The following is a 113983-nucleotide window of genomic DNA, read 5'->3' on the forward strand; positions in this document are numbered from 1 at the left end:
GGCACCGCGACCCCGGTCGACGTGGTGGTCGAGTGGAACTGCGCGACAGACCAACCCGCGTCTCTGGTGGCTTCCCTCAGCGTGGAGACGGCGGACGAGCAACTCCGCACGATCTCGCCGATCGGCCTCGACGGCACGCCGTGGATCGAGAAGGGCTGCGGCAGTCTGGGCTGAGGCTTGTCAGCCGACGCAGACGCGGTCGCGGCCGCTCTGCTTGGCCTGGTAGAGCGCCGCGTCGGCGCGGGCCAGCAACTGCTGCAGATCCTGGTCGCTGTCGGGGGCGGCCACGCCCACGCTGATCGTCACCGGCAACTGGCCGGCGTCGGTCGGCACCGGCTGGCCCGACACCGCCCGGTGCAGCCGCCCGGCCAGGTCGGCCGCCGGCATCGAGCTCTGCGCGGTGACGACCGCGAACTCCTCACCGCCGTAGCGGCCCAGCACGTCGCCCTCGCCGAGCGTGTCCCGCAACCGCCGGGCCACCATCCTGATCACCTCGTCGCCGACCGGATGGCCGTACGTGTCGTTGATGCGTTTGAAGTGATCGATGTCCACCATGATCGCCGCAATCGGCCGGCCCTGCCCCCGCGCGGCCGTCACCCGCCGGCCGGCCTCGCCGAAGAAGTGGTTGCGGTTGAAGAGGCCGGTGAGCCCGTCCACCGTGGCCATCCGCCGCACCTGGCTGAAGAGCAGGGCATTTTCGTACGCGGTCATGCCCTGCCCGGCGATGGCGGCGGCGATCTGGATCTGTGCCTCGGTCATCACGCCCTCGTCGGTGGCGCCCACCAGCAGGAAGCCGAACTGCTCGCCGCGCTGCGCCACCTGATGGGCCCACCAGCAGCGCGGGGTGCCGAGCACGCCGCCGAACGGGGTGCGGTCCCCCGGGAACACCGTGCGCGCCCGCGGCCCGGAGAGATCGAGCAGGTCGGGCGGCGCCGAGGAGAGCAGCGTGCCCACCGTCGCGGCCGAACCGTGCGCCGCCGCGACCACCAGCCCCTCGTGGCCGACCCGGCTCAGCAGCACGGCCGTGTCGCCGCCCAGCGTGCGGGTCAGGCTGGCCAGCAGCCGCCGCATCACCTCGTCGGGATCGAGCGACGAGCTCTGGTCGGCCATCGCCGCGCGCAGGGTCTCGGCCACGTTGCGCTGGCGCTGCGCGGCCTGCACGTCGACCTCGAGCTGGGCGGCGCGGGCGGTCTCCATCGACACCGCGATGTGGTTGGTGATCGCCTTGAGGATGTCGACGTCGGCGCCGGTGAACACGCCCTTGGCGATCCGGCTGTCCAGATAGACCACGCCGCGCAGCTGACCGTTGAAGCGCAGCGGGGCGATCATGATGCTGCGCAGGCCGTGGACCTGCACGCTGTGCGAGCCGAGCGCCACGCCCTCCTCGCTGCCGGTCACCACCAGCGGCTCGCCGGAGTGCCGCACCCGGTCGACCAGCGTGGTGCTGTAGCCGGTGAGCTCGCGGATGTCGTTGCCCTGCGCGTCCCGCCCGACGTGCGGGACGAGCTCGTTGCGGCCGCGATCGAGCAGGAAGAGGAACGCGCGCTCGGCGCCCAGGATCCGCAGGGTCTCGTCGAGGGCCACCCGGGCCAGCGCGGTCGGATCGAGCACCGTCGCCGACGCCAGGCTGACCTGCTGCAACGCCTCCAACCGACGTTGGTAGCGGCCGGGGTCGCCGGGCGTCGGGGAGGTCGGCGGCTCGTCGGTGAAGGTGATCGACCCGGGCTGCGTCGACCCGTGCCGGCTCACCCGGAACTCGTCGCTGATCCAGCGCGACCGCTGCGGCCAATCCTGCTCGACGGCGATCATCTGGGCGAGCCGCGCCTGCTGGGCGGCGCCGGTGGGTTGCTGCAGGGCGGTGAGGGCGCGGGCTTTCACCCGGGCGGTCTCGTACGCGATGAGCGGCGCGTCGAGCGGGACCAGCTCCACCTCGACGCCGCCGAGGGTGCGCAGCGCGTCGCCCGGGCGGCCGGTCAGCACCTCGAGGTCGGCCCGGGCGACCAGGTGGAACGCCCGCAGCGGCTTCGTGTCCGCCATCTTGGCCAGCCGGGCGACGGCGGCCTCGGCCGCGGCCCGCTCCTTGGCCAGGTCGGCCGCCACCACGGCGGGCTTCTCGTGCCGGCCGACCTCGGCCGCGCCCCGGCAGCGGGCGAGCCGGCCGAGCGCCTCGTAGACGTAGAAGATGCGCTGCTCGGGGACCATCGACTGGGGCTTGAGCCCGAGCGCCGCGAACTCGGCGGCGAGGCGCTCGAACGGCTCGTCCACGCGTCCCTGCTCGACCAGGGCGACCATCTGCGCCCCGTACAAGTTGATGAGCTGCATGGGATTGTCGGGGTTGGCCCGCAGGAACCGGCGCAGCTCCTCGATCCGGGCCTCGGCCTCCTCGGGCCGCCCCCGCTGGGCCGCGAGAACCGCACCCACGGCGCCGATCGCGGCGCCCTCCGCCTCGGCGCCCGGACCGAGGCGGGCCTGGCCGCGGCGGTACCAGGTCTCGGCCTCGAGCGTGCAGCCGCGCTTGAAGAACTGCATGGACATGGTGGACACGCCGGTGAGGTAGTCGCCGAGCTCGAGCCAGCGCTCGTGCTCGATCAGCGCCCGGCTCCAGACCTGGCTCTCGTCGTCGTGGCCGCCCAGGTAGGCGCCGGCGCCGCGCTTCCACTCGACGTAGCCGACCAGCTCCGGGTCGCCGATGTCGGCGGCGACCGCGGCCGCCCGGTCGTAGAGGCGGGTCGCGAGCTTCCGCCGGCCGGCCACGTCGGCGATCACCCCGAGGCCGGCCATGTGCTGGGCGTACTCGCGGCCGGGACCGAGCCGGTTGATCGGGTAGAGCGCCCGCAGGCTCATGATCGCGCGCATGGCCCGGCGCATCCGCATCGACAGCGCCAGCGTGCCGATGTCGCAGAGGACGGCCTCCAGCCGGTAGCGCTCGCGGGCGCGGCCCTGGGCCGAGCCGAAGCCGATGCCGGTGCGGCCGACGAAGAGCCCGACCAGCACCGACCAGATCGTGGTGACGGCCAGGCCGAGCCCGGTGCGGGGCAGCGGCGCGCCCAGCTCGGCGAGCCCGCGGCGGACCGCGTCGAACGCCTGGTCCGGGTTCCACGCGCTGTTGCCGACCATCGCCTCCTGGGCCAGGATCTCGGCCCGGCCGAGCCGGTCGGGCTCGCCGCGCAACGCCTGGTCGAGGTGCTCGTGCGCCTCGGCGAACCGGCCGGAGCGGGCGCAGCTGGCGCCCAGCGCCAGGAAGAAGTCGGGTGGCGGGGTGACCCCGGCGGCCGCCGCCGACCGGGCGGCGACCTCGAGGAAGTCGCGGGCCTCGCGCGGGGCGTGCTCGGCCAGGGCGAGCTGGCCGGCGGCGAAGCCCGAGAAGTAGACCCGCTGCGGCCGGCGGGACGTCTCGCCGAGCGCGTAGTGCCGGGCGACCGCGTAGATGTAGCGGGGGTCGCCGGGCGCGGCCGCGTCGAGGACCTCGGCGATGCGCTGGTGCACCTCGCGCAGGGCCGCCTCGTCCAGACCGGACAGCAGCGCCTCGCGGATGCGGTCGTGCAGGAAGCGGTACCCGTCGGTGCCGGCCGCGGTCACCAGCCGCCGCGACTCGGCCTCGGCCAGCAGCACCCGGGCCCGGCGCGGATCGAGCTCGCAGACGGCCGCGGCCAGCTCGGCCGGGAACCAGCGGCCGCCCGCGGCGCCGGCGGCCAGCAGCCGGCGGCTCTCGGGGCCGAGGCCGTCGATGCGCTGGAGCACCAGGTCGACGGCGTCGCCGGTCAGCTCGAGGCGGTCGAGGTCGGCCAGGTCGAGCTGCCAGCCCTCCCACGAGGGCGTGACCAGGCCGGCGTCGAGGACGGCGCGGACGTACTCGCCGACCGTGAACGGGTTGCCGCCGGCCCGGGCCGCCAGCTCCTCGACGTGGCCGCCGGGCAGGCGCACGGCCCCCAGATGCTCGGTGACCAGCTGCTCCACCGCGTCCTGCGCGAGCGGGCCGAGCGGGATGCGGGTGTCCAGGGTGGCGTCCATGTCGGCGCCGAACCGCCGGAGCGCGTCCACGTTGCCCTCGTCGTCCCGGCTGGTCGCGATGACCAGCAGCGGCGTCACCGGCAGCCGGCCGGTCACCCGCTGGAGCACCCGCCGGGTCGGCTCGTCGAGCCACTGCACGTCGTCGATGTGCAGCACCGCGGCCTGGAACTCCTCGGCCAGTCCGACGAGGAACGCCGCGACCGCGCTGACGAACTGCTCGTGGCGGTTGACCTCGCCGATGTCGGGTGCGTGCACCAGATCGGCGAGCAGCGGCGACAGCGTCCGCAGCAGCGGGCCGCCGCGACCGGCGGCCCGCCGCAGCTGCTCGGCGGCGCGGTCGCGCTCGGCCGGGGGCAGCCGCTCGACGGTCCGCAGGTACCGCTCGACGGCGCCGCGCAGGGGCGCCAGCGGCACCGGGTCGTCCGGGACGCACTTGCCGTACAGGATGAGGTCGCCGTCGGAGGCGACCGCGTTCGTCAGCTCCCGCACCAAACGGGTCTTGCCCGCGCCGGCCGGCCCCTCGACCACGACGGCGCCGCCGCCGCCGTCCCGGGCCCGCAGCCAGCGGTGGGCCAGCGTGATGACCTCCTCGTCCCGGCCGACCAGCCGCCGCGGACCGCCCGGCTCGCCGCCGGACCGGGCGCCGGACGCCACCGTGAACGCCAGGCCCGGCTCGGAGGCCAGCCGGCGCAGGTCGTTCAGCAGGCTCTCGCCGCTCTGGTAGCGGTCGTCGGGGTCCTTGGCCATCAGCGTCGCGATGATCGCGGCCATCGTGGCGGTGAGCTGCGGGGCGAGCGTCCGCGCGTTCGGCACCGGCGCGGTGGCGTGCAGGCGGATCAGCTCGCCCGCGTCCTTGGAGTAGTACGGAAGCTTGCCGGTCACGCACTCGTAGAGCAGGACGCCGAGCGCGTACAGATCGGACCGGCCGTCGATCGGCCGCTTGAGCATGCCGGTCTGCTCGGGCGCGCTGTAGAGCAGCGTCCCGGCGACCCGGTCGCCCTGCGCCCCGCCGCGCGCCGCGAGTCCGAAGTCGATCAACCGGCCGCCGCCCGCCGGCTCGACGATCACGTTGTCCGGCTTCACGTCCCGGTGCACGAGCCCGGCCCGGTGCGCGGCGGCGAGCGGCTCGACCAGATCGATCGCCAGCCGGACCGCGGTGGGCTCGTCGAGCCGCCCGTTTCGAAGAGTTTTGGACAGCGGGAAGCCGTCGATGTACTCGAGGATCAGGTAGGGGCCGGTGGACGTCTGGCCGACCTCGAAGATGCGGGGCAGCAGCGGGTGACCGACCGAGCCCAGGAGCGCGGCCTCCCGGCGTACGGAGGTCAGGGATTGGGTATCGGCCGAGGTCAGGACCTTGAGCGTGTAGTCACCGCCGTGCCGCCGCACCCGATAGACGACCGTGTCGGCCCCGCGCCCGAGCTGCGAGACCACCTCGAGATCCGAGAGTGACCCCGCCGCCGTACCGAAGATCGCGGTCACCGTGTCCTTCCATTCACGCGGGCTAATCGGAAGCTACGCCGGGATCGGATCGGATGCCACCGCCGCGCGGGCGGCAGAACAATCTCTCTTCCCGATGGCCCATCGCGCTATCGTTCCTCGCTATCGTTCCTCGTAGCGCGTGACCAGGAGGTGGACGGTGCCCGAGCAGTACCGGGTCGACCTGGCGTACCGGCTGGCGGGGCCGAACGGCCGTACCCCCGACGCACATCGCAAGACGTGGTTCTTCGACCTGTCCGCACCCGACTGGGACGAGCTGCTGAACCGCGCGTTCTACGACGCCAACGTGGGCCTGCGCCGCCGCGAGCCCCGCGACGAGAGCTGGCTGGCGCTGGACGAGTACCAGGTCGGTCCGGTGCTGATCGACACGATGCTGGCCTGGGACGGCGTGGCCAGCTCCGAGAAGGCCGCCGCCCACCTGCCGTGGATCCTGTCCTCGGGCAACGTGACCTGGGAGTACACGTCGTGCTACCGGGTCGACGACGCGGGCGCCTACGACGGGATGACCGGCAACGGCTTCTCCGAGCTGATCCTCTACCGGGCTCTGGAGGACGGGCGGGTCACCGAGGCCCAGGCCGCGGAGTTCATGACCAAGCTCTACCCGTCCACCGGCGCCGGGTACTTCGCGGACCGCCACCAACGCCTGGCGAACCTGGTCGAGGTGCGGCCGACCCCGGCCTTCCGGCGGGCGCCGGGCACCAGACCGTACGTCTCCGGCCCACCCCGCTTCGACGACCTGCCCTGATCTACCGGGGCGCTCGCCCCGGGTCGCCCCGGGTCAGCTCGTCGACGCTGTCCACCGCCGTCACAAACGAGCGGATCGCGCGGTCTTTACTGGACGACGAGCTCAGGGAGAGGGGGCGGCCACGTGCGGACCAGCCGGCTCGAGGCGTTCAGCGACGGGGTGCTGGCGATCATCATCACGATCATGGTGCTGGAGCTGAAGCCACCCGAGGGCGACGACCTCGCCGACCTCGTGCACACCAGCGGGATCGGGCTGCTCACCTATCTGCTCAGCTTCATCTACGTGGGCATCTACTGGAACAACCACCACCACATGTTCCACCTCGTGCGCAGCATCCGGGGCGGGGTGCTCTGGGCCAACCTCGCCCTGCTCTTCTGCCTGTCGCTGTTCCCGTTCACGACGGCCTGGGTGGACGACTCGCGGTTCGCCCGGACGCCGGTCGTGGTGTACGGGGTGAACCTGCTCGCGGCCGGCCTCGCGTACGTCGTGCTCCAGACCGTGATCATCCGCGGGCAGGGCGCCGATTCGCCGTTGCGGGAGGCGATCGGCAACGATCTCAAGGGCAAGGCGTCGGCGCTGATCAACCTGGTCGGTGTGCTGAGCGCGCTGCTGATCGGCGGTCGCGTGGGGGTGGGCATCGCGATGACGTGCTATGTCGTCGTGGCCATCGTGTGGATCGTCCCGGACCGCCGCATCGACCGGGCGATCCGCAAGCACGAGCCCACCGGATAAAGTCCGGGCAAGATCCCCGGAGGAGGACGATGCCCGAGCTGCCGGAAGTCGAGTCGGCCCGGACGGTGGTCGAGCGGGCCGCGCTGGGCCGCCCGATCGTGGAGGTCGACGACACCGACGCGTACGTGTGCCGGCCGCACCGCCCGGGCGACATCCGCGCCGCGCTGGTCGGTCGGGAGCTGATCGCGGCCCACCGGCGAGGCAAGAGCATGTGGTGCGACACCTCCGGCGGCGGCCCGATCCTCGGCATCCACCTCGGCATGTCCGGAAAAATCGTCATTGCTGACGCCGACGGCAGCGAGACAGACGGTGGTGATTACTGGGAGGGGCGGCGAGAGCCGGGTGACTACCGGTGGGCGCGGTTCACCGTGACGTTCGCCGACGGCGGGCGGCTCATGCTGGTCGACCCCCGGCGGCTGGGGCGGGTCCGGCTCGACCCGCCGGTCGAGGCGCTCGGCCCGGACGCGGCCACCATCACCGCGGACGCCTTCGCGCGGGCGGTCACCGGCGGCGCCGCGCCGGTCAAGGCCCGCCTCATGGAGCAGCACCGGATCGCCGGGATCGGCAACCTGCTGGCCGACGAGATCCTGTGGCAGGCCCGCGTTCACCCCGCGCGGCCGGGCGACGAGCTCACCCGGCCGCAGACGAAACGGCTCTTCGCCGCCACCCACGAGGCGATCGGGGCGGCGCTGCGCGACGGCGGCGTCCACACCCTGACGATCGTCGCCCATCGGCACGCGGGCGGCCGGTGCCCGCGCGACAACGCGCCGATGACCCGCGGCGTCGTCGGCGGCCGCACCACCTGGTGGTGCCCGCGCGAACAGAAAGCGTGACGGGAGGTCAGGCCCATTCGCGCGGGGTGAGAAACCGGTCCCGCATCTCGGCCTCGGGGCTGCCCGGCTCCGGCCGCACGTCGAAGGCCCATCCGGCCAGGGGCGGCAGCGACATGAGGATCGCCTCGATGTTGCCGCCGGTCTGCAGGCCGAACTTCGTGCCCCGGTCGTACACCAGGTTGAACTCGACGTAGCGACCACGCCGGTGCAGCTGCCAACGGCGTTCCCGTTCCCCGTACGCCTGAAGCATGCGCCGCCGCACGATCGGCAGATAGGCCTCCGCCGGCGTGTCGATCCCGTGGCGCACGAAGGCGAAGGCCCGCTCGAAGCCGTCGTCGCCGCCCGGGTGCAGGCCGTCGAAGAAGATGCCGCCCACGCCCCGCGTCTCCCGGCGGTGCGGCAGATAGAAGTACCGGTCGCAGGCCTGTTTCGCGGACGGGTAGAACGCCGGATCGAAGGCGTCGCAATAGTCGCGCAGCGTCCGGTGGAAATGGGCGGCGTCCTCCGCGTACCCGTAGAAGGGGGTGAGGTCGGCGCCCCCGCCGAACCACCACGTCTCCTCCCCCATCTCGAAGTACCGGAAGTTGGCGTGGAAGGACGGGACGTGCGGATTGCGCGGATGCACCACGATCGAAAGACCGGTCGCGAAGAAGCCGACCGACGGATCCACCCCGTGCTCGGCCGCGATCGACGGCGGCGCCTCGTCGCCGTGCACGGCCGAGACGTTGACGCCGGCCCGCTCGAAGACCCGGCCGTCCTCGAGGATCCGCGCCTCGCCGCCGCCCCCGCCGGGCCGCTCCCAGCGATGCGGCGTCAGCTGGGCCTGCCCGTCGCACGCCTCCAGGGCCCGGCCGAACGCGTCCTGCCCGGCCCGCATGATCTCGACAACCCGGTCACGGCGGGTGCTCATCGTTCAATCCCCCGAAGATCGATGATCGTCTCGGAGGAACTTAGCAGCGAAACGCAATCGATATAGTCACGGCCATGGCCTCGCTCGACGACCTCGTCGCTCGCTACCTGTCACCGGCGGTGACCGCACACTGCGAGAACTCGTCGGTCGAGTTCGTCGTCGACGGCCGGCTCTGGATGCGGCGCATGCGCGAGCAGCTGATGTCGCTCGGGCCGGGCGACGCGGCGTACATCTGCGGCTTGCAGTTGGAACCGGAGATGGACCTGACCGGGAAGCAGCCGGGTCAGGCCGGTTACGAGCCGATCGGCGACCTGCTGGCGCGGCTCGCCGCGAGCGGGGTCGACGTCCGGGTGATCCTCGCCGGGGCGGTCGTGAGCAGCAGCATCGCCCGGCCGACGATCGGGCCGTTCCACCAGAACGTGAGCGCGGCCCACCGGCTGCGGCGTTGGCGCGTCGCCGAGTCGGGCCCGTCCCCGCTGGCCAAGCGCGTCGTGCTCGACTGGTCCGGCTCGGGCATCGGCTCCAACCACCAGAAGATCACCCTGGTACGGCGCGGCACCGAGCTCGTGGCCGGGATCGGCGGCATCGACTACGCGGCCAACCGGGTGGACGAGTCGCCGCACCGGCGGCAGGAGGTGCGCGGCGGCCGCTGGGGCTGGCACGACGCCGGCGCGATCCTGCAGGGCCCGGCCGCCGCCGACGTCTGGCGGGTGTTCCGGATGCGCTGGACCGGCGCGGTGAACCTGCCGCGCCGGCGCTACGTCTGGCCGACGCTGAAGGGCCTGCCGCTGATCAACCCGGCCGGCCTGACCGACGAGATCGGCCCGGCCCCGGCCCAGCCCGCGCGGCCGGCCGCGGGCGAGGCCTGCCAGGTGCTGCGGTCGGTCGGGCCCTGGTACATCGACTCGGTGCTGCCCTGGGAGCGCCGGCACTACAGCGACGTGGCGCCCGAGGGCGTGCACGAGATCTACCTGACGCTGGTGCAGGCGATCGGGGCGGCGCGGCGGTACGTCTACGTCGAGGACCAGTACTTCCGCGAGTACCCGGGCGGCGACCACCGGTTCGAGCTTTACGCGCACCTGCGGGCGGCGGCGGCCCGCGGGGTGAAGGTGATCCTGGTCGGCTCCGGCTCCCGCGACCCGGCCGAGGGCTCGCCGCTGATCAACGCCACGGTCAACGCCGACCTCCAGAAGAAGGTGCTCGACCCGCTCCCGCAGGCGCTGCGGCGCAACGTCGGGCTCTGGCGCGTCGAGCACCTCACGGTGCATTCGAAGATCGTCATCGTCGACGACGAGTTCGCGGCGGTCGGCTCGGCGAACCTCTTCAGCCGGTCGATGGCCGGGGTGGACACGGAACTCACGGCGGCGATGGTGACTTCCGGCGATGCCGTACGGGATTTGCGCGTACGCCTGTGGGCCGAGCACCTGCGCACACCGATCAACGACGAGCTGCGCAAGTACCTCGACGACCTCGATCTGGCTCTCGGCATGTTCCGCCCCGAGTGGCTGCCCCCGGACGCGCCGGCCGGCTCGTGGCGGACCCCCGGCATGCCCGCCGGTTTCGACCCGCTCGAGCCGGTGCTCACCCTCGTGGGGCCGCCCTGACCCGGGTGCCGCCCGGTCAGTCGCGTCCGGCCGCGGCCGCCCGGCGGGGGCGGTGCCAGGCGGCACGCTGGACCAGGAGGGTGAGCACGCCGGCGAGGACGATCGCGGTCACGTTGACCAGCAGCTGCACGGCCGAGCCGGCCGCCTCGTCGGTGACGCCGTAGGCCAGGGCCACCGCGGCGTTCGCGGCGGCCGGCACGGTGGTCACCGAGATCAGCACGCCGACCAGCGTGCCCGCCTTGGCCGAGGTCAGCGACAGCATCCCGGCGATGCCGGCCAGGAACCCGACCACCCAGCTGAGCGCGTCCGGCTGCCAGATGAAGCTGGTCAGGGGCCGGTCGGCCAGCAGCATGTCGCGTCCGACCAGTCCGGCCGCGTCCAGCAGCCAGGTCGTGAGCACGGTGACGGCCATGCCGACCGGGAAGCCCACGGCGAGCGCGGTCAGCGCCCGGCCGGCCAGCGCCGGCTTGCGGCGCACCAGCCCGACGCAGAGCGCGGCCAGCGGCCCGAACTCGGGGCCGACGACCATCGCGCCCACGATGAGGATCGGCTGGTCGAGCAGCACGCCGATCCCGGCGATCACGGTGGCCACCGCCATGAAGACCAGGAACGCCGCCGACAGCCGGGACTCCTCGGCGGTGGCCTGCTCGATCTGCTCCCACACCACCGCGTCCACCCCGAAGCCGGGAGCGCGGCGCTCGGCCCGGTCGGCCGAGCGGGACAGCGACACGTCGACGGTCTCCAGCATGATCGACCCGTCGCGTTCCAGCCCGAGCTCGCGCAGGCCGGCCAGCACCGCGCTGGCGCCCTCGCGCGCGACGTCACAGGTGATCAGGTCGCCGGCCGGGTCACGGGCCACGCCCGGGAACACGACGACGTGCGTCGCCGCCACGTCGTCGGCGAGCAGCCGCTCGACCCGGGCGGTGCGGTCGGCCGGGCTGATGATCCGCAGGTGCAGCACGGCGACCATTGGACCACGGCGGCGGGGGCGCGCACGGCCTCACCGTAGCGCCGGGCGTCTCACCCTCGCGGCACGCGGTTGCGCAGGTCGGCCATCAGCCGCAGGTGGCTGTCGACCCCGTCCGGCGCGACGTTGTAGAACAGCACGTGGTCGACGCCGGCCTCGGCCAGGCGATCCAGGTCCCCGGCGATCTCGGCCGGCGAGCCGCCCAGATAGGGGCGCCCGTCGCCGAGCGGGCCGGCCGTGATCGGCACGTTGGCGCGGGCGGTGACGGTGAGCGTGGCCGGGTCGCGGCCCTCGGCCTTCGCCGCCTCCCGGAACGTCACCACGGCCGCGGCCAGTTGCTCGTACGAGAACGCATTGGGGTTGATCCCGTCGGCGATGCGCGCCGCCCGTTTCGTTCCCGCCTCGCCGTTGGTCCCGACGATGATCGGCACGTGCTCCTGAACCGGCTTGGGATTGACCTCGGAAGCCTCGATCTCGTAGAACCGCCCCCGATATTCCACCGGATCCGGCCCCCAGCAGGCCCGCATCGCCGCGATGTGCTCGTCGAACCCGGCCCCGCGGCGCTTCAGCGGCACATTGACCGTGGCGAATTCCTGCGGCATCCAGCCCTGCCCGATCCCGGCGATCACCCGGCCCCCGCTGAACCGGTCGAGCGTCGCATACCGCCGCGCCAGCACGACCGGCGGATGAAAGAGCGAATCGACGATGCTGGTGCCGAGCTTGATGCGCTCGGTCATTCCGGCGACAAAACTGAGGGTCTCGAGCGGCTCGTACGTCTCCCGATAGTCGGCCGGAATCCGCTGCAACTCGCCGTCCGCCCCCGGCATGATCTTCGCCATCGGCCGGAGAAGCCGCTCATAGGTCCAGAGCGCCTCGAATTGAAGGTTCTCAGCCTCCACCGCGACCCGCTTGATGTTCGCCGGCGAGGCCATCGGCCCCGACGTCGGCAGTGCCATACCCAGTTCCACAGTCCGGTCGTACCAGAACACCCTCCGATCCTCTATGTCGGCGGTCACAGCCGATGGACGGTGTCGAAGCGCGGCTGCTGATCACGGTCGACCTCACCGACGAGATCCCCGGCCTCAGCCGGCCCGGTAGCGGCCCGTCTGTCCCGGCGCCAGCGTGAAGAGGCGGCCCGGAGCGCGGTCGTGCGGGACGGCGGCCTGGCTCGGCAACCGTTCGACGATCCCGTCGGGACCGTCCGAGGTGAGCCACAGGCCCACGTCACGGGCGAGGTCGACGCCGCTCCCGCTCATCTGCTCCTGGGGCCGATAGCCGGCAGGTCGTGCACGATCACGTCACCGGCGGGCAGCCCCTCCGGCAGGGCGATCGGATGGTTGAGGCCACGACGCAGGTCGGCGTGCCGAGCACCGCGTGATGCGGCGCCCCACCTGACCCGTACCCGCTGAATCGTGATCACAGTGCCCAGCGTCCCATCCCGGCCGCCGTGCCGACCAGGCACTCCACCTCTGTGGGGAAGCCGGCCAGCGCGTACGCGGTCAGCCGCAGATGGCCTTCCAGGCACACCAGCGTCTCGGGCCGGGGCCCGGCCAGAATGAGCGGCGGGAATTGCTCCCCGTGACGCACGGCGCGGGCGGCCGCGATGAACCGGTCGTTGGGCACCTCGAACGCCCGCTCGCCGGCCCGGATGTTCTCGGCCGCGTCGCCGGGCAGCCGGGTGCCACCCGACAGCTCGTTCCAGTACGAGTAATCGACGTACCGCACGCGGGCCAGCTCGTCCGGGGTCAGCACCGCGCGGGTCCACCGAACCCGGGCGGGAAAGCCCTCGAACAGCTCCCGGTTCTCGCCGTAACCACGTGTGGCCGCCAGCACGTCGCGCCGTGCCCGGTTGGCGGTCGGGTCGGTGAGGTCGGCTTCGGTGAGCAGGCGCTCGTCCTGCCCGGCTCCGGCCAGCGCGCGCCGGACGCCGGCACCGAAGCGGGTGCTCGTCAGCTCACCGAGAAGGAAGCAGGCGACCATCTCGTCGTCGTTGCTCGCCCCGATGACCCGCACGCGGGCCAGTATCACAGCGGCTGTAGCACTGACACGACTCAATTCCGCCGGCCGCCACCGGCCGCGTTGCCGGGGCCGCCTTACTCAACCCCACCCGTGACTGGGTGGGGCCGAAACTACCGCCCGGGTACGACATTTCTCGCCCGGAAATCCACAGATCGAGGGCGACCTCGGCCGGGCGAGCGAGGGCGGCGGCCGAGGTGCACGTGGGGCGGCGAACACCGGCGGCGAGGGGCTGAGGCAGGCGGGCAGGGCGGGCAGGGCCGGCAGGGCTGGCGGGCAGGGCGGGCAGGGCCGGCGGGCAGGGCGGGCAGGGCCGGCAGGGCCGGCGGGCAGGGCGGGCAGGGCCGGCAGGGCTGGCGGGCCGGGCCGGCGGGCAGGGCGGGCAGGGCCGGCGGGCACGGCGGGCAGGAGCGCACCGCGGGCAGGGGCAGGCGGGCAACCGGGCGCGCACGCGCCGACTCTGGCACGCTCAGGACGTGACTGATCCGGCCCGCGAACTCGCCGACCTCCGGGCGTGGCTCGCCACGACGCTGCATATGACGACGCGGGAAGCGGGGCCCTCGGGGCTGACGGTTCTCGGCGTGCCGTCGGACCGCGAGCTGATCGACGAGGTTCGGCGGCTTCGCGAACTGGCCGGCGCGGCCGAGCGGCCGACGCTCGAATCGGGCGGCGACATCGTGCTCGGGCCGGGCGAACCGGCGGCCGGCCCGTGGCGGGTCGAACCGCTGCCGGTGTTCGCCCGGTCCGTGGTCCGGGCGGCCGGCGCGGACGCCGGGCGGCCGCGCATCGTCGCCGTCGACGGCCGGGGCGGGGGCGGGAAGACGGCGCTGGCCGGCCGGCTCGCACGGGCGATGTGGCCGGCCGCCGTCGTGCACTCCGACGACGTGGCCTGGGCGCACTCGCGCTTCGGCTGGGACGACCTGATGATCGACGGGGTGCTGGAACCGCTGCACGCCGGCGAGCCGGTGAGATACCGGCCACCGGCCTGGGAGCGGGACGGCCGCGAGGGACGCATCGAGGTCGCCGAAGGGGTGGCGACCGTCATCATCGAAGGCGTCGGGGTCTCCCGCCGATCGCTGGCGCCCTACCTCGACGTCGCGATCTGGGTGCAGTCCGACTATGTGGAGGCCAAGCGCCGCGGCGTGCGGCGGGACATGACCGAGGAGGGCCGCGACGCCGAGGAGGCCGACCGCAACTGGGAGGAGTGGGAGGCCGAGGAGGTGCCCTTCCTGCGGGACGACCGGCCGTGGGAACGAGCCGACATCATCGTCTGCACGGCCTCCTCAGTCCCGCACGACGCCGCCACGGAAGTGGTCACGCAGGACGTACTTCTGAATCTTGCCGGTTGACGTCTTGGGGAGCTCGCCGAACGTCACCGACTTGGGCGCCTTGAAATGGGTGATACGGTCCCGGACGTACGCGATGATCTCCTCCTCGGTTGTTGAAAAGCCCTCCTTCAGACACACGAACGCCGCCGGGACCTCGCCCCACCGCGGGGAAGGCACCGCGATCACGGCGACCTCGAGGACGGCGGGATGGTCGGCGATCACCTGCTCGACCTCGACCGACGCGATGTTCTCGCCGCCCGAGATGATCACGTCCTTGAGGCGGTCGCGCAGCTCGACGTAGCCGTCCGGGTGGCGTACGCCCAGGTCACCGGTGCGGAACCAGCCGTCCGGCGCGGACGCAAGAGTCGCCTCGGGGTCCTTCAGGTAGCCCAGCATCACCGTGTTGCCGCGCAGCGCGATCTCACCCACCGTCACCCCGTCGGCCGGCACGTCCGCGCCCGACGCGTCCACGATCCGCGGGGTCACGGCGATCATGTTGGCCACGCCCTGCCGCGCCTTCATCCGGGCCCGTCCGTCGAGGTCGAGCGCGTCCCACTCGGGCCGCCAGTCGCAGATCATCGCGGGCCCGAACGTCTCGGTCAGCCCGTAGAGGTGGGTCACGTCGAAGCCCAGCTCGGCCATGCGACGCAGGATCGCGGGCGACGGGGGCGCGCCGCCGGTGGCGACCCGCACCACGCGACCGTCCGGCACCCCCGAACCGGCGTCCGGCGCGTACGCGAGCATCGACAGGACCGTCGGCGCGCCGTTGAGATGCGTGACCCCTTCGGACCGAATCAGCCGCCACACTTCCGAAGGGTCGAGCCGCGGCAGGCACACGTGGGTCGCGCCCGCCGCCGACACCGCCCACGGGAAGCTCCAGCCGTTGCAGTGGAACATCGGCAGCGTCCACAGGTGCACCGACGACGGCGTCAGCCCGGTGTGCCCGGCCATCGCCACGGCCTGCAGGAACGCGCCGCGATGGTGGTACATCACGCCCTTCGGGCGGCCGGTGGTGCCCGAGGTGTAGTTGATCGAGAGCAGCCCCATCTCGTCGACCGGCGCCACGATCTCCGGCCTTGCGGTCAACAGCATTTGCTCGTACGTCTGATCCAGCCGGATTTTGCTTGTCGGCGCATGGGACACCACGTCGTCGAAGGCCGGGTCGTGGAGCAGCACCGACGCCTCGGAGTGGTCGAGGATGTAGGCGATCTCCCCGGCCGACAACCGCGTGTTGATCGCCACCAGCGGCACCCCCGCCCACGGCACGCCGAAGTGGGCCTCCAGCAGCACGTGCGTGTTCGGCGACAGCACCGCCACCGGGCGCCCGCCCGCGAGCGGCGCCAGCAGCCCGGCCATCCGGCGGCACCGCTCCCGGAGCTCCGCGTAGGTCCAGCGGCGCTCGCCGTCGACCACGGCGATCCGGTCGCCGTGCGCCTCCGCGGCCCGGTCCAGATATGACACCGGCGAGAGCGGCTCGAATGACATCGTCATAGGTCCACGGTATTGCGCCGCGCCGATGAAGGCGTTAGATCCATAGGTATGGATACTTCGGCGCTGTTCCGGCGCAAGCCGGTCGACGACATCACGGAGGAGGGCTCGTCCGGCCTGAACCGGTCGCTCGGGCTGTTCCAGCTGACCGCGATCGGCGTGGGCGGCATCATCGGCGCCGGCATCTTCGCGCTCGCGGGGGCGGTGGCCAACAAGACGGCGGGGCCGGCCGTCGTCATCTCGTTCCTCATCGCCGGCGTGGCCTCGGCGTGCGCGGCCCTCTCCTACGCCGAGTTCGCGGGGCTGATCCCCCGGGCCGGGTCGGCTTACACGTACGGCTATGCGGTCCTGGGTGAAGGTGTCGGCTGGTTCATCGGGTGGGACCTGCTGCTCGAGTACACGGCGATCGTCTCGGTGGTGGCGATCGGCATCTCCGGCTACTTCTCGTTCCTGCTGGACGACATCGGCGTGCATCTGCCCGCGTGGATGCTCGGCGCGCCCGGCACCGGCGACGGCCACGTGGTGGATCTGTTCGCCATGCTGTTGTGCCTGCTCATCGCGTACCTGCTGAATCAGGGCATCCGTGCCGCCGCCCGCACCGAGACCGTGGTCGTGGTCATCAAGGTGGCCGTGGTCCTGCTCGTCATCGTCGTCGGCGCGTTCCACATCGACAGCGCGAACTACCAGCCGTTCTTCCCGTTCGGCTTCGGCGGCGCGGTGACCGGCGCGTCCACCGTCTTCTTCGCCGTCTTCGGCTACGACGCGATGAGCACGGCGGCCGAGGAGTCGAAGGACGCCCGGCGGCACATGCCCAAGGCGATCATCTGGTCGCTGGTCATTTCCATGATCCTGTACGTGCTGGCGTGTCTCGTGCTGACCGGCATGCAGCACTACACCGAGATCGATCCGGAGAGCGGCTTCTCGTCCGCCTTCGCCTCGGTCGGGCTCTCCGGCCTGGCCGACGTCATCGCGGTCGGCGCGATCATCGGCATCCTCACCGTGATGTTCACGTTCATGCTCGGCGTGACCCGCGTCTGGTACTCGATGAGCCGTGACGGTCTGCTGCCGTCCTGGTTCTCCCGCCTGCACCCGACCCGGCAGGTGCCGTCCCGGGTGACCTGGATCGCCGGCGCGGTGTCGGCCCTGATCGCCGGCGTCCTGCCGATCGAGGAGGCGGCCGAGCTCACCAACATCGGCATCCTGCTCGCGTTCGTGGTCGTCTGCGTGGCCGTGATCGTGCTGCGCTACCGGCGTCCCGACCTGCCGCGCTCGTTCCGCCTGCCGGCCATGCCGGTCGTCCCGGCGCTCGGCATCGTCTTCTCACTCTGGCTGATCACCTACCTCTCGCCGATCACCTGGCTGCGCTTCGCCATCTGGTTCGTGCTGGGCGTCATCGTGTACGTGTTCTACGGCCGGCGCCATTCCGTCCTGAACCGCTGAGCGCCGATATTCCGTTGTCGCCGGGCCCGGGATTTGTCATTCTTATCTCGGCCCCGGCGGCTTCAGAAGTACGCGCTTCCGCAGCGGATGCATTGGCGATCCAACCACGCTGATCCGCTGTCTTCAAGGCGACCGATCCTTCTCATCGGATCCGCTTCGGGGCCACCCACCTATTCTTATTTTTCCCCATCGTTTTCCGGAGATCCCGATGATCATCCACAGCGGATTCCGCGGCCTTCGCTATGTCGACGGCCGATTCGACCAGGTGCTCGAGCCGGGCCGCTACGAGCTGCCCAAGCGCCGGTTCGGCCGCCGCACGCCCACCGTCTCGATCGTGCCGATCGACGTGCGCGAGCGCGAGCTGAACATCAAGGGCCAGGAGATTCTCACGGCCGACAAGGTGGCCGTACGGGTCAATATCATCACGCATTTCCGGGTGACCGATCCGAAGGCCGCCGTCGAGCGGGTCGCCGATTACCACGACCGCATTTACAGCGACGTCCAGCTCGCCGCGCGCCGTTCCCTGGCGTCGATGACGCTCGAGGCCATCCTGACCAACCGCAACCAGCTCAGCGAGGACATCCTGCGCGACGTCGAGGGCGTCTCGGCCGGCTACGGCGTCGAGATAATCCGCGCCGACGTGAAGGACCTGGTCTTCCCCGGCAACCTCCAGGAGATCATGAACCGCGTCCTCACGGCGCAGCGCATGGCCGAGGCCCAGATGGTCGAGGCCCGCACCCGAGCCGAGCGAGACACGCTGGAGGCCGACTCGAAGGCAGCAGCCGAGCGCGTCGCGGCCCGGGCCCGGGTCGAGTCGACCCGCCTGGCCGCCGAGGCCGACGCCGAGGCCAAGCGCATCCGCGCCGACGCCGAGGTGGACGCCCTGCGCCGCCTGGCCGCGGCGGCCGAGGCGTACGCCGAGCACCCGGCCCTGCTGCGCCTGCGCGAGCTGGAGACGCTGGGCGCGCTGGGCGCCAACGCTTCCGCGCGGCTCTACATCGGTTTCGACAAGCACAGCGACCGCCTCGCTTCCGAGTGACCGGCCGTGCCGGGCGTGCCCCCATGCCCGGCGCGGTCGCTCACCGCGCGCCCGCCTCACCGCGCGCCCGCCTCACCGCGCCCCCGCCCCACCGCGCGCCCGCCCCACCGCGCGCCCGCCCCACCGCGCGCCCACCCCACCGCGCGGCCGGCCCCACGCGCGGCCCGCCCCGCCTCGCGGCCACCTCACCTCTCGGGCCCCACCGCGCGGCCCCGATGGGCGCCGTCGCCTTCCGGGCCCCCTAACCGCGGCGCGTCCCACCCCGATGGGCACCCGCCCGACCGCGCGCCCCATCCCACCGCGCACCCCATCCCACCGCACACCCCATCCCATCGCGCACCCCACTCGATCGCGCCCCATCCCATCGCGCGCCCACCGCGACGCCTGATCACCCGGCTTGTTCAGCCGCCGAGCTCGACCCACCGGCGGACTTGACCGGTTCAGCGAAACATTCATAACCTTGGATGCATGCCTGGGATCAGCCGGAGACGAGCCATCCAGATGGGCGTCGTGGCGGCGGGCGCCGCCCGGCTGCCCGCGCCCGGCCCTCGCACCCGGCGGGAGCTGCCGTTCGACGAGGACTGGCTGTTCCGGCGGGGCGACCTCGAGGGCGGCGAGCAGCCGGGACTCGACGACGGCGGGTGGCGGGACCTCGATCTGCCGCACGACTGGGGCATCGAGGATCTCCCCTGTGCGATCTCCGACGACGGCGCCGCGACCAGTGACCCCTCGCTGCTCACCACGCAGGTGCCGCCGGCCGAGCCGGTTCCGCCGGCGGTCATCGGGCCGTTCGACCCGGCCTCGAGCGCGGGCGGCGGCTCGACCGGTTACACGGTGGGCGGCGTCGGCTGGTACCGCAAGCACTTCCGGCGGGCGAACGGGTCGAACTGCGGTTCGATGGCGTCTACCAGAACGCGGACGTCTGGCTCAACGGCGTCGATCTCGGGTTCCATCCGTTCGGTTACACCGGTTTCGCGTACGACCTCACGCCGTTCTTGAGCGCGACCAACGTGCTCGCCGTCCGGGTCGACAACACTGGGCAGACCAGTCGCTGGTATTCGGGCTCGGGCATCTACCGCCACACGTGGCTGACCGTCACCGGGCCGACCCGGATCCCGCTCTGGGGCGTGTCCGTAACGACGGCGCAGTCCACCGTGCGCGTCGCGGTCGACATCGAGGGGCCGCCTCCGTCCGCGGTGCGCGTGACCCTGCGCGACCCCTCGGGCGCGGTGGTGGCGCGACGTGAGGCGTCGCCCGGCACCGATCTTGCGTTCGAGCTTGAAGATCCACTGCGGTGGGACACGGGTACGCCGCACCTCTACACCGCGCACGCGGAGCTGGTCACCCACGGTCATACCGTCGACGCGACCGCGACCACGTTCGGCATCCGGGACCTGACCTGGGACGGCGTCCTGAAGCTCAACGGCCGCCCGGTCAAGGTCGTCGGCGGCTGCATCCACGCCGACAACGGCCCGATGGGCGCGGTCACCCTCGCCCGCTCCGAGGAACGCAAGGTCGAGCTGCTGCTCGCGGCCGGCTTCACCGCCCTGCGCACCGCCCACAACCCACCCTCACCGGACCTGCTCGACGCCTGCGACCGGCTCGGCATGCTGGTCATGGACGAGTTCGTGGACGTCTGGGACACCGGCAAGACACCGCAGGACTACGCGGTGCACTTCGCCGAGTGGTGGGAACGCGACCTGACCAGCATGATCCGGCGCGACCGCAACCACCCGAGCATCGTGATCTGGTCGCTCGGCAACGAGATCACCGACAACACCGGCGGCCGGCGTGGCGCCGAGATGGCCGCCCTGCTGCGCACGCTCGACATCACGCGGCCGATCACGCTCGGTGGCGGCTCGACGTTCACGCCCGACGACCCGTCCTGGTCCTACGTCGACATCGGCGATGTGCACTACAACGCGAACGGTAAGGGCTATGCGCAGATGCACGCGGCCCACCCCGGCAAGCCGATGACGCACAGCGAGGGCTTCCCGGCCACGATCTACCAGGACCAGGTGTTCGCCGAGCAGAACGACTGGGCGGTCGGCACCTGGGTGTGGGCGGCCATGGACTACCTGGGCGAGTCGGGCATCGGCAAGACGCTGATGGCGCCCGCGGGCACGGCGGCGTCGATCGGCGACCAGAGCGTGATGCCCGGCTGGTCGATCGCCCGCCTGTTGCATCACGGGTGGGGCGGCTTCGGCTACCCGTACCCGTACTTCCAGGGCAACTGCGGCGACCTCGACCTGATCGGCGGCCGCAAGGCCCAGAACCACTGGCGGGCCGCGGTCACCGGCGCGAGCCCTCTCGAGCTGCTGGTCGAGCGCCCGGTCGTGGCCGGCACCGAGCAGGTGGCGGTCTGGTGGGGCTACTACGACGAGCTGGAGAGCTGGACCTGGAACGTTCCAGCCGACCAGCCGATGGTCGTCCGCGCCTATACGACGGGTGACCGGGTGCGGTTGCTGCTGAACGGCGCGCCGGTCGCCGAGGGTTCGCCGTCGCTCGGGGCCGTCTCCCTGACCGCGCCCTACCGGCCGGGCGAGCTGACCGCGATCGCTTACCGAGCCGGCCGCGAGATCGGCCGCCGCACGCTGCGCACCACCGGCCCGGCCGCCGCCCTGCGCCTGACCTCGGATGTCCCCGGGCTGACCACCGGCCGCGACGATCTCGCGCACGTCCTGGTCACGGTGGTGGATGCCAAACGGAACCTGGTTCCGGATGCCGTCCACCGGGTCAGCTTCGAGGTGCACGGCGCCGGCACACTGGCCGCGGTCGGCAACGGCAACCCGCACAACGCCGACAGCTTCCGCCGCCCCCGCCGCCACACCTGGCACGGCCGCGCCCTGGCGATCATCCGACCGGCGAAATCCCCGGGCGTGGTCACCCTGATCGCTTCGGCGCCGGGTCTGGGCGCCACCAAAATCACCCTTCCCGTACGCCGATGAGCCCCCAAGCCGCCAGACCAGTCCCGGCGCGACCACCGCAACCGAGCGAGCCCCACCGAGCCAAGCACGCCACGCCGAAAACCGCGCCACCGCAACCCGAGCGCGCCCCACCAAGCCAGGCACACCACGCCGAAAACCGCGCCACCGCAACCCGAGCGCGCCCCACCGAGCCAGGCACGCCACGCCTCGGGATATCCGCTCGCCGCCGTCGCCGTCGAAGAAGGCCTCCATGCTGGGCGCGGCGGCACCCGCCGCGCTCCGATCGCCATCGGTGACACCACGCCGGCCACCGCCTGCACCGAAGACTGCTGCGCTTGAGCCCGCTCGGGGGGCTATTCGAGAGTGAGCAGGCCGTTGGTCAGGGACGCCGCGGTCAGGTGGCGGTAGCCGACCGAGTCGAAGGCGACCACCAGCTCGTGGTCGTCCCGGCTCAGGACCGTGCCCGGGCCCCACAGGCGGTGGCGCACGCGCATCTGGCCCGCGGCGGCCTGGCCGGCCTGGCGCGGGGCCACAGCGGCGTGGTCGTCGTTGTCGCAGGACTTGCACGGCGGGTCGTACTGCTCGCCGAAATAGCCCAGCAGGTCGGCTCGGCGGCAGTGCGTCGACTCGGCGTAGCCGCGCGCCGCCTCGATGCGGGAACGCAGGATCGCCTGGCGGCGGTTGCCGGCGGCGGTCACCTGCTTGAACGCGTCGCCCAGCGGGGCCGCCAGCACGGCGTCGTTGCCGTCGGGGTGGAGCAGGCCCAGCTCCAGCAGCTCGTCGACGACGCGGCTCACCGACGGGCGGCCCACGCCGCTGGCCTCGGTCAGCTCCTTCACGGTGATGCGGCCGGTGGCGGCCTCGATCGCGTCGATGACGGCGTGCACGGCGGCGTCGCTCATCTTCGACTTCGCGGCGAGCAGGCGCGGGATCCGTACGGTGCGGGGGTCGTAGACCAGGACCGCGCTCGCCGGGCCGCCGTCGCGACCGGCCCGGCCGATCTCCTGGTAGTACTCGTCGAGGCTGCCGGGCACGCCGGCGTGGACGACCGTGCGCACGTCCGGCTTGTCGATGCCCATGCCGAACGCGCTGGTGGCCACGACCACGTCGAGGCGGCCGGCGAAGAACGCGTCCTGGATCTCGGCGCGGCGGGCGGCGGGCAGGCCGGCGTGGTACGGCTCGGCCTTGTACGCGTCGAGGCGCAGGCGCGCGGCCAGGCTCTCGCACCGCGCGTGGCTGAGGGCGTAGACCAGGGCCGGCCCGTCGTGGGCGAGCACCACCTCGACCGTACGGTCATCGATCGCCTGATCCTCGGGAAGATCGTGCCGCGCCCGGCGTACGGCCAAGGAGATGTTGGGCCGGTCGAAGTCGGACACGATCACCTGGGGATCACGCATCCGCAGCTGGCGGGTGATGTCCGCCTGCACCGGCGGGGCGGCGGTCGCGGTCAGCGCCAGCACCGGCGGGCGGCCGGCCTTCTCGACCACGTCGGCGAGTCGCAGGTACTCGGGACGGAAGTCGTGGCCCCACTCGCTGACCAGGTGCGCCTCGTCGACGGCGACCAGCGTGATCGGGCGGGGGCTGCCCTCGATCGCGGCCATCGTCTCGGCGTTGGCCAACTGCTCGGGACCGAGCATCACGAAGTCGACGCGGCCGCCGCGAAGGTCGTCGAGCGCCGCGACCCGTTCGGCGTGATGCTGGGAGGAGTTGAGCATGACGGCCCGGACGTGCGCGGTGAGAGCGCGCAACTGGTCGCGCTGGAGGGCGATGAGCGGCGAGACGACCAGCGTGAGACCGCCGAGCGCGAGCCCGCCGACCTGGTAGATCGCGCTCTTCCCGCTGCCGGTCGGGAGCACGGCCAGGGTGTCGCCGTGCTCGGTGAGGGCGGCGAGTGCCCGGCGCTGCGCCGGACGCAGGCTGATGCCGAGCACATCGGAGGCGATCTGGTCCAGCCGGTCCATGGTGGCGCTCCTTACCTTCACGTTCACTCCGGCCCGTGGTCAGCCGAACTTCTGGTAAACATCGTGGATGAGCTTTCGCGGGGTCACGGTCAACGGCGTCCGACTCGGTTGCCGTGAAGCCGGTGACCCGGCCGCTCCGCCGGTCGTGCTGCTGCACGGTAGCGGCAGCAGCGCCCGCACGTGGGACCGATTCACCCCTCGGCTGACCGCGGCCGGCTATCGCACGATCGCCGTCGACCTGCGTGGGCACGGCGCCAGCGACCGGCCCCGGGACTACGCGCTGGGGCGCCTCCGCGACGACCTGCTCGGATTGATCGACGCTCTGGATCTCGACAAGCCCGTCCTGATCGGGCACTCGGTCGGCGCCTATGCGGCGCTGGCCGCGGCCCTGCACTCGCCGGAACGGGTCAGCGGGCTGGTCCTCGAGGACCTGGCGGCGCCGCCCCGGCCGGCCGGCACGACGACGACCGTCAACCCGTTCCAGGCGCTGGCCGCGGTGTTCGGCATCCTCACCATCCGCCGCGACTACGACCTGCGTGCCCTCGCGTCCCTGCTGCGCCAGCTGACCCGGCCCGACCCCGCCTGGTGGGACGGGCTGGCCGGGGTGCGCCACCCGACGCTGGTGCTCTCCGGCGGGCCGGCCAGCTGCATCCCGCCGGGGCGGCTGGCCGACGCGACGGCCGCCATTCCGGGCGCCCGCCTGGCCACCATCGCGGTCGGTCATCGCGTACACAGCCTGGCGCCGGACCGGTTCGCCGCCGAGGTGCTGGAGTTTCTTGCTTCGATGAAGGTAACTTCATTCCTCAGTGGACCGATGGAGTGACTCCGCGACGGCGCTGGCCATCAGCGCCGCGCTGGTCGGCGGTTGGGCGGCGGCGTCGCTCCTGCTCTACGAGTGGCTGCGCGCGGCGTTCGGCGAGATCAACCTGATCGCGCCGGTCGAGCTCGTCGTCTTTCTCGGCGGCACCGGCCTGGTGGTGGCCGCGCCGGCCGTGAGCGCCTGGCTGGCAGGCACCCACGGCTGGAGCATCGCGGCCTGGGGTTTCGGCCTGCTCGCGGTCGCCCTCGCGGCCGTGCTCGGCTGGTGGACCGCCGGGATGATCCTGCGGTCCTAGCCGTTGCGGCGCGGAAGCACCCAGTCGGGCCGCGGGAAGTGGCAGGTGTAGCCGTTCGGGATGCGCTCCAGGTAGTCCTGGTGCTCGGCCTCGGCCTCCCAGAACGGGCCGGCCGGCTCGACCGCGGTGACGACCTTGCCCGGCCACAGGCCGGAGGCCTCCACGTCGGCGATCGTGTCCTCGGCGACGCTCTTCTGCTCGTCGCTGGTGTAGAAGATGGCCGACCGGTAGCTGAGGCCGACGTCGTTGCCCTGGCGGTTCATCGTCGTCGGGTCGTGGATCTGGAAGAAGAACTCCAGGAGTTCCCGGTACGACGTGACGGCCGGGTCGAAGGTGATCTCGATGGCCTCGGCGTGCGTGCCGTGGTGGTAGTAGGTGGCGTTCGGCACGTCGCCGCCGGAGTAGCCGACCCGCGTGCCGAGCACGCCGGGACGGCGGCGGATGAGTTGCTGCATGCCCCAGAAGCAGCCGCCGGCCAGGATGGCGGTCTCGGTTTGGCTCATCCGGCAACGGTACCGCCGGGCCGTCCCGCGGGTGTCCAATGATCTGGTGACGTTCCCCGCTCCCATACCGCCCATGCTGGCCACTCTCGGCACGTTGCCGACCGGCGGTGGCTGGGCTTACGAGTACAAATGGGATGGCGTGCGCGCCGTCGTCTACATCCAGGGCGATGAGGTACGCGTCCTGAGCCGCAACGAGCGGGACGTCAGTGCCGCGTATCCGGACATCGCCGGTGCCGTCCGCGGCCTCGGAACGCTGATCCTCGACGGCGAGATCGTGGCGCCGGACGCGCACGGCCGCCCGTCGTTCTCCCGCCTCCAGCGCCGGATGGGCGTGCACGAGCCGAGCCCCGAGCTGATCGCCGGGACGCCGCTGCATTACAACGTCTTCGACCTGCTCGGCCGGGACGGGAAGTCGCTGGTCGGCGAGCCGTTCCACGAGCGCCGGGCCCGGCTGGAGGAGCTCGGCGGCCTCCAGGTGCCACCGTCGTTCGTCGCCGACGACCCGGACGAGGTGGTCGAGGAGTCACGGCGGCGCGGCCTCGAGGGGGTGGTGGCCAAGCGGCTCGACGGCCCCTACGCACCCGGGCGGCGATCACCGGACTGGATCAAAGCGCCATTCATCCGTACGCAGGAGGTGGTGATCCTGGGTTTCAAGGAGGGCGAGGGAAGGCGGGCCGGCACGATCGGCGCGCTGCTGGTCGGGCTGTATCGCGGGGGAAAGCTGTCGTTCGCCGGTGGCGTCGGAACCGGCTTCACCGACGCGGCGCTGCACGCCCTGCAAGCGCAGCTGAAGCCCCTGATCACCGGGGAGCCGGCCGCGGACGACGTCCCCCGCCGCGACGCCCGCGGCGCGATCTGGGTGGAGCCGTCCGTGGTCGGCGAGGTCGAGTACCGCAGCTTCACCGAGGACGGCCGCCTGCGCCATTCGAGCTGGCGGGGCCTGCGCCCGGACCGCCGCCCCGACGAGGCAAAGCTCGGATGACCGGTAGGATCTCGGGAAACGTGTCGACCGCCGCGGTGACGTAGCGCGGGTCGAACTCGTCGAGGCGCCGGACGCCGCTCTGCAGGCAGGCGACGAAGCGGGTGCCCGCGCCGCCGGCCGCCGTGGCGTCGCCCGGCGAGTCGCCGACGTAGACGCACTGCTCGGGCCGGAATCCGGTCTCGGCCAGCAACTCGTCGAAGACCCGCGGATCGGGCTTGCGGAAACGGGTGTTGCCCTGGTGATAGGCGGCCGTGACGCGGGTCGCCAGTGCGTGGCCGGGCGCGAGAAGGTGGCGTACCTCCGCCTCGGCCCTCGAAGTCAGCAGCATGATGGTGTGCCCGTCCCCGGCCAGGTGGTCCAGCGCGGCCAGGTTCTCCGGCGGGATCACGTCGAGGCGTCCCGCCGCCAGGTACTGCTGGTGGACGACCGGGAACAGCGCGGCGAACCGGTCGAGGTCGACGCCGGGCGACCGTAGCGGGATGGCGTCGAGCAGCGCCTCGCCCCAGGTCGCGAGGTGCACGTCCCGGGGCATCGGCGGCCGGCCGAGGGCGGCGAGCACGTCGTTCTCCAGCTCGAAGGAGGCCGCCTCGGTCAGGCACAGGGTGTCGTCGACGTCGACGATCACGGCATCGGTCACCGGCCCAGCGTAAAGACGTTCACCAGCGTGCCGTCCGGGTCGCGGAACAGCAGGGACCGATTGCCCCACGGCATGGTCGTCGGCGCCTGCACCAGGTCGTCGATGACGTCACGCATGCGGGCGTACTCGGCGTCCACGTCGTCGACCCGGAACTCCACGATCGCGGTCCGGTTGGCGGCGGCCTCGGCCGCGCCGACCGTCCGCACGCTGCCGATCGCCAGCGTCGCGCCCGGCGTGACGACCTCGCTGAAGTCCGGCGTGGGCCGGCGCGCGGTGATGCCGGTGACCCGCTCGTAGAAGGTGGTGAGCCGATCGACGTCGGCGGTGATGATGCGAACCGAGGTGAGAATCATGTGGCCGACGCTAACGGCAATACCGGGCAGAATCCGCCCGGTATGGTGGCGGTCATGGCCCGGCCGACCGCGCGCGTGCTCGCCCTCCTCGAGATCCTCGAGGGCGGCGGCACGCACACCGCGCCCGATCTGGCCGCCCGGCTCGACCTCGACGAGCGGACCGTGCGGCGGTACGTCGAGCATCTGCTCGACCTGGAGATACCGGTCTCGTCGGTGCGGGGGCGCTACGGCGGGTACCGGCTGGCGCCCGGGTTCCGGATGCCGCCGCTGATGCTGACCGACGACGAGGCGCTGGCGGTCATGCTGGGGCTGCTCGCGACCGCGCCCGTCGCCCCTGCCGGCCCTGCCACCCTTGCCGCCGCCAAGGTGCGCCGGGTGCTGCCGCGGGCTCTTGCCGACCGGCTGGACGCCCTCGTCGCGAGCACCGAGTTCACGGCGTCCGCCATCGGCAAGGCGGCCCCTTCGGCCTCCGTCGCGCTGCGGCTGGCCGAGGCCATCCGGCAGCGCCGCCCGGCGGCCATCGCCTACACCGACCGCGGGGGCCGGCGCACCGAGCGCACCCTGCATCCGTACGGGATCGTGGTCCATGCCGGACGCTGGTACGTGACCGGCGCCGACTCCACCTCGGGCCGGATCCGCACGTTCCGGCTGGACCGGATCGCCGCCGCCCGGGTGATCGAGGGCTCGTTCGCGGCGCCCGAGGGATTCGAGCCCGCTTCATCGGTCCTCGCCGGCCTGGCCGCGACGCCGTGGCGGCACGAGGTGGTCGTGCTGGTCCGCGGGACGGCGGACGAGGTGCGCGCCCGCCTGCCGAAGGGTCTCGCGACCGTGACGCCGGACGCGGACGGGGTGGAGGTTCGCCTGCGGGCCGAGCGGCTGGACTGGTTGCCCGGGGTGCTGGCCGGCCTGGCGTTGCCGTTCGTGGTGCGCGAGCCCCCGGAGCTGCGCGACGTCGTGCGAGCCTGGGCGGACCGCGTGGCCGGCTGCGCGGCGGCGACCACACCGGCGGAGGCGGCCCGCGCCTTCAGTTAGGGGCGCCCTCGTCGATCCACTGGCGCAGGAGGAGCTTGTCCGCCTCGGGCCAGCCGCCGTCGCACGGCATCGCGCCGCGGTCGAGGGCGGCGTAGATGCGTTCGGCGTTCGCGCGGACGTCGTCGGCCGACCACAGGTCGAACATCCGGAGCATGGCGTTACGGTCCTTCGCCCGGAAGAGGGGCTTGATGTCGGCGTCGAAGCTGGGCATGACGGGGCCTCCTGGGCGCTCGGCGGACGTACGCACCCATGACCGGACGGCATGATCCGTTGTGACACGCCGCCGATCGGGGTAGGCCGGTCGGCCGCCCTCCTGCGGGCGACTGACCTGCCGCTTTACGGTCGGCATAGTCGCCCGCATGACTTCGCGTGTATCCAGCGCCGACGGCATCGCCTCCTGACGGGCATGGCGTGGTTGATGACGGCCGCGGCCGGTGCGGCCGCCGCATGGGGGATCTCCGACTTCCTCGCCGGGTTGCTGGCCCGCCGGCTGCCGGTGCTGACGATCCTGATCGGATCGAGGATCGCCGCGATGCTGCTGACCCTTCTGGTGGCGGCCGTACGGGGATTGCCCGCCGCCTGGGACGAACGGTTCTGGCTGGCGGTGGTCGCCGGGGTCGTGGGGTTGCCGGCGATGGGCCTGCTCTACCGGGCGATGCGGGACGGGTCGCCGGCGGTGGTGGCGCCGGTCGCCGCGGTCGCCGCGCTGGTGCCGGTCGGCTGGGGCCTGCTGCACGGCGAGCGGCTCGGTCTCGGGGCGGGCCTCGGCGTGGCGGCCGGCCTGGTCGGCGCGACGATGGCGAGCTGGCCGGTCCCCGGGGCGGTGCGCCATCGCGCACGGCGGTCGGCGAACCTCTGCGCCCTGGGCGCGGCACTCGGCTTCGGCGTCTATTTCGTGCTGCTGCCCGAGGCGGGCGAGGCCGACAAGTTCTGGGCCCTGGGCGTCGCCCGCATCACCGAGGGCGTGCTCGCGCTGGCCCTGGCGCTGGTGTTGCGCCGCTGCGACCGCACCCTGCTGCGTCCCCCGATCGTGCTGGTCGGCGGCTCGGACGCGCTGGCCGACGCGGCCTTCCTGATGGCCGCCGCGGCCGCGCTGACCCCCGCCGCCGTGGTCGCCTCCCTCTACCCGGCGGTCACGTTGCTGCTCAACCGCTCGGTCCTGCGCGAACGACTGCACACCGTGCACCTGTACGGCGTGGTGGCCGCCGTCTTCAGCGTGGCGTGCCTGGCCCGGTGAGGCGCTCGAAGCCACCGGCAGGGAAGTGTCAGCAGGACGTCTCGAAGGTCAACGCCTTGATGGTGGCGCTCCATTGATACGCGATCTGTTTCGGCCACAAATACCAGGGCAGCGACGCCGTCGCCACCGAAATGGAACCGTCGTAGCACCGTTTCGTGCGCAATTCCGCGCGCCAGGCCTGGTCGCGGGTCGTCACCAGAATGACCGAATGCCAGCCGTATTTCTCGGCCAGCTCGTCCACCGCGCGCGCCTCGCCCCGGGTGGTGAACGGGTCGGAATGGAAACAGACCACCGGCACGTCGTGCCAATGACCCTCGTCGCACCAGCCCCAGCGGGCCTCGTCGTCGGGGACGGAGATCGCCACCACCGGCGCCCGTCCCTGCCGGTAGAGATCCATCGCCAGGGCCCGCCGGTTTCCGGGGCCGCCCAGTTGCACGATCGCGTCGGCCTTCGCCGGCACCGGTGGCAGGCCGGGCCATACGAACAGGTGAGCGGTCAACACCGTCAAGGCTGAAAAGACCACCAGGAATACCGTTAGCACCCGACGCCGAATCCGCCTACGAGGGGCGGATTCGACGCCGGTGCCGGGCATGAAATCACCCTAGGCAGCTTTCGCCACACCTGTCCATGTCGTATGTGCGACGTAACAATGAACACGCGTCAGCCGGCGGTGTTGCGCCATTTCTCCCAGAATGACGACAGGTCGGTCGTGGTGACGGCCTGGAAAGCATTTCGCAATGTCGATGGCTGGGCGATGCCGAATCGGTTCTCGGCCAGATAGTTCCGCAGCGCCTTCTGCACGTTGCCGGCGCCGATGAGGGACTCCAGGTCGAGGAACATGCAGGCGCCGTCGCCGTAGATGCCGGGGGCGTAGAAGTCGGGGTGGGCGGCGTAGTAGTCCATGCCGGCGTCTATCCGCATGCCGGGGTCGAACCAGAACGGGGACTGCGCGCAATAGTCCGGCGTCCCGAGCAGCTTGTCCGTCGTGTACTGGGCGAGCGACTCGTCGAGCCACGGATGCCGGTATTCGTCGTTGCCGACCAGCGCGTACCACCATTGATGCGCGGTCTCGTGCACGGCCGGCAGCGGCGACGGCTCGGTCAGCACGAAGGTGGGGTACTCCATCCCCTGGAAGCCTTCGAACCCGCCGATCACGGTGTCCATCTCCGGGTACGGGTAGGCGCCGTAGGTGGCCGTCCCGTACTCCAGCGTCCGCGCGACGTCCGCCTGCACCGAGCGCGCGGTGTCGGCGGTGACCTCGCCGGTGTACCAGGTGCGCAGGCGGACCCCCGTCGACGTCCGTCCGTCTACGCTCCCGAACGGCCCGGCCGCCCACGCGAAGTCACGCACCAGCGGCGCCGCGATCCGCGTGGTCACCCGCCCGCCGTGCCCGGTCTCCCCGATCACGGTCCCGGTCGCCGGGACGGAGATTCCCGCCGGGTGGTCGAGCGAGACGAGGAAGGTCGAGGTCGGCGACTGGAAGCTCTCGCCACCCGAGACGTACGGCGGCAGATCGTCGCCGATCGCCGGCACCGGCAGCGCGTTGCCGAGGAAGGCGTACGCCCCGACGCGCCCGAATCGATCGGCCCGCTCCGGCACCCGGATGGTCAGGGCGAACGACAGGTCGGTGGTCCGGCGCGGCGGCAGCGCCTTGTTCAGCCGTACGCGCACGGCGGTGCACCCGACCTGCGGGTCACCGGGCACACCGCCGGTGAAGGACGAGACGGTCACGTCGAGGGCGGGCGGGGCGCAGCCGTCGACCCCGTTGCCCCAGAGCCGCAGCCAGACCGCGTCGATCGGGGCCGGCCCGGGGTTGCGCAGCACGATCGTCTCCCGGCCGTCCCATCGGGCGCCGGTCGCGTCGCTGGACAGGTTCACGTGGTAGGCGACCGGCTGGACGGCCGCGGCCGGATCGTCCGCCGGAGAGGAGACCGGGGAGACCGGCGAAATGAGAAGCAGCGCGCTCAGCGCGTGCAAGACAGTCATGGCCGTCAGAATCGCGGCCACCTATCGACGAGAGCGATCCTTTCGGGCAGGGTCGAAACATGATGCGCCTGCACTTCGAGCCCGAAGACCGCGGGCGGGTGGTGTTCGACCTGGCCTGGCACGCCGAGACGATCGGCAGCCTCCAGGCCCTGCGGCAGCCCGGCCGCGGGCCGTTCCTCGACCGCTGGGGGCAGTCGATGCGCCGGCGGGCCCGCGGGGCGGCCGGCGCGCTGCTCGAGGCGGTGCCGGCCGACGGCTTCGTGCCCGACCTGTTCACGCCGGAGGAGTTCAGCCGGCTGCCCACGGACAAGATGGTCGCCCGGGTGCGGAAGGCGGGCCGGAGCGCGGAGCTGATGTCGTTCGGCGACGCTCTGGTCGCGTACCAGAAGGCCTGTATCGCCCCGGCCATGCCGACGATCGGCGCCCTGCTTCGCGCCGAGCTCGCCCACCGCGCGCATTTGATCTTCACCTCGGGGGTGGACGCGGCGCTCGCGACGCTCGGGCCCGGCATCGGCTGGGATCCGCCGGTGCTCACCGTGAGCTCGCCCCGCGACGGCGACGTCCGGCTGGCGGGTCGTGGGCTGCGGCTGGTGCCGTCGGTGTTCTGGACGCGGCCGGGCGTGAGCGTGGCCGGCTACCGGCGGCCGACCGTGAGCTATCCGATCCATCCCGCGCCGGCCTCTCCCCCGGCGCCGCGCGACGACCCGCTGGCCGTCCTGGTCGGCGCCACCCGGGCCGGGGTGCTGCGCGCGCTCACCACCGGCTGCGGCACGGTGGAGCTGGCCCGCACCCTCGAGATCAGTCCGGCGACCGCGTCCGCTCACGTCACGGCGCTGCGCGAGGCCGGTCTGGCGGCCACCCGACGCACCGGCAAGGCGGTCCAGCACACCCTGACGCCCCTCGGGCTGCAAGTTCTGCGAGGATCATGAAATGCTCACCGACCTCTCTTCCGAGCAGCTCGCCGCGTACCGCAGCACGCAGACCGCCCCCGCCGATTTCGACGCCTTCTGGTCCTCGACCCTCTCCGCGGCCGGGGAGCACGAGATCGACGTGCGGCTGCGCGAGGTCACCACCGGGCTGAAAACGATCCGCACGTACGACGTGAGCTTCCGCGGCTATGCCGGGCAGGATGTCCGGGCCTGGCTCCGCCTGCCCGCCGGCGCCTCGGGCCCGCTCCCCGCCGTCGTGCAGTACGTCGGCTACGGCGGCGGCCGCGGCCACGCGCTGGAGAACCTCTTCTGGTCCTCGGCCGGCTTCGCGCACCTGCAGATGGACACCCGCGGCCAGGGCTCGTCGTGGAGCCTCGGCGACACCCCCGACGACGCGCCGGCCCCGCCGCAGGTGCCCGGCGTGCTCACCCGGGGCATCCTCGACCCCGCGCAGTACTACTACCGGCGGCTGTTCACCGACGCCGTCCGCGCCGTGGACGCCGCCCGCGCCCTCGACGCCGTGGACCCCGACCGGATCGCCGTGGTCGGCGGCAGCCAGGGCGGCGGCATGGCGCTCGCCGTCGCCGGCCTGCGCTCCGACCTGGCCGGCGTGGCGGCGTACGTGCCGTTCCTGTGCGACTTCCCGCGCGCCGTGCGGGTGACCGACGCCTTCCCGTACCGCGAGATCATCGACTTCCTGAAGGTCCACCGCGACGACGTGGACCAGGTGAACCAGACGTTGGCCTACTTCGACGGCGTCAACTTCGCCGCCCGCGCCACCGCCCCCGCCTATTTCTCGGCCGCCCTGCGCGACGCGGTCTGCCCGCCGTCCACGGTCTTCGGCGCCTACCACGTCTACGGCGGCGAGCGCGAGATCAGCGTCTGGGAGTACAACGGCCACGAGGGCGGCGGCATCCTCGACGAGTCGAACGCCCTGCGGCATTTCCGCGCCCACCTCGGCGAGGCCTGACGCGAATCCGTCCGGGGGCTTCCCGGCCCCCGGACGGATTCGGGCTGTCGCTAGTCGGTGCCGGCGATCAGGTGATCGAAGTCGCCCTGCCGGACGCCGATGAGGAATTCCCGGAACTCGTCCGGGGTGTACGCGATTACCGCGCCCTCGGGGTCGACGGTGCTGCCGAACAGAATCTGCCCGTCGTGGGCGGCCACACGGATGCAGTTGCCCGTGGCACAAGACATCGACTGGTACCACTGGACATTAGGGGATGCGGGCGGTCGCACTTAGTCTCCACGGGGTCACTGAGGGTTATCGGGGGGAATCTACCGCGAATACGGACACGCGGCGTCCGTTTTAACGGAGCCACGGTCCGAAGGCCCGTGGACAGTCGGATTCACGACACAAATGGCGTCAGAGAGAGGCCGTGACCCCCCGCAGGAAGGCGAGCGATTCACCCGGGAGAAGGGCGGCCTCGCGGAGGACGGCGAAGGCACGCCGATGCCGCTCGACCATCGCCACCTGGTCGAAATAGTCGTTACCGCTCAACGTCTCCACATAGACGACGGCCGGGACCTCGGCGGCCGGCAGACCGGGCGCCGGGCTGTCGAACTCGAGCACGACGAAACCGTTGAGCGTGCCGAGGTGCATGCCCGCCGCGAACGGGATGATGCGCAGCTCGGCCGAGTATTTCTCGATCTGGTCGGCCATGTGCAGGAGCTGCTTCTGCATCACCGTCCGGCCGCCCACCGTCCGCCGCAACGCGGCCTCGTCGAGCACGATTCTCAGCTCCGGGTGCCGCTCCTTCTCGAAGGCATTCTGCCGCTTTATACGGGCGTCGACGACCTTTTGTTTGCTCGCCGACTCGCCATTCTCGTAAAAGGTGTCGACAATGGCCCGGATATAGTCCGGGGTCTGCAGCAGACCGGGGATCAGCAACGGCTCGTACTCACTGATCGAACGGGCCGCGCCCTCCATTCCGACCAGCACCTCGACGGCCGGATCGAGGTGGGACTTCTGCCACCAGGCGGTCTGCCGGCTGAGCTCGGCGAGCTCCATCAGCAACTGCTGGGCGTCGGCCGGAACGGCGTAGATCACGCACAGGTCGCGCACGTCGCGCAGCGTCGCCCGGCGCTGACCGGTCTCGATGCGGCTGACCTGGGAGGGGGCGACCATCAGGCGCTGGGCGGCCTGGGTGACGCTCAGGCCGGCCTGCACGCGGTAGCCGCGAAGGGCGAGCCCGAGCTGCCGCCGGCGGACCAGCGGTCCCGGATCTCCGGGCACCTGACGCCTCCCCGGATGGTTTACCCCGCCATGCGGCAGATCGGCCGGTGGCAGACTGCCATATGGCAATTGCTATCCGCAAATATATCTTGGCAAGCACCTCTTGGCAATTGCCAAGACGGCGTTGCACCATTTCCTTACCGACGGTCACCGAAATGACGGGGCAGGGGGTGAGAAATCGATCTCGCTCGGGTGGGCGGACCACCCCGTTATGGCTGGGCCGGTGCGGCAACACCGGCCCAGCAGGGCAACCGTCACGCCCCATAAAGGTCACCACGTCCGAAGCTACCACCGTCGTCAATGACGCACCGGATCAAGAAATCGGCCGGGCCGCCGCGCCGCCGAGACGTCCTTCTCACACCCCCTCGCGCGCATCCCCGGGCCGATCCGGGGATAAGACTGGGGGGTGACTACCGGAGAAAGGACGTACCCGATGGCCAGGACCTGGTTCATCACCGGCACCTCCCGCGGCTTCGGCCGGGAGTGGGCCGAGGCCGCGCTCGAGCGGGGCGATCGCGTCGCCGCCACGGCGCGTGACGTGTCCTCGCTCGACGACCTTGTCGCCAGGTACGGCGATGACGTGCTGACGCTGGCGCTCGACGTCACGGACCGGGCGGCCGTGTCGGCGGCGTTGGAGGCCGCGCACGAGCGGTTCGGGCGGCTCGACGTGATCGTCAACAACGCCGGCTACGGGCAGTTCGGCATGATCGAGGAGATCAGCGAGGCGGAGGCCCGGGCGCAGTTCGAGACGAACCTGTTCGGGGCGCTGTGGGTCACCCAGGCCTCGCTGCCCTACCTGCGCGAGGCGGGCGGCGGCAACATCGTCCAGGTGTCCTCGATCGGCGGCGTGTCGGCCTTCGCGAACATCGGCATCTACAACTCCTCCAAGTGGGCGCTCGAGGGCTTCAGCCAGGCGCTGGCACAGGAGGTGGCGATCTGGGGCATCAAGGTGACCCTGGTCGAGCCCGGCGGCTACAGCACGGACTGGGGCGGCGCCTCGGCGCACCACGCGACGAAGCTGGAGACGTACGAGAAGGTCCGCGAGATCGCCGCCGAGGCGCGCGGCAAGCGGGTCGCCAACCCGGGCGACCCGGCGGCCACCCGCGCGGCCATCCTCAAGGTCGTGGACGCCGAGAACCCGCCGCTGCGCATCTTCTTCGGCGAGGCGCCGCTCGGCATCGCCACCGCCGACTACGAGTCCCGCCTCGCCGAGTGGCACCGGTGGCAGCCGGTCTCGCTGGAGGCGCAGGGCGGGGACCGGGCGTAGGTTCACCAGGGAAAGAGAGGGAGTCGTCAATGATCGATCTGGGCGGAGATCTCACCGTCAACCGTCTCGGGTTCGGCGCCATGCGGATCACCGGGGACGGCATCTGGGGCGAGCCCAAGAGCCGGGACGAGGCCACGGCGGTGCTGCGGCGCGCGGTCGAGCTCGGGGTCAACTTCATCGACACCGCCGACTCGTACGGGCCGGAGGTCAGTGAGAATTTGATCGCCGAGGCCCTGCACCCGTACCCGGAAGATCTGGTCATCGCCACCAAGGGCGGCCTGGTGCGGCCGGGCCCGGGCCAGTGGGCGCCGGACGGCCGGCCCGAGCACCTGCGGGAGGCTCTCGAGGGCAGCCTGCGCCGGCTGCGGCTGGAGCAGATCCCGCTGTACCAGTTCCACCGGCCCGATCCGAAGGTGCCGCTGGCGGAGTCGATCGGCGCGCTGGTCGAGCTCAAGGAGCAGGGGAAGATCCGGCACATCGGCGTCTCCAACGTCACCGAGGAGGAGCTGCGGGCGGCCCAGCGGCTGACGCCGATCGTCTCCGTGCAGAACCGGTACAACGTCGACGACCGCCGGTCGGAGTCGCTGGTCGATCTGTGCGAGCAGGAGAGCCTGGTGTTCCTGCCGTGGGCGCCGATCTCGGGCCTCGAGGACAACCCGGCGGTGCGGCAGGCGGCCGGCACGCACGGCGTCACGCCGCACCAGATCGTGCTGGCCTGGTTGCTCGCGCGCTCCCCGGCGATCCTGCCGATCCCGGGCACCGGCTCGGTCGGCCACCTGGAGGAGAACGTGGCGGCGGCGAGCATCGAGCTGTCGCCGGCCGAGGTGGCGGCCATCAGCGGCCTCGGGTAACACGATGGAACCGCTGGTCGTCGGCGCCGACCTCGGCGGCACGTCGACCCGTCTCGCCGTGGCCACCACCGCCGGGAAGCGGCTGGCCACGGTCGAGGGCGGCGGCGGCAACCCGACCACGCACGGCGTCGAGCGGGCCGCGGCCGAGCTCGGCGCCGCGTGCCGGCGGGCCCTGACCGGCCTCGACCCGGGCCGGGTGCGGGCGGTGGTGCTCGGCGTCGCCGGGCGGGCCACCCTGGACGATCCGGCGGCGGCGCGGACCTTCACCGGCGCGCTGGCCGCCGCCGGAATCACCGCGGTCCCGCACTACGTCGGGGACGCCGAGGTCGCGTTCTGCTCGGCCACGCCGGCGCCGGACGGGACGGTGCTGCTGGCCGGGACCGGCGCGATGGCGGTGCGGGTCCGGGACCGCCGCACCGAGGCCACCGCGGACGGCCTGGGCTGGCTGCTGGGCGACGAGGGGTCGGCGTTCTGGCTCGGCCGGGAGGCGGTGCGGGCGGCCATCGCGGCGATCGGCGGGACCGGGCCGGCGACGATGCTGACCGGCGCGGTGTGCCGGGCCCTGAACGCCGACCGGCAGCGGTCGGCACTGATCCGGGCGGCCAACGCCGGCCCGCCCGTCGCGCTCGCCGCCCTCGCACCGCTCGTCACCGAGGCCGGCGACGCGGTGGCGGCCGCCATCTGCGACGACGCCGCGGCCCGGCTGCTCCGGCTGATCGGCGACGTCCGCGACCCGGGCGAGACGACGCCGGTGGTGCTCAGCGGCAGCGTCGCGCGCTCGTCGGTCGGCGACCGGGTCCGCGCGGCACTGAGCGGCGAGGTGCTCACCCCGGCCGACGGCCTGGTCGGCGCCGCCTGGCTCGCGATCCGCGCGATTTCCCACCAGAGCCTGGCCGAGGCGCACGCGCGGCTAGGAGCGTGACTTCCGGGGCATGTGCCGGGAGCCCACCGCGGCCCGCGTGGCGTCGAGGGCGGCGAGCGTCTGCCCGTACGTCCGCTGCGCCACCCCCACGAACAGACAGTCGACCACCGTCAGCTGGGCCAGCCGGCTGGCCGTCGCGCCCGACCGGAACGTCGTCTCCCGCGCGGCCGTGGTCAGCACGTGCTCGGCGGCCCGCGCGATCGGCGACCGCGGGAAGTTGGTCAGCGCCACGGTCGTCGCGCCGTGCGCCCGTGCCTCGGTGACCGCGTCGATGGTGTCGGTGGTGGTGCCGGTGTGCGAGATGCCGATCGCCACGTCGCCCGGCCGCAGCAGGGCGGCGCTGGTGAGCGCCACGTGGGTGTCGGCCCAGGCGAACGCGACCCGGCCGATGCGGTGCAGCTTCTGCTGGAAGTCCAGGGCCACGAACGCGCTCGCCCCCACCCCGTAGAGGTCGACCCGCCGGGACCGGACCAGCGCCTCGACGACCCGCTCGAGCACCACGATGTCGAGCTGGGCGCCGGTCTCCTCGACCGCCCGGGCGTCGGCGAAGGCGATCTTCTCGACGACCCGGGCCAGGTCGTCGCCGGGCCCGATGTCGCTGTCCAGGTCCCGGCCGTTGCGGTCGGCGCCCTCGGCCCGGCCGGCCTCGGCCGCCAGCGCCAGCCGGAGCTGCGGGTAGCCGGCGAAGCCGATGGCCTTGCAGAACCGGATGACCGTCGCCTCGGACACGCCGGAGGCGTTCGCCAGCTCGGTGACGGTCAGCGTGGCGGTGGCGCTGGTGTCGGCCAGCACCCGCTCGGCCACCTGCCGCATCGACGGCTGGAGGCTCGGCAGCAGCGCCCGGATGTGCACGGCGGTGGCGGGCGCCGCCGGCGGGGCGGGTGCGGACTTACGCGTACGGGCCATGGCGATCAACGTAGCGCTCAGACCGGGCTGAGCCGCCACCCGTTCAGCTGGACGAGGGCCGGGTCGAGGGGACGCCCGTCGACCCGGATCGCGTCGACGTAGATCCCGCGCCCCTGGTACAGCGCGTCGGTGGTGTAACGCCAGCGAACCGCGGTGGCCCCGGCCGGCAGGCCGGCGGAGGCGGCGAGCCACTGCCGCCCCTCGAATCCGGAGAACGAGCCGCCGGTGGTCCAGCGGCCCTGCTTCGAGGCGAGCGAGAGGGGGACCGGCTGCCACGTCAATCCCCCGTCGGCGGTCGACTCCAGGTAACCCACGTCGCTGGACTCGGTGTCGTACCAGAGGGCGAACGACAGGCGGCCGCCCCCGGCGAGCGGCGCGGTCAGCGTCGCGGTGGTGGCGTCGGCGGTTCCCGAGAACCAGGACGCACGGCCGGCGACCGGGCGCACGGGCAGGGCGAGCGCGAGGTCGCGGGCCACCGCGCGGCGGGACGGGTTGTTGCTGCCCCAGTTGCGGCTCGGATGCACCCGGTTGGTCAGCAGGATGACGAACGAGTGCGACAGCGGGTCGATGACGATGGAGGTGCCGGTGTAGCCGGTGTGCCCGGCGGTCACCGGGGAGCTGAGCGCGTCCATGTAGAAACGCTGATCAAGATCAAAGCCCAACCCATGAGCGTTTCCCGCGTACGCCGCATTGAAGTTGGTCAGGAGAAGGCGGGTGCTCGCCTCGGACAGCAGCCGGGCGCGGCCGTAGCGACCGCCGTCGAGCACGGTCTGGGCCAGCACCGCGAGGTCGTGCGCGGTCGAGAAGATGCCGGCGTGTCCGGAGACCCCGCCGACGCAGTACGCGTTCTCGTCGTGCACGGTGCCCCGGACGATGCCGCGGCCGGTCCACGGCTGGTACTCCTCGGCGGCGATCCGGGGCAGCAGTGCGGCCGGCGGGTTGAACATGGTGTCGGTCAGGCCGAGCGGGCCGGTGATGCGCCGCGCCACCACCCGGTCGAGCGGCTGCCCGGTGACCGTCTCGATGACCTTCCCGAGCGTCATCATGTTCATGTCGCTGTAGAGGTACCGGGTGTCCGGCGGCGCGAGCGGCGCGACGGCGTAGACGGCGGCCCAGCGCTCGTCGTCGGTGGCGTAGTCGCACAGCGACGGCACCGGGTCGGCGGGCAGCCCCGAGGTGTGGGTGAGCAGGTTCCGGATGGTGATGCCGCCCTTGCCGTTCGCCGCGAACGCCGGGATGTAGGCGGCGACCGGCGTGTCGAGGCCGATCCGGCCGTCCTCGAGCAGCCGCACGGCGGCGATCGAGGTGAACAGCTTGGTCATCGAGGCGACGTCGAAGATGGTGTCCCGGCGCATCGGGACCCACTGGTCCGGCGGCAGCTCGGTGGGCTTGTCGTCGGCGTAGCGCAGGGCGTAGCCGGTGACGTCGTGGGCCACGATGATCCCGTTGTGCGCGGCCAGGGCGACGGCGCCGGCGTACTCGGGGTAGGTGGGCGACGGCTTGGTGTAGGCGGCGATGTCGTCGGCGATCTGCGCGATGTGCGACGGCACGAGGCCGGCCGCGGCGGCGCTGCCGTAGTGCAGGGTCCGGCCGGGCGTGAACCGCAAGTCGGCCGCGGTCACCGTGGGCGGGCCGGCGACGAGCAGGGCGAGCACGGCTCCTACGAGAGACTTCATCGTCTGCCCCCTGGGTAGCGGAGATGGCGGGCCCGCAGCGCGCGGAAGGCGGCCAGCTCGGCCTGCCAGCCGGCCACGACCTCGTCGGTGCCGGCGCCCGCGTCGATGGCCGTACGCACCCGGTCCGAGCCGGTGAGCTTGTCGATCCAGTTGTCCGGCCGCCAGGCGAACCCGGCCGGATAGGTGCTCTTGAGGGTCACGAGCATGGCGATCGCGGTCCGGATCGCGTCGAAGCGGCGCCGGTCGGTGACGACGAGCTGGACGCCGCCGACGGTCTGCCCCACGAACTTGGAAAAGGTCGGGACGAAGTAGTTCTCCCGGAAGGCCGCCCCGGGCAGCCGCAGCGCGGTGAGGGCGCCGGCCCAGCGCCAGTCCCCGTAGGGCGCGCCGATCTCCTCGAACGGCCGGGTGCTCCCCCGCCCCTCGGACGCCTGGGTGCCCTCGAACAGGCAGGTGCCGGGGTAGACGACGGCGGTGTCGACGGTCGGCATGTTCGGCGACGGCGGCACCCAGGGCAGGCCGGTGTCCTCGTAGAACATGTCCCGGTTCCAGCCGGTCATCTCGACCACGGTCAGGTCGGCGGCCCGCCCGGCGTCGCCCGGGACCCACTCGGCGTTGAACAGGCGGGCCAGCTCGCCGACGGTCATGCCGTGCGCCTGCGCGATCGGCTTGCGGCCGACGAACGTGGCGTACCCGGGGTGCAGGACCGGGCCGGTGGCCTGCCGCCCGGAGATCGGATTGGGGCGGTCCAGCACGACCATCCGCTTGCCGGCCAGGGCGGCCGCCACCATCGAGTCGTAGAGCGTCCAGATGTACGTGTAGAAGCGCGCCCCGGCGTCCTGGATGTCGAACAGGACGGTGTCGACCCCGGAGGCGGTGAACACGGCGGCGAGGGCGGCCCCGCTCTTGAGATAGGTGTCGTAGACCGGCAGGCCGGTGCGCGGGTCGTCGTAGAAGCCCTCCGAGCCGCCGGCCTGGGCGGTGCCCCGGAAGCCGTGCTCGGGACCGAAGACGGCGGTCAGCGCGACGGCGGCGTCGGCGTGCATGACGTCGACCTCGTGCCGCAGGTCGGGCAGGATCCCGGTGGGGTTGGTGACGACGCCGACCCGCTGCCCGCGCAGGATCGCGTAGCGCGCGTCGATCAGCCGCTCGATCCCGGTACGCACCCGGGAGCTCGCGAAGGCCGGGCGTGGCAGCAGGGCGGCCCCGGCGGTTCCGGCTGTTCCGGCGAGAAGTCCACGACGTCCGATCGGCACGGCGCTCCCTCCGTCGCGGGACGTGGCCCGCGCGGGTGGGCGTCATCGGCACCGGTGACGCCCATCCGCGGGCCCCCGATTTGAAGCTCCACTGAAAGCCGTTTACCAAACGAGTGACGAGTAAGAAGGTTACTTACCGTCCACGACAGGCGTCAATCGTCTTCTTTGTCTGATCATGGACCATGATGGACCGCTCGCTCGGAAACTTATTGACTCAATGACGGCCATAATGGAAAGTTTCAATCGTGCCGCCATCGACGAACCCCTGGGTGCTCGCTCCCACCGAGGAGCGCAACCCGGACACGGCCGACATCGACCTCGTCGGCACCCTCGACGCCCTCCGCATGATCAGCGATGAGGACGCCAAGGTCCCCGCCGCGGTCCGGGCGGTCCTGCCCGCCCTGGCCACGGCGGTCGACCTGGCCACCGGCGCGCTGCGCGACGGCCGCCGCGTCCACTATTTCGGCGCCGGCACGTCCGGGCGCATCGCGATGATGGACGCGGCCGAGCTGGTGCCCACCTTCGGGGTGGACCCGGCCCAGGTCGTCGCGCACCACGCCGGCGGCCTGGCGGCGATCGAACGGCCGGTCGAGAACGTCGAGGACCACGAGGCGAACGGGGCGGCCGAGGGCGGCGCGCTCGACCCGGGCGACGTCGCGGTCGGGCTCACGGCGAGCGGGCGCACGCCGTACGTGGTCGGCGCGCTGCGGGCGGCCCGGGCCGTCGGCGCCCATACTGTATTGATGTCCGCCAATCCCGACGCGATCTTCGGCGCCGAGGTGGACGTCCACGTCGGGGTGGCCACCGGGCCGGAGGTCATCGCCGGCTCGACCCGCATGAAGGCCGGCACGGCCCAGAAGATGCTGCTCAACGCGTTCTCCACCGCACTCATGGTGCGGATGGGCCGTACCTATTCGAATCTGATGGTCGCGGTCGCCGCGCGCAACGCGAAGCTCCGCGGCCGGATCGTGCGCATTCTGGTCGAGGCGACCGGGCTCGACACCCGGGTCTGCGCCGCGGCCGCCGAGCAGGCCGGCGGCGACTGCCGGGTCGCACTGGTCGCGCTGCTGTCCGAGGTGTCCATCGAGAGGGCGCGGCAGGCCCTGGCCGACTCCGCGGGCGCCGTCCGGCCGGCGCTGGCCAGCACCGCCGCGACGCTCACCTGAGAAGAGGCATGGAGATGAGAGCGCGCAAGGGCATCGCGGTTCTCGCGGCCGCCGCCATGATGGCCGCCTGCACCGCCACCGGATCCTCCAGCGACAGCGGCGACGTCACCCTGTCGGTCTGGTCGTGGCGGCCGGAGGACGCGGCCGTCTACAAGACGATCTTCGCCAAGTTCCAGGAGTCGCACCCGCACATCAAGGTGGACTTCAAGCCCTACAAGGCGACCGAGTACAACACCATCCTCTCCACCGGCCTCACCCAGGCCGGCGGGCCCGACGTCATGCAATTGCGGTCGTACGGCGGAGTGCAGCCCCTGATCGAGTCCGGTGAGCTGACGCCGCTCGACGGGCAGGTCGCCGGGCTGTCCCAGTTCGAGACCTCGTCGCTGGACGGGGCGCGGGGCAAGAAGGACGGCAAGGTCTACGGCGTGCCGCTGGAGATGTCGACGTTCCAGATCTACTACGACAAGGACGTCTTCGCGAAGTACCAGCTCCAGCCGCCGACCACCTGGGACCAGCTGATCGCCACCGCGAAGACGCTGCTCGGGGCCGGGATCACGCCGTTCGCGACGGCCGGCAAGGACACCTGGCTGCTGCCGCTCTACAAGGACACGTTCGCGGCGACCCGCTACGGCGGCCCCGACTTCGAGAAGAAGGTGCTGGCCGGGCAGGCGAAGTTCACCGACCCCGACTACGTGGCCGCTCTCGACGTCGTCGGGCAGCTCAAGCCGTACATGCCGAAAGATCTGATCGGGTTGGGCGAGACCGACGTGCAGACGTTGTTCGCCACCGGCAAGGCGGCCATGATCCCGGAGGGGTCGTTCGCGCTCGCGCCGCTGAAGGCCATCAACCCCAAGCTCAACCTCGGCGTCTTCAACGCGCCGCCGGCGCCGGGCGCCAAGGTCACCAAGCCGCTGCAGGTGGGCTGGGTCGACGCCTCCTACGGGCTGAACGCCAAGTCCGGCCACCAGAAGGAGGCGCTCGAGCTGCTGCAGTGGATGACCAGCACCGACTTCGGACAGCTGGTGGCCGACAACCTCAAGCAGGTCTCGCTGGTCAAGGGCGTGCAGTCGAACGACCCGCTGCTCGGGCAGATGGTCCAGGCCTACCGCAGCGACCCGACGCCGTACCTGATGCTGGTCGACTTCCGCTACGGCACGCCGCTCGGCAGCGACCTCGAGGCCGCCGGCCTGCAGAAGATGCTGCTCGGCCAGCAGACCGCGGCGCAGGTGGCCGCCGACATCCAGAACGGCGTCGGCCAGTGGTTCAAGCCGCAATGAGCCGGCGCAAGGCCCTCTGGTTCGTGCTGCCGGCGTTCCTGCTCTACACCGTCTTCACCGTCTATCCGCTGCTGTCGGCCCTCGCCGACAGCTTCTGGACCTGGCAAGGGACGGCCCGGGCCGGGTTCGCCGGCGGCGGCAACTTCACGAGCCTGTTCACCACGTTCCCGCTCAACCGGCAGCTGTGGCCGGCGTTCTGGCACACCATGGCGTTCTTCGCCGGCACGATGGTCGTGCAGAACACGTTCGGCCTGCTGGTCGCCGTGCTGCTGTTCGAGCTGCCGGCCGCCCGCCGCTTCCTGCAGACCGTCTACACGGTGCCGTACCTGATCGGCGGCCTGGTCGTCGGCTACCTGTGGAGCCTGCTGCTGAGCCCCACCTTCGGCCCGCTCAATGCCGGGCTGCACGCGGCCGGGCTCGGCTCGCTGGCCCGGCCCTGGCTCGGCGACCCGGCGACCGCGCTGCCGGTGGTCATCCTGGTGAACGCCTGGCAGTACATCGGCTTCCCGGTGCTGCTCTTCGGCGCCGCGCTGGCCGGGCTGCCCGGCGAGTACGCCGAGGCGGCCCGGGTGGACGGGGCGAACGCGCGGCAGCGGTTCTTCCGGGTGACGCTGCCGCTGCTGCTGCCCGCGATCGGGGTGGTCTCGATCCTCACCTTCATCGGCTCGATGAACACCTTCGAGCTCGTCTACTCGCTCGAGGGCGCCCAGGGCAACCAGCCGACCGGGCCGGGCGGCGCCACCGACGTGCTCGGGCTCATCTTCTACCGGGTCGCCTTCCAGGAGGGCGGGGTGAACGCGATCGGCCAGTCGTCGGCGCTGGCCGTGCTGCTGTTCCTGTTCACCTTCGGCATCGCCGTGGTGGCCAACCGGGTCGTCCGCCGGCGCGAGGCGACGCTGACATGAGGGCGTGGCGCTTCGCCGGATATCTGTTGCTGTGGAGCTACGCGGCGGTCGCGCTGGTTCCGCTGGTCATCATGGTGATCGACTCGCTGCGGCCGAACACCGAGGTGCTGTCCGACCCGCTGGCGCTGCCCTCGTCGCTGGACTTCACCAGCTACTCGACGGCGTGGACGCAGGCGTCCTTCTCCACGTACGTGACGAACTCCGTGCTGGTGACGGTCGGCGCGGTGGCGCTGGACGTCATCGTGTCGCTGCCCGCCTCGTACGCGCTGGGCCGGTATTCGTTCCGCGGCGGCGGGGTGCTCATCGCGTACTTCCTGGCCGGTTTGATGCTTCCGATCCGGCTCGGCATTCTGCCCATCTTCTATCTGCTCGGCAGCCTCGATCTGGTCGACTCCCGGCTCGGGCTGGTGCTGGTCTACGCGTCGAGCGGCATCCCGTTCTCGGTCTTCATCATGACGGCGTTCTTCCGCGGCCTGCCCCGCGAGCTCGAGGAGGCCGCCCGGATCGACGGCGCCGGCGAGTTCCGCATCTTCCTGCGCGTGATGGTTCCGCTGGTCAAGCCGGCCATCGCGACGGTCGTGGTGTTCCGCTTCGTGCCCCTGTGGAACGACTTCTTCTTCCCGCTGGTGCTGCTGCGCACCACCGACCGCTACACGCTGCCGGTCGGCCTGACCCAGTTCTTCGGCGAGTTCCAGACGAACTGGTCGGCCCTGTTCGCCGGCCTGGTCATCGCGACCGTGCCGCTGGTGGTGCTGTTCCTGGTCGCCACCAAGCAGATCGTGCGCGGCCTCACGGCCGGGATGGGCCGCTGACCGCCCGGCGCCACGCGGCCGCTTTCAGGAGCAGGCCGGCCTCGGCCAGCTCGGTCTCCACCCGCGCCGGCGGCTTGTCCAGGATGTAGGCCACCTCCGGAACCGAGAAGCGCTCGATGTAGGCGAGATACAGCGTGAGGCGGCCCTCCTCGGGAACCTCGCCGAGCAACTCGCGCAGAAGCGTGTCGCCGGTCATCGACGACCCGGCCAGGTCGAAGAGGGCCTCGCTCAATCCCTCCACCTCGATCTTCCGGCTGACGAACGCGGGATCGTTCACCATCGGCTCGATCGCGGAGAGATCCCGCAGGTGACGCAGGAGCGCGCCGAGCGCATAGGGGTCGTCGCACGCCGACCAGCGTCCCGCCCACGTCTCGGTCAGCATCTCGACCAGCCGCTCGGTGCGCGTCCGCGGGTAGACGCAGTGCTCGCCGGGGGCCCGCAGATAGTCGCGCAGCGACGGATGGTGCAGCCGGAACGGGCCGTCGGGGGCGCGGCCCACCAGATACTCGCCGCACGCGGCGATCGTGTCGTCGACGTCCTCCTCGGCGCCGCCGGCCAGGGCCACGAGATGCGCCCGGGTCAGGCCGTCGCCGTAGGACACGGCGATCGCGCCGAGCAGGGGCCGCACCCGCGCCCGCCAGGCGCCGGGGTTGCCGGCGACGGTGCGGCGCAGGAACTCCCGGTAGACGCCGGCCAGCCCGGCGGGCACGTCCCCGGCACCCGGTGCGCCACCGGCGCCGGGCGCATCACCGTCGCCGCCGCCGGGCGCATCACCGTCGCCGCCGCCGGGCGCATCACCGCCACCGCCGCCGGGCGCGTCACCGCCGCCGCCGGGCGCGTCGATCAGGTGGCGTGCGCAGAGGAAGTTGGCCTCGCTGCGGCGCACGATCAGCTCGGCCCGCGGGCCCGGAACGTGCCGGCGCACATACTCGCCGACGTCCGCGCCGCGGGTCGGCTCGTCCTCGATCAGGTCGACCGCCGGCCAGCGGGCGAGGTGGGACAGGGCCCGGCCCGGGCGGGTGGTGAGCAGGAACCGCAACCCCGGCACCGGCTCCCGCAGCTCCACCGCCAGCACCGACGCCAGGGTGTGCGTCCGGGTCTCGTCCTCGGCCTCGTCCAGCGCGTCGATGACGACGACCAGTTCCTCGGCAACCGCCAACCGCTCGAACGGCTCGCGGATCAGGTGCAGGAAGGCGTCCCGGGGATGGGTCGGCGCCGCGTCGACCCGCACCCCGACGATCGTCGCGTGCTCGGCCCGGCCGACCTGCTGGTTCACCGTGATCGACGGCGGCCGGCGCTCGCCGTCGTCGAGCAGCGCGCCGGCGTAGCCCGGGACGCGGTCCGCGAGCTGGGCCGAGATCGCCTGGATGACGCGGGCCGGCTCGATGGTGCGCGCCTCGGCGTACCGGCAGTGGTGCCGGACGGCGACCGTGGCGCCGAGCCGGGTCGCCAGCGTGGTCTTGCCCGCGCCCGGCGCGCCCGCGATCACCAGCACGTGGTCCGGGCCCGCGAGCCAGGCGTCGATCCGCCGGAACACCCAGTCCCGGCCCACGAAGTCGTCGACTCCCGGGTTCTCCGGCATGGCGCTATGCAAGCACCCCGGGGGCACGCGGGGGAAGATGGGCCGATGACCGACTACCGGACGCTGCCGGACGACCTGCCCGAGCCGCCCGACGACGGGGCCGCCGACCACCTGGCCGGCCTCGCCCTGCCCGCCCTGACGCTGGCGACCAGCGACGGCGGCGAGGTCGGCCTGGCCGCGCTCGGGTCCGGGCGGACGATCATCTATCTCTACCCGCTGACCGGCCGGCCCGGCGTCGAGCAGCCGCACGGCTGGGACGCGATCCCCGGCGCCCGGGGTTGCTCGCCCGAGGCGTGCGGCTTCCGCGACCACCACGCCGATCTGCGGGCGGCCGGCGCGGAACGGGTCTACGGCCTGTCCAGCCAGACGCCCGGCTACCAGGCCGAGGTGGTCGAGCGCCTGGCGCTGCCGTTCGTCATGCTCTCCGACCCGGCATTCACCCTGGCCGACGCCCTGCGCCTGCCGACCTTCGCGGCCGAGGGCCACGAGCGCCTCTACAAGCGGCTGACGCTCGTCGTCCGCGACGGCCGGATCGAGCACGTCTTCTACCCGGTCTTCCCGCCCGACACGCACGCCGGGCGGGTGCTCGCCTGGCTGCGCGAGCACCCCTAGGCCGCGACCAGCTCGATGAGCTCGGCGTCGTGCGTGGGCGTCCACCGCACCGGGAGGCCCACCGCCATCAGGTGGCGGCCGGAATACTCCACCGTTCCGTGCCGGTAGCGGGCGGCGGCGTCGAGACCGCGCAACGGCAGGCGGATGTCGCGGGCCGGCACCCGGTCGAGGCCGTCCAGACCGCCGGTGTGGAAGGCCAGCACCACGACCCGGTCGCCCAGCGTGTACTGCACGGCGCACCGGCGCTGATCCGGGCCGCCGATGCGGTGCACGACGCCGCGGTGGATGACCTCGCGGACCGCCTTGTAGCGCGCCACCCACGCGGCCGCTTCGGCCCGCGTCGCCGAATCCCAGCGGGTGATGTCGGCGCCGATGCCCAGCACCCCGGCCGAAGCCAGCACGAAGCGGAACGCGAGCGACCGCCGCCGCTCGTCGAACATGCCCTCGGCGTCGGTGACCCACGAGCTCATCAGGTGCGGCGCGTGCGCGGACAGGAACCCGTGCTGGATGCGCAGCCGGTCGAGCGGCGCGGTGTTGTCGCTCGGCCACAGCACGTCGGTGCGGGCGGCCATCGCCAGGTCGGCCCGGGCGCCGCCGGCCGCGCAGCCCTCGACGATCACGCCCGGGTGGGCGGCCCGCAGGTGGTCGAGGATCCGGTAGAGGTTGCGCACGTGCGCGCCGTCGAGGTCGGCGACGGCCCGGTCGGCCTCGGTGCGGGGCCGGTTGAAATCCCACTTCAGATACGAGATGTCGTACGCCTTCAGCAGTCCGTCCAGCGTGTCCAGCACGAACTGGCAGACGTCCGCCCGCCCGAGGTCGAGCAGATATTGGTGGCGAATCGTGGTGTGCGGCCGCCCGTCGGCCCGGTAGACCCAGTCGGGATGCGCCGCGTACAGCGCCGATGAGGGGTTGACCATCTCCGGCTCGACCCAGAGGCCGAAGCCCATTCCCTTGGCCCGCACCGCATCGACGAACGCGCCGAACCCGTCCGGGAACTTGGCCGGGTCGGGCGTCCAGTCGCCGAGGCCGCCGCGGTCGTCGCGCCGCCCCGCGAACCAGCCGTCGTCGACCACGAACGTCTCCACCCCGAGCGAGGCGGCCACGTCGGCGAGCGCGAGCTGACCCGCCGCCGTCACGCCGAACGCGGTCGCCTCCCACGAGTTGTAGATGACGGGCCGCGCCGCCCGCGCGTAGCTCCGCTCGTAGGCGTGCCACTGCCGCGCGAGCCCATCGATCCCGTCGGCGCTGTAGGCCCCCGCCATGACCGGCGTGGTCACCGACTCCCCCGGCGCCAGCGTCACCGGCCCGTCGGAAAGCTGCCGCCCCGCCCGCACCCGGGTCAGTCCGGCCACGTCGGCGTCGGCCACGATCTGCCAGGAGCCGCTCCAGGCGAGCTGAATCCCGTACGCGGCGTCGCCGTTCTCCACGGCCAGGTAGGGCGAGAACTGATGCCCGGTAACCCCTTGGGTGCTCCCGATCTCGAATCGTCCTCGGGCGAGCCGGACGGAAGCCGGCGTGAACTCCTGCGACCACTGCCCCCACAGGTAGGAGATCGTCGCCCCCTCGGGCGTGGGCACCGAGAACCCGCCCGACCCGAGCCGCGTGAGCGCAACGGGTGCCTCCCCGCCATTGTGGACGATCGCCCAGCGCTCGATGACATCGGTGCCCGGCGCGAACCGCCAATGAAGCGTGACCCGGAGCCCCGTCCGCCGGTCGGAGAGGCTCGCCTGGAGCTCGTCGTCCCCTTCTTGGCGTCCTAGGATCCTAGGTGAATCATGGCCGGGCGGGAAGACCTCGTCGACTGTGAGCGTCAGCGCGTCGCCCGCCACGGCCAGATCGGCGCCCAGGAACGGGCGCTGGCCATCCGCGGCATACTCCACCGCGGCGACGTCGCCGGGAAGCATGTACTGCACCTTGCCGGAAAAGGCGTAGGGCGACGGCCCGGCCGAGACGCCGCGCGGCCCCCACGCCACCAGCTCGAGGCGATCGCTGACGGTGTACTCCGTGGTTTCGCCGCGCAGGGTCCACTCGGTCAAGGGGTCTCCCGGAACTCGGCATTCAGGCGGCTCTGCAGCGCCACGTCGTTCCACATCGGATGGTGCGGCGCCGCGTTCGAGCAGACGACCGTGCCCCACGCGCCGAGCGCCCGGGAGCGGCGGACGGCGTGCTCGCAGATCTCGGCGCCGACCGGGCCCTCCTCGAAGCTCGCGTGCAGCGGCGTGTAGCCGACCCAGCCCTCGCCGAACACCAGCGGGATCTCGCGCGCGGCGGCTAAATCGGCGGCCACGTCCAGCCAGGTGTCGAGCGTCTGCCGCATGGCCAGGCGGTGCGTCCCGTACCGGTCGTACAGCCAGCGATCCCACTTCGCCGGGTCACACCAGTCGTGCGTGTAGATCTCGCGGTGCGGGACCACGGTGGCCGCGGTCTTCCAGCTCGCCGGCGGATGCCAGTCGTCGAGCGGCGGCGCACCGGGGCGGAGCAGCTCGGCGAACGCGCGCTCCTGCGGGTACGGCCGGGCCGGGTCACGCAGGGCGAACTCGGTCACCAGCTGGTCGAGGACGCCGTACACGTACGGATGAAAGACCGCGATGTCGGCGTTGCGCGGGAGGCCACGCATCGAGCCGACCGGAACGCGCGCGTAGTTGACGGTCACCGGCACCGACGGATGGCGCTGCTTGAAGCGGTCGATGCCGCGCTCCATCGAGGGCCGCAGCCCGACGATGCCCTCGCCCTGGTGCAGGCCGCTGTACTGCACCTCGTTGTGCAGCTCGACGAACGCGACGGTGTGCGCGAGGGAGGCATCGACCAGAAAGTCGATGAGGTCGGCGTGCGCATCGGCCAGCGCCACCGTCCGATCGGCCGGCGGCACCGCCCGAAGCGCCCGGTGCCACGCGTCGTCCGGCGAGAACGACGGGCTCTGCTGGTACTCCCAGCTCGACACGATGACCCGGCAGCCGTGGCGGTCGGCGGCCCGGAACAACGACAGCAGATGCGAGCGACCGTCGAGCGGCGGCTGGCCGGACGGCACGTCGTACCACCGCGTGCGCTGGCCGTACGCGCCGCCGAGGCCTTCGAAACGCAGGGCCGAGGTGTCGAGCCCGGAACCGAACAACAGAAACGGCATGGCACACACGCGTACGGCGTTGTAGCCGCGCTCGACCGCCTGCCGGAACGCCTCGTCGAGGTCGTCGAACGGCTCCCCCGGCCCGGTGCGCGTGTACCAGGTGAAGTCCCACAGCGAGATGGTCAGCGTCATTTCGTCGAGCCCATCAGCAGGCCCGAGACGAAGTGGCGCTGGAAGGCGAAGAACACGATCGCGGTCGGGACGGCGGCCACCACGGACGCCGCCGCCACCACGTTCCAGTTGCTCACGTACCCACCCTGGAGGTTGAGCAGCGCCGCGGTGACCGGAAGCTTGGCCTCGGTGCGCAGCACGGTGATCGCCCAGATCAGATCGTTGAAGATCCAGGTGGTGGCGAGCGCGCCGAGCGCCGCGAGCGAGGGCCGGCAGAGCGGCATGATGATGCGCGCGTAGATCTGCACCGGCCCGGCGCCGTCGATCCGGGCCGCCTCGGTCAGCTCGGCCGGGATCGACCGCATGAAGCCGTGCAGCACGAACGTGTAGAAGCCGAGACCGAAGCCGACGTGGATGGCGACCAGCGCGACCAGCGTGTCGTAGATGCCCAGCGACTCCATCACCCGCGACACCGGGATGAGCAGGATCTGCGGCGGCAACAGGTTGCCGCCCAGCATGGTGAGCAGGATCGCGCGCCGTCCGGGGATGGCATAGCGACTGAGCGCGTACGCGGCCCAGGACGCCAGCAGCAACGACAGCAGCACGGCCGGCACCGTCACCTGGATGCTGATCCACAGCGCCCGGCCCATCGAACCGGCGCCCAGCGCCGTCCGGAAACCGTCCACAGTGAACGACGAGGGCCACGCCGCGGTGCCGTTCTGGGCGATGTCGTCGAACGAGCGGAACGCCAGCACGAGCACGAAGACCATCGGCGCCACCCAGATCAGGGTGAGCGGCGCCATCAGCGCGTGGAACACCCAGCGGCGCCGCTTGCGGTTCAGCGGCGTCTCCGCCGTGTCCTCGTCGTGCACGCGGGCCAGGGTCGCGGCGGTCACGACACCTCCTCCTTCGTGGCGCGGACCAGGTAGGTGATGATGAAGATCAGGGCCAGCGCGAAGATGACGACGGCGATCGCGGACGCGTAGCCGAGGTTCAGGAACGTGAAGCCCTGCTGGAACATGTACGTGCTGAGCAGCTCCGACGAGTGGTACGGGCCGCCCTGGGTCATCGCCCAGACGATGTCGAAGGTGCGCAGCGAGTCGATCACCGTGACGGCGAAGACGACGGTGTTCACGCCGCGCAGCTGCGGCCAGGTCACGTACCGGAACCGCTGCCACGCGCCGGCGCCGTCCACCGCCGAGGCGTCGTCCAGCGTCGGGTCCGTGCTCTTCAGGCCGGCCAGGTAGAGCACCATGACGTAGCCGACCTGCCGCCACACGGCCGCGATCAGCACCGCGTACAGCGCCGTGTCGGGGTCGGCCAGCCACTGCTTCTCGAGGCCGCCCAGGCCGACCGCGCCGAGCAGCGTGTTGATCGTCCCGTCCGGCTGGTACTGCACCCGCCAGAACAGGCCGGTCACCGCGAGCGAGAACACCATCGGCAGGTAGATCGCGCTGCGGTAGAGCCCGACGCCGCGGCGCGGCCGGTTGAGCGCGAGGGCCAGCCCGAGGCCGCCCAGCACCGACAGCCCGCCGAAGCCGACCGCCCAGATCACGTTGTTCTCCAGCGCGCCCCGGAACACCCCGTCGGCGGCCAGCTCCCGGAAGTTGCCGAGCCCCACGGGCTGGGCCGCGCCCAGCCCGTTCCACTTGGTGAACGACAGGTAGAAGCTGTTGAGCGCGGGCCAGAACACCATGCCGATCTCGACCAGGGCCGGGATCAGCAGGAACAACCAGACGACGCCGGGAACGGCCCGTCGCCGCTTGGCCGGAGTGGCCGGCGCCGCGATCGTGCTCACTGCCCGAATACCTTCTTCGCGTTCGCCTGCCACTCGGACAGGATCTTGTTGACGTCGCCCGGCTTGTCGAGGAACTTCGTGAGCGCCGTGTCCGCCGTCGTCTGGAGCTCGTCGCTGGAGTCCCGGTTGAAGAACTGGGTGATCGCCTTGCTGTCGTTCAGCAGCTTGATGCCCTTCTGCACCAGCGGCGAGAACGAGCTGGTGTCGACCTGCTGCGAGGTCGGCAGGTTCGACGACTTGGCCAGCTGGATGAACTGCTGCTGGGCGGGCGCCGACGCCAGGTAGGCCAGCAGGTCCTTGGCGCCGGAGGCGTTACGCGACTTGGCGCTCGCGAAGTAGCCGTCGGTCGGCGCCTCCTCGGCCACCGGCACGCTCGGGTCGATGATCGGCACCCGGAAGAAGTCGAGGTCGTCGACGCCGTCCGCGGGCACGGCCGAGGTGATGAAGGCGCCGATCAGGTACATGCCGGCCTTCTTGGAGTTGAGCGGCGTGACCGCGTCCTGCCAGGAGTAGGAGCGGCCCTTGGGGTCGATGTACTCCACCAGCTGGCGGTAGTGGTCCATGACCGCCTTGACCTCGGGTCCGTCGAACGAGTGCTTGCCGGCCAGCAGCTCGCGGTGGAAGTCGGCGCCGTTGACGCGCAGGTTGAGGTAGTCGAACCAGCCGGACGCGACCCACGGGGTGGAGCCGGTGCCCATGGTGATCGGCGCGACGCCCTTGCTCTTGATCGTCTTGCACACCTGGAGGAACTCGTCCCAGGTCGTCGGCACCTGCACGCCCCACTCCCGGAACGCCGACTTCCGGTAGAACACGCCCCACCAGTAGTAGTTGGTCGGCACGAAGATCTGCTTGCCGTCCGCGGTGGACAGCTCCTTGAGCGCCGGCGAGAAGCCCGCGCACGGTCCGCTGCCGGACCACAGGTCGGAGACGTCGAGCAGGAAGCCCTTGCTCGCGTAGTCGCGGGCGACCGAGCCGGCGTACCAGGTCAGCACGTCCGGCGGGTTGCCCGAGTTCAGGTAGGTGGGCAGCTGGGCCCGGAAGGTCTCGATCGCGATCGTGTTGAGCGTGACCTTGTTCTTGGTATAGCCCTCGACCACCTTCGTGAGGGCGGCCTTGGGATCGGCGTCGGACAGCGACGATTGGAGCGTCAGGGTGGAGGAGGCGGTGCCGGAGGTGTCGTCACTCCCCGTAGCACAAGCGCCGAGGAGTCCGGCCACACCGAGACCGCCGACACCGGCGAGGAACCCGCGGCGACTGAGTGGAGCGGTAGTCATGCTGAGCCTCCTGTTTCGTGTTTCCACGAGGTTGCATCACGGTTGAAGGCCTGTCAACATATCTTCGTAATTAATGAAGAGTTGCGGCGAAGGGTGAGCACATGACACGTCGCTTCGCAGGTCGCGTGGCCGTCGTGACCGGATCGGCTTCGGGCATCGGCGCCGCGACCGCCGAGCGATTGGCGTCCGAGGGCGCCGCGGTCGTGCTGGCCGACGTGCGTGCGGCCACCTCGGTCGCGGCCGGGATAGCGGCCGGCGGGGGCCGGGCGGAGGCCGTGGTCGCGGACGTGTCGCGGGCGGAGGACTGGGCCGCGATCGCCACTACGGCGCGTGAGAGGTTCGGCCCGGTCGGCGTGCTCGTGAGCAACGCGTACACGGTGGACGTGGCCCCGGCCGGCGACCTGGCACCGGCCTCCTGGGAGCGGCAGATCGCCGTCAACCTCACCGGCACGTTCCTCGGCGTACGGACGCTGCTGCCTGATCTTCTGAAGAACGAAGGCAGCGTGGTCGTCGTGTCCTCGGTGCACGCGCTGGTCGGCCTGCCCGGGCATCCCGCCTACGCGGCGGCGAAGGGTGGCCTGGTGGCCCTGGCCCGGCAGCTCGCCGTCGAGTACGGTCCGGCGCTGCGGGTGAACACCGTGCTGCCCGGGCCGGTTCTGACGGCGGCCTGGGACCGGGTGTCCGAGGAGGACCGCTCCCGCAGCATCGCCGAGACCGTGGCCGGCCGCTTCGGCACCCCGGCCGAGGTCGCCGCCGCGGTGGCGTTCCTGGCCTCGTCCGAGGCCGCCTTCGTGACCGGCGCGAGCCTGGTGGTCGACGGGGGCTGGACGGCCGTGAAGTCCTCCGCATGAGCTACCGACTGGGAAGAGAGAACGGGATGCAGCAGTTCGCGGGGCGTGGCGTGCACGGTCAGACGGTGGAGGTCCTCGCTCAGCGGATCCTCACCGGCCAGCTCCCCGAGGGGCACACCCTCGACCTGACCGCGATGCAGACCGAGTTCGACGTGAGCCTCACCGTCCTGCGCGAGGCGCTGCGGGTGCTGGCGGCCAAGGGCATGGTCGACGCCCGGCCCAAGCGCGGCACGTTCGTGCGGCCCCGCGCGGATTGGAGCCTGCTCGACCCGGACGTGCTGCGCTGGCAGTTCCAGCGATCGCAGCGCCCCGGCCTCTTCGACGACCTGCACGAGCTGCGCGCGATCGTCGAGCCGGGAGCGGCCAGCCTGGCCGCCGCCCGGGCCACCGACGACGACCTCGAGGCGCTGGACGCCGCACTGGCCGGCATGGCGGAGGCCGGCGACGACGCGGCCGCCGCGGTCGCCGCCGACCTCGCCTTCCACCGCGCGCTGCTCGCCGCCACCCACAACGAGCTCGTCCAGCGCATGGAGGTGGTCATCGAGACCGGCCTGGCCGAACGCGACCGCATGGTGCACGGCGCGGCCGGGACCACCGACCCGGTGCCCAGCCACAAGGCCGTGGTGGACGCGATCCGGCGACGCAATCCGACCCAGGCCGCGCGGGCCATGGGCAAGCTGCTCGACCAGGCCATCGACGACGTGGCCCGGCTGGAGAGGACGCGGCGTGAAGATCAGCAAAATTGAGACCTTCATGGTGCCGCCGCGGTGGCTGTTCTGCCGGGTGGAGACCGACGAGGGTCTGGTCGGCTGGGGCGAGCCGGTCGTCGAGGGCCGCGCCGAGGTGGTGCGGGCCGCCGTCGACGTGCTCGCCGAGTACCTGATCGGCGAGGACCCGCTGCGCATCGAGCACCACTGGCAGGTGCTCACCAAGGGTGGCTTCTACCGCGGCGGCCCGGTGCTCTCCAGTGCGGTGGCCGGCATCGACCAGGCGCTGTGGGACATCGCCGGGAAGGCGTACGGAGCACCCGTGCACGCCCTGCTCGGCGGCCCGATCCGCGACCGCGTCCGGGTCTACGCCTGGGTCGGCGGCGACGACCCGGCCGAGATCGCCGACGGGGTCGCCGCCCACGTCGAGGCCGGGATGACCGCGGTCAAGATGAACGCGAGCGGCCGCCTCTCCCCCGTGCCGACCGCGGCCGAGGTGGACGCCATCGTCGAGCGGGTGGGCGCGGCCCGGGCCGCGCTCGGCGACCACCGGGACGTGGCGATCGACCTGCACGGCCGGGCCAGCCTGCCGGCCGCGCGGATGATCCTGCCGGCCGTCGCGCCGCTGCGCCCGCTGCTGGTCGAGGAGCCGCTGGTGCCCGAGCAGACCCACCTGCTCGCCGAGGTGGTGCGCAGCGCGCCGGTCCCGGTCGCCACCGGGGAACGGCTCTACGACCGGGCCGGGTTCCTGCCGGCGCTGGTGGCCGGGGTCAGCGTGGTGCAGCCCGACCTCTCCCACGCGGGCGGCATCTCGGAGGTACGCCGGATCGCCGCGCTGGCCGAGACGTACGGCGCCCTGTTCGCGCCGCACTGCCCGCTCGGCCCGATCGCGCTCGCCGCGAGCCTCCAGGTCGCCCTGGCCACGCCCAACTTCCTGATCCAGGAGCAGAGCATGGGCATCCACTACCACCGGGACGGCGCCGACCTGCTCGACTACGTGACCGACACGGCGCCGCTGCGCATCGTCGACGGGCACATCGCCCGCAGCGACGCGCCCGGCCTCGGCATCGCCGTCGACGAGCAGGCGGTACGCCGGGCCGACGCGGCCGGGCACGCCTGGCGCAACCCGGTCTGGCGGCATGACGACGGGTCGTTCGCGGAATGGTGACGGTGACGACCGACCCGGCGCACGGCGGCCGCTGGACGTCGTTGCGCGCGGCCGGCCGGGAATGGCTGTGGCACCGGCCCGATCCCGCGCGCGACACCGCGCGGCCGGGCGACCCGTTCGTCGACGCCGGCGGCCTCGAGGAGTGCATCCCGACCGTCCGCGGCCTGCCCGACCACGGCGCCGCCTGGTCCCGCCGGTGGAGCGGCGGCACGGTGGACTGCCGCGACTTCCTGCTGACCCGGACCCTGGACGAGGACGGCGCGAGCTACCGGCTCGAGGCCGAGCCCGGCTACCGCTTCGTCTGGGCCGCGCACGCGCTGCTCGACCTCTCGCCGAACGCGGTTCTGGAGGCGCCCGCGGGCACCGAGACCCGGATCGACGGCGGCGCGGTCGAGGCCTGGCCGACCCCGCTCGCCGCGCTCGGCCCCGACGACGGCACGGCGGTGGGCGCGATCCTGGTCGACTGCCCCACGGTGACCGTGGCCGACGGCGAGCGGCTCACCTTCACGCTCGAGGCGCCCGGCCAGCCGGTCTCGGTGGCGCTGTGGCGCAACCTGCGCGGCTGGCCCGGCGACGCGCCCTACCGCAGCATCGGCGTCGAGCCCATGCTCGGCCGCGTCTTCGACCTCGCCGGCGCCGGGCCCGGCGACGCGGCCGTGGTGCCCCCGTCCGGCCTCTGCGAGTGGCGGCTGGGGGTGAGCGCCGCATGATCGACGTGGCCTGCGTGGGCGAGTCGATGGCGCTGGTGACCCCCGACCCGCCCGCGCCGCTGTCCCACGGCGGCCCGATGCGGCTCGACGTCGCGGGCGCCGAGTCCACTGTGGCCTGTTACCTGGCCCAGCTCGGCGTGCGGGCGGCCTGGGTGAGCCGGGTCGGCGCCGACCCGCTCGGCGACCTCGTGCGGTCCCGCATCGCCGCCTATGGCGTGCAGGTGCTCGCCGAGACCGACCGCAACGCGCCGACGGGGGTGTTCTTCAAGGATCCGGGCGCGCGGGTGCACTACTACCGCGCCGGATCGGCGGCCTCCCGGCTCGGGCCGGAGACGCCGGTTCCGGCCGCCCGGATCACCCATCTCAGCGGCATCACCCCGGCGCTGTCCGGCTCGTGCGCGGCGCTGGTCGACCGGTTGCTCGGCGCCCGGCGGTGCAGCTTCGACGTGAACTACCGGCCCGGTCTGTGGCCGGTCGCGGCGGCGGCGCCGGTGCTGCGCGACCTCGCCGGCCGGGCCGCGATCGTCTTCGCCGGGCTCGACGAGGCGCGCGCGCTCTGGGGCGTGTCCGATCCGGGCGACGTCCGGGACCTGCTGCCGGAGCCGGAGGTGGTGGTGGTCAAGGACGGCGCGGTCGGGGTCACCTCGTTCCATCCGGGCGGGGTGGACTTCGTGGCCGCGCCGCCGGTCGACGTGGTCGAGCCGGTGGGGGCCGGTGACGCGTACGCCGCCGGGTATCTCGCCGGGATGACCCGCCGCCTGCCGGAAGCGGACCGCCTGGCGCTCGGCCATCGGATCGCCGCCGCCGCGATGCGGGTGACCGGCGACGTCACCACCCTGAAGGAGAGGCCGTGAGTTTCGACGACATCCTCGGCGACACCCCGGTGATGGCGATCCTGCGCGGATTGCCCCCGTCTCGCACCGTCGATCTCGCCAACCGGCTGTGGGACGCCGGCGTCACCGTGCTGGAGATCCCGATCGGCCGGCCCGAGCAGGTCGCCTCGCTGCGGGCCGCCGCCGGCGCCGCCCGCGAGCGCGGCCTGCGGGTCGGCGCCGGCACCGTGATCACCCCGGACCAGGTGGCGGCGGCGGCCGAGGCGGGCGCGCAGTACACCGTCGCGCCCGGCCTCGACCTCGGCGTGCTGGCCGCCAGCCTCGCCGCCGGCCTGCCGCACCTGCCCGGCGTCGGCACCGCCACCGAGGTCCAGCGGGCCTGGCTGGCCGGCTGCCGGTGGCTCAAGGCGTTCCCGGCCGCGGCGCTCGGCCCGGCCTGGATCTCCGCCCTGCTCGGCCCGTTCCCCGACGCGCGGTTCGTCGCCACCGGTGGCATCACCGTGGCCGGCGCGCCCGCCTTCCTCTCCGCCGGCGCGCGCGTGGTCGCGCTCGGCGCGGCGCTGGCCGACCCCGGCCAGCGCGACCAGATCGGACAGCTCCTGCACAAGAGGTGACCGTGCGCTACCTCCTCGCCCTGCTCCTCATCCCCCTCTGGGCCGTGCCGACGCCCGCCTCCGCCGCTCCGTCCCGCACCCCGTACATGGGGTGGAACACCTACTACGGCCTGGGCGGGGACCCGACCGAGGCCGAGGTGCGGACCATCGCCGACACGATGGCCCGCGACGGTCTGCGCGACGCCGGCTACCGCATCATCTGGATCGACGGGAACTGGGCCGCGCCGACGCCCCGCGACGACCGCGGCGAGCTGGTCGCCGACCCGGCCCGCTTCCCGTCCGGCATGGCGGCGCTAACCCGCTATCTGCACGCCCGCGGCTTCCAGGCAGGCATCTACACGGACGCGGGTCCGTATATCCCCGGCGACTGCGGGCTCGGCAGCTACGGGCACTTCCGCGACGACGTGCGCCAGTTCGCCCGCTGGGGCTTCGACGCGCTCAAGGCCGACTGGCTCTGCGGACGGGTCTCGGGGCTGGACCCGGAGACCACGTACCGGCAGCTCGCGGCCGAGGTCGACCGCTCGCCGCGACCCATGCTGCTCAACATCTGCAACCCGGTGAGCAGCGACTGGGGCGGCGGACCGTACCCGCCCGAGGCCCTTTCGACCTGGAGCTACACGTACGCGCCGGAGGTCGCCACCTCGTGGCGGACCTACACCGACGTCGGCGTCCTCGACCCGCAGCCGCAGTGGCAATGGCAGTGGGTGCTGCGCAACATGGACGTCAACGCCTACCACCCGGCGTCGACCGGCCCCGGGCACTTCGGCGACCCGGACTACCTGCTGCCGATGCGGCCGCTCGCCGGCGGCGGCACCGAGCTCACCTTCGAGGAGTCGCGGACGCAGCTCGCCATGTGGGCGATGATGGCCGCCCCGCTCGTGCTCGGCTCCGACCCACGCACGCTGCCGGCCGAGATGGTCGCCGCGCTGCGCAACCCGGAAATCGTGGCCGTGGACCAGGATCCGCTGGTGCGGCAGGGCGTGAAGGTCGCTGATCCCTCGCCCACCGCCCAGGTCTGGAGCAAGCCCCTCGCCGGTCCCGGCCGCCGCGCGGTCGCTCTGCTCAACCGCGGCGACACCGCCCAGCAGATCACCGTCGACTTCCGCGCGGTGGCGCTCGGCGGCCCGGTCCGCGTGCGCGACCTGTGGGCCCGGGCCGACGCCGGCAGCTTCCCGGACTCCTACACCGCAACGGTTCCGGCGCACGGCGTGGTGATGCTCGGCCTCACCGGGACCGACGCGGTGACCGGCGAGGACCTCGGGCCGGCCGCGGACGCGCCGGCGGTGGCCGGCGGCCGGGTCTTCGCCCGCGGCGCCGACGGGAAGCTGCTCGGCCGCCCGATCCTCGGGCAGCCGGCCGCGTTCGCGTCGGCGGACGGCCGGATCGACGTCTTCGCCCGCGGCGCCGACGACCATGTGTGGCGTCGCACGCTGACCGGCGGCCGGTGGGGCGCCTGGTCCGACCTCGGCGGCCGGGTGGCCGACTCGCCCGCCGTGGCGGTCACCGATTCGGGCGGCTGGACCGTCTTCGCCCGCGGCTACGACGGCCTGATCGCGGCGCGCGGCCCGGACACCGGCTGGACCAGCATCGGCGGGCCGAACGGGCGCGGGGTGCGGGGACGGCCGGCCGCCGCGGTCGACGCCTCCGGCGCGGTCCACGTGACCGTCCGGTACCGCACCGACGAGATCTGGGAACGGGTTTTCGCCGGCGGCGCGTGGTCGGACTGGCGGAACCTGGGCGGCACGCTGAGCGGCAGCCCGACCCTGCTCGGGACCGCCGGCCGCCTCTACCTGTTCGCGGTCGCCGCCGACAACCGCCTGTGGCAGCGCAACTTCGTCGACGGCGGATGGGGCGGCTGGTTCCCGCGCGGCGAGTTCGCCACCGACGAGATCCAGGGCCCGATCGGCGCCGACGCCGGCCCCGGCGGCTCGGCCGTGATCGTGCTGCGCGGCATCGACGGCCGCATCCATCGCACCACGCTGTAGAACCGGCGCGGTCGCCCCCGGGGCAGGTGCTCCGGGGGCACCTCTCCGGCTACACTTCGGTGGACACAAGGTTAACGGGGGATGTACGAGGGTATGCGGCCACGCGACCTCGCCCCGGATAGCGTCTGAGTGGCGCCGAGGAAGCGAAAGGGACGTGCGCCGTGACGACGGGATTCTGGCAGCTGCGGTCGTTGGCCGGACAGGCCCCGAACGTCGAGCTCAAGGTGGTCGTGCCCGAACAGGGCGGCCGCTCGCTGGGCATCGACCCCGACCGTAAGCCCAACCGCCGGGTCTACTTCCTCGACACCCCCGACCTGGCCCTCTACCGGCACGGCGTGATCATCCGTTTCCGCGACCGCGAGGGCCGCGACGACGCCGTGGTCAAGCTGCGCCCCGTGGTGCCCGGCCGGGTGCCCGCCTGGCTGCGCGACGCCGACCGCTTCCACCTGGAGATCGACGCGCTCCCCGGACGGGCCGTCTGCTCGGGCGCCCTCAAGAAGCGCCTGGGCCGCAACGACGTCGCCCGCACGCTCGCCGCCGGCCGCCCGCTCACCGGCCTGCTCTCGTCCCGCCAGCGCCGCCTGCTGACCAAGTACGCCCCGGCCGCGGTGGGCCCCGAAGATCTGATCGTCTACGGCCCGATCGACGTGCGCTGCCTCAACCTCAAGCTGCGCGGCCTCGACCGCGGCCTGACCGCCGAGCGGTGGCGCTATCCCGACGGGTCCGACCTGCTCGAGCTCTCCACCCGCTGCCGGGTGGGCGAGGCGGCCGCCGTGGCCAAGCGCGTCTCGACGGCCCTGCGCGCCTACGGGGTGGCGCCGGCCGACCTGCAGCGCACGAAGACCGAGATGGCCCTCCAGACCCCCTGACGCCCGCGCCCTAACCCTCGCCGGCGTCGTGTGCCACCAGGGCGAGCTGCACACGGTTCTCCAGGCCCAGCTTGGTGAGCAGGCGCGAGACGTGGGCCTTGACCGTGGGCACGCCCATTCCCAGTTCGGCGCCGATCTGGGCGTTGGAGAGACCGCGCGCGACCCCGGACGCCACCTCCCGTTCGCGGCCGGTCGCCCGGGACAGCAGGGCCTCGGCGGCGGCGCGGCGGTCGTGGGTGACGGGATCGGCGACCTGCTCGATGAGGCGGCGGGTCACGGCCGGGCTCAGGATCGGCTCGCCGGCGGCGACCCGCCGGACGGCCTCGACCAGCTCGCGCGGCGGGGCGTCCTTGAGCAGGTAGCCACTGGCGCCGGCGCGGAGGGCGCGCAGGACGAGAGCGTCGGCGTGGAAGGTGGTGAGCATGACGACGTACGGCGGGCGGGGTCGCGTGCACAGCCGCTCGGCCGCCGCGAGGCCGTCGACGCGCGGCATGCGCACGTCGAGCAGGACGACGTCGGGGTGATGGGCGGCGACCAGCTCGGGCACGTCGCCGCCGTCCGCGCCCTCGGCGACGATCTCGAGGTCGGGCGCGCTCGCGAACAGCAACCGCAATCCGTTGCGGACGAGGGGATCGTCGTCGACGACGGCGACCCGCACCGGCCTCAGGCCAGCCACGGCAGCCGCACCTCGAGCCGGAAACGCCCCCCGCTCGCGCCGTGCGTGAGGCGCCCGCCGGCCAGCTCGACCCGCTCGGCCACGCCCACGAGACCGAGCCCGCCGCCCGGCATCGCCGGCCCGGCACCGGAAACCGGGTTGCTCACCGCGATCCGCAGGCCGTCGCCGGGCCGGCCGTCCAGCACCAGCTCGACCTCGCTCCCCGGCGCGTGCTTGCGGGCGTTGGTCAGCGCCTCCTGCACCACCCGGTAGGCGATCCGCCCGGTCGCCCCAGGCGGCGGCTCGGCGCCGGCGTCGCCGACCCGGTCGTCGAAGCGGACGTCGCTGCCGCAGCGCCGCGCGTCGGCCACCAGCGCGAGCACGTCGCTCAGCCCCGGCTGTGGCGGCTCGGGCTCGTCCCCGGCGTCGTGCCGCAGGACGCCGACGACCGCGCGCAGCTCGTCGAGGGCCTCGTGCGCGCCGGTCCGGACGACGGCGGCCGCCTCGTGCAGGTCGGGCGCGAGGTCCGGGTGCAGCTCGAGGGCTCCGGCCTGGAGGCTGATCATCGACAGCCGGTGGGCGAGCACGTCGTGCATCTCGCGGGCGATCCGGTCGCGCTCGTCGCGGCGGGCCCGGGCGACGCGGGCCGCCTGCTCTTTCTCGGCCCGGTTCGCGCGCTCGCCGAGCTGCCGGATCAGCGCCTGCCGCTCGCGGGCGTAGAGGCCCCAGCCCAGCGCCGCGGCCGCGAGCACGCCGCGGACCACGGCGTCCGTCCAGATCGGAAGGCGCAGCTCGCGCTGGAGCAGCAGGTAGACCGGGGTGGTGGCGAGGTAGAGGGCGGCGAAGCCGGCGGCGACCGCGAACCGGCGGCGCAGGGCCAGCCCGAAGACGGCGGCGAGGACGGCCCCGGTCGCCATGACGGAGACGGCGCTGAGCGGCACGACCGCCACGGCCAGGCCGAGCGGCCACCGGCGGCGCAGCGGGAGGGCGAGGCAGGCGAGCACGCCGATCGCCACGTCCAGCGGCCACGGGATCAGCCCCGGCACCGGCCCGGTGGTATCGCCGGCGGCGACCAGGAACGCGCCACCGCCGAGCGCGGCCAGGACCGCGAAGACGTCACCGAGCCGGCTGCGGATCACCCCGTCAGGCTAAACCGGCCGGCGCCGGCGGACCCCCTACCAAAGTAGGGGCTCGGGGTGACCGATCGCCGACGACGGCGGGCCCGCGGCCGGGCAGCCTCACCGGCATGACCCTCCAACTGACGATATCGGTGCTGGTGCCGTTCACCGGCGTCCTCCTCGCGCCCCGCTTCCTGACCGCGATCGGCATCGCCGTCGCCTGCGCCCTGATCGGCGTGGCGATCGCCCCGTCGTCGTTCGCGTTCGCGGTGGGCGCGGTGCTCGTGCAGGTGATCGCCCAGTTGGTCGGCACCGGCAGCGGGCTGCTGATCCGGCGGCGATGGATGGCGATGGCGGCCACCATCGTCGTGCCGATGACGGTGGCCGCGATCCTCACGGTCGCCGCTCCCGGCCTGGTGCACTGGCTCACGCCGTACGGGAACGCGAAGGCGATGCTGAGCGACCCGCCGAGCTTCGCCGCGCTGGCCGTGGTCGTTCCGCTGTGGTGCGTCCTGCCGAACGTGCTCGGCCTGCGGCGCCGGCGAGCGGTCAGATGATGCCGCCGTTGGCGCGGACGGTCTGGCCGTTGACCCAGTGGCCCGCGGGCCCGGTCAGGAACGCGACCACCTCGGCGATGTCCTCGGGCCGGCCGAGGCGCTCGAGCGGCGGCAGCTTGGCCAGGTGGTCGATCGTGGCCTGGTCCTTGCCGTCGAGGAAGAGGTCGGTCGCGGTGGGGCCGGGGGCGACCGAGTTCACGGTGACGTCGCGGCCGCGCAGCTCGCGGGCCAGCACCAGGGTCATCGCCTCGACCGCGCCCTTGCTCGCCGCGTACGGCGCGTAGGTGGGGCTCTGGATGCCGACCTGCGAGGTGGAGATGGTGACGATCGAGCCGCCGGGTCGCAGCCGGCGGGCGGCCTCGCGGGCCACCACGAACGAGCCGCGGATGTTCACCCGGTGCATGCGGTCGAGGTCGTCGAGGTCGAGGTCGGCGACGGTGGACAGGATCATCACGCCGGCCGAGTTCACCACCACGTCGACGCCGCCGTAGGTCTGCTCGGCGAGGTCGAACATTGCCGCCACCGCCCGCTCGTCGGCGACGTCGGCGCCGTACGCGATGGCCTGGCCGCCGGCCGCGGTGATCTCCTCGACCACCTCGGCCGCGCTCGCCGCGCCGCCGCTGTAGCCGACGACCACGGCCGTGCCGTCGGCGGCCAGCTTGCCGGCGACCGCCCGCCCGATGCCCCGCGAGGCGCCGGTGACGATCGCAACCCGCCGCTGTGTCATGAGACCGCTCCTATAGCTTTGTTATCGCATTATCGTATCGGTGATATGACAACGTTAGCACAGGCTCGTATCATTGATTTCATGAGCACCATCACGCCCGACGTCCGGTCCGCCATGCTCGCCGCGGCCGAGCGCCAACTCGCCGAGTCCCCCGACCGTGACATCGCCACCCGCGCCGTCTGCGAGGCGGTCGGCGTCACCCAGCCCGTGCTCTACCGTCTCTTCGGCGACAAGAACGGGCTGCTCGACGCCCTGGCCGACGACGGGCTGCGCCGCTACGCCGAGCACAAGGGCCGGCAGCCGCGGACCGGCGACCCGGTGGCTGACCTGCGGGCCGGCTGGGACGACCACATGGAGTTCGCCCGGCGGAACCCGGCCCTCTACCACCTGATGTTCGCGCCGCGCCCGCGCTCGCACGCCCAGGCCCGGCGCCAGATCATGGACCTGCTCGAGGCGTCCCTGCTGCGCTGCTCGGCGGTCGGCGCGCTGCGGGTGTCGCCGGCGGTCGCGGCCCAGCTGATCCTGCCGGCCAACGTCGGACTCGCGCTCAGCCTGATCGCCCAGCCCGAGCTGTTCGACGACCCCGGCCTGTCGATCCGGATGCGGGAGGCCGTCTTCGGCGCGGTGCTGACCGAGCCGGCCGGCGACGAGGAGGGCGACCCGGTGCCGGCTGCCGCCCTGCGCCTGCGCTCCCAGTTGGCGGTCTCGGGCACCTTGGCGCTCGAGCCGGTCGAGACGGCACTGCTCGACCGGTGGCTCGAGCGCCTCGCCGGTTAGAGGGTGATGAGCACCTTGCCGCGGAACGCGCCCTTCTCCGCGGCGGCGTGCACCTCGGCCAGATCGGTCAACGGGTAGCGGGCGCCGATGTCGAGCCTCAGCGTGCCGGCCTCGACCCGGCGCGCCAGCTCGGCCAGTTGCGCGGCATCGCTGCGTACGGCCATCGGAATGACCTTGATCTTCTCGGCCTCGACCGGCCCGACCGCCGACACCAGCACGCCGCCCGGCTTGACCTGCTCGACCAGGGCGGCCGCGTCGGTGCGGGCCACGTGGAAGACGACGTCCACCGGCTCGGCGACGCGGACCGGACCGGCGGTGTAGTCGATGACCTCGTGCGCGCCGTGGGCGAGAACGGCGTCGCGGCTGCGGGGGCTCGCGGTGGCGATGACGTACGCGCCGGATCGCGCCGCGAGCTGGACCGCAAACCCGCCCACCGCTCCCCCGGCCCCGTTGACCAGCACACGCTGACCGGGCTCGAGCGCGGCGTGCTCGAAGAGCGCCTGCCAGGCCGTGAGCGCGCTCGACGGCAGGGCCGCGGCGTCGGCGAGCGGCACGTTCGCGGGCGCCGGGGCCAGCAGATCCCGGTCCACGGCAACGTATTCGGCGGCGGCGCCGTCGGCGAGCATGGGCAGGAAGGCGATCACCGCCTCGCCGGTGCCGTCCACCGTCCCGGCGACATCGACGCCGAGGATGTGCGGGAGCGGCACCGGGATGACCTCCCGCATGAAGCCGGCCCGGATCGCGGCGTCGACCGGGTTGAACGTCGTGGCGGCCACCTTCACCAGCACCTGACCGGCGGCGGCGACCGGGCGGTCGGCCTCCTCGTAACGCAGGACGCCGGGCTCGCCGTACGTGTGGAATCGCATTGCCTTCATCGCGAATCTCCTCCTGATAGCCTTGCTTCGAACTCGAAGCATACGAACTGCTTCGAGTTCGCAGCAAACTATCGACGAGGGAAATTGCGTGACCGAGCACACACGCCTGGGCCCCGCCCAGCTGGCCGCCTACTTCGCGCTGACCGAGGTGAGCAGCCTGCTCCAGCACGCGGTCGAGCAGCAGCTCAAGACCGACGGCGGGCTGACCACGCCGCAGTTCCAGATCCTCGCCCGGCTGAACGCGGCCGGCGGGCGGCTGCGGATGACCGACCTCGCCGACGGCCTGGTCTACAGCCGCAGCGGGCTCACCTATCAGGCCGCCCAGCTCGACAAGCGCGGCCTGGTGACGCGCACGCCGGGCGCCGAGGACGAGCGCAGCGTCGAGGTGACCCTGACCGACGCCGGCCGCGACGTGCTCGGGCAGGTGATGGACGGGCACGTGGACGTCGTGCGGCAGCTGATGATGGCGTCGCTGTCGGACGAGGACGTCACGGTGCTCGCCGAGGTGCTGGGCCGGATGCGCGACCACATGCGCGCGGCGCCGCCCCGATCGGCGGCCCCGCGGCCCGGTCGGCGCGGCTAGAGAATGCGGGCCATGCCGAGCGAGCCGGGCGCGGTCTCGGCGAAGCCGTGCCGGCGGTAGAGCGGCCGCCCCGGCTCGTCGGCGAACAGGCTCACATAGGCGCCCGGCGGCGCGTCCCGGCGGATGCTCTCCAGCAGCGCGGTCATGACGGCGTTGCCGAGGCCGCGGCGCTGGTGCTCGGGCAGCACGGCCATGTCGACGACGTGGAAGTACCAGCCACCGTCGCCGAGGACCCGGCCCATCGCGACGATCGCGCCGCTCGCCTCGTGCACGACATGCACCGCCGACCAGGAGCCGCGCACGGCCGCCTCGCCCTGGTCCCGCCGGCGCGGGCTGAGCCCGGACCGCTCGCGCAGCGCGAGGTAGTCGTCGACCGGCGGACACCCGTCCACCAGCCGATACCCCTCGGCGATCACCGGTGATGTCACGGCAGAGAGTCTAGGTGCCGACGCGCAGGACGTCGCCCAGGCGGCGGCGTTTGCGGACGGCGGCCTCGGCCGCCACGACCGCGATCAGGGTGGCGGCCAGGACGACCACGACGGCGGCCAGGAGCCACCACGGGACGGCCGCGGCCGGGTCGGCGGTCTGACCGGTGAGCGTGCGCAGCGCGAGCGGGCCGAACGTCAGGCGCACCAGCAGCAGGGCCAGCAGCGGGCCGCAGACGGCGGCCACCAGCACCGGGGGCAGCAGCTCGCCGGCCGCGACGCGGTGCGTGTCGCGGGGGCGCAGGCCGAGCGTGCGCAACCGGGCCAGGGTCTCCCAGCGGGCCGGCGCGCTCGCCGCCGCGGCCAGGGCGAAACCGAGCAGGCCCAGCGCCAGCAGGGTGCCGGCCGCGAGCCAGTCGAGGGCGACCAGGCCCGCGTTCAGCGGCGCGGCGCGGCGGTCGTGCAGCACCTCGGCGCGAATCACGGGATGGCCGCCGGCGGCGTTGGCCTTGACCGCGGCCGCGGCGCCGGGGCCGGTCGCCCACACCGTGTTCGGCTCGTACGGGAAGCCGGAGCCGGCGTCGACCAGGACCACGTCGGGAGCGTTGTCGACGACCGGGGCGACGCCGACCGCCCGGAGCTCGATCGGGTCGTCCTCCCCGCGGTAGAGGCGCAGGGTCATCCCGGGGCGCAGGCTGCCGTCGCTGCTGCGGACCAGGGCCGGGATCGGCGTTCCCTTGGCCGGCCAGTCGGGCAGGGCGGCCAGCGGCGTGCCGGCGAGCAGGCGGCGGTAGGCGGCGGAGTCGACGACGACCAGGCCGGGGGTCGCCGCGTTGCTGCCGGCGATGACCCGGACGCCGTCGTTGACCTCGGCGGCGACCGCCCGGGTCACCCCGGGGGCGGCCGCTATCCGGGCGGCGATCTGCGGCGTCGTGGCGGCGGCGCCGAGGCCGGGGGCCACGTCGAGGCGAGCGTCGGCGCCGACCACGCGCCAGGCGCCGTCGGCCATGCCGCGGGAGGTGGTGGCGTCGAGGGTGACGGCGAAGGCGGCCAGCGCGATCGTGGCGGTCAGCACCACCAGCGGCAGCACGCGGGTGGCGGTCGCGGCGGCGCGGGCGGCGCCGAAGACGGCGAGCGGCCGCCGCGAGCGCAGGGCCTGGCGCAGCGCCAGGCCGGTGCCGGCGGGCATCAGGCGGAGCAGCACCAGCGCGCCGGCGACGACGCCGAGGGTGGGGGCGCTGGCCGGCAACGCCGTGTCCCCGCCGGCGACGATGCCGCGCTGGCGCAGGGCGACGACGGCGAGGACGGCGGCGGCCAGGACGGCGACGTCGAGGGCGGCGCGGCGCAGCTGGACGGTGCGCGCGGCCCAGCGGCGGGCGGACCGGTTGGCCGGCGCGCGGCGGTCGCGGGTGGCCCGGGCGGCGGTGACGACGCCGAAGGCGGGACCGGCCAGCACGGCGCACGCGGCGACCGGGGCGGCCCACCACAGGGCGGCGCCGCCGGCCAGCGCGCGGGCCAGCAGCAGGCCGATCGCGGCGGCGGGCAGGGCGACCGCGATCGACTCGATCAGCAGCTCGGCGGCCAGGTCGGCGAGGCCGGCGCCGCGCCGGCGGGCGGCGATCAGGGCCGGGGCGCGGCGGCGGGCCAGCAGGTCGGCGGCGAGCAGCAGGACGAGCGCGGCGCCGGCCAGGACGCCGATCAGCAGGACGGACGCCTGGGCGTACGCGGCGTCGACCTGGCCCCGCACGTCGCGCAGGACGGCGTCGAGCTGGGTGTCCCACTTGAGCGAGCTGTCGCGCGCGCCGGACGTCGCCGAGGTGGCCTTGAGCGTGGCGACGTCGGCGGCCAGCGCCTGGGCCGTCTCCCAGCTGAGCTTGTCGGGGTCGGCGGCGAACCAGACCGTACGCGTGAACTGGTCCTGCAGCAGCGCGAGCCGGCCGTCGGGCAGCGACCGCGCGGAGAGCAGGCCGCCGAGCCGGGTGCTGCCGGCGCCGTCGAGGTCGGCGACCGGCCGCAGCACCCACGGGACCGACTGCCAGGCCGGGTCGTTCGGGTCGACCGGCCGGAAGACGCCGCTGACCAGCACGTTGTACTTGTTGCGCTGGTCGTCCTCGAGCGGGACGTGGTCGCCGGGGCCGAGCTTGAGCGCGGCCGCCTCGGCCTCGGACAGCCCGACCTGCGCCTCCCATTTCGGCCCGTTGAGCGGGATCTCCGGGCTGCCGCTGACGGTGCCGGCCGGGGCCTTGCCGGCGACCCAGGTGACGGCCGGGCCGCCCCTGTCGTTCTGCACGTAGTCGAGCTGGAAGCGCCGCTGGACGCTGCCGTCGGTGACCAGCAGCGAGACGCTGGTGGCGGTGGTGACCGGCGGGCGCAGCGTGTCGCGCAGGGCCGGGTCGAGCGCGGCCACGGCCCGGCCGCGGAAGTCGTCGACGTCGGCGGCGAGGTCCTCGAAGCGGACCCGGCCGCCGGTCGGCCCGTAGTCGTCCTCCCAGCGGGCCTGCACCTGGACGGCGGCGCTCGGGCCGGCCCGGCGGATCGCGTCGCGGGCGGCCCGGTCGGCGGTGGCGCGCATGAGCGGCGGCACGGCGGCGGCGAGCAGGGTGATGACCAGGACGACGCCGGCGACCAGCAGCAGCGGGCCGGCGTCGGCCCGGGCCCGGCCGCGAATGCTCGGCCAATGCAGGGCAGGCAGCCGGCGGATCACGACACCACCCGCAGATGGGCGGCGTCGGCGCGACGGGCCTGCACGGTGACGACGGCGAGGACCGCGAGCGCGGTGCCGGCGACGAGCAGGCCGAGCAGCGCGGCCTCGGTGAGCCAGGGCCAGGCGGCGGCCGCGGCCGGGACCGGGGCGGCGCCGGTGTCGGAGCGGATCAGCAGCGGCGCGACGACCCAGGTCGCGAGCGCGCCGGCGAGGGCGCCGGTGACGATCAGCGGCAGCAGCACGGCCGCGTGCTCGCCGAGCAGGGCGGTGCGGATGTCGCGGCGGGACATGCCGAGGCCGCGCAGCCGGGCCACCTCGAGGGCGCGCAGCTGCACGTCGCAGGCCACGTGCAGGACGACGCCGCCGAGCAGCAGCAGGACGGCGGCGGCCACGAGCACCCGCAGCACGGCGGGGAGCGAGGCGCGCAGCGGGCTTCCGGTGAGGCGGGCGGTCTCGGCCGTACGGGTGACGGACTTGCCGAGGTGCAGCCCGGCGACCTTTTCGGCGGCGCCGGCCCGCGGGCCGCCCACCCACCAGCCGGTGACCGGCGATTCGAGGTCGCCGTGCAGCACCAGCGAGCGGGACAGCCAGTCCACATCGGACAGCGCCGCGGCCGCGCCGGGCTGGGACGGGATCGCCGGCACGACCCGTTTGATCACGGCGGCGATCGGGACGGTGCCGAAGCTGACGCTGATCTGGTCGCCGCGCTTGGCGCTCACGTCGCCGGCGAACCGGGCCGAGACGACGACCGGAACCGGACCCGGGTCCGGGAACGAGGTGGCGACCAGAACCCGGCTGGAGTCGGCCGGGTCGGCGAACTGCACGGCCGCGGCAAAGGTGAGCCGGTTCCCGGCGGCGGTTGCGGTCGCGCCGTTGAGCTGGGCGGACTCGGGCGAGGCGGAGCGCGCGGTCCAGGTCGCCGCGGCCGGGCCGGGCAGGGTCATGGTGACCGTGATCTGGCTGGTCGTCACCTCCCAGGAGTCGGAGGTGACCGGCAGCGCCACGCCGATCAGGCGCAGGCCGCCGGCGGGCACGCAGCCGGGCACGGCATGGGACCGGCCGTCGAGCAGGATCGGCGGCCCGCCGCACGCGGTGCGCAGCCCGGTCTCGTCCTGCAGCAGCAGGCGCGGGGTCACGACGATCGGAGCCGACCCGGTGGCGGTGCCGGAGATGGTCGGCGTGGCGCCCTTGGCCAGCGCCGGGCCGGTCACCGTGCCGGCCGGGGCGAGGCCGTCGGCGACGTGGTCGGCGCCGCGCCCGCGGAGCAGGCCGGCGGCGTGCCGGGTGTCGACGGCGACCAGTTGCGGCGCCGCGCCCGAGCCGCCGAGCCACTGGCCGACGGCGATGCTCTGGGTCACCGCCGGGCTGATCGTGCCGCCGGCGAGGGCGTGGATCGCGGCGCTCTGGCCGGTGGCCGGCGGCGCGTCCAGGGTGAGCGCGAGGTCGGTGCCGACGGCGAGGTCGGCCTGGTCGTGCTGGGAGACGTTCCAGGTGGCGGCGAACGCGGTGCCGAACGTGGCGGCGGCGCAGGCGAGGCCGATCAGCAGCCCGGCCGCGTACGCCTGGGGGCGGCGGGCGGCCTGGAACGCGGCGAGCGGGAGCACGAGCCCGCGGGCCCGGCCGGCCAGCCGCTCGGCCCGGCGCAGCGCGGGCGGCAGCAGGCGCAGCGAGAGCGCGGTGCCGGCGGCCAGCAGCAGGGCGGGGGCGAGCACGCGGACGACGTCGGCCCGGGTGCCGGCGGCCGCGGGCTGGGACTCGAGCTGCCACCAGCCGACCCCGGCCAGGGCGAGCAGCAGCAGGTCGGCGCCGGAGCGGGCGAGCATCTCCCGGCGGCCGTGCCGGTCGCCGCCCGCGGTGGCGGGCCGCACGGCGAGGCCGATGTGCAGCAGCGCGAGGGCCAGGGCGCCGCCGGCGACGGCCAGCACCTGGGCCGGGCTGACGGCGGGGCGGGTGGCGAGCCCGGCGGTGGACAGCGGCGGCAGGTGGGTGAGGGCGGCGTGCAGGGCGGACGAGGCCGGGATGGCGAACGCGGTGGCGAGCACGGCCAGGATGGCGGCCTCGACGGCGGAGACCAGCGCGAACTGGCCGCGGCTGGTGCCGAGCGCGGCGAACAGGGCGCTCTCCTCGGCCCGGACGCCGGTGGTGAGCCGCCCGGCGAGGGCGAGGGCGATCGCCGTGAGCAGGATGCCGATCAAGGCGAGCGCGAGCACCGAGCCGGCCGTGAGCTCCTGCTGGCTGCGGGCGCCGAGCAGGGTCCGCGGCAGCGCCGACGAGACGCGCTCGATGCGCACCCGGTCGCCGAGCGTGCCCTCGAGCCGGCGGTCGGCGGCGAGGATCGAGCCGGTGAGCCGATCGAGGCCGGGGCCGGTCGGCGCGGACAGGTCGGGGTGGGCGGTGACCTCGAGGCGGTCGAGGGCGGATCCGCTGGCCAGCAGGTCGCCGAGGGTGACGAGCATCGGCCCGTACGCGTTGACGTCGGCGGCATAGGCGGCGTCCTCGGGATCGGGGTCGAACCCGGCTCCGCCCAGCGTGTCCCGGTCCCAGCCGGTGTCCGGCAGTGGGTGCACGATGCCGACGACGGTGGCGTCGAGCGGCCCGGCCGGATCGCGCCCGATCTCGGGGCCGAGGTGCACCCGGCTGCCGACCTTCAGCCCGAGCAGGCGGGCCGTGTTGTCGAAGAGGGCGGCCTCCAGCGGCGCACCGGGCCGGGCGCCGTCGGCGGCGGATCGGGGCCAGCGCCCGCCGACCAGGGTGGCCTGCGACTGGAGGCCGTCGACGCCGGAGAGGTACATCTCGCTGAGCAGGCCGCGGTCCTCGTCGCTGGCCGCCGGCAGCCTGCGCATCACCGAGGACGCGCGGGTGGAGGTGGTCGCGGGGAAGGGCGCGATCGAGGACGTCAGCAGCGTACGGGTATCGGCCGCCACCGACCGCGCGTCGGCCGCCGAGATGGTCACCGTGTAGGCCGTGATCTCGACGTCGTCGGGCTCGGCCCGGGACGCCGCCACCTCGACCGCCCGCTCGGACGTGCGGGTCACCAGCAGTGCGCAGGTGCCGAGCAGGGTGGCGCCCAGGGTGAGGACGGCGAGCAGCGAGACCAGCAGCGGCCATTGCGCCCGGGCCCGCCGCGTGAGCAGCGCGATCACGTGGTCAGCTGTCCGTCGGCGATGTGCACGACCCGGTCGGCGAGCGCCATCATCACCGGGTCGTGGGTGGAGACGAGCGCCGTGACGCCCTCGGACTCGACGACGCCGCGCAGCAGGGCCATCACCGCGAGGCCGGTCTCGGCGTCGAGCTGGCCGGTCGGCTCGTCGGCGATGAGCAGCCGGGGCGAGGCGGCGAGCGCGCGGGCGATGGCCACCCGCTGCTGCTGGCCGCCGGAGAGCTCGCCGGGGCGCTGCCGGGCGTGGTCGGCCAGGCCCACCAGCTCCAGCAGCAGCTCGACGCGGCGTTCCCGCTCGGCCCGCTCGGCGCGGGCCAGGCGCAGTGGCACGCCGACGTTCTCGGCCGCGGACAGCACCGGGATGAGGCCGAAGGTCTGGAAGACGTACGAGACCTTCTCGCGCCGCAGCCGGGACAGGCCGTCCTCGTCGAGGGCCGTGACGTCGACGCCGTCGACGGTAACCGTGCCGCTGTCCGGGCGGTCGAGGCCGCCGATCACGTTGAGCAGGGTGGTCTTGCCCGAGCCGGAGCGGCCGACGAGCGCGACCATCGTGCCCGGCTCGACCTCGAAGGAGATGTCGCGCAGCGCGTGGACCTCGCCGAAGCTGCGGTGCACGCCGGCGACGCTCAGAATCGTCATGCGTCCGGCCTGATCGTCACGTGGTCGGGCTCGAGCGCCAGCCGCACCCGGCGGGTCAGGTTCAGCGCCTCGCGGTAGTCGCGCGGCACCTGCACCCGACCGGCCCGGTCCATCACCGCGTACTCCTCGGCGATGACGTGCTCGCCGCCGTCATCGGCGGTCGCCGTGCGGCGCAGCACCTCGCTGCTGGTGCGCCCGTCGCGGATCGCCACCGTGCGCTCGACCTGGCCGCTGACCCCGGAGTCGTGGGTGACGACCACGACGGTGACGCCGAGATCGCGGTTGACGTCGCGCAGCGCCCCGAACACCTCGGCCGAGGTGGCCGTGTCGAGCTCGCCGGTCGGCTCGTCGGCGAGCAGCACGCGCGGCTCGTTGGCCAGCGACACGGCGATGGCGACCCGCTGCTGCTGGCCGCCGGAGAGCTGGCCGGGCCGCCGGTCGGCGAAGTCGGCGACGCCGAGCGCGCCGAGCAGCTCCATGCTGCGCGCCCGGCGGGTGCGGGCCGGGACGCGGGCGGCGGTCATCGGCAGGTCGACCATCTGCCGGGCGGTCAGGTAGGGCACCAGGTTGCTCGCGGTCTGCTGCCGGACGAAGCCGACCGTCTGCCGCCGGTAGCGGACCCGGTCGGCGCGGGACATGCCCAGCAGGTCCCACTTGTCGACGCGCGCCCGCCCGGCGGTCGGCGCGTCGATCCCGGCGAGGATCGACAGCAGCGTCGACTTGCCCGACCCGGACGCGCCGACGACGGCGACCATCTCGCCGCTCTCCACGATGAGGTCGAGCCCCTGCAGCGCCTGCACCTCGATCGGCCCGGTCTGGTAGATCCGGACCAGGCTCTCGCAGACGATGAGCGCGTCGGCGCCGAACTCGGGGGCGCGGGGCGGCGGGGTCGGAAGAGACAGCGGTGCGCTGGACATTGCCCTCCTCCGGCCGGTGCGGGGCCCCACCCTACAACGCGATCTCCAATACGTCAGACCCTCTCGGCGCTGCCCAGGCCGTACCGCTCGCGGATCCAGTCGGCGGCCGGATGCCGGGTGACGGTGAGGACAACTTCGAGCGGCAGGTACGACAGGGTCAGCCCACCGGCCGAGCGCAGGGTCGCCTGGGCCTCGTGCCAGCGGCGCCGGATGCTCTCCTCGAAGGCCGGTGTGCACAGGGCGACGGCCACCTCGTCGTACGTGCGCCGGGAGCGCAACGCCTCACCCAGCGCGAGCGCCCGCATCGGCTCGTTGCTGCGGCGGAAGGGGCAGCCGCCGTCGGGCGTCCACCAGCCGCTGGCCAGCGGCGGCCCGGCGAGGTCGAGCAGCCGGGGATAGTCGATGCTCTCCCGGCGCAGCAGGTCGCACGCGTCGTGGTCGCCGCCGAACGGGGCGTTGGTGCGGCAGGCGTCCCGGCGCCGGTTGGCCGGATCGGGGTGGCCCGGGCAGCGGCCGAGCTCCTCCTCGGTGAGCCGGACCAGCAGCAGCGCGGCGACCCGGCGGCCGTCCGCGGTCTCGCCGGCGAGCAGCACGTCGATCCCGGTGGTCGCGAAGCCCTCGGCGCGGAAGCCGAACACCGGCAGGTCGGCCCGATCCACCGGCAGGGCGAGGCTTTCGCAGACCCGGGCCGCACCCTCGGCGCCGACCGGCGCGAAGACGTTCATGGCGAACGACTGGGCGCTGGTGACGATCTGGAACCCGTCGCTGATGCCGTCGTGCTCCTCGGTGGCGGCGTAGGCGTTCCAGGCCGGCGGCAGCAGCGCCCGCATCGGGTCGAGCCAGAGGTCGTGCTCGGCGCCGGCCTCGGCCGCGACCTCGGCGATGCGCCGGGCCCGGCGGTGGCCCGAGCGGGGCGGGGCCGGGCGCGGACCGTCGGTCGGCGCGTCGCAGACCGGCTGGATCTCGGGCCGGCCCTCGGCGGCGCGGTGCGGCAGCCGGAGCTGGACCGGTCCGAGGTCGAGCGCCTCGATCAGGGCCGGCGCGGTCGGGTGCAGCGGGCCGCCGGCGACGATGCGGTGGGCGAGGTAGAAGCCGGCGTCGGGGACGATCGCCTCGAGCTCGGTCACGACCGACTCGGCCCACACCATCTGGTCGAGCGCCTCCAGCAACGCGTCCGGGCTGGGCTTGGTGAGGGCCACGATGTGGGCGGGCATCGCCTGGGCGGCGAAGACGGCGGTGGCCGGGCCGGTACGCGTCCGCCGGCGCACCCGGATGAGATCGGCGCCCCAGCCGTCCGCCGCCAGCAGCGCCTCCTGCGCGCCCAGCCACGGCGTCTCGGACGGCAGCACGAACCAGCTCTGGGCGCGATATTCGGTGTAGACCTCGGTGCGGGCCGGCAGGGGCGCGGGCGTCACGCGGCAGCCGTCGTGCAGCCAGACGCGGACCCGGACGCTCAGGCACGGCGCCCGCCGCATCGTCGGGCCTTCCCGGCCCTCCGGCAGGATCAGCGCCACGTCGCGGTCGCCGGCGAGCCCGATCCCGTACGCGAGGGCGGCGTCGGCGGCCGATCGACCGGCGCCCAGGCTCGCCACCACGACCAGGTCGTCGCCGTTCGCGAAGAAGGTCAGCCCGTCCGGCGTCTCGAGGTCCGGCTCGAACCGGGCGGTGGGCAGCCCCGCCCGCTGGGCCAGCCGGGCGTCGGGCGCGACGTCGCCGAGCCCCTCCACCATCGCCGCGAGCTCGCCCGGGCCGGCGCCGGCCCCGTGCGCGGCGGCCAGGTCGACCACGGTGTCGCCGCGATAGGCGAGGCCGGCCGGGCTGAGCGCACACCAGGCGGTGCGGGTGCGGACCATCACCCAGCTCGCCGTCCGCTCCAGGTCGTGCTCCACGTCGTACGCGAGGCTGACGTGCTGGACCACATCCGCCCAGCTCATCACCCCGATCGTCCGGATCGTCGCGCCCGGCTCGTTGTCGGCCGTCCGCAGCCGCAACCCGACCCGCCACATCAGCGGAAACAGCGCGTCGGCGCGGCGGTGGAGGCAGTCGTCGTGCTCGCCGGCCTCGATGTCGAGCCAGCTCTCCACCCGGTCGGCCCACTCGGCCCAGCCGTAGCCGTCCGGGTAGCGCCGCCCGCCGTCGGAGTAGATGTCGTCGTAGAGCGCGGCCAGCTCGTTGTCGGCGCCGAGATGAACCTTGCCGCCCAGCCGCCCGAGGTCGCGGGCCGGATGCGCGCAGTCGCCGGTCACCACCGCGATCTCGTCCTCGGTCGCCGGCCGCGGCATCAGCCCCCACCGGCGGTAGTGGCGATCGGTCAGCTCCTCGGTCAGCCGCCAGCGCCGCCAGGCCAGAACCTCGGGCAGCTCGCTGTCCCGCCGAAGCAGCCCGCCGGCGTCCTCGGTGCGGCGCCGCCAGAAGAGGTCGCTCACGACATCACCGCCAGGCTCCCCCGCGCTGCCACGGCCCCCGCGCGCGGGCCGGTGCAATGCCCGGCCGCCGGCTCGGCCAGTTGCTCGCCGCCGGACCGCGGCAGCACCCTGACCTCGTCGTCGCGGACCCCGCCGGCCAGGGCCGCGACGGCCCCGCCGAAGCGCCGGATCCGGTCCGGTGTGACCACCCCGTTCACGACCGCCTCCCGCTCCCCCGCCTTGCTCGGTGCCTCGTGCAACCCGGATCGGGCACCCCGGTCGCTCCGCTCGGCCCGACGGAGAAGCAGCATCGAGCCCAGCGTCGGCGACGAAAGGTGCAGGAGCGCCGGAACGCCCGTTTCCACCGTGCGCGCCCGGCGCCCGTCTTACGCTGCAGGGATGCCGGGCGATCGCTCATCCCGGCGCGCTGGGCGGCGCAAAGCGGGCGGAGCGCGGCGCGGGTGAAATGCGGCGCAGAGCGGACACGGCGCGGCGCGGCGCGGGCGGGTCAGGCGCGGCGCGGGGTGCGTCAGGCGCGGCGCAGGGCGGGCGCCTAGCTGCCGGCCATCCGGATCAGGGCGTTGCCGCCCAGCAGCAGCACGTCGGCGGCGGCGATCAGGGCCATGCTCAGGTGCAGGCGGTGGGTGGCGACCTCGGGATCTTCGCCGGTCATGCCGCGGGCCGCGTAGACGATGCCGGCCAGCACCAGCGGGATGCCACCGATCAGCAGGAAACCGACCGCGCCGGGGGTGTGGCCGCCGGTGACCAGCAGCGTCACCATGACGACCGGCAGGATGCCGAAGAAGACCACGGCGAGACCGGCCCACCAGCGCAGTGGCCGCAGCGCCTCCGGCATGGGTCCTCCCTCTCGTCGGTGTCCGATCGTAACGGCCCGCCACGCGAGTGAATCCGGCCGGGGCGCATGGACGGCGACAATCCCGGGTAAACCACGGCTATGATCCCCAACCTGATTCGCCGGTTCGTCATCATGGCCATCGTCGTGCCGCTGGGCGCGGTCGGTGCTCGGAAGCTCAGTGAGACCATCGAAGCGCGGCGCGGGCCCAGCCGCGGCACCCGCCTGCTGCGGCAGGGCGCGGACGCCCTACAGGGCTTCCGGCGGCCCAAGAAGCGCCGCTTCTCGTTCCGGTGACGGTGACGCTGAAGCGGAAGACGTCGGCCGGGACCGGCGCCGGGATCGCCCAGCGCGAATCAGCCAGGCGATCCCGGTGAACACGGTGACGATCTCGATGAGCGGGACCCGGTCGGCCGGGTAGAACGACAGGCAGACCAGGCCGGCCATGCTCGCCCACGCCCAGGCGCTCACCGCGAACGGCACCCGCAGGGCGATCACGAACAGCAGCACCATCTGGGCGGCGAGGATCGCCGGATGCCAGGAGAACGGCGTGCGGTGATGGGTCTGCACCAGGACGCCGGTCGCGACCGAGGCGAGCCACAGCGCCCGCCAGGCCAGCAGCGGCCGGGTCACGGCCAGCACCATCGGGACGCCGAGAGCCGCGCCGCCGGCCGCGCAGACCAGCACCGGCAGGCCCGACTTGCGCTCGAGATAGGTGGTCGCACCGTAGGCCAGGTAGAGCGCGGCCGCGGTGGCCAGGGCGGTCGCCACGTGCTCGCGGCGACCGCCGGGGCGGGGCGGGTCGGCGCCGATCAGGAACGCCGACCCGGAGCTGAGAAACCTCTTCACCAATGTCATGGCGCGGAGCGTAGGTACGGGGTACGGCCCGCGTCGTCATACCGCAGAGCCAACTACCGCCCCCTACCCAGGGACCAGTCGACCTGCGGCGAACGGTAGAAGTCGACGCCCTGCGCGACCCAGCGCGGACCGTAGGCGCCGATCCGGGCCCGGAACGAATCCCAATTACGCGACGGCGACCAGCCCAGCTCGGCGATGGCCGCGAGCCGCGGGAACGCCATGAACTCGATGTCGTCCAGGTCGCGCAGCGTCTCCGACCAGAGCGGCGCCTCGACGCCGATGACGGCGCTCGCCGGCAGATCGGTCAGCCGCGTGGCGGGATCCCAGTCGTACGCCGTCCGCACCTCGATGAATCCCGCCCAGTCCAGCCCGAGCGGGGTGTTCTCGTCGTACTTCTGATCGAGGTACGCGAGATTGGCCGGCGACATGACCACCTTGGTGCCCCGCCCGGCGGCCGCGGCCAGGGTCGCGTTCGAGGTGTCCAGACCCCAGTACTGGGCGACCGCGTGGTCGGCCGCCGGCGCCGCGGCGATCTCGTTCCAGCCGTACGCCGTCTTGCCGTACTTCCTCACCAGCGGGAGCACCCGCTGCTCGAACGTCAGGTAGTCGGCGACCGGCGTGGCGTGCGCCTCGTCCCCGCCGATGTGCAGGTAGGGCCCGGGCGTCATGGCCGCCAGCTCGCGGATCACGTCCTCGACGAAGCGGTACGTGACCTCCTTGCCGATGCACAGCGAGCTGTACCCGACCTCGGTGTCCGTCCGCGGCGGCGGCGCCACCCCGTCGCAGGTCAGCTCGGGGTACGCGACCTGGGCCGCGTTGACGTGACCGGGCATGTCGATCTCGGGCACGATCGTCACGTACCGGTCGGCGGCATAGCGCACCAGCGACCGGTAGTCGGCCTTGGTGAGGTAGCCCCCGCCCACGCCGTCGACCCCGGTCCCGGGCGCCCCGCCGATCTCGGTGAGCCGCGGCCACGAGTCGATCTGGATGCGCCAGCCCTGGTCGTCGGCGAGATGCAGATGCAGGTAGTTGACCTTGAAACGGCTGATCTCGTCGATGTACGCCTTGATCTCCGGCACCGTGTGGAAGTGGCGCGCCTCGTCGAGCATCGCCCCGCGATAGCCGAACCGCGGATGGTCGACGATCTCCCCGCCCGCGACCGCCCACCGGGCGTGCCGGACGGTGGCCGAGTCGATGGCCGCCGGCAGCAGCTGCCGCAGTGTCTGGACGCCGGCGAAGAGCCCGGCGTTCGTGCCCGCCGCGATCCGCACGCCCGCGGGCCCGGACGTGAGCCGGTAGCCGTCCGCAGCAGGCGAGCCGGAGTGGCCGGTCACCAGGGAGATCACGGGCACCCGGCCGGGTGCGTGGCCGACCACCGGCAGCGGGTATCCGGTAGCCGGGCGCAGCGCCTCGGCGAGCCGGTCGGCCACGTTCCGCGCCGACGGGGGCGCCTCGATGACGGTGCGGGAGGTGAGCTGGAACGCAGGTCCGTGCTGGTGCGCCTCGACCGGCGCGGGCACGACGCTACCGAGCGCCACCGCGGCGGGCGCGGCCCCGGCCGGAGCCGGGGCGCCCGCGAACGGCAGCGCGACCACGAGAAGAGCGGCGATGGGTAGGCGCATCCCCCGACCGTACATACAGGCTTCTCGATCTGTGAAGACTCTTGTCAGTCTCGGTGCGGCATCTCAGTCTCGGTGCGGCATCCGGCGGGTCACCCGCTGCCACAGCCAGCCGGCCGGCACGGTCCGGTCGTAGAGCACGTACTCGCTGACCGCCCGGTTCGTGGTGGTGTCCATCAGCGCCCGCCGCGCCGCCGGATGACCGGCGAACAGAAGCTGGTCGCCCTCCTCGAGCGTCGTGTCGTCCTCGGGGCCGAGCATGGCCTCGTCCCCGCGCAGGAGCAGCAGCGGCACCGCGGCCAGCGTGCGGTCGCGGTCCTGCGGCCGGCGCAGCAGGTCGCCCAGGCGGGCGTCGCCGCGGCGCAGCCACGGGCCGAGCGCCGGCGTCTCGGCGTCGGTCAGGGTGATCTTCCAGACGTCGCCGAGGCGGCTGCCGCAGTGCGCCTCGAGACGCTCGAGCAGCCCGGCCGCCCAGTCGTTGCCGCGGGCCGGCATCTCCTGCAGGAACCGCCACAGCAGCGGCGTGCTCAGCTGGGCGTAGATCTCGCGGGCCACGACCTCGGCCGGCACCAGCACCCAGTCGGCGGCGACGGCGGCGAACAGCGGCGCGCTGGCCGGCCGGTTCTGCCGCGCGGCGATGAACAGGTCGGGATTGAGCCGGCGGGCGGCGGCGATCAGCGAGAGGTTGGTGGTGTCGTTGTCGGTCCCGGCCACGAAGCCGACGGCCTCCTCCGGCCGCGTCTGCCGCAGCACGTCGGGGTCGGAGGCGTCACCCACGAAGCCGGCTCGCTCGCGCAGGTCGACGACGGTCACCTCGAGTCCGTCGGCGCGCAGATCCTCGACGACCTTCTGGCCGAACCGGCCGTAGCCGCAGACCACCCAGCGCCCCGGTTCCGGTGGGCGGCCGGGCGGCGGCAGCTCGGCGCCCGGGCCGCCGGCCAGCCAGGACATCAGCTGGTACGCGGCCGGGGCGTGCAGGGCCAGCCGGACGTGATCGCCGAACCGGTCGAACGGGTTGACCACCGCCGGCGAGCCGAACGCCCGCATCCGGTGCTCGACCGCCGGCGACAGCGTGCGGGCGACGACCGGCACCTCCGGGCGGATCAGCGCGGCCGTCATGGCCACCACCAGGTTGACCTCGTCGTCGTCGGTGAGCGCGAGCACCCCCACGCACCGCGGATGCTCGAGGCCGGCCAGGTGCAGCGTGCGCGGGTCGGCGGCGTCACCGACCAGACCCGGCACGTCGGCGTGATAGGAGTCGATGTCCAGCGCGTCGACCCGTTCCGCGGACAGATCCAGCACCACCATGCGGCGGCCGAGCGCGTCGAGCGCCCGGCCGAGGATCTGCCCGGTCTGCCCATAGCCGGCCAGCAGCAGGAACGGCTCCCGCAGCCGGTTCACCGTGCGGGTGAACCGGCGCAGCGCGATCGCCTGCCGGAAGGTGCGATCCTGCAACAAGGTCAAGAGCGAGCCGATCGCGTACGCCCACCCGACCACCGTGAGATAGATGGTCGCCATGACCCACAGTCGCTGAGCGCCGGTGAACGGCTGCGGAATCTCCCCGTAGCCGATCGTCGTCGCGGTGTAGCTCATGAAGTAGAACGCGTCGAAGAACCCCATCCGGGCCGGATGGCCGGCCGCGTCCCGCCCCGGAACCAGCGTGAGCCCGAGCACACTGACCGCGAAGATGACGATCAGCACGATGAGCGGCGCCCGCATCCGCCGCAGGATCAGGAAGATCGTCGGTGACCGCTCGGCGTAGCGCGCCGCGAACCGGCGCCGCGGGCGGGACGTCATCGGCGGTGGAACGTGGTGGTCTCGATCACCAGCAGGACGACCGAGACGAGGTTGGCCAGCAGCGCGCCGCCGGACAGCGACACCACGCCGGCGATCGCCTCGCCGTCGAGCCCGACCGAGGAGATCTGCGTCGCATAGGCCCACACCACCGCGGCCGCGATCAGCTGGAGGTCGGCCACCAGGCTGGTGGCCAGGTGCACGGCGCCGATCTGGGTGCGGTCGCCGAACTTGAGCACGGTCGCGATCAGGCTCACCACCACGGCCGCGAACAGCTCGTACACGTTGTGCAGCGCCGGGTCGGACAGGTCGCCGATGAAGAACCCGAAGTTCAGCGTGGCCGCCAGCAGCACGAAGAACCCGAAGACCACCTTTTCCAGACTCATGCGTTCACCTCGCCGCTCACGCTATCGGGACGGCCGTCCGGCCGCTCAGGGAAGGGCCGGGGCGGAGCTAGTGTCGAAGCGTGTCACTAGCCCTCTCTCTTCTTGATCTCGCGCCCGTGCTCAAGGGCCGGCCCGTCCGGGACAGCTTCGCGGCGTCGGTGGAGCTGGCCCGCGCGGCCGAGCGTGGCGGGTTCCGCCGCGTCTGGTACGCCGAGCACCACAACATGCCGTCGATCGCCTCGTCGGCGACCAGCGTGCTCATCGGGCACATCGCCGCCCACACCGAGTCGATCCGGCTCGGCGCCGGCGGCATCATGCTGCCCAACCACTCGCCGCTGGTCATCGCCGAGCAGTTCGGCACGCTCGCGACGCTGCACCCCGGCCGCATCGACCTCGGGCTCGGCCGGGCGCCCGGCAGCGACCAGAACACGATGCTCGCGCTGCGCCGCAATCCCGCCTCGGCCGACTCGTTCCCCGACGACGTGCTGGAGCTGCAGGGCTACCTGAGCGGGCACAGCCGGGTGCCGGGCGTGCAGGCGGTGCCCCGCGCCGACGAGGTCGTGCCGCTCTACATCCTCGGGTCGTCGCTGTTCGGCGCCCAGCTCGCGGCGCAACTGGGGTTGCCGTACGCGTTCGCCTCGCATTTCGCCCCCGACCACCTGCACCGGGCGGTGGAGATCTACCGCGAGACGTTCCGGCCGTCCGCCCAGCTGGCCGAGCCGTTCGTGATCGCCGGGGTGAACGTCTTCGCGGCCGAGGACCACGACGCCGCCGCGAGCCAGATGAAGGCGGCCTGGCGGGCCCGGACCCGCGCCCTGATCAGCCGGGGCGCGGTCGGCGGCAACTTCACCGACGCCGAGATCGACGAGTTCCTGGCCTCCCCCGGCGGCGCCCAGCTGGCGTCGATGACCCGCTACAGCGTGGCCGGCACGCCCGGCGAGGTCCGCGACTACCTCACCGCCTTCGCCGCGAGCTGCCACGCCGACGAGGTCATCACCACCCACCAGGCGCAGGAGCCGGCCGACCGCGTCCGCTCGGTCGAGCTGACCGGCGCCGCGATGACGGTCTCCGCCTGAGCCGGGGCCGCCGCGCCGTTATCCGAGCCGCCGTAGCGCCGTCTCGATCGCGACCTCGACCCGGGAAGTCATGCCGGGCACGTCGACGGGACGGCGCCCGGCGACCTGCCCACGGATCCACTTCGGCCCGCTGTCGTCGTAGTGCAGCAGGGCGTACAGGTCCCACCACGGATCGAGAGTCACCCCGGCGATCGACTCGTACAGCGACCGCACCTGCTCCGACCACTCGGGCGAGTAGAGCGCCGCCAAGTATCGCCGGCAGTGCCCGACGTCGATCGCGCGCGACCCCCGATGGATGGAGTTCCAGTCGGTCAGCCCGGTGATCCTCCCGCGCGACCACAGCAGGTTGACCGGCAGGAGATCGCAGTGCAGAAAGACGGCGGTGTCCTTCGGGGGCGGCGCCGCCATGACAGCGAACGCCGCCTTCCACACAGCCGGCTTCGGAGCGTCGGCCGGCACCCGAAACCCGTCCGGACGAGCGATCCACGAATCCGTCCACGGCCTGAAGACCTTCGCGGGGAGATCGAGGGCATGCAGCAATGCGGCAAGCTCCGCGATCCTCGTCATCCACGACCGAGGTTCCGCCGGGTTGAGGTCAACATGCCCCGGCAACCGGGTCATCAGCAACGACGGCGCGCCGCCCGTCGAAGCACCGGCGACATCGGTCGCCAGGATGCCGGGAACCGGGAGCCCGCTACCCGCCACCACGCCCAGGTTGGCGATCTCCTTTTCCAAGCTCTCCCGCAGGCCGAGCCCGCCCGGGTACTGCCGCAGCACGACGAACGTCCGCATTCCACGTCGCTCGACGGTCAGCCGATTCACGGCGGAGCAGACGCCACCGGTCAGTCGGCGACAGCCGACGACGCGACTGCCCCGGCCCATCGACGCCGCAACCCAGGCGAGCGTCTCCACGGAGGGCCGGCGCTGCCGGAACCCGCCATCCCTCCAGTCGCCGTCGGTCATGAGCGCGAGCCTATGCGGCGCCGGGCCACGGTCAGCGGCCTCACCGCATGACGTCGCCGAGCGCGCGCCGCGGGCTGAGTCCCGGCGGGCGCTCGGGCCGGCCGATCCGGAACGACACCAGGCCGGTCGAGGCCGGACGGCCGAGAATCGCGGCCCAGCGCGCCGAGAAGACGTCCGGGACGCCGAGCTGGCGGTCGCGGTCGATCCGCTCGGTGATCTGGTTCATGTGGTGGAAGGCGAGACCGCGGGCGGTGGCGGCCAGGTGCAGGCGGGCCAGCAGGCGGCCGCCGGCGACCCGGGCGGTCCGGTCGCGCACGTCGGCGACGGTGATGACGCCGTACGCGGCGGCGGTCGCCGTGTGCACCTCGCGGGTGGCCTTCACCCAGTACGCGTCGCCGTCCTCGCGGGACTGGGCGGGCAGCACCTTGGCGGCGAAGAGCGTGACGCCGCCCAGCCCCTGGCCGTCCAGGGTGAGGCCGTCGCGGTGCTCGTCGATGTCGCCGCGGGCGCTGCGGAACCAGGAGAACGCCTCGGCCGACTGCTCCGGATCGGCGGCGATCGCCTCGGTGGCCTCGACGTAGAGCGCGCCGAGCCGGGCCCGGGCGGCCGGCTCGGTGATCCAGTGGACGCTCGCACCGGGGATCCGGGCGGCCTCCCCGCTCAGCACGGCCGGGTCGATCGGCTCACTCGTGAACGGCCCTCGGTTGGTGTGCCGCCGCGGAATTGCCGCCGCCAGCTCCCGGTCGCCCGGAGCGCCACCGGCGCCGAGCAGGATCCGCGCCACGAGCGGGCCGTCGGGAAAGACCCTCACCTCGGGCGTACGCCCGTCGGCCGCGGCCGCCACCAGCATGTTCTCGATCGCGCAGCCCAGGCCCGCAAAGTGCTCCCGGTCGCTCGCGTCGTTGTGCGCCATCCGCCGCGCCGGGTCGGAGAACACCTCGACGGTGTCGCCGTGCGCGGCGAACTGCCAGGGCTGCGTGTTGTGCGGATTGCAGGCCAGCACGCCGGCCGCCACCACCCGCTCCACGCCGGACATCCCGGCCCAGTCCCGCCACAGGTCGTAGGGCTCCCCCGAGCCCGCACCGAACGCGCCGTTGGTGCCGGCCCGGACGCCCGCGGCACCGAGCCCGGCCACCGCCACCGTTCCCGCGCCGATCCCGGCCCACCGCAGCGCCGATCGCCGGGTCATCCGCGGCTCCGCCTCCCGCGTCCCCGTTCCGGTCATGCCGTCTGTCCCTGTTCCGGTCATGGCCTCGAACGTCGTCGCACCGCGGGTGGCGGCGCACCACCCCGCGACGGGATGCACCCCGGGTGGGCGAGCTGCGAGACTACCCCCGTGGCGGAACGGCCTCTGCTCACCGTGAAGCGGGCGATCCCGCCCGTGCGGGCCGGCGCGGTCGCGCGCGGGCGCCTGGCCGAGCGCCTGCGCCGCGCCGACACCCGCCTCACCGTGGTCGTCGCGCCGGCCGGTTGGGGCAAGACCAGCCTGCTCAGCGGGTGGGCGAACGACCCGGCCGAGAATCGTCGCATCGCGTGGGTGTCGCTGGACGAGAGCGACGACGAGCCGGTGCGCTTCTTCGGCTACGTGCTGACCGCCCTGGCCGAGGCCGGCGGCGACGTCGGCGCCGGTCCGTTGCGGGCGCTGGACGCGGCCGAGGTGCCGCCGGTCGACCTGGCACTTCCGATGCTGCTGAACGAGCTGGCCGCCGCCAGCACGCCGATGGTGCTGGTGCTCGACGACTACCACGTGCTGACTGATCCGCGCATTCACGAGGCGGTCGAGTTCCTGCTCGCCTACCTGCCTCCGGCGCTGCGCCTGGTCGTGGCGGGGCGGGCCGACCCGCCGCTGCCGCTCGCCCGGCTCCGCGCCCGCGGCGAGCTCACCGAGATCCGCGCGGCCGATCTGCGCTTCTCCCGCGACGAGGCGGCGGCGCTGGTCTCGGCGGTGGCCGGGACCGAGCTGGACGACGCGGTCTGGGACCGCACCGAGGGCTGGGCGGCCGGTCTGCAACTGGCCGCGCTGGCGCTGCGCGGCGGTCCCGGGCGGGTCGGCGCCGACGGCCGGCACCTGATGGACTACTTCGCCGCCGAGGTGCTGCCGGGCCTGCCGCCCGAGCACCGCGAGCTGCTGGTGCGGGCCGCGCCGCTGGAGCTGCTCTCGGGCCCACTGTGCGACGCCGCGCTCGGCGTCGCCGGCTCGGCCCGGGTGCTCGACGAGCTGGTCCGGGCCGACCTGTTCGTGGCCGCCCTCGACGCCGGCGGCGAGTGGTACCGCTGCCACCGTCTGCTGCGTGACGCGCTGCTGCGCTCGGCGGCGACCGATCCGGCCGGGGTGCTCGAGCGGGCGGCCCGCTGGTTCGCCGGCCGGGACCGGATCGACGACGCGGTCGGCCACCTGCTGCGGGCCGGTCGCGCCGAGGCCGCCGGCGCCCTGATGCGCGAGCGCGCGGTGGACTGGTTCCTGCCCCGCGGCGACGCGGCCACCCTGCTGCGCTTCGGCGAGCAGATGCCACGGCCCGCGGTGGATCCCCCGCTGGCCCTGCATCTGGCGTACGCGGCGGCGCTGTGCGGCGACCGGCCACAGGTGAACCGGTGGATCGACGTCGCCGAGGAGGACGCCGGCGACGGCACCGCGCTGCCGGAGTGGCACAGCTTCCGCGCCGCGGCGCTGTGCCTGCGGGCGGCCTTCGGTCTGTCCGACGCGGACGCCGCGCGGTCGGTGGTGCTGGCCACCGAGGCCATCGCCCTCGAGACCGCGGACGGCGGCGCGGCCCACCCGTCGCTGCGGCCCGCGCTGGCCGCCGCCCTCGGCCGCGAGGGGCGCCAGGCCGAAGCGTCCGATCTGTTGCTCGGTCTGTGGGCGGAGCGGGAGTCGTGGACGCCGTGGATTCACATGCAGGTCGCCGGCACGCTCGCGTTCATGCTCGCCGACCTCGGCCGCGATCGGGAGTGCGACCGGATCCTGCGGGAGGCGGCGCCGATGGCGTCCGCCGTGGAGCGCGACGGCCGGGAGGCGACCACGCCGGGCCTGGCCGCGCTGCGCATCGCCGAAGGCCGGCGGTTGTACCAGCGCGGCGACGCCGACGGCGCCGTGGCGCGGCTGCGGACGGCAACGGAGCTGGCCGCCCGGCACCCGCGGCCGACGGTGCTGCTGATGGGCCTGCTCCACCTGGCCGACGCCGAACTCGCCCGCGGCGACCGGCCGGCGGCCCGGGCGGCGCTGTCCCGGGCCCGGGAGGTGGCCGACGACGAGCCGGTCAGCGGCTTCGCCCGCGAGCGCCTGGAAGCCTCCGAGAACCGGGTGGGACACGGCGCGGCCCGGGTGGCGCACCGGTCCGGCGTGCTCGCCGAGGAGCTGACCGACCGCGAGCTGTCGATTCTGCGGGCTTTGCAGGGCACGGCGTCCCAGCGCGAGATCGGCGCGGCGCTGTTCCTGTCCATCAACACCGTCAAGGCGTACACGAAGAGCCTCTATCGCAAGCTCGGCGTCGCCTCCCGCGCCGAGGCCGTCGCCGCCGCCCGCCGGCTCGGCCTGATCTGATCCCACCCCGGGTGGTGCCGCCGGCCGGGTGATGCGGCGGCACCCGTCCCGGCGCTTGGCTCGGCCCATGGCCACGACACGCTGCGAGCTGACGATCCGGGGGCCCCTCCCACGTTCCCTGAGCGAGGCGATCCGGTCGCGCTACGACCACGAGTCGCACACGCTGCTCGTCGTCGAAGACGTCGACCAGGCCGCGATCCGGGCCCTGCTCACCCTGCTGTGGGACGCCGGCCACGAGGTGCTCACCCTCGCGGTGACCGGCGTCCCCTAGGCGTCAGTTCTGCGGCGGGACGTCGCCGGGCAGGCTGCCCCAGCTGTAGTTCGGGGCGGTGCTCAGCGCGTACGCGAGATGCCCGCCCTTGATCGTCGTGGCGGCCGGCAGCCATGCCTTGGTGGTGGACTTGCCGTCGACCTTCAGGCCTTTGATGTAGTGCGCCGTCTCGGTTCCGGGGGCGTCGATGGTCAGGTCCTTGCCGCTGCCGAGCCGCACTTCGGCGTGCGGGAAGAGCGGGGTGGTGAGGGCGAGCTCGGCCCGGGTGGGAACGGTCGGGTAGAGGCCGAGCGCGGACAGGACGTACCAGGCGCTCATCGTGCCGGCGTCGTCGTTGCCGGGGATGCCCCCGGTGCCGCTGGTCCACTTGCCGTCGATGATGGCCTTGACGGTCTCCTGCGTCTTGTACGCGGCGCCGAAGTAGTTGTAGAGGTACGGGGTCTGGATGTCCGGCTCGTTGCTGGCGTCGAAGCGGGTGAGCTTCGTGGCGGTCAGGTCGAACGTGCCGTCCGGGTTGCGGAAGAACGCGTCGAGCCGCTTCTCGGCGACGTCGTTGCCGCCCATCCGCTGGCCCAGCGTGACCACGTCGGAGTAGACCATCCAGGTGTACTGGGCGCTGCTGCCCTCGACGAAGCCGGAGCCGGTGGACGGGCTGAAGCCCTCGGCCCAGGTGCCGTCGCGGAAGCGGTCGCGCATCCAGCCGACGTACGGGCTGTCGTTGGGCGCCGGGGTCGGGACGGCCGGGTCGGCCAGCTCCAGCTCACCGAGCTGCACGATGTCCTCGCCGCCGTTCTTGACGACGTTCAGGCGATAGTTGGTGAACGCCTGGGGGCTGCTCACCTCGTACACCTTGGTCTGCCCGCGCTTGTCGAAGCTCTGCCCGGTCCGGCTGTCCACAGTGGTCCACGCGCTGCCGTCGTCCGAGCCTTGGAGCTCCCAGTCGGCCGGGTCGCGCCCGGGCTCGTCGTTGCCCGAGGTAAGGGCGTACCGGTTCACGGTGCGCGGCGCGTCGAGTTTCGCGGCGACCCACCCGGTCGTGGCGAAGGTGAGCCACTTGGTGCCCTTGTCGCCGTCGAAGGCCTGGGCCTTGCCCTCGTTCGGCGGGTTCTCGCCGCTCGCCGTGATGGCGGTGATGTGCTCGCGGATGTTGTGGTCCAGGCCGGGATCGGCCTTCGCCGCCGGGTCGTAGACGTTGCGCCAGTTGAGCGAGCGAGCCATGAAGGTCTTGTACGTCCGCAGGTCGCCCAGGGCGCCGGCCAGTTGCGCCACGCCGTAGTCGGCGGCCGCGTCCTCGAGCGTCTCGGCGGCGCCACCCCAGCAGTGGCAGTCGTCGGCCGGCACGTAGCCCTTGGCCAGATAGAAGTCGAGGGACGGGCGCTGGCCGAAGCACTCGACGTTGCAGCCGGAGTCGCTCGAGTCGTTCGCCGTCGGCACGGTCGCGGCCGTCACCAGCGACTTCAGGGCGCCGCGGGCGTCGAAGTCACGGGCGCCGAACGCATACATGGCGGCGACCGCGGCGGCGGCCGGATCGCCCGACATCACCGCGGTCTTGCCGTGCTCCAGCAGCCACCGGTCCCACTCGCCGCCGCGCTGGGTGGCGTAGTTGAACAGCGACTGCGCATAGTCGCTCGCCTGGCGCTGGTCGAGCAGGGCGAGCAGCTGCACCTGGGCGCGGTAGACGTCCCAGCCGGAGAACGTGCCGTACTGGGCGTGCTGGGTCTTCGCCAGCTGGTGGATCTGGTCGTCGGCGCCGTAGTAGCGGCCGTCGGCGTCGCTGGTCAGGGTCGGCTCGAGCGCCGCGTGGTAGAGCGCGGTGTAGAACGTGGTGAGCTGGTCGCGGGTGCCGCCACCGATCCTGATCTTGCTGAGCCGGGTGGTCCAGGCCGCCCGCGCGGCGCTCCGGATGGCGTCGAAACCGCCGGTGGACTCGGCGGCGAGGTTGGCCTCGGCGCCGGCCTGATCCGTGTACGCGATGGCGACGCGCATGCCGACGCTGGTGGTGCCGGGCGCGAACGTCACGTAGCCGCCGGAGCCCTTGCCGGCGACCGGGCGGCCGGACGTGCTGTAGCCGCTGCCGCCGCTCGCGTCCGTGCTGTCCGGGGTGAGCGTGCCGTCCTTCCAGGTGCCGGTGGCGGCGAACGGCTGGTCGAGCTGCGCGACGAAGTGCAGCGTGTAGTAGGCGTGCGAGTTGTCGGTGCTCTGCGGGCCGCAGAAGTTGCCGGCGCTCACGCTGCCGGTGACGGTCCGCGTGGCCGGGTCGATGTGCACGGTCGCGCCGGCGCTGCCGGTCTCCGAGAGCGACGTGCGGAAGAGCAGGCTGGCCGGCTTGTCGGCGGGGAAGCTGAACTTGCCGGAGCCGGTGCGGTCGGTGACGGTCAGCTCCGCGCCGGCGCCGCTGTCCAGGCCGACGCGGTAGTAGCCGGGCTCGGCGGCCTCGTTGGCGTGCGAGAAGGTGCTGGCGTAGATGGCGTCGGTGGCGTCCGCGCTCGGTGAGGTGGTGACGCTCCCGGCGTACGGCATGATCGGAATGTCGCCGTTCGCTCCCGAGCAGCCGACGCCGCTGAGGTGGGTCAGGCTGAGCCCGCGGATCTTCGTGGCCGTGTACTGGTAGCCGCCGGGCGCCGGGGTGGAGATCTGGGTGCCGCGGGAGGTCTGCGGGCTCCAGGCGAGCATGCCGAACGGCCGGACCGCGCCCGGGTACGTGTTGCCCAGGTTGGTGGTGCCGATGAACGGATTGACGTACGCGGCCGGGTCGTCGACCAGCGTCGGCCCGGCGGCCTCGGCGGCGGTCGCGAGCGGGAGGGTGACCACCACCGCGGCGAGGACGGCAAGGGATCGGAGCATGCGGCTTCCTTCCTGACAACGATGTCAGTTCGTGACAACGATGTCAGTCAGACTTAATCGATCCACTGGAATGTGTCAATGCCTGGAGGGCCGTCGGGCCGGGCGCCGGTTTGCCAACGGTCGCGCGGTGGGGTAGACGGAGGCCGTGCCTTCCGACACCCATCGCGCGATCGAGGCCGTATGGCGGATCGAGGCGCCCCGGCTCATCGCCGGCCTGACCAGGCTCGTCCGCGACGTCGGCGTGGCCGAGGAGCTGGCACAGGACGCGCTGGTCGCGGCCCTGGAGCAGTGGCCGGCCGAGGGCGTGCCGGCCAATCCGGGCGCGTGGCTGATGACCACCGCGAAGCGCCGGGCCATCGACCAGATCCGGCGCAACGAGACCTTCCGGCGCAAGGTCGAGGAGGTCGGCCGGGAGCTGGAGGAAGCTTCGCCGGACATCGGCATGCTGGTCGCCGAGGACGACGGGATCGGCGACGACCTGCTGCGGCTGGTCTTCGTGGCCTGCCACCCGGTGCTGTCCACCGAGGCCCGGGCCGCGCTGACCCTGCGGCTGCTCGGCGGGCTGACCACCGACGAGATCGCCCGGGCCTTCCTGGTGCCGGAGCCGACCGTGGCCCAGCGGATCGTGCGGGCGAAGAAGACCCTGGCCACCGCGAAGGTGCCGTTCGAGGTGCCGCGGGGCGACGAGCTGGCGGCCCGGCTCTCCTCGGTGCTCGAGGTCGTCTACCTGATCTTCAACGAGGGCTACTCGGCCACCGCCGGCGACGACTGGATGCGACCGGCGCTGTGCGAGGACGCCCTGCGGCTGGGCCGGGTCCTGGCCCGGCTGGCGCCGCGCGAGCCCGAGGTGCACGGCCTGGTGGCGCTCATGGAGATCCAGGCTTCACGCTCGCGCGCCCGCACCGGGCCGGGCGGCGAGCCGGTCCTGCTGGCCGACCAGAACCGGGCCCGCTGGGACCAGCTGCTGATCCGCCGCGGCCTGGCCGCGCTGGACCGGGCCGAGGCCCTGGCCGGCGGCACGCCCGGCCCGTACGTGCTGCAGGCCGCCATCGCCGCCTGCCACGGCCGGGCCCGCCGTTTCGAGGACACCGACTGGGAGCGCATCGCCCGGCTCTACGAGCGTCTGGCCGAGGCGGCGCCGTCCCCGGTCATCGAGCTGAACCGGGCGGTGGCGCTGTCGATGGCGTTCGGGCCGGAGGCCGGGCTGGCGCTGCTGGACCAGCTGATGGACGTCCCCGCGCTGCGCGGCTACCACCTGCTGCCCAGCGTGCGTGGTGACTTCCTGTCCCGGCTGGGCCGGCCGGGCGAGGCGCGGGCGGAGTTCGAGCGGGCGGCGTCGCTGACCCGCAACGAGCGGGAGCGGACCCTGCTGCTCGGCCGCGCGGCCGCCTGCGACCGGGCCGGTTGAGGCCGGTGCGGCCGCCTGCGACCGGGCTGCTCGAGGCCGGCGCGGCCGCCCGCCACCGGGCCGGCCGAGGCCGGCGGAGGCCGGCCGACTGCTGGCGGCCGGGGGTCAGTCGCCGACGACCTTCTCGAGCGACGGCACCACGGTTGCCGGCTCCGGCATCGCGGCCATCTCGGCCGCCACCTCGCGGGCCGCGGCGCGCAGCTTCTCGTCGGTGAGCAGGCGGGTCAGGTCGGCCGCGGTGATGGCCTTGGCCTCGATGGCGATGCCGGCGCCCCGCCGCGCCAGCAGCTCGGCGTTGTGCCGCCGGTCGCCCGCGCCGGTCGTGGTCAGCTGCGGCACCCCGGCGGCCAGGCCGCCGAGCACGCTGCCGGCGCCGGAATGGTGGACGAACGCGGCGGCGTGCGGGAGGGCCCGGTCGAGCGGTATGCGGCCGACCGCGCGCACGTTCGGCGGGAGATCGCGGGTGCTCGCCGGCCGGACCAGCACGAACTCGGCCTCCACCGCGGCCGCCGCGGCGATGATCGCGGGACCGGGGTCGCCGTCGTTCGGCCCCTCCAGCGTGCTGCGGCTGACCAGCACCCGCGGGCGGTCGCCGGGCGTGAGCAGCCAATCCGGGATCTCGCCGCCCCCGGACCAGGGCACCGGGCGCATCGGGATCGCCCCCACGGCCGGGCCGCCGCGCAGGCTCGGCGGGGTCACCGCGATGGTCAGCTCCGGGTTGGGGATCTCGTACTTGGCCAGGACCGAGCCGGTGGTAACGGCCCGGAACAGCTCGGTGGCCGGCCACAGCGTGTTCTCCTGGAGCACCGACGGGATGCTCAGCCGCCCGGCCACGATCGCGCCCGCCTCGGCCAGCGGCTCGAAGACGATGAGGTCGGGGCGCTCGCGCTCGGCCAGCTCGCGCAGCGGCTCGACCAGCGTCAGGTTGGCCCGGCCGAACAGCTCGCCGACCATCGAGTGCCCGGCGGTGCCGCGCATCTCGGCGCGGGCGATGCCGGGATGCCGCAGGGCCGCCCGGATCGCGCTGCGGGCCAGGCTGAACCGGGCGCCGATGTCGGCCGTGCGCAGGCCGAGCAGGTCGGGCGGAAAGCTCCCGGACGCCAGGAGCACGTCGTGCCCGGCGTCGCGGCAGGCCGCGGCGAGCGGGACGAGCGGCAGCAGGTGCCCCTGCAGGGGAGCGGCGACGAACATGATGCGCATGTCCGGGGTTCTATCACGGCCCGGCTGAGCCGCCGCTGAGCCCGGTAATAGTGACTTCGACGCACGTCTACGTCCACATCGGACATCTTCGCGATTACGGGGTTGACGGTCATCTATTCAGGCCGCGAGTATCTGCCCGGGGCGTTGCCGTATCCGCGCACAACGGAAACGGGGAAAGAATGCGCGTATCGCGTACCGGGAGCGCCTATCTGGCGGCGGCCCTGCTGGGGCTGACAATGGGCATGTCCGAGATCACGCAGGCTCAGGCGTACACCGATACGGTGCCCACCACCTGCATGTCGGCAAAGACGAACCCCACCTTCACCTTCGACAAGGGATCGGCTCCGATGGGAACGCTCTACGTGTTCTTCTCGGGCGCGTCCTACTGCGGCTCGACGCTGATGGCCAACCGGCACAAGGCCTGGATGACGGCCGGCTCGGGCGACGGCACCAGCAACGAGTGCACCACCAACCACGGCTGGCTCCCGAACGGGAAGTACACGGCCCGATACGAGGTCAACCACCAGACGGACAGCGCGGTGGTCAAGGGCTCGGTCTGGAACCTGGGCAACCACGTGTGCGCGGGCGGCTCGGTCACCCGTACCGAGCTGTTCATCCACTCGCAGGGCGGAAACGGCGGCGGCTGGAGCGACTCGAATTACAAGTCGGCGGGCTGCATCAAGATCAATCAAACGGATCGGTCCTGGCTGAAAAGCCTGTGGGATACACCGATTTACGGAGCGTCCAGCACCAGCCTGAACGTCGTCGCCTGATCCGGATTGATTTCGTGGAGCGGTCATGAAGATTCGTAATATCCTGCTCACCGCCGGAATCGCCGGCACTCTCATCGCCACCCAGCTCGTGGGCAACGCTCTCGCCGACCCGAAACCGGACCGGCTCGGCCAGGCGAAGCAATTGCTCGCCTCCTATGCGCAGTCCAATCAGAAGATGGGCGCCTGCATGCGGGCGAAGGGCCTCTCGTTCGACGCCCGCCTCCAGACGGTGGACGTCGTCGACGCCTTCGGCATCGTGCCCGGGGACGAGATGACCGACGCCATCCGCACCGAGCTGGCCGCCCAGCTCAAGGCGGTGACGCCCGGCAACCCGAACGACGCGCTGGTGGCCGGGATGTCGCCGCAGGCGAAGCAGGCCTGGTCCGACGCCGTCAACGCGTGCAGCGCCAAGCTCGAGGACGAGGCCTCGGGCGGCGCCGAGGGCCGGGCCCGGGTCGCCGAGGCGCAGCGGGCCGCGCTGGCCAGCCCGGAGGTGCGGGCCGCCGCCGGTGTCTACGTCCGGTGCATGGCGGACGCCGGCTTCGCGGTCGACACCAACCCGTTCGTCGCTCCGAAGGAGGTCGCGTTCGGCGAGCACGGCACCTCGGCCGCCGCGATCGCCCTCGTCGACAAGTACAACAACGTCTGGTCGGCGTGCGTCCGGCCCTGGCAGGAGGCGTACGACCAGAAGCTGTTCGGCAACTGACACCCCGATTCCCCCGGTCGCCGCGCGCGGCCGGGGGAATTTTCGTCGTCGCGGTGACAACCCGGACGGGCGCTCGGGCGTAACGATGGCATGAGGGTAGAGACGAGGGCGGGTGTGCGCATGACCGATGACTTCACCCGCTTCTTCAGCGCGAGCGGCCGACAGCTGGTGCAGCTCGCCTATCTGCTGGTCGGGGATCTGGCCGATGCCGAGGACGTGGCGCAGGAGGTGCTGGAGGAGCTCTACCGCCGGTGGGACGGCATTCGCGAGGACACCGCCCTGGCGTACGCGCGGACGGCCGTCGTCAATCGATCCCGCAGCATGCTGCGCCGCCGTGCCGTGGCGCGGCGGTTCGCGCCGCGGCTGGCCGAGCCCGGGCACACCGGGCCGCCCGAGTTCGCGGACTGGTGGCTCTGGAACCTCGTGCAGACGCTGCCCCGCCGCCAGCGCGAGGTGGTGGTGCTGCGCTACTGGTGCGACCTGGGCGAGGCCGAGATCGCGAACGTGCTGCGGGTCAGCGCCGGGACCGTGAAGTCCAGCGCCCACCGCGCGCACACGCGGCTCGCGGCCGCGCTGGCCGGCCACGACGACGACGAGATCCGGACGCGGAAGGGAGCGCGGTGATGGACGAGCTCGAGCAGCGCCTCACCAACGTGTTGACCAGGGCGGGCGAGCACGCGGCGCCGGCCGCCGCCCGGCTGCGCAACCCGGCCTTGTCGCCGGCGCCGCGCCGGACGCGCACCGTCTGGGTGGCACTGGCGGCCGGGGCGGCCGTGGCCGCGGTGGCCGTCGGCGTCGCCGTGAGCCTGCCCGGGACGCCGCGGCACCGGCCGGCGCCACCGGCCGCGACGACGGCGCCCGCGCACGGCAAGCCGGACGGCGCACACCCGTTCTGGCCGCTCACCGTCTCGGAGGCGGGCACGCAGACGTTCGACCGGCTGCCCGACGGCGGCGAGGTGCAGGCGCCGGTTCCCTACGCGACCGACCGCCGGCTGGTGACGGCGGCCGGGACGGTCACGTTCCCGTCCGCGGTGCACCTGCTCGGGCGGGGCGGCCAGGGGATCCTCGTCGCGCTCAGCGGGTCGGGCGGCGGCGACGGTCTTCACGACGTACGGCTGCGGGTCGTCGCCCCGGACAACGCCCACCGAGAGTTCTTCCGCGCACCGCAAGCCGGCAGCATCGCCGTCTCCCCCGACGGCGGCACCGTGGCCCTGAGCACGTGGCTCGGCCAGGACAGCCCCGGCGCCGAGCCCGCCGTCGAACTCATCGACGTCCGGACCGGCCGGGTCGAGCACCGGCTGGCCGGCCGATTCACGCAGGTGGCCTGGGCCTCCGCCGACGCGCTGCTGCTCGGTGGCGAGAAGGCGGTCGCGTGGCGAGCGCCGTGGACGGGCGCCGGCGAGCCGGCGCCGGTGGGCGGCCTCGCGATGCTGAGCGTGACCGGCGGCCTGGTCGCCCTCGACGACGCCACGGGATGCCTCCAGCGGCTGGATGCGAGCGCCACCATCACGGCGGCGAACTGCGGCGGCTGGCGCGCGGCCGGCCCGGTCTCCCCCGACGGCCGGTACGTCGCGCTCGACTGGGTCAGCGGCAGCACCACGCAACACGGCCTCCTCGACGTGACCCGCAACGAGGTGCGCACCTGGCCGGTGGCCGGCATCAACCCGCTCTGGCTCGGCGCGGCCGGCGTGCTGCTCACCCAGGCCGACACGCTCGACGACCCGGGCACCGCCCGCTGCGACCTGACCAGCGGGGCGTGCGCGCGCGTCCGGGCACCGCAACCGGGCACCACCTGGCTCGGCGACTGAGGAGGCGCTAGCCGTCCAGGCGCGGGGAGCGCTCCAGCATCGCCTGGTGCAGGGCGACCAGGTCCGGCCCGGGGTCCACGCCGAGCTGGTGGCGCAGCACCTCGTGCGCCTCGCGATAGGCGGCCAGCGCGGCGCCGAGGTCGCCCGAGCGGTAGTGCGCCAGCATCAGCTGCGCCCACGCCCGCTCGCGCAGCGGCTGGGCGGCGAGGTGCTCGCGCAGCAGCGGCACGAGGTCGCCGGTGTGGCCCAGGGCCAGCCGCACCTCGGCGAGGTCCTCGACCACCTGGAGCCGGTGCTGGTCGAGGCCCTGGAGGCGCTGGTCGAGCTCGGTGCCGCGGGCCAGCCCCTCGCCGGCCGGCCCACGCCACAGCCGCAGCGAGGCGGCCAGCTCCGGTTCCGCCGCGGCCGGGTCGCCGGCCCGGACCGCCCGGCGGCCGCTCTCGGCGAGCCGCTGGAACTCGGTCACGTCGAGCTCCTGGGCGTCGAGCACGAGCTGGTAGGCGTGCCGATGGGAGACGATCCGCGAGTCGAGGACCCGGCGCAGCCCGGCCACATGGTTGCGGATGTTCGGCACCGCCGACACCGGCGGCGCGTCGGTCCACAGCAGCCGGGTCAGCCGGTCCACGCCGATCGGCCGGTTGCGCTCGAGGGCCAGCGCGGCCAGCAGCGCGCGCCGCTTGGCCGGGCCGAGGTCGGCCGCCGCGCCGCCGACCCACAGCTCGACCGCGCCCAGTAATCGCACACGGATCGACACCGATCCCTCCCCCGTTAGACCGGCACACAGGTTAAGAGTCCGAACCGGAGTGATCAACGCGATGCCGGACATTTCCGTGGTGAGCAATATCAACAGCTCAAAGGCCCTCCGGCAGTAACAGAATCGGCGCCCGCAGCGCTCTTCGCGGCTATCCGAGCAAATGCTCCAGATGGAGTACGCGCAGCAGCCGGCGCACATGGGGACCGGGCCGGTCCAGGCGCAGCCGCCGGCCGTCCCCGTGCAGCCGGTCGGCCGCCCGGGCCAGGGCACGCAGGCCGGCGGCGTCGATGAAGGTCAGCTCGCCGAGGTCGACCACCAGGTCGGAACCGGTGTCGATCGCCTGATCGAGAGACAGCTCGAAGGCGGCGAGCGTCGTCGTGTCGACCTCACCGCGCGGGCGCAGTGTCGTCATGGCAGGAAGAGCGCGCCACCCCCGCCCGCCGTTACAGGGTCACTTCTTCGATGGATGCGCCGGGTGGCACGGCTTCGGCTTCTTCTTGGTCGTGGACACGGAGGGTGACGAGGAGGGCACTCCTCCGCAGAACTGATCGACCCGATCCTCGCCCCCGGCCGCGGCGATCAGATCGCGCCGGTCGCGGCCGTTCATCGGGTGGCCACCGCCGGCCGCCGTCCGCCAGGCCGCGCACCACGCCGCCACCTCCGGCCCGGCGGCGACCGAGGGCGCCGCGGACGGGGTCGGGGTCGGCGCCGGGCGTGGCGTGGCCGAGGAGCGCGCCGGAGCGGGCGTGTGCGTGGGCGTGGGCCGCGGGGCGGGCGCGGGCACGCCGAGGCCGGAGAACAGGCGGTGGGCGTGCTCCTGGACGCCCGCGGGCAGCTTGCCGGTGCGGGCCGCCAGCGCGGTGCCGCCCGCGCCCAGCAGCACCAGCGCCGCCACGACCGCGACGACGACCGTCCGCACGGATCGGCGACCCCGCGGCCGGGTGGACGCGGCGGCGGCCATCGCGTCCACCATCACCCGTTCGCCGCTCATCTCCTCGGGCAGGCCGGGCGCCCGGGCCGCCTCGACCAGGTGACCCAGCCCGGGGGCGCCGGCCAGCATCCGGTCGGTCTCGTCGAGGCCGGGCCGGCGGCGAAGCGCCCACCTCAGAGGGTTCCGCATGGCCTCATGCCTCCTCGGCGGGTTGGGACTGGAGGCCCCGACGGCGCACCTCCGGGTCGGCGGCGAGCCGGCGCAGGCCGCGCATCGTCGCGATCCGCACCGCGCCGCGGCGTTTGCCCAGCACCCGGGCGGTCGTCGCGACGTCGAGCCCGGCCACCACCCGCAGCATCACGGCCTCGGCCTGGTCGGCCGGCAGCGCCGCGATGAGACCCAGCGCCCAGGCGGTCTCGGCGCCCTCGATGACCTCGGCCGCGGCGTCGCGGTCGACGTGGCCGGCGTCCACCGTCGGGGCCGGGTCCTCGCGGCGGCGGCCGGCCCGGCGCAGCTCGTCGATGCCGCGGTGCCGGGCGATGCGGAACAGCCAGCCGCGGAAGGCCGCCGGGTCGCCGTGGAACCGGCCGAGGTCGCGGGCGACCTGCAGCCAGGTCTCGGAGGCGGCGTCCTCGGCGGCGGCGCCGGCCACCACCTGCAGATAACGCAGGACGGCGGGGTGCAGGGCGCGCCAGAGTACGGCGAAGCCGCGCTCGTCACCGCGCCGGGCGGCGGCGAGCGCCTCGGCGAGCTCGTCGTCCGTCGGCACGTGGGACCCCCTGAAGAACAGGCTGCACCTTACCCATTGGGCGGATCGGCCATGCCCGGCGGAGCCCTGCCCGTCCCTACCGGCCGGCCGGGCGGCGTGGGCACACCCGCGGGCTGCCCATTGACAATCATCACCACGCGATGACAGCGTTTATATCGACGGATGTCGGTTTCGTCCGAGACGAGGAGCGGGCATGCTCGATCGTGGTTCGGTTCGGTCCCTGGCCGCGGCGGCGGCCGGCGGCATCCTGGTGGGCGGCCTGCTCCTGGCGCCGTCGTCGCCGGCTCACGCGGCCGGGCGCAGCGCCCGGGACGCGGCCGTGGTCTCCGGGAACGCGCGCTTCGAGGTGCTCTCCCCGACGCTCATCCGGACCGAGTACGCGAGCGGCGGCACGTTCACCGACGCGGCCACGTTCAACGCCGTCGGGCGGGATTCCTTCCCGGCCACGAGCTTCCGCAGCCGTACCGAAAACGGGATCTTGATCGTCGAGACCGACGCGATGACGGTGCGCTACCGGGTCGGGTCGGGATCGTTCTCGGCCGACAACCTGACCGTGCGGCTCAAGGCCGGCGCGCAGACCGTGCAGGCGGCGCCCTGGGCCGGGCACACCACGCCGGACTGCGCGCTCGGGACGCTGTGCGAGGCGGAATCGCTGGCGCTGAAGGGGCCGGGCGTCGCCACCGACCACGCCGGCTACACCGGATCGGGCTTCGCGGCCGGCTTCCAGGCGACCGGCGACTCGCTCGGGTTCGCGACCACCGCCGCGGCGGCCGGGAGCTACCAGCTGAGCGTGCGCTACGCCAACAGCACCGGCGGCGACGGGCAGAACGTCGCCCGCACGCTCTCCGTCGCGGTCGACGGCGGCGCGGCGCGTACCCTCACGCTGCCGACCACGGCGAACTGGGACACCTGGGCGATCGCGAGCGTGCCGCTGACGCTGACCGCCGGGCGGCACGAGATCGGCATCGTGCGGGCGGCGGCCGACTCCGGCAACGTGAACGTCGACAGCCTCGCCGTCGTCGCGCCGGGCGGCGCCTTCCCCGCGCCCACCCCGCCGGCGCCGCAGCCGTGTGCGTTCGGGACGCTCTGCGAGGCCGAGACCGGCGTGCTGTCCGGGGGCGCGAAGGCCGCCGGCGACCACAACGGCTCGTCCGGCGCCGGGTTCCTGGCGGGGCTCGAGCGGGCCGGGGCCGGGGACGCGCTCACCGTCACCGGGGTGCCGAGCGCGGGCTCGTACCGGGTGCAGCTGCGCTACGCCAACGCGAAGGCGGGCGCTCAGCCGATCCAGTCGAGGACCATCACGGTGAACGGGGCGACGGCGACGCTGCCTCCGACGAGCGGGTGGGACTATTGGCGTACGGTGTCGGTCCCCGTCACCCTCGCCGCCGGAACCAACACGGTGTCGCTGGGTTGCCCCACCGATGCCAGCTGCCACGTCAACCTCGACACCGTCGCCGTCACCACCGCCGGCGCGCCTCTGCTGGCCCCGCACGCCCCGCTCGGCGGGTATCGCCGCGGCCTCGACGGCGTCGACGGGGGCGCGCCGACCGTGCCGGGCCTGCTCTACCAGGACGGCTGGTCGCTGCTCGACGACTCGGCGTCGGCGCTGCTCTCGTTGAACGCGCGGCCACAGGCCGAGCAGGACGGATACATCTTCGGGTACGGCCAGAACTACGCGCGCGGCCTGACCGATCTGTCCACGTTGACCGGTCCCACCAAGCTGCTGCCGCAATGGGCGTACGGCGTCTGGTATTCGGAGTACTACGACCGCACGGCGGCCGACTTCCAGCAGACCATCGTTCCCCGTTTCCGCGCCGAGGGCGTGCCGCTGGACGTGCTCGTGGTCGACACCGACTTCAAGTCGCCGGACCGCTGGAACGGCTGGGCCATCGACCCGGCGAAGTATCCCGACCCGCAGGGCTTCGTCGACTGGGCGCACGCGCAGGGCATCCACACCGGCTTCAACATCCACCCGAGCATCCAGGGCTCCGACCCGCACTTCGCGGCGGCGCAGGCGACGGCCAAGGGCAAGCTCCAGCAGTCGGGCAGCAACTACGTCTTCGACTGGGGCGACCCCGACCAGCTCGCCGCCTACTTCCAGCTGCACCGCCAGATGGCCCCCGCGAACGTCGACTTCTGGTGGCTGGACTGGTGCTGCGACGGATCGCGGTCCTCGCTGCCCGGCGTGACTCCCGACGCCTGGATCAACAAGAAGTACGCCGACGAGACCGGCTTCGCGTTCTCCCGCGCGTACGGCTCGCTGCAGGCCGGCGGCTACAGCAGCCCGACCGCCGTGCCCACCGGCCCGTGGGCGGACAAGCGCACCACCCTGCACTTCACCGGGGACACCATCTCCGACTGGGAGACGCTGCAATGGGAGGTCGGCTACACGCCGGGCGAGTCGGTGGCGACCGGTCTCGCCGCGGTGAGCCACGACATCGGCGGCCACACGCAGGGCCTGCAGGAGCCCGGCGGCGAGCCCGGGAGCACCAAGCTCCCCGACGACCTGTATGCGCGATGGGTTCAGCTCGGAACGTTCCAGCCCATTGACCGGCTGCACTCCAACCACAGCGACCGCCTGCCGTGGCAGTACGGTCCCGCGGCCAAGGCGTCGGCCACGAAGTTCCTCCGGTTGCGCGAGCAGTTGTTGCCGTACACGTACAGCGCGGCCGCCGAGGCCACCCGCACGGGCATGCCGATGGTCCGCCCGCTGTACCTGACCTATCCGGCTTCGCCGGAGGCGTACGCCACGGCCGGCGCCGAGTACCTCTACGGCCCCGACATGCTGGTCGCCCCGGTGACCACGCCCGGCACCACGGCCACCACGCCGGTCTGGTTCCCGCCGGGCAGCTCGTGGACGGACTACTTCACCGGCAAGACGTACGCGGGCGGCACGACGGCCTCCGTCACGACGACGCTGGACACGATGCCGGTGTTCGTCCGCTCGGGCGGCATCGTGGTGACCGGCACCGCGTCGGCCCCGGCAGCGACGGTGAACGCGGGCGCACCGGGCCGGGCCGTTGTGCACGACGCGGTGCTTTCCTACCGCAACCAGACGCTGCGGATCGCCGGCGCGGCGAAGCGCCCGTGGGCCCTGACGATCCTCGACACCGACGCCCCGCGCGACGTCCGGGTCGGCGGCCATCGGGTGACCGGCTGGTCCTACGAGCCGGAAACCAGGACGCTGACGATCGGCGTCGCCGCCCGGAAGTCCGGGGGCCCGATCACCGTGACCTTCCGGCCTCGGTAGCGCACCGCGTCAATCCGCCAGCTCCGCAAGGGCGACGCCGTACGATTTCTTGTTCACCTCGGCGAGCCGGCTCATGTGACCGAAGAATTCCGCCCCCGCCGCCCGGACCGCGGAGAGGAATTCCGTGGAATCGGCGCCGGCTCGCCGGACCTCGTCACCGATCTTGCTGGAAACGATGACCCGCGAGCCTCGTCTCTCGAAAGCGAGAAGAATCGGCTGATCCGGAAAATAGGTGTCCGCACGCGCCCCGGCCCCCATCGCCTTGGTCATCGTGGCGATGTAGGCCCAGAGCTGATCCACGTAATCCCATTCACGCTTACCGATTATCTCCACACCGTCGACGGTCAGCTCGATGGCGCCCTCGATGTAGGCGGGGTCGGCCGGCGGGTCGGTCTGGGCATCCACCGGCCGGAAAGCGCCGTCACTCGATCGGAGAAACGTGGCTATCGTGATCACGGCTTCCCCCCTCAGGGCGCATAGAACTGGGCGATCCGTCCGTTGTTGACACCCAGGACGTAGTCGGTCCCGTTGACCGTACCTCGGAGCTGATACATGCCAGTGCTTCCCCGGCGGACGAGCGTATCGCGATTCTGACCCAGCACACCGCCGATGGCGTCTTCGATATCGCTCACCGACATCTTCCGATCGAAGAAGGACTGGGTCGCCCGAACGGAGCCGTCCCAATAATCGGGGTGATGCCTCGTCAGAATGTGCTCCATCCCCTTCTTGTCGAGAAGGAACGTCTGATTTCCGAATTGGAATCGCTTGCTGGACCAACCCCGAAGAACCGAAAGACACCCGTTGCTGTTGTGCACCAGCACCGGCGCACCGCCGGCGAGGACGTAGAACGTGTGGATGTCGGCGACGGTGAGGTTGTACATGTGCTGGGGGCGCGTGAACTCGCGCACCGACGCCACGCGCACGACGGTGTGGGCGGCGGCTTTCAGCTCGTCGCCGGGCTTCAGCTGGTCGACGCGGGTCCAGCGGCCCGTGGTGACGTCCCAGAACGGGTGGTTCTGGGTGGTGTGCAGGACGGCCTTCTTCCCGTGGCCGTCGGTCACGGTCAGGTCGGCCAGGTCGGTGTCGAGGTTGTCGTGCAGCAGCGTCACCGGTTCGGCGGCCGTGCGGCCGGTTGACGGGTCGGTGGCCGCGACCACGTCGCCGGCCTTGAGGGCCTTGATGGGCTTGGTCGAACCGTCGGCCATCAGGACCGGGGTGTCGGCATCGAAGCTGCACTTCAGCCCGCTGATGATGTCCGCCGCCCGGGCGCCGTCCTCGGCGCCGAAGGCGGCAAGGTCGCCGGCGGCGATCTCGAAGTCGCCGACGCCGCCGATGGCCAGCATCTCCGCGGTTCCCAGGCCCTCGCCGAGCTTGAACCAGATGCTGTTCTGGTCGACGCCCTCCGCGTCGAGCGCCTCCGACCACTTGTCGTTCAGCTTCTTCTCGAGATCGTCGTCCTTCGAGAGGATGCCGACCAGGCCGGTGCCGGTGTGGACCACGCCGGTCTGCACCCCTCCGAACATGTCCTGGTTGGCGGCGGCGCCGCCGTCGTAGTGCGCCCTCTTCAACTGGTCGTCGACCTGCTTGGCGCGCTTCGCCAGCTTCTTCTTGTTCAGCCGCGGCAGGACGCGCAGATCGACGGATACGCCGTACTTGGCGTCGATGGCGCCCGACTCGCAGTCGGTGCAGGAGACGCCGCCCGCGGTCTGTTGCGCGCAGGTGAGGGTGGCGCAGAAGTTGGCCGCCAGGCCGGTCGGGTCGGAGGCCGTCGCCGGGTTGTTGTCGGCGTACGCGTAACCGTTCCACTGCTGCGGATCGGTCAGGTCCTGGACGGGGTCGACCGACACGAACTTGCCCAGGCTCGGGTCGTAGTCGCGCGCGCCGAGATGGGTCAGGCCGTCGGGCTCCTTCGTGCCGCCGACGAAGCCCTTGTCCATGGACGCCGGCCAGACGCCGACCCGGGCGCCGCGCTCGTTGCCGAACGGCAGGGTGCGCCGGCGGGTGAAGGCGAGCGTGCTCGCGTTGACCGTGACCTCGGCCGTGCTGTGCTGATCGCCCGCGAGCCAGTTGACACCGGCGGCCGTCCGGACGGCGATGCCGGCGTAGTAGCGGGTCGCGGTGACCGCGCTGGCGGTCTTGCGGATCTCGGAGCCGTCCGGCAGGTAGAGCGTCGTCCCGGCGGAGTCGCGCCGGATCAGCCGGTTCCCGTCGGCGTCGTACACGTAGCTGGTGCCGCTCGCCGTGTTGGCGGCGAGCCGGTCCTCGTTGTTCCAGGTCAGCGTCTGGCTGTTGGTGGCCGGGCAGGTGTTGGTCGCCGTCCCGCCCGGCCGGCAGACGGTGTTGCCGTCGGCGTCGTACTGGTAGTTCTCGGTGCGGGTGGCCGCGCCGGTGGTGTTGACCTGGGTCGCGGCATGGGGCTTGCTGCCGGCCGCGCCGCCCTGGGCCGGATAGAGGTAGTCGCGGACGGTGTCCCCGGCGGCGGCGTGCCAGGTCTCCTTGGTGCGGCTGCCGGCCAGGCCGGCCGCGCCGGCGTACTCGTAGGAGTGCCAGTACGGCGCGCTGCCCCCGATCGCGGCGTTGGAGCGGGCCGCGTCGCAGTCACCGCCGGCCGGCGTCCACGCCTCGGACAGCCGCCGCAGGTAGTCGTAGGCGTAGCACTGGGTGTCGCTGCCGCCGCCGGCCGGGGTGTCGCCGATCCGGGTGAGGTCGCCGGCGTCGTCGTTGTTGTAGGCGAAGTTGAAGAGCTCCGGCTTCAGCTCGGGGATGGCCTTCGACGACAGCAGCCGGCCGCTGTGGTCGTCGAAGGTGTAGTTCAGCCAGACGCGCTTGGGCTCCGCGCCGAGCACCTGCTGGGTCAGGCGCCCGAGCTTGTCGTAGATGACGTCCTGGATGTAGATCTGCGCCGAGGACAGCAGCCCGGTCGCGGCGCCGAGGTCGTTGTAGCCCTGGAACAGCGTCTCGGTGGGCAGGTCGGCCGCGGCCGGGAGGACGGTCGAGGCGACCTGGCCGTTGGCGCGGTAGGTGACCCCGTCGGCGAACGCGCACGGCGTCGCGCCGCCGGCCGCGCACAGCGTGCCCTCGGTCGAGGGGATCGTGAGCTTGGTTCCGGTGGCACGGCCGGCGGCGTCGAACCCGGTGACCTCGTTGACGTACTGCTGGCCGCCCTCATACCGGATCGACTTGTACTGCTGCCCGATGCCCCTGGTCAGCCCGTCGTAGAGCCATTCCGCCTGCAGTGCGCCGGTCGCCGAGCCGAGGCGCTCCGACACCTTGCGGCCGAGGTCGTCGTACGCGTAGGCGAGCGTGATGCCGCGCGCGTTCGTGGTCGAGGTCAGCTCGCCGTCGGCGTCGTAGCCGGAGTAGGTCGTGCCCCGGTCCGGGTCGTCGGCCTGGACCTGCCGGCCGGTCTGGTCGTAGGTGTACTTCCAGAGGTTGCCCGCCGGGTCGGTGACCGTGGCGAGCTCGTCGCGATCGGTGTACGTGTAGCCGATCCGGTCGTACTTGGCCGGATCGGTGCTGCCGGCGTCGGCCCGGCTCTTGTACTGGCGCACCTCGATCTGCCGGCCGCGGGCATCGGCCACGGCGCCGGTGGCGGTGCCGCCGGCCGCGGGAGTGAGGTCGACCCGCTCACCGTGGTAGGCGGCGCTGTTACGCCACTTCTCCACCGTGCCGACCATGAAGATCGCGGCGGTCTTCCGCCCGGCGCCGTCGTAGGCGTTCACCGTGGTCGCGGGCGGCGGCGGGTCGCCCGGCCCACCGGCGATCTTGTCCGGGTTGATCGGGTTGTTGGTGGTGTCGTAGTACGGGATCGAGGTCCAGTCGAGCAGGCCGCGCGAGTCGTAGACGGTGTCGGTGACGACCCGCCCGCCGCCGGTCGCCTGCGTCTGGCTCTGCCGCTCGCGCAGGAGGCCGTCATAGAGCTTGACGGCGGTGGCGTAGACGTTGGAGCCGTTCGGCACCAGCGACTTGGTGGTCACCGCCGTCGGCAGGTTGTTGCGCAGCGCGTACCCGTACGAGACGTTCGGATAGTTGGCGAAGGACGCCTTGGACCGGCCCGGCAGCCACACGCCGAGCAGGCGGCCCGATCCGTCGTAGGTCTCCTCGGTGGTGAAACCGTTGTCGTCCACGGACTTGGTGGCGACGCCCCAGGCGGGCTGCAGGGTGGTGGTGACCTTGTGGCCGAGCGCATCGATGGTGACGGTCTGGGTGAGCGGACCGGCCTTGTCGGGGGTGTAGTCGACGTGGGTGTTGCGGCCCAGCGGGTCGTACGCGTCCTTGACCCGGCCGTCGGCGTCGTAGGTGCCGCGGGCGGCGATCGTCCAGGTCGGGGTCGTGCCGGTCCACGAGCTGATCTGCTCGACCTTCGCGGCGTCGCCCTTGACCGGCAGGAAGGTGTTCCAGTCGTTGGTCTCGAGGTCGTACGTCGTGCGGGTGCTCGCGAGCATGTCGCCGGGAAGCGCCGGCGTGGCGGCGCAGTTGACCCCGACCGTCTCGGTCTTCTTGACCGCCGCGAGCATCCAGTTCGTCTCGTTGCGGGCGTACCAGGTGCGGGCGCAGCGGTCGTCGGCCGCGGTGGCCTCGTCGCCGAGGTCGTCGACCTGGGTGACGAGGTTGTCGGTGTTGTAGCTGCTGGCGGTCTTCGTCCAGCGAGTCGCGCCGGTGGACAGCTTGGTGCGGGTCCGCGTCGAGGCGGTGTTGGTCATCCACGCCTTCAGCGACCCGCTGGTCGCGGTCGGGCCCTGTTTGCCCGGCGTCGTGATCGTCCCGGAGATCCAGTCTCCGCCGGCGCCGAGCAGCGTCGTCTGCTCGCGCAGCATGCCCGCGTACGCGTCATCGTCCTTGATCAGTACGTCCTGCGAGTCTTTCACCGACACGTCGCGTACGCCGGAGGTCTGCTTGTCGCCGTCCATGCCGCGGAAGTACAGGTACTCGGTGGCCGACTGCGTCCCCGATTCCAGGCCGCTCCGCACGCGCACCTGGCCGTAGCCACGGAACTCGCCCCAGGTGCGGTTCTTCTCCGGTACGAGCTCGGAGTCGTCGTAGTGCCAGGCGGGCGCGTCGAGGTAGTCGTAGTTGGTCTGCTGGTGCGTGAACCCGCCGGTGTTGTCGTACACGTCGACGCGGTCGACCCGGTAGTTGTGGAACCAGTCCTGGGTCGGTTCCTCGCCCGGCGCCCCGTACCACTGGGGGAAGCACCGGGACGTGTTGGTGGGGGCCGAGGGCAGGGCGCTCCGGGTGCACTGCGGCAGTGAGTACGTCGGGACGATCTGCGCGCCCGACTCGGTGGTCACCTTCATGATCCGGGACCGGAACAGGCTCGATCGGCCGTCGGCCGGGCCGTCCACCCGGTTCGCCAGCGGGTCCGAGCCCGCGTCGAAGACGATCTCCGGATCGGTGACCGCCGCCCCTCCGGCCGCGGTGACCTTGCCGCTGTGCGTGACGCCGGCCAGCCACATCGGCTTGCCCTCGTTACCACCGGCCTGGAGGTACGTGTGCCGCAGCGTCCACTGGTCGACGTCGGTGTAGCCGGAGCCGGCGAGCACCTGCGTCCGGACCTGCGCGAGCCGCTTGCCGGTCCAGAACGTCGGCGACAGCTGGCTCGTGCACGGGGCGGCGGCGCAGTACTGGTCCCAGGGAGTGTCGGGCCAGGACGCAGGCACCGGCGTGGTGCCGGTGTAACAGGTGGCCGCACACCGGTCGGCCACGTCGAAGACGACCTGCGCGGCGGCCTTCGTGGTGCTCGCGGCGTCGGACCGGTTGCCGTACTCGACGCGGGTCAGAAAACCGCCGCGGTCGTACGTGGTGAGCTTGGCGGGATCCCCCTCCCGCCCATACGCGCCGCCCTCTCTCGTGTAGAAGAGGGTCATCGTGTTGCCGTGGGTGTCCACGACGTAGTCGAGGTTCCAGCGCCAGCCCTGCGTCCGGCGGGATGCCGCGAAGTTCCCGGCCGTGTAGCCGGGCTCGTTCGGATGGTTGCCGTAGACCGGCACGGTCCAGGTCGAGGCGGTGGCGGTGGCCGCGCTCGCGCCGCCGACGCCGTGGTTGCGGCCGAAGTAGTACTGAGTGCCGTCGGTCGTGGTGACCTTCCAGTACTCGTTGTCGTCGTCGCCGTTGCCGAAGCTGCCGTCCTTGAGCAGCTCGATCTTCTCGCCGCCGTCGGCGACGCCCTTCCAGGTGTTGCCGGCCGCCTTGACCAGCTCGGTGGCCTGCCCGTTGAGCGAGATCGTGGCGTCGCCCTCGGGCCTCTTCCAGCACAGGTCGCCGGTGGTGACGCCGGCGCTGTTCGGGGTGGTGCCGCCGACCGCGTCCTTGTCGTCGGCGCAGGAGACGAACTGGCGCTCGATGTAGCCGGGCCACATGTCCCAGCCGTCGCCGATCCACGAGCCCTGAGTGTTGGTGCCGGCGGTGCGCCCGTCGACCGACAGCGAGGAGTACGACAGGCCGAGCGACGGCGACGGCCCGTTCAGCGCCGGGGGCATCCGGAGGTCCTGGCTCCAGGTGAAGGCGCCGGTCTGCTCCGAGACCTGCCAGGTGGCGGCCTGCGACAGGCTGGTCGCCGCGTACGTGCCGTTCTCGCCCGAGGGCCCGGCGGTCAGCGCCAGCGTCGTGACCGCGCCGGAGCCGGCCAGCGGGACTTCCGCCGTGACCGTCGACCCGGCGGTGTCGTTGCGGCTGTTCAGCACGCGGCCGCCGGCCAGGTCGACCAGCCGCAGCCGGGACGCCCAGTCGCCGCCGTAGGCCTGGGCGAAGGCCGAGTAGTCGACCGTGACCGGGGTCGAGCCGGCCGTGCGCACTCCGTCGGCCCGGCTCACGTCGAGAATCAGGCCGGACACGCCGGCCCGGGTCGCCGCGGCGTGATCGCGCACCGAGACGGCGACCTTCCCGACCCGGCTCGACGAGGGCGCGGCCCAGACCGGAAGGGAGCCGGCCCGGACCCGCCCGGCCGGCTTCGCCGCGGCGAGCGCGGCACCGGTGCTCAGGTCGGCGGTCCCGGTCCCGGCGGCCGGCCAGTTCACCACCGGCGTGGCACGGACCTCACGGTCGCCCGCCGTCCACGCCGGACGCGTGGTGTGCGTGGCGTCGTGCCGGGGCACGCCGGTCACTTCCTTCGGCGTGGGAGGTGTCCACCCGGTCGCGGCGGCCGGGCCGGCCGGCGCCTCGGCCGCCAGCGTCGTGGCGACCACCGCCGCGATCACTGCCGCCAGCCGCCGGGTACGGCGGCCCACCAGGCGCGCCTCGTGTGCGTTCACGTCCGTCGTCCCCCGCTGAGGTGTCGTCATGAGATGGCCCAGAACGCGATCTGCTCGGCGCTCTGCGCCTTCTGCACCGCGTAGGTCTCGTCGAGCTCGCCGGCGAAGCGGTCGACGTTCGCCCCCTGCCAGGCGCGGCCGATCGTGAAGACCCCGTTCGCCGCCCACATCGCCGGGGCGTACGCCTGCTGGACCTCGGTGCCGCCGACGGCGAAGCCACCGTTGACGTAGAGCTTCATGGTGCCGCCTGCCTTGTCGTAGACGCCGGCCAGATGCACCCAGTCACCGGGTATCACGAAGTCCGTGGTGCAGATCGACTGCCGGGTCGCGGCGCTGGTGCTGTCGGTGGGTTGCAGGGAGAAGCACCAGGACGGGTCCTTGGCGCCGTCACCGTCCGCGTCGAGCACGTCGTTGCGCAGCTCGATCCGGAAGGCGTCGGTGTTGGCGCCGGCCTGCGAGACCACGCTGTGCGTGCCGGTCGTGGGCTGGTCCGGGTCGAGGCGTGCCCACAACGCGACCGTGAAACCGGCCGGGTTCGTGGTGTCCAGCACCGGACCGGTCGAGTACAGGTCGCCGGTGCCGTCCACGGTCAGCGCCGACGGGCTGTTGTGCCCGGCCTCGCTCCAGCTGGTTCCCTGGGTGCTGCGTTTGAGCGGATGGTCGTTGTCGGGCGCCGACGGCGCCGGGTCGACCCGGTCGTCGATGCCCCAGAACGTCTCGGTCCCGGCCGCCGGCCGGACGAGGAACTCGTAGTACCTCTTGTCGGAGGCCAGGCCGCTGGTCGTGCGGGACTGCACGGACAGCTTGTTCGGCCCCTCGGCCTTCGGCGTGATGCCCGCGAGGGTCGTGGTGCCGGTGACTTCCCGCAGGGACAGGTCGTCCCAGTACACAACCTTGCCGGTCTGCCCGGCCGGGAAACCGTTGTAGAGGCGGACGAACGCCTCGGTCGCGCCGGTCGGCACCGACATCGTCATCGACAGCCATTGCCAGCCGTTGGTGACCGTCGCCTTCGTCGACGAGTACACCAGGTACGAACCGGTGCCCACCCGGGAGAAGCCGACGATCCGCAGGCCGCGCGGTTCGCCGTAGCTGCCGGTGGTGCCGAGCCCGGTGGCCGCCGGCACATAGATCCAGCCGCTCACCGTGTAGCGGTGCCCGGCCAGCATGCCCACCGCCAGGCCGCTGTGGTCGTCGATGCCGAGGGACGCGAACGAGTCGCCCTGGGTGCCGGCGTCGGTTGCCGCGGTCGCCGCCGGTGCCACCTGAACCGACCCGGCCGCGAGGTGGCCCATCGTCGCGTTGCGGGTGACCACCGAGCTGTCGCCGGCCACGAACCCGGTGATGTTCGTCGAGACGGTCTGCTGGTTGGCGGTCAGCATCTCGCTGCCCTTGACGCCGGCCGGGACGGTGACGGCCTCGCCGTCGTTGAGCTGGTAGGTGTACTCCAGCACGTTGGCCGCCGCGTTCGGCCCGAAGGTGAAGTCTCCCTTGATGCCCGGCCCGCCGTTCCACACGCCGGTCGAGCGTTCCGTGTACGGGGTGCCGCTCACCGTCGGCAGCGTCGGCATCGCGGTGTTGACCGTGAAGTCGAACCAGCCCGACCAGTTGCCGCAGAGCGCCGCCCCGTTCCAGGTCTCACAACCACGGACCCGCCAGGTGTACGCCGCGTCCGGCAGTTTCGCGTAGCCCGACGGTGGCACGATCTTCCACGCCCGCGTGGCGCCCGAGGCGACGCCGGTGACCGTCGTGCCCGAGCGGCCCCACGACACCGTGTGCGCGGGGTTGTAGACCTCGAACTCGGCCCGCATCGTGGTCGAGTCCGGATCGCTGAAGGTGGCCTTGATCGTGGGCGTGCCCGAGCTGACCACGGCCGGCGAGTTGCAGGCCGTGTAGCACGAGTCGATCGCCTGCGCGGTCGGCGTGTTCGGCTTGTGATCGTAGGTCAGCTCGACGTAGGGGCGGCCCGCGGCGGCCTCCGCGGAGTTGAACTTCTTCCAGCTGTTGTGGTTGCCCTCGCTCGACGCCTTCAGGCCGATCTTCGCCATCGTCTCGCCGGGCGTGTCGGCCACGTACTGGAAGATGCTCTTCACCGAGATCTCCACCCCGCCGGCCGAGCATCCGCTGTAGCCCTTGGTCTGGGTGGAGAGGCCGGCCCGCTCGACCCAGCTCGGCTGGTTGGCCCAGGTGTACGACGTGTCGGCCTGCGAGACCCGCCAGCTCTCCCACTGCATCTCCGTGCACGACCAGGAGTGCGAGTTGTAGAGGTGCAGCGTCGCCGTGCCGACGGTCGCGCTCTCCAGCGCGGACGGCTGCTGGAACCGCAGCAGCGATCGGGCCAGGCAGCCCGAGCCGCAGCCCTCGTCGGCGTCGTCGCTGTAGCCCAGCTTCAGCTCGGTCGACCCCGACTGGTTGGTGTTGTAGGTGTCCTGGATGAACGCGTCGTAGACCGGGTTGAGGTCCACCGCCGGATCGATGGTCACCGGGAACTTGAGCCCGGGGTCGCCGAGGAACGCCCGGTCCGGCGTGAGCACCAGGTCGGTGCCACCGCTCGCGTTGAGCTCGGTGGTCACCCTCACGGGGGCACGACGCGCCGGGTCGCCGGTCTTCGCTGAGCGCCGCGCATCCCACATCTCGGCCGGCGGCAGCGACACCGTGCTGCCGAGGGCCGACCGCGCCTGGATTCCCTTGGCCGAGGCGGAGGTCACCGCCGCGCCGGACCACGGCATCGCGATCGTGCCGACCCCGGCGAGGGCCCGATTGTTCTTCACCACCAGCGAGTACTCGAAGCCGGTCGGCCGGGCCCGCACCACCAGGTCGACCCCCGCGCGCACCTCGGGGTAGGTGGCGGTCGCGCCGTTCAGCTCGGGTGTGGGCAGCGCACCGCGCCAGCCCACCGACACCTTGTCGCCGCCGGCGCCCAGGTCGACCAGCGACTCGCTGCCGCCCGCCCGTTTGCCCGACAGCGTCAGGCCCCGCGGGTGGGCCTTGGGCCCGACGCTGCCGTCCGCCTTGCGTTCCATCGTGAGGTCGACCGGGATCCACCTGCCCGCGGTGTCCCGCATCCGCTCCGGCGCCGAGTGCAGCTTCATCCGGAATTGACCGTCGGGCTGCGCCCAGACCTCCGTCGTCTCCGACGTCTGGCTGGTCACCAGGACCGGCAACCGTTTCCGGTACGCCAGCCGCATCGCCGACGCCTCGTCCGGCGCCTCGAGCGCGGCCGGGGCCTTCGGGGCGGCCGCCGCCGGCTCGGCGTCGACCGCCACCGCCACGCAACCGGCGGCCGCGGTGAGGACCGCGGTGGCGAGGCGCGGAAACCCTCCAAATTGGACATACGAATGACGCGAAGCGGCCCACCGGCGCATCGGAACCCCCGTTGATCAATTCCGTTGGCGCGGACGATACGGCACCCAGGACTCTCACAGGAAGACCCGGTTCGATGTGATGCGCGTCGATGGCGCGACCGGCGGGCACGGCGCTCGCCGCGTTTCCCGGACCGCCGGTTGAGCGCGGAATGTATCGGGCAGAATGACTCCTCGTGCGGATTCCTCCGGATGACGAGATCCGGGCGTTGCACGAGCGGTTCGCGCCGACTCCGGCCGCCCT

The 113983-nt window shown here is 72.9% G+C and carries 99 protein-coding genes (2 of these 99 running past the window's edge); 47 read left to right on the forward strand and 52 right to left on the reverse strand.

Features of this window, described 5'->3' with window-relative positions; all coding sequences use genetic code 11:
• Positions 1-174, forward strand: partial view of a hypothetical protein gene (locus ACZ6TB_RS04910; protein ID WP_465550690.1) — the 3' end only. The gene continues 372 nt to the left of window position 1, outside the view; only the last 174 of its 546 coding nucleotides appear in the window; its start codon lies off the left edge, out of view; it ends in the stop codon at positions 172-174.
• Positions 175-180: 6 nt separating this feature from the next.
• Here ACZ6TB_RS04910 and ACZ6TB_RS04915 read toward each other — a convergent pair whose 3' ends face one another.
• Positions 181-5490 carry a diguanylate cyclase gene (locus tag ACZ6TB_RS04915; RefSeq protein WP_465550692.1) on the reverse strand — a complete coding sequence of 1770 codons (5310 nt, stop codon included), beginning with the start codon at positions 5488-5490 and terminating at the stop codon, positions 181-183.
• 139 nt (positions 5491-5629) lie between these two features.
• On the opposite strand from ACZ6TB_RS04915, the gene ACZ6TB_RS04920 reads away from it, so the two are divergent.
• The 3 genes from ACZ6TB_RS04920 to ACZ6TB_RS04930 all read left to right on the forward strand — a co-directional run bounded on the left by ACZ6TB_RS04920 (position 5630) and on the right by ACZ6TB_RS04930 (position 7818).
• Entirely contained in the window at positions 5630-6253 is a 624-nt protein-coding gene (locus ACZ6TB_RS04920) for a hypothetical protein (RefSeq protein ID WP_465550694.1), read from the forward strand.
• 123 nt (positions 6254-6376) lie between these two features.
• Entirely contained in the window at positions 6377-6985 is a 609-nt protein-coding gene (locus tag ACZ6TB_RS04925) for a TMEM175 family protein (protein WP_465550696.1), read from the forward strand.
• A 29-nt stretch (positions 6986-7014) separates the two neighbouring features.
• Positions 7015-7818 carry an Fpg/Nei family DNA glycosylase gene (locus tag ACZ6TB_RS04930; RefSeq protein WP_465550698.1) on the forward strand — a complete coding sequence of 268 codons (804 nt, stop codon included), beginning with the start codon at positions 7015-7017 and terminating at the stop codon, positions 7816-7818.
• Between the two features lie 7 nt (positions 7819-7825).
• Here the strand turns inward: ACZ6TB_RS04930 and hemF are convergent, their stop codons facing one another.
• Complete coding sequence (gene hemF / locus ACZ6TB_RS04935) at positions 7826-8728, reverse strand: oxygen-dependent coproporphyrinogen oxidase (RefSeq protein WP_465550700.1); 903 nt, start codon at positions 8726-8728, stop codon at positions 7826-7828.
• Between the two features lie 74 nt (positions 8729-8802).
• Between hemF and ACZ6TB_RS04940 the strand changes: the two genes are divergently transcribed.
• The gene (locus tag ACZ6TB_RS04940; RefSeq protein WP_465550702.1) at positions 8803-10332 is read left to right on the forward strand and encodes a phospholipase D-like domain-containing protein; all 1530 of its coding nucleotides are present in this window, start codon (positions 8803-8805) and stop codon (positions 10330-10332) included.
• Between the two features lie 16 nt (positions 10333-10348).
• Here the strand turns inward: ACZ6TB_RS04940 and ACZ6TB_RS04945 are convergent, their stop codons facing one another.
• The 4 genes from ACZ6TB_RS04945 to ACZ6TB_RS04960 form a co-directional block, all read right to left on the reverse strand.
• Positions 10349-11293 carry a DUF389 domain-containing protein gene (locus ACZ6TB_RS04945; RefSeq protein ID WP_465550704.1) on the reverse strand — a complete coding sequence of 315 codons (945 nt, stop codon included), beginning with the start codon at positions 11291-11293 and terminating at the stop codon, positions 10349-10351.
• A gap of 59 nt (positions 11294-11352) precedes the next feature.
• Positions 11353-12255: a TIGR03619 family F420-dependent LLM class oxidoreductase gene (locus ACZ6TB_RS04950; RefSeq protein WP_465550706.1), complete on the reverse strand. Its 903-nt coding sequence runs from the start codon at positions 12253-12255 to the stop codon at positions 11353-11355.
• A gap of 126 nt (positions 12256-12381) precedes the next feature.
• A complete protein-coding gene (locus tag ACZ6TB_RS04955) occupies positions 12382-12555 on the reverse strand; it encodes a hypothetical protein (protein ID WP_465550707.1) in 174 nt (57 codons plus the stop codon).
• A 160-nt stretch (positions 12556-12715) separates the two neighbouring features.
• On the reverse strand, positions 12716-13312 hold the full coding sequence (locus ACZ6TB_RS04960; RefSeq protein WP_465550709.1) for a hypothetical protein: 597 nt from the start codon (positions 13310-13312) through the stop codon (positions 12716-12718).
• Positions 13313-13791: 479 nt separating this feature from the next.
• Here ACZ6TB_RS04960 and ACZ6TB_RS04965 point away from each other — a divergent pair, with 479 nt between their 5' ends.
• On the forward strand, positions 13792-14664 hold the full coding sequence (locus ACZ6TB_RS04965; protein WP_465550711.1) for a uridine kinase family protein: 873 nt from the start codon (positions 13792-13794) through the stop codon (positions 14662-14664).
• Here ACZ6TB_RS04965 and ACZ6TB_RS04970 read toward each other — a convergent pair.
• On the reverse strand, positions 14599-16134 hold the full coding sequence (locus ACZ6TB_RS04970; RefSeq protein WP_465550713.1) for an acyl--CoA ligase family protein: 1536 nt from the start codon (positions 16132-16134) through the stop codon (positions 14599-14601). The two genes, ACZ6TB_RS04965 and ACZ6TB_RS04970, sit on opposite strands and share 66 nt — an antisense overlap.
• Before the next feature lie 48 nt (positions 16135-16182).
• Between ACZ6TB_RS04970 and ACZ6TB_RS04975 the strand changes: the two genes are divergently transcribed.
• The 4 genes from ACZ6TB_RS04975 (at position 16183) to ACZ6TB_RS04990 (ending at position 21558) form a co-directional block, all read left to right on the forward strand.
• Positions 16183-17571 carry an amino acid permease gene (locus ACZ6TB_RS04975; protein ID WP_465550715.1) on the forward strand — a complete coding sequence of 463 codons (1389 nt, stop codon included), beginning with the start codon at positions 16183-16185 and terminating at the stop codon, positions 17569-17571.
• Positions 17572-17779: 208 nt separating this feature from the next.
• Positions 17780-18610, forward strand: coding sequence for a slipin family protein (locus ACZ6TB_RS04980; RefSeq protein ID WP_465550717.1), 831 nt, complete (start codon positions 17780-17782; stop codon positions 18608-18610).
• A gap of 468 nt (positions 18611-19078) precedes the next feature.
• On the forward strand, positions 19079-19609 hold the full coding sequence (locus ACZ6TB_RS04985) for a hypothetical protein (protein WP_465550719.1): 531 nt from the start codon (positions 19079-19081) through the stop codon (positions 19607-19609).
• Positions 19606-21558, forward strand: coding sequence for a glycoside hydrolase family 2 protein (locus ACZ6TB_RS04990; protein WP_465550721.1), 1953 nt, complete (start codon positions 19606-19608; stop codon positions 21556-21558). Before ACZ6TB_RS04985 ends, ACZ6TB_RS04990 begins: the two co-directional genes overlap by 4 nt.
• A 332-nt stretch (positions 21559-21890) precedes the next feature.
• On the opposite strand, the gene ACZ6TB_RS04995 is transcribed toward ACZ6TB_RS04990, so the two are convergent.
• On the reverse strand, positions 21891-23498 hold the full coding sequence (locus tag ACZ6TB_RS04995; RefSeq protein WP_465550723.1) for a RecQ family ATP-dependent DNA helicase: 1608 nt from the start codon (positions 23496-23498) through the stop codon (positions 21891-21893).
• Positions 23499-23565: 67 nt separating this feature from the next.
• Between ACZ6TB_RS04995 and ACZ6TB_RS05000 the strand changes: the two genes are divergently transcribed.
• On the forward strand, positions 23566-24321 hold the full coding sequence (locus ACZ6TB_RS05000) for an alpha/beta fold hydrolase (protein ID WP_465550725.1): 756 nt from the start codon (positions 23566-23568) through the stop codon (positions 24319-24321).
• Complete coding sequence (locus tag ACZ6TB_RS05005; protein WP_465550727.1) at positions 24305-24613, forward strand: hypothetical protein; 309 nt, start codon at positions 24305-24307, stop codon at positions 24611-24613. The genes ACZ6TB_RS05000 and ACZ6TB_RS05005 overlap by 17 nt, the downstream gene beginning before the upstream one ends.
• Here ACZ6TB_RS05005 and msrA read toward each other — a convergent pair.
• The gene (gene msrA, locus ACZ6TB_RS05010; RefSeq protein ID WP_465550729.1) at positions 24610-25116 is read right to left on the reverse strand and encodes a peptide-methionine (S)-S-oxide reductase MsrA; all 507 of its coding nucleotides are present in this window, start codon (positions 25114-25116) and stop codon (positions 24610-24612) included. The two genes, ACZ6TB_RS05005 and msrA, sit on opposite strands and share 4 nt — an antisense overlap.
• 73 nt (positions 25117-25189) lie before the next feature.
• Between msrA and ligD the strand changes: the two genes are divergently transcribed.
• Positions 25190-26098, forward strand: a complete 909-nt coding sequence (ligD, locus tag ACZ6TB_RS05015) for a non-homologous end-joining DNA ligase (protein WP_465550731.1) — start codon at positions 25190-25192, stop codon at positions 26096-26098.
• On the opposite strand, the gene ACZ6TB_RS05020 is transcribed toward ligD, so the two are convergent.
• Positions 26016-26735, reverse strand: a complete 720-nt coding sequence (locus ACZ6TB_RS05020) for an HAD family hydrolase (protein WP_465550733.1) — start codon at positions 26733-26735, stop codon at positions 26016-26018. The two genes, ligD and ACZ6TB_RS05020, sit on opposite strands and share 83 nt — an antisense overlap.
• Positions 26732-27088 carry a VOC family protein gene (locus ACZ6TB_RS05025; protein WP_465550735.1) on the reverse strand — a complete coding sequence of 119 codons (357 nt, stop codon included), beginning with the start codon at positions 27086-27088 and terminating at the stop codon, positions 26732-26734. The genes ACZ6TB_RS05020 and ACZ6TB_RS05025 overlap by 4 nt, the downstream gene beginning before the upstream one ends.
• A 54-nt stretch (positions 27089-27142) precedes the next feature.
• Between ACZ6TB_RS05025 and ACZ6TB_RS05030 the strand changes: the two genes are divergently transcribed.
• Positions 27143-28120, forward strand: a complete 978-nt coding sequence (locus ACZ6TB_RS05030; protein ID WP_465550737.1) for a helix-turn-helix transcriptional regulator — start codon at positions 27143-27145, stop codon at positions 28118-28120.
• Here the strand turns inward: ACZ6TB_RS05030 and ACZ6TB_RS05035 are convergent.
• On the reverse strand, positions 28113-28331 hold the full coding sequence (locus tag ACZ6TB_RS05035) for a hypothetical protein (protein WP_465550739.1): 219 nt from the start codon (positions 28329-28331) through the stop codon (positions 28113-28115). The genes ACZ6TB_RS05030 and ACZ6TB_RS05035 overlap by 8 nt on opposite strands.
• Before the next feature lie 195 nt (positions 28332-28526).
• Between ACZ6TB_RS05035 and ACZ6TB_RS05040 the strand changes: the two genes are divergently transcribed.
• Positions 28527-29357: an EamA family transporter gene (locus tag ACZ6TB_RS05040; protein ID WP_465550741.1), complete on the forward strand. Its 831-nt coding sequence runs from the start codon at positions 28527-28529 to the stop codon at positions 29355-29357.
• A 28-nt stretch (positions 29358-29385) separates the two neighbouring features.
• On the opposite strand, the gene ACZ6TB_RS05045 is transcribed toward ACZ6TB_RS05040, so the two are convergent.
• Both ACZ6TB_RS05045 and ACZ6TB_RS05050 read right to left on the reverse strand, forming a co-directional pair.
• Positions 29386-29949: a YdcF family protein gene (locus ACZ6TB_RS05045; RefSeq protein WP_465550743.1), complete on the reverse strand. Its 564-nt coding sequence runs from the start codon at positions 29947-29949 to the stop codon at positions 29386-29388.
• A 68-nt stretch (positions 29950-30017) separates the two neighbouring features.
• On the reverse strand, positions 30018-31343 hold the full coding sequence (locus ACZ6TB_RS05050) for a M1 family metallopeptidase (RefSeq protein ID WP_465550745.1): 1326 nt from the start codon (positions 31341-31343) through the stop codon (positions 30018-30020).
• Between the two features lie 59 nt (positions 31344-31402).
• On the opposite strand from ACZ6TB_RS05050, the gene ACZ6TB_RS05055 reads away from it, so the two are divergent.
• Positions 31403-32272, forward strand: a complete 870-nt coding sequence (locus ACZ6TB_RS05055) for an ArsR/SmtB family transcription factor (protein WP_465550747.1) — start codon at positions 31403-31405, stop codon at positions 32270-32272.
• 1 nt (position 32273) lies between these two features.
• Positions 32274-33242 carry an acetylxylan esterase gene (locus tag ACZ6TB_RS05060; RefSeq protein WP_465550749.1) on the forward strand — a complete coding sequence of 323 codons (969 nt, stop codon included), beginning with the start codon at positions 32274-32276 and terminating at the stop codon, positions 33240-33242.
• Between the two features lie 50 nt (positions 33243-33292).
• Here the strand turns inward: ACZ6TB_RS05060 and ACZ6TB_RS05065 are convergent, their stop codons facing one another.
• A complete protein-coding gene (locus tag ACZ6TB_RS05065) occupies positions 33293-33511 on the reverse strand; it encodes a DUF397 domain-containing protein (RefSeq protein ID WP_465550751.1) in 219 nt (72 codons plus the stop codon).
• Between the two features lie 127 nt (positions 33512-33638).
• Positions 33639-34508, reverse strand: coding sequence for a helix-turn-helix domain-containing protein (locus ACZ6TB_RS05070; RefSeq protein WP_465550753.1), 870 nt, complete (start codon positions 34506-34508; stop codon positions 33639-33641).
• Positions 34509-34941: 433 nt separating this feature from the next.
• On the opposite strand from ACZ6TB_RS05070, the gene ACZ6TB_RS05075 reads away from it, so the two are divergent.
• Genes ACZ6TB_RS05075 through ACZ6TB_RS05085 form a run of 3 tightly spaced genes read left to right on the forward strand, consistent with a single transcriptional unit; the run spans position 34942 to position 37548 of the window.
• The gene (locus ACZ6TB_RS05075) at positions 34942-35775 is read left to right on the forward strand and encodes an SDR family oxidoreductase (protein ID WP_465550755.1); all 834 of its coding nucleotides are present in this window, start codon (positions 34942-34944) and stop codon (positions 35773-35775) included.
• Positions 35776-35804: 29 nt separating this feature from the next.
• Positions 35805-36626 (forward strand): aldo/keto reductase, encoded by an 822-nt coding sequence (locus ACZ6TB_RS05080; RefSeq protein WP_465550757.1) that lies wholly within the window; start codon positions 35805-35807, stop codon positions 36624-36626.
• A gap of 4 nt (positions 36627-36630) precedes the next feature.
• On the forward strand, positions 36631-37548 hold the full coding sequence (locus ACZ6TB_RS05085) for an N-acetylglucosamine kinase (RefSeq protein ID WP_465550759.1): 918 nt from the start codon (positions 36631-36633) through the stop codon (positions 37546-37548).
• On the opposite strand, the gene ACZ6TB_RS05090 is transcribed toward ACZ6TB_RS05085, so the two are convergent.
• From ACZ6TB_RS05090 to ACZ6TB_RS05100, 3 genes are read right to left on the reverse strand one after another with little or no spacing between them, the layout of a single operon-like run.
• Positions 37537-38454: a MurR/RpiR family transcriptional regulator gene (locus ACZ6TB_RS05090; protein WP_465550761.1), complete on the reverse strand. Its 918-nt coding sequence runs from the start codon at positions 38452-38454 to the stop codon at positions 37537-37539. The two genes, ACZ6TB_RS05085 and ACZ6TB_RS05090, sit on opposite strands and share 12 nt — an antisense overlap.
• Positions 38455-38471: 17 nt before the next feature.
• Complete coding sequence (locus ACZ6TB_RS05095) at positions 38472-40130, reverse strand: serine hydrolase domain-containing protein (RefSeq protein ID WP_465550763.1); 1659 nt, start codon at positions 40128-40130, stop codon at positions 38472-38474.
• Positions 40127-41386 (reverse strand): exo-beta-N-acetylmuramidase NamZ family protein, encoded by a 1260-nt coding sequence (locus tag ACZ6TB_RS05100; protein WP_465550765.1) that lies wholly within the window; start codon positions 41384-41386, stop codon positions 40127-40129. Before ACZ6TB_RS05100 ends, ACZ6TB_RS05095 begins: the two co-directional genes overlap by 4 nt.
• Before the next feature lie 245 nt (positions 41387-41631).
• Here ACZ6TB_RS05100 and ACZ6TB_RS05105 point away from each other — a divergent pair, with 245 nt between their 5' ends.
• The 4 genes from ACZ6TB_RS05105 to ACZ6TB_RS05120 are packed head-to-tail and all read left to right on the forward strand — an operon-like array spanning position 41632 to position 45546.
• Positions 41632-42552, forward strand: a complete 921-nt coding sequence (locus ACZ6TB_RS05105; protein ID WP_465550767.1) for an N-acetylmuramic acid 6-phosphate etherase — start codon at positions 41632-41634, stop codon at positions 42550-42552.
• A 14-nt stretch (positions 42553-42566) separates the two neighbouring features.
• Positions 42567-43829, forward strand: coding sequence for an ABC transporter substrate-binding protein (locus tag ACZ6TB_RS05110; RefSeq protein ID WP_465550769.1), 1263 nt, complete (start codon positions 42567-42569; stop codon positions 43827-43829).
• Positions 43826-44734 carry a carbohydrate ABC transporter permease gene (locus ACZ6TB_RS05115; protein WP_465550771.1) on the forward strand — a complete coding sequence of 303 codons (909 nt, stop codon included), beginning with the start codon at positions 43826-43828 and terminating at the stop codon, positions 44732-44734. The genes ACZ6TB_RS05110 and ACZ6TB_RS05115 overlap by 4 nt, the downstream gene beginning before the upstream one ends.
• Positions 44731-45546, forward strand: coding sequence for a carbohydrate ABC transporter permease (locus ACZ6TB_RS05120; RefSeq protein ID WP_465550773.1), 816 nt, complete (start codon positions 44731-44733; stop codon positions 45544-45546). Before ACZ6TB_RS05115 ends, ACZ6TB_RS05120 begins: the two co-directional genes overlap by 4 nt.
• Here the strand turns inward: ACZ6TB_RS05120 and ACZ6TB_RS05125 are convergent.
• On the reverse strand, positions 45524-47128 hold the full coding sequence (locus ACZ6TB_RS05125) for a P-loop domain-containing protein (protein ID WP_465550775.1): 1605 nt from the start codon (positions 47126-47128) through the stop codon (positions 45524-45526). The genes ACZ6TB_RS05120 and ACZ6TB_RS05125 overlap by 23 nt on opposite strands.
• A gap of 45 nt (positions 47129-47173) precedes the next feature.
• Between ACZ6TB_RS05125 and ACZ6TB_RS05130 the strand changes: the two genes are divergently transcribed.
• Positions 47174-47740, forward strand: coding sequence for a peroxiredoxin (locus ACZ6TB_RS05130; RefSeq protein ID WP_465550777.1), 567 nt, complete (start codon positions 47174-47176; stop codon positions 47738-47740).
• Here ACZ6TB_RS05130 and ACZ6TB_RS05135 read toward each other — a convergent pair.
• The 5 genes from ACZ6TB_RS05135 to ACZ6TB_RS05155 are packed head-to-tail and all read right to left on the reverse strand — an operon-like array spanning position 47737 to position 54047.
• A complete protein-coding gene (locus ACZ6TB_RS05135) occupies positions 47737-49776 on the reverse strand; it encodes an alpha-galactosidase (protein ID WP_465550779.1) in 2040 nt (679 codons plus the stop codon). The two genes, ACZ6TB_RS05130 and ACZ6TB_RS05135, sit on opposite strands and share 4 nt — an antisense overlap.
• On the reverse strand, positions 49773-50996 hold the full coding sequence (locus ACZ6TB_RS05140; RefSeq protein ID WP_465550781.1) for a cellulase-like family protein: 1224 nt from the start codon (positions 50994-50996) through the stop codon (positions 49773-49775). Before ACZ6TB_RS05140 ends, ACZ6TB_RS05135 begins: the two co-directional genes overlap by 4 nt.
• A complete protein-coding gene (locus tag ACZ6TB_RS05145) occupies positions 50993-51871 on the reverse strand; it encodes a carbohydrate ABC transporter permease (protein WP_465550783.1) in 879 nt (292 codons plus the stop codon). Before ACZ6TB_RS05145 ends, ACZ6TB_RS05140 begins: the two co-directional genes overlap by 4 nt.
• On the reverse strand, positions 51868-52773 hold the full coding sequence (locus ACZ6TB_RS05150) for a carbohydrate ABC transporter permease (RefSeq protein WP_465550785.1): 906 nt from the start codon (positions 52771-52773) through the stop codon (positions 51868-51870). The genes ACZ6TB_RS05145 and ACZ6TB_RS05150 overlap by 4 nt, the downstream gene beginning before the upstream one ends.
• On the reverse strand, positions 52770-54047 hold the full coding sequence (locus ACZ6TB_RS05155; RefSeq protein WP_465550787.1) for an ABC transporter substrate-binding protein: 1278 nt from the start codon (positions 54045-54047) through the stop codon (positions 52770-52772). Before ACZ6TB_RS05155 ends, ACZ6TB_RS05150 begins: the two co-directional genes overlap by 4 nt.
• A gap of 101 nt (positions 54048-54148) precedes the next feature.
• On the opposite strand from ACZ6TB_RS05155, the gene ACZ6TB_RS05160 reads away from it, so the two are divergent.
• The 8 genes from ACZ6TB_RS05160 (at position 54149) to ACZ6TB_RS05195 (ending at position 61784) form a co-directional block, all read left to right on the forward strand.
• On the forward strand, positions 54149-54898 hold the full coding sequence (locus ACZ6TB_RS05160) for an SDR family NAD(P)-dependent oxidoreductase (RefSeq protein ID WP_465550789.1): 750 nt from the start codon (positions 54149-54151) through the stop codon (positions 54896-54898).
• Positions 54895-55644 (forward strand): FadR/GntR family transcriptional regulator, encoded by a 750-nt coding sequence (locus tag ACZ6TB_RS05165; RefSeq protein WP_465550791.1) that lies wholly within the window; start codon positions 54895-54897, stop codon positions 55642-55644. The genes ACZ6TB_RS05160 and ACZ6TB_RS05165 overlap by 4 nt, the downstream gene beginning before the upstream one ends.
• Entirely contained in the window at positions 55625-56773 is a 1149-nt protein-coding gene (gene dgoD, locus ACZ6TB_RS05170; RefSeq protein ID WP_465550793.1) for a galactonate dehydratase, read from the forward strand. The genes ACZ6TB_RS05165 and dgoD overlap by 20 nt, the downstream gene beginning before the upstream one ends.
• Positions 56767-57483 (forward strand): hypothetical protein, encoded by a 717-nt coding sequence (locus ACZ6TB_RS05175; RefSeq protein ID WP_465550795.1) that lies wholly within the window; start codon positions 56767-56769, stop codon positions 57481-57483. The genes dgoD and ACZ6TB_RS05175 overlap by 7 nt, the downstream gene beginning before the upstream one ends.
• Positions 57480-58337, forward strand: coding sequence for a sugar kinase (locus ACZ6TB_RS05180; RefSeq protein ID WP_465550797.1), 858 nt, complete (start codon positions 57480-57482; stop codon positions 58335-58337). Before ACZ6TB_RS05175 ends, ACZ6TB_RS05180 begins: the two co-directional genes overlap by 4 nt.
• Positions 58334-58930 (forward strand): bifunctional 4-hydroxy-2-oxoglutarate aldolase/2-dehydro-3-deoxy-phosphogluconate aldolase, encoded by a 597-nt coding sequence (locus ACZ6TB_RS05185; protein ID WP_465550799.1) that lies wholly within the window; start codon positions 58334-58336, stop codon positions 58928-58930. The genes ACZ6TB_RS05180 and ACZ6TB_RS05185 overlap by 4 nt, the downstream gene beginning before the upstream one ends.
• A gap of 2 nt (positions 58931-58932) precedes the next feature.
• The gene (locus ACZ6TB_RS05190) at positions 58933-60915 is read left to right on the forward strand and encodes a DUF8189 domain-containing protein (protein ID WP_465550801.1); all 1983 of its coding nucleotides are present in this window, start codon (positions 58933-58935) and stop codon (positions 60913-60915) included.
• Positions 60916-61076: 161 nt separating this feature from the next.
• Entirely contained in the window at positions 61077-61784 is a 708-nt protein-coding gene (locus ACZ6TB_RS05195) for a hypothetical protein (RefSeq protein WP_465550803.1), read from the forward strand.
• A gap of 10 nt (positions 61785-61794) precedes the next feature.
• On the opposite strand, the gene ACZ6TB_RS05200 is transcribed toward ACZ6TB_RS05195, so the two are convergent.
• On the reverse strand, positions 61795-62451 hold the full coding sequence (locus ACZ6TB_RS05200; RefSeq protein ID WP_465551426.1) for a response regulator: 657 nt from the start codon (positions 62449-62451) through the stop codon (positions 61795-61797).
• Positions 62448-63578, reverse strand: coding sequence for a sensor histidine kinase (locus tag ACZ6TB_RS05205; RefSeq protein WP_465550805.1), 1131 nt, complete (start codon positions 63576-63578; stop codon positions 62448-62450). Before ACZ6TB_RS05205 ends, ACZ6TB_RS05200 begins: the two co-directional genes overlap by 4 nt.
• Before the next feature lie 107 nt (positions 63579-63685).
• On the opposite strand from ACZ6TB_RS05205, the gene ACZ6TB_RS05210 reads away from it, so the two are divergent.
• Positions 63686-64114 (forward strand): hypothetical protein, encoded by a 429-nt coding sequence (locus tag ACZ6TB_RS05210; protein ID WP_465550807.1) that lies wholly within the window; start codon positions 63686-63688, stop codon positions 64112-64114.
• On the opposite strand, the gene ACZ6TB_RS05215 is transcribed toward ACZ6TB_RS05210, so the two are convergent.
• Positions 64107-64841 (reverse strand): SDR family oxidoreductase, encoded by a 735-nt coding sequence (locus ACZ6TB_RS05215; RefSeq protein WP_465550809.1) that lies wholly within the window; start codon positions 64839-64841, stop codon positions 64107-64109. The two genes, ACZ6TB_RS05210 and ACZ6TB_RS05215, sit on opposite strands and share 8 nt — an antisense overlap.
• Positions 64842-64922: 81 nt before the next feature.
• Between ACZ6TB_RS05215 and ACZ6TB_RS05220 the strand changes: the two genes are divergently transcribed.
• Entirely contained in the window at positions 64923-65618 is a 696-nt protein-coding gene (locus ACZ6TB_RS05220) for a TetR/AcrR family transcriptional regulator (protein WP_465550811.1), read from the forward strand.
• Here ACZ6TB_RS05220 and ACZ6TB_RS05225 read toward each other — a convergent pair.
• Entirely contained in the window at positions 65615-66493 is an 879-nt protein-coding gene (locus tag ACZ6TB_RS05225) for an NADP-dependent oxidoreductase (protein ID WP_465550813.1), read from the reverse strand. The genes ACZ6TB_RS05220 and ACZ6TB_RS05225 overlap by 4 nt on opposite strands.
• Positions 66494-66581: 88 nt before the next feature.
• On the opposite strand from ACZ6TB_RS05225, the gene ACZ6TB_RS05230 reads away from it, so the two are divergent.
• Complete coding sequence (locus ACZ6TB_RS05230) at positions 66582-67076, forward strand: MarR family winged helix-turn-helix transcriptional regulator (RefSeq protein WP_465550815.1); 495 nt, start codon at positions 66582-66584, stop codon at positions 67074-67076.
• On the opposite strand, the gene ACZ6TB_RS05235 is transcribed toward ACZ6TB_RS05230, so the two are convergent.
• From ACZ6TB_RS05235 to ACZ6TB_RS05270, 8 genes are all read right to left on the reverse strand, one after another.
• Positions 67073-67504 carry a GNAT family N-acetyltransferase gene (locus ACZ6TB_RS05235; protein ID WP_465550817.1) on the reverse strand — a complete coding sequence of 144 codons (432 nt, stop codon included), beginning with the start codon at positions 67502-67504 and terminating at the stop codon, positions 67073-67075. The genes ACZ6TB_RS05230 and ACZ6TB_RS05235 overlap by 4 nt on opposite strands.
• A 10-nt stretch (positions 67505-67514) precedes the next feature.
• A complete protein-coding gene (locus ACZ6TB_RS05240) occupies positions 67515-70205 on the reverse strand; it encodes an FtsX-like permease family protein (protein ID WP_465550819.1) in 2691 nt (896 codons plus the stop codon).
• A complete protein-coding gene (locus ACZ6TB_RS05245; RefSeq protein WP_465550821.1) occupies positions 70202-73348 on the reverse strand; it encodes an FtsX-like permease family protein in 3147 nt (1048 codons plus the stop codon). The genes ACZ6TB_RS05240 and ACZ6TB_RS05245 overlap by 4 nt, the downstream gene beginning before the upstream one ends.
• Entirely contained in the window at positions 73345-74004 is a 660-nt protein-coding gene (locus ACZ6TB_RS05250) for an ABC transporter ATP-binding protein (protein WP_465550823.1), read from the reverse strand. The genes ACZ6TB_RS05245 and ACZ6TB_RS05250 overlap by 4 nt, the downstream gene beginning before the upstream one ends.
• Complete coding sequence (locus ACZ6TB_RS05255; RefSeq protein WP_465550825.1) at positions 74001-74921, reverse strand: ABC transporter ATP-binding protein; 921 nt, start codon at positions 74919-74921, stop codon at positions 74001-74003. The genes ACZ6TB_RS05250 and ACZ6TB_RS05255 overlap by 4 nt, the downstream gene beginning before the upstream one ends.
• 53 nt (positions 74922-74974) lie before the next feature.
• Positions 74975-77347, reverse strand: a complete 2373-nt coding sequence (locus ACZ6TB_RS05260) for a hypothetical protein (RefSeq protein ID WP_465550827.1) — start codon at positions 77345-77347, stop codon at positions 74975-74977.
• The gene (locus ACZ6TB_RS05265) at positions 77344-77637 is read right to left on the reverse strand and encodes a hypothetical protein (RefSeq protein ID WP_465550829.1); all 294 of its coding nucleotides are present in this window, start codon (positions 77635-77637) and stop codon (positions 77344-77346) included. The genes ACZ6TB_RS05260 and ACZ6TB_RS05265 overlap by 4 nt, the downstream gene beginning before the upstream one ends.
• A 242-nt stretch (positions 77638-77879) precedes the next feature.
• Positions 77880-78182 carry a hypothetical protein gene (locus ACZ6TB_RS05270; RefSeq protein ID WP_465550831.1) on the reverse strand — a complete coding sequence of 101 codons (303 nt, stop codon included), beginning with the start codon at positions 78180-78182 and terminating at the stop codon, positions 77880-77882.
• 99 nt (positions 78183-78281) lie between these two features.
• Here ACZ6TB_RS05270 and ACZ6TB_RS05275 point away from each other — a divergent pair, with 99 nt between their 5' ends.
• Positions 78282-78476, forward strand: coding sequence for a hypothetical protein (locus ACZ6TB_RS05275; RefSeq protein ID WP_465550833.1), 195 nt, complete (start codon positions 78282-78284; stop codon positions 78474-78476).
• Here the strand turns inward: ACZ6TB_RS05275 and ACZ6TB_RS05280 are convergent.
• From ACZ6TB_RS05280 to ACZ6TB_RS05295, 4 genes are all read right to left on the reverse strand, one after another.
• Entirely contained in the window at positions 78429-79037 is a 609-nt protein-coding gene (locus tag ACZ6TB_RS05280; RefSeq protein WP_465550835.1) for a hypothetical protein, read from the reverse strand. The two genes, ACZ6TB_RS05275 and ACZ6TB_RS05280, sit on opposite strands and share 48 nt — an antisense overlap.
• Positions 79038-79090: 53 nt before the next feature.
• A complete protein-coding gene (locus ACZ6TB_RS05285; RefSeq protein ID WP_465550837.1) occupies positions 79091-80659 on the reverse strand; it encodes a beta-N-acetylhexosaminidase in 1569 nt (522 codons plus the stop codon).
• 63 nt (positions 80660-80722) lie between these two features.
• Positions 80723-82453 (reverse strand): potassium channel family protein, encoded by a 1731-nt coding sequence (locus ACZ6TB_RS05290; RefSeq protein WP_465550839.1) that lies wholly within the window; start codon positions 82451-82453, stop codon positions 80723-80725.
• Positions 82450-82836, reverse strand: a complete 387-nt coding sequence (locus ACZ6TB_RS05295; protein WP_465550841.1) for a DUF6394 family protein — start codon at positions 82834-82836, stop codon at positions 82450-82452. The genes ACZ6TB_RS05290 and ACZ6TB_RS05295 overlap by 4 nt, the downstream gene beginning before the upstream one ends.
• 80 nt (positions 82837-82916) lie before the next feature.
• On the opposite strand from ACZ6TB_RS05295, the gene ACZ6TB_RS05300 reads away from it, so the two are divergent.
• A complete protein-coding gene (locus ACZ6TB_RS05300) occupies positions 82917-83912 on the forward strand; it encodes an LLM class flavin-dependent oxidoreductase (RefSeq protein ID WP_465550843.1) in 996 nt (331 codons plus the stop codon).
• A gap of 18 nt (positions 83913-83930) precedes the next feature.
• Here ACZ6TB_RS05300 and ACZ6TB_RS05305 read toward each other — a convergent pair whose 3' ends face one another.
• Complete coding sequence (locus ACZ6TB_RS05305; RefSeq protein WP_465550845.1) at positions 83931-84875, reverse strand: phosphotransferase family protein; 945 nt, start codon at positions 84873-84875, stop codon at positions 83931-83933.
• Positions 84876-84915: 40 nt separating this feature from the next.
• Positions 84916-86064, reverse strand: a complete 1149-nt coding sequence (locus ACZ6TB_RS05310) for an Acg family FMN-binding oxidoreductase (RefSeq protein WP_465550847.1) — start codon at positions 86062-86064, stop codon at positions 84916-84918.
• Positions 86065-86211: 147 nt separating this feature from the next.
• Here ACZ6TB_RS05310 and ACZ6TB_RS05315 point away from each other — a divergent pair, with 147 nt between their 5' ends.
• Together ACZ6TB_RS05315 and ACZ6TB_RS05320 are read left to right on the forward strand one after the other, a co-directional pair.
• Complete coding sequence (locus ACZ6TB_RS05315; protein WP_465550849.1) at positions 86212-88416, forward strand: helix-turn-helix transcriptional regulator; 2205 nt, start codon at positions 86212-86214, stop codon at positions 88414-88416.
• 67 nt (positions 88417-88483) lie between these two features.
• Positions 88484-88687, forward strand: a complete 204-nt coding sequence (locus ACZ6TB_RS05320; protein WP_465550851.1) for a hypothetical protein — start codon at positions 88484-88486, stop codon at positions 88685-88687.
• A gap of 3 nt (positions 88688-88690) precedes the next feature.
• Here ACZ6TB_RS05320 and ACZ6TB_RS05325 read toward each other — a convergent pair whose 3' ends face one another.
• Complete coding sequence (locus ACZ6TB_RS05325) at positions 88691-91531, reverse strand: GH92 family glycosyl hydrolase (RefSeq protein ID WP_465550853.1); 2841 nt, start codon at positions 91529-91531, stop codon at positions 88691-88693.
• Between the two features lie 145 nt (positions 91532-91676).
• On the opposite strand from ACZ6TB_RS05325, the gene ACZ6TB_RS05330 reads away from it, so the two are divergent.
• Positions 91677-92939, forward strand: a complete 1263-nt coding sequence (locus ACZ6TB_RS05330; protein WP_465550855.1) for an RNA polymerase sigma factor — start codon at positions 91677-91679, stop codon at positions 92937-92939.
• Between the two features lie 105 nt (positions 92940-93044).
• Here the strand turns inward: ACZ6TB_RS05330 and ACZ6TB_RS05335 are convergent, their stop codons facing one another.
• Positions 93045-94139, reverse strand: coding sequence for a glycosyltransferase (locus ACZ6TB_RS05335; protein WP_465550857.1), 1095 nt, complete (start codon positions 94137-94139; stop codon positions 93045-93047).
• 179 nt (positions 94140-94318) lie between these two features.
• Here ACZ6TB_RS05335 and ACZ6TB_RS05340 point away from each other — a divergent pair, with 179 nt between their 5' ends.
• From ACZ6TB_RS05340 to ACZ6TB_RS05355, 4 genes are all read left to right on the forward strand, one after another.
• The gene (locus tag ACZ6TB_RS05340) at positions 94319-94912 is read left to right on the forward strand and encodes a hypothetical protein (protein ID WP_465550859.1); all 594 of its coding nucleotides are present in this window, start codon (positions 94319-94321) and stop codon (positions 94910-94912) included.
• A 25-nt stretch (positions 94913-94937) separates the two neighbouring features.
• The gene (locus tag ACZ6TB_RS05345; RefSeq protein WP_465550861.1) at positions 94938-95618 is read left to right on the forward strand and encodes a hypothetical protein; all 681 of its coding nucleotides are present in this window, start codon (positions 94938-94940) and stop codon (positions 95616-95618) included.
• Positions 95619-95738: 120 nt separating this feature from the next.
• Entirely contained in the window at positions 95739-96242 is a 504-nt protein-coding gene (locus tag ACZ6TB_RS05350; protein ID WP_465550863.1) for a SigE family RNA polymerase sigma factor, read from the forward strand.
• Complete coding sequence (locus ACZ6TB_RS05355; RefSeq protein WP_465550865.1) at positions 96242-97426, forward strand: hypothetical protein; 1185 nt, start codon at positions 96242-96244, stop codon at positions 97424-97426. The genes ACZ6TB_RS05350 and ACZ6TB_RS05355 overlap by 1 nt, the downstream gene beginning before the upstream one ends.
• A gap of 7 nt (positions 97427-97433) precedes the next feature.
• Here the strand turns inward: ACZ6TB_RS05355 and ACZ6TB_RS05360 are convergent, their stop codons facing one another.
• From ACZ6TB_RS05360 to ACZ6TB_RS05375, 4 genes are all read right to left on the reverse strand, one after another.
• Positions 97434-98180, reverse strand: a complete 747-nt coding sequence (locus ACZ6TB_RS05360; protein WP_465550867.1) for an AfsR/SARP family transcriptional regulator — start codon at positions 98178-98180, stop codon at positions 97434-97436.
• A gap of 148 nt (positions 98181-98328) precedes the next feature.
• Positions 98329-98592: an STAS domain-containing protein gene (locus tag ACZ6TB_RS05365; RefSeq protein ID WP_465550869.1), complete on the reverse strand. Its 264-nt coding sequence runs from the start codon at positions 98590-98592 to the stop codon at positions 98329-98331.
• Positions 98593-98631: 39 nt separating this feature from the next.
• Complete coding sequence (locus ACZ6TB_RS05370; protein ID WP_465550871.1) at positions 98632-99300, reverse strand: hypothetical protein; 669 nt, start codon at positions 99298-99300, stop codon at positions 98632-98634.
• Positions 99301-99304: 4 nt separating this feature from the next.
• Positions 99305-99880, reverse strand: coding sequence for an RNA polymerase sigma factor (locus tag ACZ6TB_RS05375; protein WP_465550873.1), 576 nt, complete (start codon positions 99878-99880; stop codon positions 99305-99307).
• A 193-nt stretch (positions 99881-100073) separates the two neighbouring features.
• Between ACZ6TB_RS05375 and ACZ6TB_RS05380 the strand changes: the two genes are divergently transcribed.
• Positions 100074-103130: a TIM-barrel domain-containing protein gene (locus tag ACZ6TB_RS05380; RefSeq protein WP_465550875.1), complete on the forward strand. Its 3057-nt coding sequence runs from the start codon at positions 100074-100076 to the stop codon at positions 103128-103130.
• Between the two features lie 9 nt (positions 103131-103139).
• On the opposite strand, the gene ACZ6TB_RS05385 is transcribed toward ACZ6TB_RS05380, so the two are convergent.
• From ACZ6TB_RS05385 to ACZ6TB_RS05395, 3 genes are read right to left on the reverse strand one after another with little or no spacing between them, the layout of a single operon-like run.
• Positions 103140-103586: a hypothetical protein gene (locus ACZ6TB_RS05385; protein ID WP_465550877.1), complete on the reverse strand. Its 447-nt coding sequence runs from the start codon at positions 103584-103586 to the stop codon at positions 103140-103142.
• 11 nt (positions 103587-103597) lie between these two features.
• Complete coding sequence (locus ACZ6TB_RS05390; RefSeq protein WP_465550879.1) at positions 103598-110380, reverse strand: polymorphic toxin-type HINT domain-containing protein; 6783 nt, start codon at positions 110378-110380, stop codon at positions 103598-103600.
• Between the two features lie 26 nt (positions 110381-110406).
• Positions 110407-113643: a LamG-like jellyroll fold domain-containing protein gene (locus ACZ6TB_RS05395; RefSeq protein WP_465550881.1), complete on the reverse strand. Its 3237-nt coding sequence runs from the start codon at positions 113641-113643 to the stop codon at positions 110407-110409.
• Between the two features lie 272 nt (positions 113644-113915).
• On the opposite strand from ACZ6TB_RS05395, the gene ACZ6TB_RS05400 reads away from it, so the two are divergent.
• A protein-coding gene (locus tag ACZ6TB_RS05400) for an HD domain-containing protein (RefSeq protein ID WP_465550883.1) crosses the window boundary here: on the forward strand, positions 113916-113983 show its 5' portion. 502 nt of this gene lie beyond the right edge of the window; only the first 68 of its 570 coding nucleotides appear in the window; its start codon is at positions 113916-113918; its stop codon lies beyond the right edge, outside the window.

The organism is Actinoplanes sp. NPDC051537 (assembly GCF_055586105.1).

Bases quoted from the DNA above. Each gene is read 5' to 3' on its own strand.
- ACZ6TB_RS04930 (WP_465550698.1), top strand. From the start codon at position 7,015: ATGCCCGAGCTGCCGGAAGTCGAGTCGGCCCGGACGGTGGTCGAGCGG.
- hemF (WP_465550700.1), bottom strand. From the start codon at position 8,728: ATGAGCACCCGCCGTGACCGGGTTGTCGAGATCATGCGGGCCGGGCAG.
- ACZ6TB_RS04940 (WP_465550702.1), top strand. From the start codon at position 8,803: ATGGCCTCGCTCGACGACCTCGTCGCTCGCTACCTGTCACCGGCGGTG.
- ACZ6TB_RS04950 (WP_465550706.1), bottom strand. From the start codon at position 12,255: ATGGCACTGCCGACGTCGGGGCCGATGGCCTCGCCGGCGAACATCAAG.
- ACZ6TB_RS04955 (WP_465550707.1), bottom strand. From the start codon at position 12,555: ATGAGCGGGAGCGGCGTCGACCTCGCCCGTGACGTGGGCCTGTGGCTC.
- ACZ6TB_RS04970 (WP_465550713.1), bottom strand. From the start codon at position 16,134: ATGACGATGTCATTCGAGCCGCTCTCGCCGGTGTCATATCTGGACCGG.
- ACZ6TB_RS04975 (WP_465550715.1), top strand. From the start codon at position 16,183: ATGGATACTTCGGCGCTGTTCCGGCGCAAGCCGGTCGACGACATCACG.
- ACZ6TB_RS04980 (WP_465550717.1), top strand. From the start codon at position 17,780: ATGATCATCCACAGCGGATTCCGCGGCCTTCGCTATGTCGACGGCCGA.
- ACZ6TB_RS04985 (WP_465550719.1), top strand. From the start codon at position 19,079: ATGCCTGGGATCAGCCGGAGACGAGCCATCCAGATGGGCGTCGTGGCG.
- ACZ6TB_RS04995 (WP_465550723.1), bottom strand. From the start codon at position 23,498: ATGGACCGGCTGGACCAGATCGCCTCCGATGTGCTCGGCATCAGCCTG.
- ACZ6TB_RS05000 (WP_465550725.1), top strand. From the start codon at position 23,566: ATGAGCTTTCGCGGGGTCACGGTCAACGGCGTCCGACTCGGTTGCCGT.
- msrA (WP_465550729.1), bottom strand. From the start codon at position 25,116: ATGAGCCAAACCGAGACCGCCATCCTGGCCGGCGGCTGCTTCTGGGGC.
- ligD (WP_465550731.1), top strand. From the start codon at position 25,190: ATGCTGGCCACTCTCGGCACGTTGCCGACCGGCGGTGGCTGGGCTTAC.
- ACZ6TB_RS05025 (WP_465550735.1), bottom strand. From the start codon at position 27,088: ATGATTCTCACCTCGGTTCGCATCATCACCGCCGACGTCGATCGGCTC.
- ACZ6TB_RS05030 (WP_465550737.1), top strand. From the start codon at position 27,143: ATGGCCCGGCCGACCGCGCGCGTGCTCGCCCTCCTCGAGATCCTCGAG.
- ACZ6TB_RS05035 (WP_465550739.1), bottom strand. From the start codon at position 28,331: ATGCCCAGCTTCGACGCCGACATCAAGCCCCTCTTCCGGGCGAAGGAC.
- ACZ6TB_RS05040 (WP_465550741.1), top strand. From the start codon at position 28,527: ATGGCGTGGTTGATGACGGCCGCGGCCGGTGCGGCCGCCGCATGGGGG.
- ACZ6TB_RS05045 (WP_465550743.1), bottom strand. From the start codon at position 29,949: ATGCCCGGCACCGGCGTCGAATCCGCCCCTCGTAGGCGGATTCGGCGT.
- ACZ6TB_RS05050 (WP_465550745.1), bottom strand. From the start codon at position 31,343: ATGACTGTCTTGCACGCGCTGAGCGCGCTGCTTCTCATTTCGCCGGTC.
- ACZ6TB_RS05055 (WP_465550747.1), top strand. From the start codon at position 31,403: ATGATGCGCCTGCACTTCGAGCCCGAAGACCGCGGGCGGGTGGTGTTC.
- ACZ6TB_RS05060 (WP_465550749.1), top strand. From the start codon at position 32,274: ATGCTCACCGACCTCTCTTCCGAGCAGCTCGCCGCGTACCGCAGCACG.
- ACZ6TB_RS05075 (WP_465550755.1), top strand. From the start codon at position 34,942: ATGGCCAGGACCTGGTTCATCACCGGCACCTCCCGCGGCTTCGGCCGG.
- ACZ6TB_RS05080 (WP_465550757.1), top strand. From the start codon at position 35,805: ATGATCGATCTGGGCGGAGATCTCACCGTCAACCGTCTCGGGTTCGGC.
- ACZ6TB_RS05085 (WP_465550759.1), top strand. From the start codon at position 36,631: ATGGAACCGCTGGTCGTCGGCGCCGACCTCGGCGGCACGTCGACCCGT.
- ACZ6TB_RS05090 (WP_465550761.1), bottom strand. From the start codon at position 38,454: ATGGCCCGTACGCGTAAGTCCGCACCCGCCCCGCCGGCGGCGCCCGCC.
- ACZ6TB_RS05095 (WP_465550763.1), bottom strand. From the start codon at position 40,130: ATGAAGTCTCTCGTAGGAGCCGTGCTCGCCCTGCTCGTCGCCGGCCCG.
- ACZ6TB_RS05110 (WP_465550769.1), top strand. From the start codon at position 42,567: ATGAGAGCGCGCAAGGGCATCGCGGTTCTCGCGGCCGCCGCCATGATG.
- ACZ6TB_RS05115 (WP_465550771.1), top strand. From the start codon at position 43,826: ATGAGCCGGCGCAAGGCCCTCTGGTTCGTGCTGCCGGCGTTCCTGCTC.
- ACZ6TB_RS05120 (WP_465550773.1), top strand. From the start codon at position 44,731: ATGAGGGCGTGGCGCTTCGCCGGATATCTGTTGCTGTGGAGCTACGCG.
- ACZ6TB_RS05125 (WP_465550775.1), bottom strand. From the start codon at position 47,128: ATGCCGGAGAACCCGGGAGTCGACGACTTCGTGGGCCGGGACTGGGTG.
- ACZ6TB_RS05130 (WP_465550777.1), top strand. From the start codon at position 47,174: ATGACCGACTACCGGACGCTGCCGGACGACCTGCCCGAGCCGCCCGAC.
- ACZ6TB_RS05140 (WP_465550781.1), bottom strand. From the start codon at position 50,996: ATGACGCTGACCATCTCGCTGTGGGACTTCACCTGGTACACGCGCACC.
- ACZ6TB_RS05155 (WP_465550787.1), bottom strand. From the start codon at position 54,047: ATGACTACCGCTCCACTCAGTCGCCGCGGGTTCCTCGCCGGTGTCGGC.
- ACZ6TB_RS05160 (WP_465550789.1), top strand. From the start codon at position 54,149: ATGACACGTCGCTTCGCAGGTCGCGTGGCCGTCGTGACCGGATCGGCT.
- ACZ6TB_RS05165 (WP_465550791.1), top strand. From the start codon at position 54,895: ATGAGCTACCGACTGGGAAGAGAGAACGGGATGCAGCAGTTCGCGGGG.
- ACZ6TB_RS05175 (WP_465550795.1), top strand. From the start codon at position 56,767: ATGGTGACGGTGACGACCGACCCGGCGCACGGCGGCCGCTGGACGTCG.
- ACZ6TB_RS05180 (WP_465550797.1), top strand. From the start codon at position 57,480: ATGATCGACGTGGCCTGCGTGGGCGAGTCGATGGCGCTGGTGACCCCC.
- ACZ6TB_RS05210 (WP_465550807.1), top strand. From the start codon at position 63,686: ATGACCCTCCAACTGACGATATCGGTGCTGGTGCCGTTCACCGGCGTC.
- ACZ6TB_RS05215 (WP_465550809.1), bottom strand. From the start codon at position 64,841: ATGACACAGCGGCGGGTTGCGATCGTCACCGGCGCCTCGCGGGGCATC.
- ACZ6TB_RS05220 (WP_465550811.1), top strand. From the start codon at position 64,923: ATGAGCACCATCACGCCCGACGTCCGGTCCGCCATGCTCGCCGCGGCC.
- ACZ6TB_RS05225 (WP_465550813.1), bottom strand. From the start codon at position 66,493: ATGAAGGCAATGCGATTCCACACGTACGGCGAGCCCGGCGTCCTGCGT.
- ACZ6TB_RS05250 (WP_465550823.1), bottom strand. From the start codon at position 74,004: ATGACGATTCTGAGCGTCGCCGGCGTGCACCGCAGCTTCGGCGAGGTC.
- ACZ6TB_RS05255 (WP_465550825.1), bottom strand. From the start codon at position 74,921: ATGTCCAGCGCACCGCTGTCTCTTCCGACCCCGCCGCCCCGCGCCCCC.
- ACZ6TB_RS05265 (WP_465550829.1), bottom strand. From the start codon at position 77,637: ATGCTGCTTCTCCGTCGGGCCGAGCGGAGCGACCGGGGTGCCCGATCC.
- ACZ6TB_RS05270 (WP_465550831.1), bottom strand. From the start codon at position 78,182: ATGCCGGAGGCGCTGCGGCCACTGCGCTGGTGGGCCGGTCTCGCCGTG.
- ACZ6TB_RS05275 (WP_465550833.1), top strand. From the start codon at position 78,282: ATGATCCCCAACCTGATTCGCCGGTTCGTCATCATGGCCATCGTCGTG.
- ACZ6TB_RS05280 (WP_465550835.1), bottom strand. From the start codon at position 79,037: ATGACATTGGTGAAGAGGTTTCTCAGCTCCGGGTCGGCGTTCCTGATC.
- ACZ6TB_RS05285 (WP_465550837.1), bottom strand. From the start codon at position 80,659: ATGCGCCTACCCATCGCCGCTCTTCTCGTGGTCGCGCTGCCGTTCGCG.
- ACZ6TB_RS05290 (WP_465550839.1), bottom strand. From the start codon at position 82,453: ATGACGTCCCGCCCGCGGCGCCGGTTCGCGGCGCGCTACGCCGAGCGG.
- ACZ6TB_RS05295 (WP_465550841.1), bottom strand. From the start codon at position 82,836: ATGAGTCTGGAAAAGGTGGTCTTCGGGTTCTTCGTGCTGCTGGCGGCC.
- ACZ6TB_RS05305 (WP_465550845.1), bottom strand. From the start codon at position 84,875: ATGACCGACGGCGACTGGAGGGATGGCGGGTTCCGGCAGCGCCGGCCC.
- ACZ6TB_RS05310 (WP_465550847.1), bottom strand. From the start codon at position 86,064: ATGACCCGGCGATCGGCGCTGCGGTGGGCCGGGATCGGCGCGGGAACG.
- ACZ6TB_RS05320 (WP_465550851.1), top strand. From the start codon at position 88,484: ATGGCCACGACACGCTGCGAGCTGACGATCCGGGGGCCCCTCCCACGT.
- ACZ6TB_RS05325 (WP_465550853.1), bottom strand. From the start codon at position 91,531: ATGCTCCGATCCCTTGCCGTCCTCGCCGCGGTGGTGGTCACCCTCCCG.
- ACZ6TB_RS05335 (WP_465550857.1), bottom strand. From the start codon at position 94,139: ATGCGCATCATGTTCGTCGCCGCTCCCCTGCAGGGGCACCTGCTGCCG.
- ACZ6TB_RS05340 (WP_465550859.1), top strand. From the start codon at position 94,319: ATGCGCGTATCGCGTACCGGGAGCGCCTATCTGGCGGCGGCCCTGCTG.
- ACZ6TB_RS05345 (WP_465550861.1), top strand. From the start codon at position 94,938: ATGAAGATTCGTAATATCCTGCTCACCGCCGGAATCGCCGGCACTCTC.
- ACZ6TB_RS05350 (WP_465550863.1), top strand. From the start codon at position 95,739: ATGACCGATGACTTCACCCGCTTCTTCAGCGCGAGCGGCCGACAGCTG.
- ACZ6TB_RS05355 (WP_465550865.1), top strand. From the start codon at position 96,242: ATGGACGAGCTCGAGCAGCGCCTCACCAACGTGTTGACCAGGGCGGGC.
- ACZ6TB_RS05365 (WP_465550869.1), bottom strand. From the start codon at position 98,592: ATGACGACACTGCGCCCGCGCGGTGAGGTCGACACGACGACGCTCGCC.
- ACZ6TB_RS05370 (WP_465550871.1), bottom strand. From the start codon at position 99,300: ATGCGGAACCCTCTGAGGTGGGCGCTTCGCCGCCGGCCCGGCCTCGAC.
- ACZ6TB_RS05380 (WP_465550875.1), top strand. From the start codon at position 100,074: ATGCTCGATCGTGGTTCGGTTCGGTCCCTGGCCGCGGCGGCGGCCGGC.